Here is an 84676-nt window from a genome sequence, read left to right as displayed (position 1 = left end):
GGCCCCCCCCCCCCCCCCCCCCCCCCCGGGGGGGGGGCCCCCCCCCGGGGGGGGGCCCCCCCGGCCCGAGTTGTCGGAGGGGCGGCGCCGGCTCAGTCCTCGAAGGTGAGCTTCGGCGGGGCCACCCGGAAGCCCTTGGTGCGCACGGCAAGGAAGACCATTCCCGCAAGGAACCACACAATGCCCACCACCAGGCTGGTGCCGGAGAGCGAGGTCCACAGCCAGAGGGTCAGCGCGAAGCCGACCAGCGGCAGGACCAGGTAGAGCAGCGCCCCCAGCGGCCCGCGTGCCTTGGAGTCGATGAAGAAGGTCTTGATGACCGACAGGTTCACCATCGAGAACGCGACGAGGGCGCCGAAGCTGACCACCGAAGCCGCCGTGGTCAGGTCCACGAAGAGGAAGGTCAGCGACACCACGGACACCACCAAGGTGGCGTAGATCGGCGTGGCGAAGCGGCGGTGCAGCATGCCCATGCGGCGCGGCAGCAGGCCGTCGCGCCCCATCGAATAGATGATGCGGGTGACGCTGGCCTGCGAAGCCATGGCCGAACCGAAGGACCCGACCACGTAGACGGCGACGAAAATCGCGGTGAGGACGTCCCCGCCGACCCCGGCCATGAGTTCGATGCCTGCCGCGTCGGGGTCGGTGAAGCTGGTGTAGTCCGGGTGGGCCAGGGCGCCGGCCCAGGCCACGGCGATGAAGATCAGGCCGCCCGCCAGCGTGGTCAGCACGATGGCCGTGGGAATCGACTTGCTGGGGTTCTTCGCATCCTCGGACAGCGTGGAGATCGCGTCGAAGCCCAGGAAGGACAGCGAGAGCACCGCGGCACCGGCGAAGATGGGGCCCAGCCCGTCGGCGCCGAAGGAGAACGGGGCGAGCATGTTCGGCGCGTCGGCGTTAAGCACCTGGTTCAGCACCAGCGCAACGAAGATCCCGATCATCAGCACTGACGCCGCGACGACGGTGGCACTGAGCCGGCCGATAAACTTGATGCCCACCACGTTCAAGCCGAACACCAGGACCAGGGACACCAGCGAGAACACCCAGGCCGGGACGGCCGGGAACTGCGTGTTCATATAGATGCCGATCAGCAGGAAGTTGATCATCGGGATGAAAAGGTAGTCGAGCATCAGCGTCCAGCCGGTGGCGAAGCCGATGTTCCCGCCGAAGGCCTGCTGGGTGTAGGCGTAGGCGGAACCGGCGCGCGGGATGGCCCGGCTCATGTGGGCGTAGCTGAGCGCGGTGAACAGCATGGTGGCCAGGGCCACGATGTATGACGCGGGCAGGTGGCCGTTGGAGATTCCGGTAACGACGCCGTAGGTCGTGAAGACCGTCACCGGGGCCATGTAGGTCAGCCCGAAGAGGACCAGGAAGGGGACGCCGAGGACACGCTTGAGTTCGTTGGGCCGGCCCGTGGAGCCGGGGCCGGACAGGAGGGGGCGGGTGTGGGTCTTGGCGCTCATCGGGAGCCTTCCATGAGGGGTTCGCCTGCTGCGAGGTGGGTGGGGGATCCGGCAAGCCAGGTGCCGAGCACCTTCAGGCCGGGGAACTGCGCCGGGTCGGCGGAGCGTGGGTCTTGTTCGAGCCAGACCAGGTCGGCGAGCATCCCCGGGGCCAGGGTGCCGCGTTCGTGTTCGGCGAAGGCCTGGTACGCGACCTGGCGGCTGTAGGAATCCAGGGCTTCGTCCACGCCGAAGCGGGCCCCGGGCAGGGGTGCCTGGTCGGCCTCGGCGGAACCGGTGCGGGTCACCGCGACGGCGATGCCCGCCATCGGGTGGTGGTGGGTCACGGGCCAGTCGCTGCCGAAGGACACCGGGACGCCCGCCGCGGCGATTTCCCCCATCTGGAACTGTCGGGCCGAGCGGTCCCTGCCCAGCCGCGGGAAGGTCAGTTCCGTCATCACGGCGTCGCACTGCGCCCACAGCGGCTCGAAGTTCGCAACGACCCCGAGGGCCTTGAAGCGCGGCAGGTCCTGCGGGGAGACGGCTTGCAGGTGCGCCATGACCGGCCGCCGGTCGCGCTTCCCGTTGACCTCGATCACGGCCTCGATGGCGTCCAGGCCCTGGCGGACGGCGGCGTCGCCGATGGCATGCAGGTGCAGCTGGAATCCCATGGCGTCTACAGCGATGGCGGCCCTGGTGAGGGAATCGAGGTCCCAGTTGGGCAACCCATGGGTGTGGTCCCTGTCTGAGTACGGGTCGAGCATGTGGGCGGTGTGCGATTCGACGATGCCGTCGAGGAAGAACTTGATGGTGTTCGCGCTGAGCAGTTCCTCACGCGCCGCGACGACCTGGGCGCGCGCGGACTCGAACCCGGGCAGCTGGCTCCGCCAGGTGACCGGGTCCGCCCGGAAGGCCAGGTTCATCCGGGTGTTCAGGGCCTTGGAACGTGCCGCGGCGAGGTAGTGCCCGACCGCGTCGAGTTCAACCCAGGCGTCCTGGACCCAGGTCACTCCCGCCTTAGCCAGCGATGCCGTCGCACGGTCGAGCGCGGCGACATGGACCTCGGGGCCGTAGGGGGGAACGTGCCGGGCGACAAGGTCGATGGCACCCGGTTCGCAGAGGGTGCCCAGCGGGGAACCGTCCCCGCGTCGCAGGATCGCGCCGAGGGCCGGCTCGGGGGTCGTGGAGGTGATCCCGGCGATCTCCAGGGCCTTCGAATTCACCCAGATGGTGTGGTAGTCCCAGGCGCGCAGCATGACGGGGCGATCCGGAACCACCTTGTCGAGCCAGCGGGCATCGAAGCGGCCGTCCGGGGCGAGGGTGGCGTCGTAGCTGGCGCCGACGATCCAGTCGGCACCGGGGTTTTCGGATGCCCACGTGCCGACCGCGGCGAGAACATTCTCGAGGGTGGTGCAGGCGCGGATCTGCGGTCCCACACCCTCGAGGCCGGCAAAGAGCGGGTGGGCGTGGCCGTCGCCGAATGCGGGTCCCAGGTAGCCGCCCTGAAGGTCGTGCAGGTGGTCGGCTATCGGTATCAGGGCCTCCGCCTCGGGTCCCACGGCTGAAATCACCGATCCGGCGACCGCCACGGCGCATTCGGTGCCCGAAGGCGTGCCGGAGGCATATCCGGAATGGAAGACTGTCAGTGTCAAGGGTGGAACTCCCAGCAATTTAATGTGATTAAATAAAATCTGCCGCCAACAATATATGTGTGCGGCATCACAGGCAAGGTTTTTTGTGGATTCATCGGAAATGCGTCGTGTCGGTCGTCCTCGTGAGTCCGTGTTGGACCGGGAGAAGATCCTTCGTGCGGCGCTGAAGCTGCTCAACTCGGTGGGCCCGGAGAAGTTCTCGATGGCGGCGCTCGCAGGGGAGCTGGGCGTCAAGCCGCCGGCCTTGTATCACCATGTCAGGAACAAGCAGGCGCTGTTCGTGGGCATGCGTGAGATGGTGAACGATGGCATCGACACCAGCGGTTTCGGGACGGAGCCCTGGGCGGTGGCCGTCGAGCGGTGGGCGAGGTCCTACCGCAAGGCGTTCTCCGCGCACCCCAATGCGATAGCGCTGCTGGCGACAGAGCCGATCACTGGCTCCACGAACACCCTGTTGATGTACGAGCGGGTCATCCAAGGTTTCCTGGCGGCGGGTTGGGCGGAGTCGAGGGTCATGGGCGACATGGTGGCGCTGGAGTCCTTCATCCTCGGATCCGCACTCGACGCGGTGGCCCCGGATGACATGTTCGAACCCGGGGAAGCCGCCGAACGGACCCCCGGCCTGGTTGCCGTCCTGGGGCGGCTTGGCCCCAGTGGGTCGCGCGCGGACGCCGCCTTCGAGGTGGGCCTGGAGATCTTCATTGCGGGTTTGGCCCGGAAGAACGGAGTGGCGGGCGGCGATGTGCATTCGCTTACCCATCGGACCTTGGATTAGGATAGGAATACCTTCCCTAATCCAAGAAAGTGGTCTTCGGTGAGTACGCAGAGTTTGGCACGTCCGGCCCGCCCGCAGGTGGTCCTCGAAGTGGTGGCGACCGAGATGGTCTCCGAGCACATGGTTCGTCTGACTTTCGGCGGCCCGGGGTTCGCGGATTTCCAGGACAAGCTGGTTTCCGACCGCTACGTGAAAATCCTCTTCGCCAAGCCGGAGCTGGGACTGGTTCCGCCCTACGACCTCGATGTCCTGCGCGAAGAGCTGGCGCCCGAGGACTTCCCGGTGCGCCGCACCTACACGCTGCACCACGTGGACCTGGACGCGAAGACACTGCAGATCGACTTCGTGGTCCACGGCGACGAGGGACTGGCCGGCCCCTGGGCGCAGCATGCAGTGCCCGGCGACCTGATCTGCTTCAGTGGGCCCGGCGGCCTCTACACGCCGGATCCGTCGTTCGACCGACACCTGCTGATCGGCGACGAGACGGCCCTGCCCGCCATTTCGGCGGCGATCGCGGACATGACTCCCGAGATGGTCGGCGACGTGTACCTTGAGGTCGGCGGCCCCGAGGACCACGTCGAACTCGAGGTTCCGAAGGGCGTAGCCGTGCATTGGCTGCACCGCGGCGGACCCTTCACCCCGGAAAACACGCGGATCGAATCAGTGGTCCGCGACGCGCCATGGGCCGCGGGAAGCATTCAGGTATTCGCCCACGGCGAGCGTGAAACCATGAAGTCCCTGCGCGCCTACCTGCATGGCGACCGCAAGGTCGACCGCAAGGCCATGTCGCTTTCGGCGTACTGGGCCTTCGGCCGTGCCGAGGACGAGTTCCAGGCTGAGAAGAAGAGCCCGATCGGCCAGATCTTCCCGGAGCCGCAGAACGCCTGAAGCACCGAACCACGTAGCCGATAGCGGCTGCGGCACAAGGATTCCCCGCGGGATCGTTAGCGCTTGACCGCATGGATGAAGACCTCCGGCGGGTGGAGAACACTGGTGTTCTCCACCCGCCGGAGGTCTTTTTGCACATGCCCCGACGGCTGGTGCAGGAGCCTGTGGCGCTCCGAGCATCTAACGGCAGAAAGGCCTGTGGGTTCCGTCAAATGATGGCGGAACCCACAGGCCTTTCGCGTGGTGGGGTCGTGTGGCCGAGCGGGCTAGCCGTTTTCCGCGGAGTCCCGTGGAGCAGCCGCGCGGCGTCCAGAGGGCGCAGTCGAAGCGCTCGCAAGGGCTTCCGGCGCCTCGTCTTCGTCGTCTTCGTCGTAGTACCGGCCGCGACGCAGCCCGACCGCCACGGCGATGGCGACCAGCGCCACCAACAGGGCAAGTTGGCCCCACGGCACGGCCAACTCGCTGGTTCCGGCGGTGCTCGGTTCACCGGGTGAACCGTCGATGCCCTCGGGTGCCACGGAAATCTCCGTGGCGAGGTTGAAGAGGGGCCAGATGCCCTCGATCTGCTGGGCGATCGTGGCGCTTCCGCCGGGTATCAACTCGTCAGCAGCGAAGGTCTGGCTCGTGGCGCCAAGGCCAAAGGGCCCTTGGGTCGTGATGGTGTAGGGGCCGCGGGCCCGAACCGTACCGGTGTTTTTCAGTGTGAAGGTAGCTGTTGTGGCCACGGGGGCAAAGGGGTTCCACGCGGTCGCGGTGCTCGTTTTCGCGTCCTGCACCTCGAGCGCGACGGTTCCTTCTCCGCCCACCTTCACGTTCATGCGGGTGGCAAGGCGGCGGTCCACAACAACGGTGCTGCCTCCGGACGCCTCGACGTATGAGGAAATCAGGCCGCCGACGTAATCGCCGGGTTCGGTGTCCTCCGGGACGTCGAGGGCGAAGTCGACACTTTCCGTTTCGCCCGGGGAGAGCGTGATCCGGGGTTGTTCCACCGTGACCCATGCGCCGACGCGGGTGGAGGGCTCGTCCGCGGGCAGCAGGTCCAGCGCTCCGCTGCTCGAGGTGATTCCATCGGCGGCGTAGATCTCCAGTGAAATTTCCGTGGCGCCGAGGTTTGTGACCTCGAAGGAGTCCTTCTGCTTGTCACCTGCCTCGAGCTCGTAGCTGAAGTTGCTGCGGGAGGACTCGCCACCCGGCTTGATGCTCCAGGACAGCTCGTCGGCCGGTGCCGCGTATGCTGCCGAACCGGTGAAGGGAAGGAGTGAGAGTGCCATGGCGGTTGCCAAGGTAGTGCCCCAGCGGCCGAGCCGGGAAATCTTGTATGTATGCAGCGAGCGCATGGTGTCCTCGGAATGAAGGGTGGATGGGAGTTCGGCGTTGTCCTGGAATCGGAGGGGTCCTTCGACGGACAAGATCGCTACGCGCAAAAGCGGGGTGCTTGGCCTTCCGTTGGTGCCAACGGGAAACCAAGCACCCCACTTTGTATCGGGAGCTACTCCCCGATCAGCGTCAGCGTCACGCGTGAGGTGTAGTTGCCGGCCTTGGTTCCTGCCGGTGCCACCAGCTCGAGAGCCGCGTCAACGGTTGCACCGGTGTTGCTGCCCGAGGTGGAAGCCAGGGTCTGGGCAGATCCCAAGCCGGGGTTTCCTGCCGCAACGACGGCGCCCTCGACGATGGTTCCGGTCGGAGCCGAAACTGCTGGATCCCAGCCCAGCGCCGATCCCGGGAACGTACCTGCAGCGGCGGTGAAGCTCGAGGCCTTGCCATTCAGCGACCAACCGGTCGAGGCATTGCGGGTGTCGGTAACGGTGATGCTAGGCAGCGTGCCGGTGGCGCCGAATGTTCCGCCAGCCTGCTGGGTCGCATTGGTCAGCGACGTGCTGGTGGCTGCCACGGTCCACGAGAAGACCTCCGGCTCCGGCTCTACGACTGTCTCGGGGACCTTGACGTCGACGTCGACGTTCTTGTCGTCTCCCGTGACGGGCGGAACGACATCTTCAACAGTCCAGCCAACAGAAAGTGCCGTGGCGGCCTTGCGTGGATCGGCGGAGCCGCCGGTGGAGTACCAGTAGGCCTGGGTTCCGGTCTTGCCCTGGAATTCAACGAAGTCCTGCGGGAATGCGCCCCAGCTGGCTCCTGTGGTCACTTGGTTCGTGACGCTGGCAGGTACCGTGACGTTCTTGTATTCGGGCACCTTGACGAAACCGTCGGCATCCACTTCAACGCCGGTGAGGTTGGCCAGGGTGATCTTCTTCGGGGCAATGGCTTCCCAGACCTTGGAGTCTTCCATGGAAGCACCGTAGCCGCTTGCCGTTGCCGTCAGGGTTGCGCTTCCATCGGCGTTGACGGTCAGCTCGGGGTTGCTTGCGGACCAGTAGGTCAAACCGGTGTAGAACACCGAAGTGAAGGACCCGGTCCACTGGATGTGGGCGGTCTTGGCGGTGGTGTCCACGGTGCCAGTGCCCTTGGAGAGGATGACCTTGTTGTTGCTGACGTTCGTGGTGCCCGAGGGGCTGACCGGTGTCCCGGCGCCGGTCTGGCACTTGTTGGCCCAGTTGACGTCGATGGTGCTACCGTCCGGTCCGTCCTTGACGATCTTCACGTTGCCTTCGTTGGACTTGTAGAAACCGTCCGCTTCGGTCCAGGCGCGGCTGGAGCCGGAGTTCCCGGCCTTGCCCGCCGACAGGAAGTTGCAGGCGCCCGGCTGGTGTGCGCCGGCGCCGGATTCGAGGTTGAGCCCCCAGCTCAGCGTGACATCCGAGATGCTCTGTTCTGCCGCCTGGGCAGGGGTTGCAAATGCACCAAGTGCGAGTGCCAGACCGGCAACCGTGGCGGCTGCGAGTGATTTGCGTGTCGTGGGCGTTGCCCAACGGCGTGCGGACATGATTCCTCCGAGTGGTTGTTTGTAAGGTTAGGCTAACTTAACTTTCCAAAAAGTGCACAAATTACGGCATTTGGAACGTAGTCATTTAACTTAGTCTGTCTTTAGCTGTCGGATTTGGGTGTCGAGAACGGCAAGACGAACCATCCCCGGCGGAATCCAACCCAGCTAAGGGCGGTCAAGATCAGTAGCCCGGCGATCGACCACAGGAGCATTTCGCGGTGGTCCTTGGCCAGTTCGATGGCGCCCGGAATGAACGACCCGCCCAGCCAGTTCGCTGCACCGACCGCAGCCGTGGCCGCTGCCGCCAGAACGGTTCCGGCCGGGGGTGTTTCCACTACGGTGCCGCTGCCGACAACGGTTCCCTGGCCTGATCCGCCTCCGACAACCGATCCGTCGCCGCTTGATGAATTGTTGCCGGATTCGGAGCCGGTCCCGGACTGGTCGCCCATCCCGGCGTCGGTGCCACCGGGAACCTGAGGCTTCGTGGCGGGCGGGATGGTGGGCGCGATGGACGCATCGGGCGTATAGGCGGCATATATGGGCGAAGCGACCTTGCGGCCGTCGCCAGCACCTCCCGAGGAATACCAATACGCACCCTGCCCGGTTTCGGCTTGGAATCCAACGAAGTCGGCGGGGAATGAACCCCAGTTGGCACCGTCCCTGGCTTGAGGGATCTCGACCCCGTCAATGCGAACCTGCTTGTACGCGGGCTCGGCAACTATGCCCTTTTCGCCCAACTCGACGCTCGGCAGGGTGGCGAGAGTGATCTGTCGCGGGGCGAGCTTGGACCATTTGGTGGTGTCCAGGCGATCCGATCCATATCCGCTGAGGGTGGCGCTCAAGGTGCCCTTCCCATTGGCGACGGAAAGGACCGGGTCGGTGGCGGACCAATAGGTCAGTCCGCCGTACATCGCGACGGAGAAGGAACCCTTCCAATGGATTTCTGCAGTATTCCTGACCATGTCTATATCGCCAGTCCCGCCGTCAATCACCACCTGCGAACCCGTCCCTTGCTCGCCCGCGCTGGTTCCGACCTCCCGACCGCTGGCATCGAGGCACTTCTTGTCCCAGGAATCCATGACCCACGTGCCCGAACTACCGGGTTTTTCGATGCGGGTTTCCCCCGAACTCGCGGTGTAGAATCCGTCGGATTCGGTCCAGGGACGTGAAGACCCGGTATTGCCGGCGACGCCTGCCGACAGGAAATTGCAGCCGCCGAAGTGGGCGCCCGAGCTGGCTTCCTTGTTCAACCCCCAGCGGAATTGGGCATCCGTGACGGTGAATTTTTTGGGGTTCTCGGCGGTTTCCGGGATCTTGACATGTATGTCTATGGGGTGGGGCTGGTCCGCAGCCATTGCCGGGTTGGCTGCACCGATCGAGAACGGCGCCAGGAGCAGTGTTGCAGCGATGACGAATCCCGATGCCTTCAGGTATCTCATGCAGGCTCCTTTTCAAAAGGATCGTTGAGCAGCCCGATGGCATTGGTTGCCGGATCGGAGGCAGCGTCCGCGGCGTAGTGGGTGTCATCGGCCGCATGGGGGAGCGGCGTCGCTGGCTCCGCCACACCGGCGGTTGCGGCCCCACCCCTGGCGGGGGAGGCGCCGCGACCGCGGGATGCCGGACGACGCCGCTTCCTGGCTTTCGGACGCGGTTTGGCTGACTTGCTTCGCCGGGCCAACGCGGTGACCAAGGAGACCAGAACGACAAGGAATAGCAGTGACCCGGCCACGATCACCGCAATCAAGGCCCACTTCATGCCGTCCGTGGATCCTTGGGCGGGGGCTGCCAGTGTTGCCGGATTGGCCATCACGCTGAACTCCGCCTCGACATTTGTTCCGGAGCCAGCACCGGCCAGCTTCAGCTTGTGCGTGCCGGGAACCATGTCCGCGGGGATCTGCACGGCACCCGCCACTTCCCCGAAGGTCCCCGCGGTGATCGGGCCGGCCGCAGTGATGCCCGAGGCCAGCGTGCCGACGACCTGCTCGCCCGGGGCAAAGCCCTGGCCGGTGAAGGCCAGGGCCCGTCCGGCAACGACCGTTTTCTGTTCGATGCCCAGCGAAGGGTTGCCGCCGGCGACCGCCCGGGGTGCCGTTCCGGCCTGCGCGTCCTGGTTGGCGAGGACTTCGGTTCCCGAGGCGGTCCCGGGAGCGGAGGCATCCGAGTTCTGGCCCTGGGCCGCAGGGGTCGGGGTTGTGCCGCCCGAGGATCCCGCGCTGGTGCTTTGTTCAGTGGTGCCTTGGGGCGTTGATCCCTGGTTCGTGGTCGCGGCGCCGAAGCTGACGGGCGTGAACGACTCGTTGTTGCCGTTGGCCACGCCATGGGCGCCGAAGGTGAAGACGCCGCATTGCACCTTGCGGCAATCGATGGTGGTGCTTCCGCCGGAGGTTGTTTCGGCCCGGAACGTCGGGCCCGGAATGACCATCTTGAGCTTGAAGGCGCCGGAGGCCGAGAGCGTTCCGCCGTTGGCCGAGTCGGAAGTACTTGACCCGGGGAATGCCACGAAGCGTTGGTATCCCTGGTTGTTCTTCGACTGCGAGTCCGAGACGTAGAAGAAGTCGCGTCCGGACTTGCCGCCCTGGCTGGGGCGCCAGTTCCCGCTGTTCTTCACGTAGCCGAAGGCCACGTAGACGCCGCCAAAGGCCTTGGGAATCGACTGCAGGCCCGAACCCGCCACCGTGACGGTGGTGGGCCCGCCGGCTGAAGCCTTGGCGGTGCCCAGCGAGGAGACCACGCTGATACGAGGTGCTGCCTCGGCGGGCTGGGGGTTGAGCCCGATCAGTACCGGGCTCATGACCAGTGCCAGGGCGAGCGCCGACGCCCATGTCCGGCGGCCGGTGTGGCCGGAAATTCCGGTCTTCATACGAGTTCCTCCTGGGGCGCGCGTGTGTGGTTCAAATGGGGGCGAAGCGGCACCACGGCCAGCCCGCCCGAATCTGGGTGCTCGATGACTGCCACCGGGTGCCGGTAGACCTCTTCGAGCACGTCCGGCCTCAGCACCTCGCGCGGGGTCCCGGCCATCCGGATTCGTCCCGCGTGCAACAGCACGATCCGGTCCGCGTAGGCGGCGGCCAGTGACAGGTCGTGCAGCACCACCACCGCCGTGGCTCCGGCCGCGGCCCGCTCGCGCGTGCGGGTGAGCAGCAGTTCCTGGTAGCGGATGTCCATGGCGGCCGTCGGCTCGTCGAGCATGATGATCCGGGTTTCCTGGGCCAGCGCGCGGGCGAATGCCACACGCGCGCGTTCGCCGCCGGAGAGTGTCGGGACCACGCGCGGGGCCAGTGCCGTGCTTTCGGTGTTGCGCAGGGCCGCCTCGACAACCTGATCGTCCCGATCCTCCATCTCGCTGCCCACCCAGGGCGCGCGGCCCATGCGGACCACATCCCGTGCGGTGAAGGCGAAGGACACGTGGGCGTCCTGCATCTGGACCGAGCGCGCCTTGGCCAGGTCCTTGACGTTCCACTTCCCGAGCTCGAGGCCGTGCAGCGTGATGCTGCCCGAGTCCAGGTTGGCGTCCCCGCAGAGCGCTGCCAGCAACGTGGACTTGCCGGCCCCGTTGGGGCCGACCAGCGCCACGACCTCGCCCGCGTGGAGCTCCAGGTCGATGCCGTCGAGGATCGGCCGGCCGGCAAGTGACAGCCGTGCCGCGTGTGCCTGCATGACGGGTTCGCGGCTCATGACCAACCACCGGCCGTCCTGCGCGTGCGGCGGATCAGCCAGAAGAAGAAGGGCCCGCCCACCAGCGCGGTGAGCATGCCGATGGGCAGGTCCGCATTGGGAACCAGGGTGCGCGCCACCGTGTCCGCGATGAGCAGCAGCAACGCCCCGCCCAGGGCGCTGGCGGGCAGCAGCGTCCGGTGCCCGGGGCCCATGGCCATGCGCAGGATGTGCGGGACCACCAGCCCCACAAAGCCGATGATGCCGGCGAACGCCACGGCCGCGCTGGTCAGGATCGCCACCAGGACGATCACCTGCCGGCGCATCCGCTCGACGTCGACGCCCAGGTGCCGGGCCGGGCGCTCGCCGAGGGCGAGCAGGTCCAGTTTGCGGGTGAAGAGGAACGCCAGCCCGATGCCCGCCAGGATGATGGGTCCTGCCACCCAGACGTTCTCCCAACGGGTGCCGTTGAGCGAGCCGAGCTGCCAGAAAACGATCTCCTCGCGCGAGGAGTTGTCGCCCAGGAAGGTCATCAGGGCTATCACCGCGCCGCCCACGGCGTTGATGGCAACGCCGGTGAGCACCAGGGTGACGACCTCCGTGCGTCCGCCGGAGCGCGCTGTGGCGTAGACCAACGCCGTGGCGGCCAGGCCGCCGACGAACGCGCCGAAGGCAACGGTCCAGCTGCCCAGGAAGTTCAGCCCGAAGACGATCACGATGCAGGCGAAGGCCGCGGCCCCGGAGGAGACGCCGACGACGCCGGGTTCGGCCAGCGGGTTCCCGAAGACGCCCTGCATGAGCACGCCCGAGCAGGCCAGTGCCGCACCGATGGCGATGGCCATCACCACGCGCGGGAACCGGATCGCCCAGAGTGCGGATTCGGCGTGCGGGTGCGTCGGCAGCGTGCCCCAGTCCAGCCCGAGCCTGTGGGTAACGCTGGCAAAGACCTCGGCCGGGCTCAGGCTCATCTGGCCCGTTCCGGCGGAGACCAGGGCCGCAACGACCAGGGCCATGGCCAAGCCGGCGATCAACATTCCGGCCGTGAAACGCCGCCGGGGGTTGGACGCCGGAAGTGCGGAGGTCGTCGGCGTGGATGCGGTCGTAGCGGATGCAGTCGGGGCGGATTCCGCCCGGTGGCCGGGCTGCCCGTCCGGCAGCAGTAGCGGCAAGGCATGCGGGGCGCCCATGGCTACTTGCCTTCGGCTTCGGGGGCGTAGATGGCCACGGAAAGCGCTTCGAGGATGGCGGCTGAGTTCGGACCGAAGCTGAGCACGTCAGAGTCCGCCATGTCCACGATGCGCTGCTTGGACCCGGCCGGGGTGTGGGCGAGCGCCGGGACGCTGGCGAGGATGCCTTCGGCCCCGCCCGCTGATTCAAGGCCGCTTGTCATCATGATGACAAGGTCGGGCGCCGCCTCGATGAGTGCCTCGTCGGTCATGGGGCGCATGCCCTTCCATCCGATCTCGCTGGCGACGTCGACGCCGCCAAGGGAGGTGATCAGCGAGTCGGTGCCGGACCCCTCGCCGAAGAGGTAGTAGACCCCCGACTCTCCCCGCGCATACAGGAAAAGCATTCGCAGGCGGTCGGTGCCCTCGGGTGCGATCTCCGCGATCCGTGCGGTCATCGACGCGACCTGTTCGCCGGTGCGCTTGGCCAGTTCTGCTCCCTGCTCCGGCACGCCCAGTGCGTTGGCGATCTGCTTGATCATGTCCTGCGTGTTTTCCAGGCTGCGGTGCGAATCGACGACGAACACGGGGATGCCGGCCTCGCGCATCTGGAGCACAACGTCCCAGGGCCCGAGCGAGGAATCGGTGATGATCACGGTTGGCGCGAGTTCAAGGATGGCCTCGGCGTTCAGCTCGTGCCCGTTGTGGGTGACGAGCGGGAGGTCCTTGATTTCCTCGAAATCGGAGGACACGTCCCTGCCGACGACGTTGCCGCCCAGACCGAGGTCGTAGACGATGCGCGACGAGGTGCCGTAGAGGTCGATGGGCAGGATGCGGGATACATCGGTGACGGTAACCTCGGTGCCCTGCGCATCGGTGAGGGTCACTGGCAGGGCGGGTGCGGGGTTCTTCGCGACCGGATCCAGCGCTGGCCGGGACAAGAGTGCAGTCGAGGGTCCCACGTGGTTCTTGGGGTCCTCGAGAATGCTGGCGCTACCAAGCGCCTTGCCCTGACCGGCGGCAGCGGATTCCGGTGCGGCGGAGCAGCCGGCCAGCAGAACGGCCAACAGGGCCACGAGCGCAACCGCCTTGGGAGGCCGGCGGCTGAACAGCGTTGTACGCAATGTGTTTCCTTTGGAATGTCAACGAATCGAGCGGCATGGATTTCGGGGTCCGTTCGAACGGCATTCGTGACAATCCCCCAAGCGGCACCATGGTAATGCTCACCTAAGTTCAGGAGTCTAACTTAAAGCACGATACCGTGAGCAAATTGGACAAAATGGGGTCCGTTGTGAATGCCATTCACTGGTTGGTATATCGCGGAGCCCTGCGCGGGTCCGTGTCCTCTATTGCCGTTTCGACGCGCGGCGAAATATTTCAGCCGACCGCGCAGGAGGGCTTCTGCCCATGGGTGGCAGTGGTTCCGGCGAAATCCGGGCAGTTTTCTGATCGGTGGCGACGGGTCAATATATGTCAATGAACGGTGTTCGGTGGTCATTTAGGGCAGTTCTGGCTATCGTTATTGTCAATGTTGCGGTTAGGATAGCTTCAACTAAATGACAACTCTCAGGGGGATGCTGATGTCGAACGACGACGAGGTGCTGTTTTCCGCGCGGCTCAAGGAAGTAACCAAGGCCGACCACGACGAAGCCGAAGGCAGCGAGTTCATCACGACTCTGATGAACGGAACTCGTAGCTCGCGCGACTATGTCCTGTTGCTCTCGCAGTACACCTACATCTATGCGGCATTGGAAGTCGAGGTTCGGGCCCTGGCCGACGATCCGGACCTGGCCCCGATCTTCGACCTCCGGCTCGAGCGCTTGTCGCAGATCCGTGCGGACCTTGATGGCCTCCTGCCTGCCCACGGGTTCGCACAGGTGCCCGCGCCGCTCCCGGCGACCGAGGAGTACGTCCGGCACATTCGTGCTGCGGCCGAGGACCCGGCCAGGGTCGTGGCCCACCACTATCTGCGCTACCTGGGCGATTTGTCCGGTGGCCAGATCATCGGCCGGCTTGTCGAGCGCCACTACGGCATTGCCCAGGACGATCTCAGCATGTGGCGCTTCGAGGGGATCGACAAGCACAAGCCATACAAGGACGAATACCGCGCGAAGCTCGATGCCTATGCGGTGACACCCGAGCGGGCTTCCTCCCTGCTCGAAGAAGCGGCGAAGGGATTCACGCTTAACAAGGCGCTGTTCAGGGACTTGCTCACCCAGTCACAGCAGTCGGCATTGGTGCCGGCATAGCAAAAGCCGGCGGATTCCAGTTCGGCCGGTGAAAAGCGCGGATCCGCGAGGCTTGGTAACGCCTCGCGGAACCGCGCTTTTGCATGTCCTCAGGCGGCGTCGGATGCCCACAGGTGCACCATGGCGTAGGACCTGTAAGGGGCCCATGCCGCTGACAGCCGGGCGGCCTCGCGCTCCGTGACGCGGTTCAGTGCCCGGCGGACCACCAGGTCCCCGGGTACGAATGCGTCGGGATCGCTCCGCCCGCGCATCTGCAGGTAGTCGGCCGTCCACGGGCCCACCCCGCGCAGGGCGAGCAGTTCGCCGCGGTCCAGCGGGAACCGCCCCGGGGCGGAAAAGCCCTTCGCGGCAAAGCTTTCCGCCATGCCGAAGAGGGTTGCAGCGCGGGCCCGGGTCAGGCCGATCGCCTCGCGCAGCGCCTCCAGGCCGCCGGCCATCACGTCGTGGGGCCGCGGGAACTCATGGAGGCCTTCCGGGGATTCGCGGCCGTAGGCCGCGACAAACCGGCCGCCGAAGGTGCGTCCCGCGGCCAGCGAGACCTGCTGCCCCAGGATGGTGGTTGCCGCAGCCTCGAACCCGTTGAGGTAGCCGACCGAGCGCAGCCACGGCCTGGCATCCACCAGCGGGGCAAGCAGGTCGTCGTGGGCGAAGGCCTCCTGCACGGGTGCAAGGTCGGTGTCCAGGTCCAACCAGGCCCGCGTGATGCGGGCAAGTTCCTCTGCATCGTCGGTTTCAGGGTGTTCGATTGCGACGCCGTCCGCGGAGAATTCCAGGGTTGTCGCGCAGGGTCCGGAGGACAACGGGACAAGTCGCGTGTGCCGGGTGTGTGCCGGCTCGTGGATGTCCAGGCCGGGGATGGAATGGATTCCCAGCACGTGCATCATGTGCCCCGGGTCCAGTTTCCCGTTGGCCTCGAGGAACTGCCGCGTCACGCGTCCCAGACCCCCGAGGTGCCCCGGCGGTGGCTCTGCACCAGATGCGTGTCGACGATCCCGAGTGCCTCCATGAGCGCGTACATGGTTGTGGGCCCCACGAACGAAAAGCCGCGCTTCTTCAGCGCCTTGGACAGCGCAAGCGATTCCGGGCTGGTGGTCGGGATCTCGGCCATGGTGCGCGGGGCGGGGGTCTGCGCGGGCTTGAACGACCAGACGAATTTCGCCAGGCCGCCGTCCTGGCGCAACTCGATGGTGGCCTTGGCGTTCTTGATGGTGGCAAGGATCTTGGCCCGGTTCCGGATGATCCCGGCGTTGCCGAGCAAGTCCTCGACCTTGTCCTCGCCAAAGCCCTGGATGACGTCGGGGTCGAAGCCATCGAACGCCTCGCGGAAGTTCTCCCGCTTGCGCAGGATCGTGGCCCACGACAGCCCGGACTGGAATGCCTCGAGGCTCAGACGCTCAAAGACGCCGTGCTCGTCGCGCACCGGCATGCCCCATTCGGTGTCGTAGTAATTGCGCATCATCGGGTCGGTCGCGGCCCAGGCCGGACGAGCGAGCTGGTCTTCACCGATGACATTCCCCGTATCCATGTTCCCATCCTGCCATGTGTTCCGTGCAGCTGGCCTTATCGCCAGATAGCGCTATCATCGTAATATGACGATGATAGTTCGAGCGGACCACACGGGCAGCGAAACCGTGGAGACCCACGTTGCGGCCGCCGCCTTGTTCCACGGCCTGGCCGACCCGACGCGCCTGATGATCCTGGCCCACCTGCGCACCGGGGAGCACAAGGTCAAGGACCTCACCGAGCACCTGGGGCTCGCCCAAAGCACAGTCAGCGCCCACCTGTCCTGCCTGCGCGACTGCGGGCTTGTCACCTCACGCGCGGTGGGCCGTTCCAGCATGTTTTCGCTGGCCGACCCCGCACTGCTGGGCACCCTGCTGGGCGAGGCGCAAAACTACATCGGCCGCGGCTCCGCACCGGGGCTGGATGCCCATGACTTCAGCGAGGTGCACGGGGTGCCGCGCGACGGAGGGACGGGAACAGCATGAGCCACGACCACGACCACGGCACCGCGACCACCAACAGGACAAAGCTTGCCTGGGCCTTCGGGATCACCTTCACCATCCTGATCGCCGAAGTCGTCGGCGCGATCGTCACCAACTCGCTGGCGTTGCTCGTCGATGCGGCACACATGCTCACCGATGCGACGGGCCTGCTGCTGGCACTCACCGCCGCCACGCTTGTCATGCGCAAGCCAACCGCCAAGCGGACCTGGGGGTTCCGCCGCGCCGAGGTCCTCTCCGCGACGCTGCAGTCCGCCCTGTTGCTCGGCGTCGGCGTCTACGCCTTCATCGACGGCATCCGTCGCCTCTTCGAGCCGGCGGAGGTAGCGGCCGGGGGCCTGCTGGTCTTCGGCATCATCGGCCTGGTGGGCAACATCGCCTCGATGCTGATCCTGGCCTCGGGCAAGGACGACAACCTGAACATGCGTGCCGCCTTCCTTGAGGTGCTCAACGACGCGCTTGGCTCGGTCGCAGTGATCGTCTCGGCGATCATCATTTCCACCACGGGTTGGATGCAGGCCGACTCCATCGCCGCGATGCTCATCTCCGGGCTGATCATTCCGCGCGCGCTGAAGCTGCTGGGGGAGACCACGCACATCCTGCTCGAATCGACACCCAAGGGCCTTGACCTCGAGGATGTCCGGGCGCACCTCGCGGCCCACCCGATGGTGCTCGCGGTCCACGACCTGCATGCCAGCCAGATCGCCTCCAACCTGCCGATCCTCACCGCCCACGTGGTGGTGGAGGACGAGGCCTTCCGCAACGGCGCCGCCGCAACCCTGCTGGGCGAACTGCAGTCCTGCGTGGCCGAGCACTTCGAGGTCAGCATCGAGCATTCGACATTCCAGATCGAGGCCCACAGCCACCAGACCCCGGAGCACGAGGGGCACGACTGACGGGCGCACGCGCCGCATGGGCCCGGACCGCGGCCCCTGGCCGGGTTTTCCGGCGGCGCAACTACCTGGCGCGGATAGCCCGGAGAACCAGCGGCAGGCCAACCATGAGGAGAACCCAGGCCAGGACGCCCCAGACCAGGGCATCCCCGATGAACGCCATCCAGTCGTAGTCGGTGGGCAGCGGTTCCAGCCCGCTCCTGCCGTCGAGCCTCAACGCCACGTCCTGGGGGTACCTGGCGTAGGCGGATGCCGAGTGGTCCTGGGTGATCCACGAAAACGGGAACCCGAACCTTACTGACGCCAGCTCCGCCTCGGAGCGGACCTCCACCCTCTGGGCAATGGAAATCCACCAGCCCACCACGCCGCCGACGGCCATCGCGCCGAGCAACCCCACCACGTGGTTCGGCTTTGGGGTTTTCGCCGTCTTGGTGGTCGGGTTCGGGTGGGGAGGCAGCATGGTCCAAGCCTAGGTGTGCGGCAGGCGTCGAACCACTAGGGCCCACCTGAAGTGCCCGGAAATCCGCCGGTGAGGTTTCGCGACACTCGCGGATCGTTCCGGCACGGCTGTCCCTAGGTGCGCACCCCGGGATGCGTATCCCTCGCTGGCTTCGGCGCGGATCTCCCCGCCAGCAGGGTGCCCAGGCATGCGGCCAGGAAACCGCCCGCGGTGTTCGTGATGACATCGGTGATGTCCGCGGCCCGGTTGTTTTCGAGCAGCAACTGGGTCGCCTCGATGCCGACGGAGATCCCCAGCGCCAGAAGCGTGGTCTTGGCGACCGCGCGGCGTCGCCAGCAAAACGCGAGTACCAGGGCCATCGGGGCAAAGAGCCCGAGGTTGGCGGCAAGCTCTGCCCCGAGGTCGCGTTCCCCGTGGGCCAGGAAGGGAACCCAGTTGAACGTCCCGGACGGGATCGACGGATCGGGGAGCGGGGCCGCCGGGAGCACCGCGAGTGCCAGTCCTGCCGCCCACAACGGCAGGACGATGGCGGCGAGCGCACGGATGCGCGCCCTGTCGCCCCTGCGGTGCAACGCCGTCAGGACCGCCAGCAGCACGGCGCAGGCCACGAGGCCGAGCAGGACCAGGAGGGCAGCGAAGGACGGGGTGAAATACGGCATGGCTGCACGAGCCTACCCCGGCCTCCTGTGAACGAGCTGCCTCATACCCGGGTATGAGCCGCACGGAGCCCAAGTAGGGCCCTGCGGATGATCCGGAAGCATGCGGCAGCAACATAACGTGTTGTTATGACCATTACTGCACCTCATACCAGCACCGATATCGCTGTCCACGCCACCGCGCTGAGCAAGATCTACGGCGAGGGCTCCACCCGCGTCGAGGCCCTGCGCGGCGTCGACGTTTCCTTCGCCCGCGGACGCTTCACCGCCATCATGGGCCCCTCGGGCTCCGGCAAGTCCACCCTGATGCACTGCCTTGCCGGCCTCGACGAGGCAAGCGGCGGCCAGATCTTCATCGGAGGCACCGATATCTCCAAGCTGAATGACGATGCACTGACCAAGATGCGCCGCGAGAAGGTCGGCTTCGTCTTCCAGTCCTTCAACCTCGTCCCGACGCTGACCGCCGAGGCCAACATCCTGCTTCCGCTGGCACTGGCCGGCAAGAAGCACGATGCCGCCTGGCTGGAAACCATCGTGGCCACGCTGGGCCTGAAGGACCGCATGAACCACAAGCCGCACGAACTTTCCGGCGGCCAGCAGCAGCGCGTGGCCGTGGCCCGCGCCCTGCTCACCCGCCCCGAGGTCGTCTTCGGCGACGAACCGACCGGCAACCTGGACTCCCGCACCGGGGCCGAGGTGCTCTCGCTGCTGCGCTCCTCGACCCGGGAAATGGGCCAGACCATCATCATGGTCACCCACGACGCGGTCGCCGCTTCCTACGCGGACACCGTGCTGCTGATGAAGGACGGCCAGCTCGTCGGGCAGTTGGAAGACCCCACCGTTGAATCGGTGACCCAGGCACTTTCCGGTTTGGGAGCTTAAGTTGATCCAGCTAGCCCTCGCAAACCTCAAGGCGTATTCACGCCGGTTCATCGCGGTGATCCTCGCGGTCATGGTCGGCACCGCGTTCCTCGCTGCGACCCTCATGGTCAACGCCTCGGCAACCGAGTCCCTGAAAAACAGCATCGGGTCGGCCTACTCAAAGGCGGACCTCGTGGTCAGCGGCGACATGTCGGCGGCCTACGAGAACAACGGCGACGCCACGAGCGAGTCGTACACGATCACCGGCAAGACCCTTGACGCCATCGAAAAGACCCCGGGGGTCGCCGCGGCCCACGGGATCCAGTCCGCCGGCGCCAGCGTCCACGCGGGCGCCAAGCGCTACTACGCCGTCGTCAGCACCCCTGCCGCCGATGCTTCGCTGAACACCACCACACTGGCCAGCGGGGCCATGCCCGCCACCAGCGACCAGGTCGCCGTGGACTCCGTGTACGCCAAGGAATACAACATCTCGGTCGGCGACACCGTGGAGATCTCGGACGGTTCCGAGGGCGCCGCAGGCCGGCACGTCATTGTCAGCGGCATTACCGCGTCCTCCAACGACCCGATGAGCGGCTCCGTCATGAACCTGTCGGTGACCCCCGACCTGCTCAAGACCCTCCGGGGGGACCAGCCCGCCGAGTACAACCAGGTCACAGTCCGCGCCGAGGATCCCGCGGCCCTTGCCTCGCTGAAGTCCTCCCTGGACACCGCCGTCGAGGGATCGGGCGTCACGCACTTCACCGTCATGACCCCCGACGAGCGCATCGTCGCCGACGTTGCGGCATTCTCCGGCGGCAACGACCAGCTCACCATCGTGCTCCTGGTCTTCGCGCTGATCGCCCTGGTGGTCACCGGGCTCGTTGTCATGAACACCTTCTCGGTGCTGGTTGCCCAGCGCACCCGGGAACTGGCGCTGATGCGCACCCTCGGTGCCGTACGCTCCCAGATCCGCGCCTCGGTGCTCGTCGAGGCCCTGATCGTCGGGTTGCTGGCCTCCGCCGCCGGCGTCCTGCTCGCCACAGGCATCATGTCGCTGCTGATCAAGATCCTTGCGGCAAACGTCTCCGGGATGTCCTTCGCGACCCTCGCGGTTCCGCCGCTGGCTGTCGTGGGCACCATCGCCGCGGGCACGCTCATCACCCTGATCGCCGCATGGGTCCCGGCCCGCAAGGCAATGTCCGTTGCGCCGCTCGCCGCACTGCGCCCGGCCGACGACGTGTCGCTGGCCAACACCTCCGGCAAGGTCCGCATCGTCTTAGGCCTGCTTCTGCTTGCCGCGGGCACCGCACTGCTGGTCTTCGGCGCGGCCAAGGGCGAGCTGCTGATCGCCTTCGGCGGCGGCCTGCTCTCCTTCCCGGGCATCCTCATGCTTGGCTCGCTCTTCCTGCCCAAGAGCGTCGCGCTTATCGGCAAGCTGACCTCCGGCGGAACCGTCCCCGGCAAGCTGGCCAGCCTCAACGCCGTCCGCAACCCGGGACGCACCACCGCCACGGCCACGGCGCTGCTCATCGGTGTGACGCTGGTTTCCATGATGATGGTCGGCGCGCAGACCGCAAAGTCCTCTTTGGGCGATGCCCTGGGCGGCGAGTACCTGGTGGACATGGAGGTCAGCAACGGCACCCTTGACACGCTGACGCCGGCGAACCTCGGCAAGGCCCGGGAACTGGACGGCGTGAAGTCCGCCGCCCTGCTGACCCAGGTGGGCCAGGACGAGAACGGGCAACCGGTTTACGCCATGGATTCCGCTGAGCTGGCCTCGGTGCTCAACACCGACCGGCAGATGCCCAAGGCAGGCGAGGTCCTGGTGGCCAGCTACTGGGAGGGCAAGACCGCCAAGGCCACGGGCACGGACGGCACCAAGGGCGAGCTGAAGCTGCTGGTCAGCGACGCCAACATGATCGACTCGGTCATGACCTGGGAAACCGCCTCCAGCGTGCTGGGTGCCTCGGAGGGCAAGGCCCCGGCCAAGACCACGGCCAAGCTGTGGCTCAAGGTCGATGACTCGCTGAACGGCGCGGAGCTGCGCACCCTGGCCACGGACCTGGCCTCCACGCTGGGTGTCGACGAATACGCGGTGGGCGGCGGTGTCATGGAGAAGCAGATGTTCAACCAGGTCATCGACATGCTGCTGCTGATCGTTTCCGGCCTGCTGGCCGTGGCGGTGTTCATCGCGCTGATCGGCGTGGCAAACACGTTGAGCCTCTCGGTGCTTGAGCGCACCCGCGAGAACTCCTTGCTGCGGGCCCTGGGCCTGACCCGGGGGCAGCTGCGCGGCATGCTGGCCACCGAAGCCGTACTGATCGGCGGCGTCGCGGCGCTGCTCGGCGTGCTGATCGGCACAGCCTACGGCCTGCTGGGCGCGCAGTCGGTGATGGCGTCCTTCGGCTCCATGGTTGTCTCCATCCCGTGGCTCCAGCTGGCCGGCGTCATTGCCATCAGCGTCGTGGCAGCCCTGGCCGCATCGATTGTCCCGGCACGCCGTGCCGCCAAGCTGGCCCCCGTTCAGGGGCTCGCCAGCGAGTAGCGGCCACACAACAGAACGGGGGGCAAACCGGCGAAAGCTGGATTGCCCCCCGTTCTTTTGGCCCCGGGGCGCCTGGAACCCTAGCCATCGAGCACAGTGGTCCGCCTCGGTGCGAGTTTCCCGTTGCTGGCCAGGATGCCGAGGACGAGGATCAAGCCGCCCACCGGTTGATGCCAATGGAGCGATTCCCCAAGCACCAGGATGCCGAGGCCCACGCCCACCAGCGGCGTCAGGTAGGTGACGGTCGATGCCGCCGGGGCGCCCCAGGCGCGGACCACCATGGTGTTCCAGATGTAGGCGATGCCCGTGCCCAGCACACCGAGGGCGAGCAGGGAAGACACCACGGGAAGCGTCCAAGCGACGGGGGTCAGGCCCACGAACGGCGTGGCAACCACCATCATGGCCGCTGCCATGGACACCTGCATGGCAGCCATGGTGGGGGCATCGTAGGGGTGGCCGGTGACGAATTTCCGGATGTAGGCGAATGCCAGCCCGTAGCAGCACGTGGCAGCCAGGCAGGCCAACTGGGCGGGGAGGGAAATTCCACCGAACTCATCGCTGCCGAACCTCCATGGTCCAACGATGACCACTACTCCCACGGCGCCCAATGCGATGCCTGCGGTCTTGGTGCGTGTCATTCGTTCGGAGGGGATCATCAGGGACGTTGCAGCCAACGTCATGATGGGTGTGGCGGCGTTGTAGATGCTTGACAGGCCGGACGGCACGAACTGCCCTGCCCAGGCGAAAAGCAGGAAGGGCGCCACGCAGAGCAACAGCGCGACAACTGCCATGTGCGACCACAGTCGGCGCTCCCGCGGCCATTTCCTGCCTGTGGCTGCCATGATGGCCAACAACGCCAGCGCTCCGAGCACCAACCGACCCAGCACCACCTCAAAGGGCGACATGGCTTCCACCGAAACCTTGATGAAAAGGAAGCTGGCTCCCCAGACGAGGGCAAGGGCCAAATAGACTGCGACGACGACGCCGCTCCCGGCCGAATCGGTGCGCTTCATGGTTCTCTCCGTGTTGTCGATGCCAAGTAGGCGGGTCGGTGGCCGTTCAGGGTTCGGCCGCGTGCCCCTTCGAATCCGGGAATGGGCTGAACGAAGACCATTGTCCACGGGCAAGTCCGGTGGTAGCCAGGGCTGAAAGGTTCGCCCAGTTTCGGAAACGGCACTTTCAGTGCTTTCGCTATGCTTCGTGCTCCAGTGCGAGCAGGACCTTTTTGGCGTCCAGCCCGCCGAGGTATCCTCCCAGCGAACCGTCGCTGCGCAGCACCCTGTGGCAGGGCACCAGGATCGGCAGCGGGTTGGTCGCGCACGCGGTTCCGACGGCACGAACCGCTGCCGGCCGTCCGGTAAGCGCCGCCATCTCCTTGTAGCTGGCGGTGTGCCCGTAGCCGATGCGCGGCAGCGCCAGCTGGACCTCAAGCCGGTAGCCGCTGGACAGCCGGTGGTCCAGACCCAGCTCGAACCCGGTACGGGAGTGGGCGAAGTACTCGTCCAGCTGGGTCGCTGCGGCATCCAGAGGGGCGCGGCGGTGCAGCACCCGCACCCCGACCTTCTCCGCCAGGGAGCCGAGCACCGCATCGAAGCCCTCCGAATCGAAGGCCACCCGCACGATCCCACGCTCGGTCGCCGCCAGCAGCAGCTGCCCGACCGGTGAATCCACCAGCCGGTAGGAAACATCGATCAGGCCTTCGGCGGCGGCGCGCTCGGCCAGGTTTTCCTTCAGCATGTCGATTTCGTGCATGGCAAGTTCGCTCATCGTTCTTCCTCCGAAACATCCAGTAGTTTGCGCAGGGACTTGATGCCGTCGGCCGCGGCCCGGCGCAGCGAGGCGGCACTGCCGCCCATGAACCCGGGGATCTCCGCGTAGGGGAAGCCGAGCAGGTAGTGGTAGCCGATGACCTTGCGCTGCAGCTCGGTGAGCGAGCCCAGCGCGTCCCACAGCCCGGCATGATCGAACAACCCGTCCGGACCGAAACCATCGGGGGCGGCTTCCTGCTCCGGCACGGAATCCACGGGGACCGGGTGCCGGGCACGCAGCGAATCGATGGCCTTGCGCCGGGCGATGGTGATCAGCCAGGCCTGCACGTTGGCTCCGGGTTCGAGCCCCGGGTAGGCGCGCAGGGCCGCGAGGAAAGTTTCGCTCCACGCGTCCTGCGCGTCGGGTCCCGGGCGCAGCAGCGCCGTGCACATGCGCAGTACCGCCGGCCCGTGCTCTCGCACCACCAGCTCGAAGGGCGGGTTCGTTTTCATCTCCACACCATGTAAACGCACCCGGCCCCCGATGTGTGAGGTGCCGGGTGCGTTTCTTGCCAGAGTTTTCTTGTCAGCGAAGCTTGATGGTGGTGGCCACGGCGGGGGAGCGGCCCGACTCCACGAAGCCCGAGACGTTGGAGCCCGGGTGCTTGATGATGTCGGTGACCGAGCCCAGGTGCCGGGAGAGGTCGATCTTGTCCTCCGGGGCGGCAAGCAGCAGCTGGAACCCGAACTCCTGCAGTGCGTTGATGCCGGCTGCCGCGTACTCGGAGTTCGCCTGGATGAACGCCTCGTCGATCATCACGGTGCCGTAGGCGGTGAAGCCCGCTGTCGCGAAGCCCAGCTGGTAGGCCAGGGCCGCGCCCATGATGAAGGAGGTGAAGCGCTGTCCCTCGCCGCCGGAGAGCGTGCCCGGTTCCAGGCCGGTCTCCAGCTCGCCGTTGGGCTTGTGCTCGTTGCAGCTGATGGTCACGTGCTGGCGCACGTCCAGTACCGTGTCGCGCCAGGCGGCCCGTGATGGGTCGTCCAGCGAGTCGACAAGGTACTCGAGCGCCTTGTAGCTTTCGCTCAGTGTGGCGGCGCCGCGCGAGGAGTACGCCCCGGCCAGCGCGTCCTTGAGCGCCTGGCGGAAGGCCCGGGCCTCGTCGGGGACAGTGGTCTTGACCTCGAGCGCCAGCTTGGAGCCGTGCTCGAAGGGGACGTCGGCAAGGATCTGGTTCAGCGGGGAGATGCGCTCGGCGATCTGCCGGCGTTCCTCCTCCAACAGCTGGAGAAGGTCGGAGAAACGCTCGTAGGAGCGGTTGGAGAAGTACTCGCGGAACTCTTCCTCGTGCTGCGGCAGCCCCTCCTCGATGATGCCCTGGTGCAGGGCCACGTAGTGCTCGGCGGCCTCGATACCGGTGCCGAAGCTGACGGCTGCGGAGTTGCCGAACTCGCGGGCGAAGGCCTTGAAGGTGTCCTTCAGGGCGGCCTCCAGGGTGAAGGTCTCGCGCTTGAGGTCGGCGCCGGACTCGGAGAGGGCCAGGGCGAGCGCGTTCAGCGCGGCCTCCAGCTCCGAGGTGCCCACGGGCTGGCGCTGTTCCAGTCGGGTGACCAGCGGGGCCAGCTGCTCGCTGGCGGCCAGCATGTCGCTGGCCCATTCCTCGGTGGCCGAGTCGCGGACCTTCGCAGCGCGCAGCGCCGCAGCGGCCTTCTCCAGGCTGCGCTCCAACGTGCCGGCCTCGGCGCGGGCCACGGCCAGGGTCCCGACGCATTCCTCGAGCTCCGCACGGGCTGCCTCCAGGGCGCGGCGCACCGGGGAAAGGTCCCCGGAGGTGGAAAGGGCCTCTGCCATGCGGGCCTCGAGGTCCTGCAGGGTGGCCAGTGCGCCGGCGGCGTCGAGCGAGGCGAAGCTGCGCTCGTCCTCCGACAGCGTGCCCAGCAGCGCCAGCTTGGCGGCCAGCTGGTCCTTGGCCGCCGAACGGTCGTTGGCGATGTCCTCGATGCGGGCCAGCTCCCCGACCAGCGCGGCGAGCTTGGCTTCCAGCTCGGAGATCTTCTCCGCGTTGGTGAAGCCGAGCAGGTAGTCGGAGGCGGCGACGGCGCGGGTGTCGCGCTCGAAGCTGCCGGCACCGGTCTTGATGGTGCCGGCCAGCGAGATCGCCTTGTCGTGGATGTGCAGCCCGGCGTCGGAATCGACACAGGCCAGCGGGTAGTCCGCGGCGATCTTCGCGCGCAGCCAGGTTCCGGCGTCAGAGTGCTTGAAGTCGAGCTTGCCGACCAGGTCGCCCGGTCCCGGGGTGGCGTCGCGCGGGGTCTTGGAAATGTCGTTCCAGCGGATGCGCCCGAGCCCGGAAAGCGAGTCGATGGCGTGGGTGACGGCCTTGAGGTCCTCGCCGCGCACCAGGATGGTGGTGGCCAGGGAACGCAGCGCCTTTTCCGCGGCGGGGCGCCAGGCCCCGTGGGCGGGGGAGAGGTCGATGAGCTCGCCGGCGAACGGCAGGTCCTCGACGCCCAGCTTGGTGGCCGCGGCGATGGCGCGGCGGGCGGCGATCGAGCGGTCGTCGATGTTGGAGCCGCGCTTGGCGTAGGAGTCGATCTGCAGCTTGAGCTTGGAAATCCTGTCCTTCAGGTTCATCACGTTCGCCATGGCCTCGTACTCCATGGTGCGTGCGTCCTTGGCGATCGCGGAGAGGTTCTCCGCGCTCACCGCGGCCTGCCGGCGCATGGCCTGCAGGCCGGAGGACGTGAAGGTGAAGCCCAGGCCCGCGGCTTCGAAGTCCGAACGCAGCGTGCGCAGCACGGCCTCGCGTTCGGCCAGCGTCTTGCGGGCGGCCTCGGCCTCCCGCTCCAGGGCCGCCAGGCCGGCGCCGCCGCCGGCCTCCAGCTGTTCGTTCAGGGAGGTGACCTTGGTTTCCAGCACGGCCTTGCGGGCCGTGGTTTCCTCGATCAGTGCGGTGTTCTTCTCCAGCGCCGCGCCCAGTTGCTCGGTCTCGCTCTGCAGAGCGCGGGTGGCCAGCTGCGCGCCGAAGGCCGGCAGCTGCGTGCTGACGAGGGTGTTGAGCTTGGCCAGTTCCTTGCTGAGTTCCTCGTGGCGCAGCTTCTGCTCCGGCACGTTGGCCAGGGCGTCGCGCTGGGCGCGGGCCTCCTCCAGCTGGCGGTGGATGCCGCGCAGGTGGGAGAAGTCCTCGATGGCCCCGGCGGCGGCCTTCATGGTGGTGGGGATTTCCAGCACCTCGTAGCGGAAGAACTGGTTCACGCCCTTGTCCAGGCCCTTGCCGTTCTGCAGCGTGCGCAGCAGCGAGAACGCCTTGTCGTTGTCGATGCCCAGGCGGCGGCGGAACTTCTCGGCGAACGCGCGGTGCACGTCGAAGGCCTCGAAGCCGGGCAGCGACTTCTGCAGCGAGGACGGGGTGAAGCGGCGGGCGCCGTGCTGCTCCAGGGCGGCGGTGTCCAGCACGCGGTCGCCCATGACGTAGTGCTTGCCGACCTGGCCCTCGAGCCCGTTGGCCGGCAGGTCGAAGATCGCGCCGATGCAGACGTTGGAGCCCAGCCCGTCCTCGTAGACCAGGGCGATGGCGCTCCAGCTGGCGCCGGGGCGCTGGTAGAGGGTGCCGGCCTCGGTCTTGAAACGGCGTCCGCGCATGTAGGAGTAGGTGGTGCGCCGGTCCTTGCGGGTGGAGGCCTCGTGCGCGGATTCGTTGAGCCGCGGGGCCGCGTAGAAGATGTGCCCGATGCCGTCGAAAAGGGTCGACTTGCCCACGCCGGGGTGGCCGGTGAGCAGGGTTCCGGCACGGTCCACATACAGGGTGTGGCGGCCGTGGAAGGTGCCCCAGTTGATGACCTGGATCTGGGTCAGCCTGTGCTGCCCGGCATTCAGGGCGTCGGAGAGCGGCAGGGTCATTTCGATGCTCATGCGTCGTCGGTCTCCAATTCAAGTTCTTCGGTGTCGTCCGCGCCCACGCGCTCGATCGCGGCTATGTAGTCCGGGATTTCCTCGATGGTGGCGAAGGGCAGGGCCAGCGCGAGCGCGCCGGAGACCTTGTACTCGTCGGCCAGCTCGGTGGGCAGGATCAGCTTGAGGCTCAGCAGGCGGGCCAGCGCCGCGTCGGTGGTTTCCTCGAGCTTCTTGTCGTCGGTGTCCCCGGGGGCGCGGTGCTCGAGCAGGATCTCGCGGGCGGCATCGCGGGTGACCACCGCGTCGGTGCCGGAGCCGGCATGGCGTTCGAGCAGCAGGCGCAGGCGCAGCGCCAGCAGCGTCTCCTCGCGCTTGAGCGCACGGCGCGGGGCGATGGCCGTGGTGTGGGCGGCCTCGACGTCCACGGGGCTCAATAGCGCAATCTTGCGCGAGGCGTCGACCTCCAGGACCAGGAAGATCTCGGCGACGTAGGCGGAGATCTCCGCACGGCGGTCAAGGACCAGCTGCCAGAGCCGCGGTTCGGCGACGCCGTCGAGGTAGGGGCCGCGCAGCAGGCGGACCAGGAGCTGGCGCAGCTGCAGCTCGAAGGACCCGGTGTCGCCCTCGAAGAGACGGCGTTCGGCTGCGGCGCCGGAGGGCAGTTGCGTACTCATGCTGGATCCTTCGTGAAGCTGATGGACGGCACCAGTGCCGTGCGGGTGGAGCCGTCGACCTGGGTGAACGTGATTTCCTCGAAGACCGTTTCATCCGGGTCCGCGTCATTGAGGCGGGCCGCCTCGATGAGGTAGCGGATGGTGTTCAGGTGCCTGTGCCGGTCCTCGAGCGTCTCGTAGGCCTCGGTGAGCGAGACGGTGCCGCCGGAGGTCTTGCGCGCGGCCGAGACGGCGAGGTTCAGGGCCGGGACGTCGGGGGCCGGGGTGCTCGGGTTGCGGCGGATGTCCGCGACCGAGAGCTCCGGGGGCGCGGCAAGTTTGGGCGGGGCCACGTGCTCGTCAGGGTCGTAGATGCCCAGCCCCGAGATCGAGGTGAAGCGCGGGCTGTAGAGCTTGATCGGGGCGACGAGCGTGCGCGAATGCAGGGCCCGCGAGGACGCCACGGCGAGTTCGGCGGCGCGCACGGCCTCGCGCAGCACCGCGGCCTCCTTGAATTCCTCGGACTGCACGTAGGCGTGCAGGGATTCGGAGAGCCGGCCGTAGGACTGGTGGACCTCCGATGCCTGGCGGCGCAGCTCGCGCAGCAGGTTCGCCAGGGTGTGGCGCTCCTGCGCGTCGAGGGAATCGACGAAGTCGCGCTCGAGCACCTCGTTGACGGCCTCGCGGAAGCGCACCTGCGCCTCCGGGGAGTTCAGGAACTCGGTGAAGCCGCGGAAGGTCTCGCCCTGCGGGGTGCTGCGCAGCTGCTTGTCGCCCTCGAGCACCGCGCCGATCGCGACGCCCTTGACGGAGGAGGACTCCATGATTTCCCCGCGCAGCGCGTGTAGCATTTCCTGGACGCCGTCGCGCATGCGCTTGAAGTCGGCGGGCAGGCCGGAGGCCATGTCCAGCACCGAACGCGTTGCCGCCAGCGCGCCCTCCTTGGGCAGCACCGCGGGGGAGGTGCCGTCGCGCAGCGCAGCGATCTTTTCCTGGCGCTGGGCGATCTCCGCCTCCAGGGCGCGGATGCGGGCAGCAGGGTCCGGGTCGGTCTCGTGCGCCAGGGATTCGAGGGACACCAGCAGCGTGTTCAGGCGCGAGGAGTTCAGGTTGGTGCGGTCCCCGGAGAAGTCCGCGAGGAACTTGAGTACGCGCGCGGTCTGCGCCGTGGGTTCGTAGACGAAGTGCCCGTCGACCAGGGGCCTGGCCAGGAACTGGTTCTTCACCCAGGCATCGGCGTACTGCGCGGCCGTCATGGTGTCGTTGAAGCCGGGGTCCTCGGAGCGCACGACCTTCAGGAACGCCTCGAGCGAGGCCTGGAAGACCTCGAGGCCGATCCGCGGCTTCGCGCTGGTGAATTCTGCACGCAGGAAGGCAACTGCCCACGGGGCGGTGGAGAGCAACTTCCAGGCCGCCGAGGACCTGAATTGTTGCGTCTGACTCCACAGCGGGCTCGCCTGGTGGGTAGGTCGCATCACGGTCCTTTTGCGGGGGGTTGAACCCAATAATCCTAGTCCATCGGCGCGCCGGTTTAAGGTTCGCGTCCCGGTGGGTAGGGTCGGTGGTACCGATCCAGCAACCAACACGCGGCACCGTGCCGCGGGGAGGAAACGGGAGAAGATGCTCCAACGTACACGTTTGGCCGCTGCCCTTGCGGCGGCCTCGGCACTCGTTCTCGCCGGCTGCACGCCGGCACCGCAGGAAGTGCCAGCACCCAGCCAGCAGTCCCCGAACCCCACCAACCCCACGCCCGCCCCGGCCTCCCACACGCCGGCGCCGCCATCCCCGGAAGCCACGGGGGAAAAGGTTCCGCCCGCGGAGGCCGATCCCGTCGGGAAGGCCGGGGCGCTGGCTGCCGGCTACGACTACGCCGCCGCGGCCAAGGCCCTGGCCGGCGTCGACGGCCCGGAAGCCGGGAAGGCGCGGGCCGAGATCGGCAAGGCCAAGTCCCGGACCGTGGTGTGGGAAGACAACTCGAAGATCTCCCACCTCTTCTTCCATTCTCTGGTGGTGGACCCCAAGCGCGCCTTCGACGGCGACAACCGCCAGCAGGGGTACCTGGACTACATGGTGACGATGTCCGAGTTCAACAAGATCATCGCCGAGCTGCACCGGCGCGGCTTCGTGCTGGTGAACCCGTCGGACATCGCCGGCGTGGACGAGAACGGGAAGATGGCCTACCGCAAGATCCACCTTCCCGAGGGCAAGACACCGATAGTGATCTCCCAGGACGACGTCAGCTACTACGAGTACATGGACGGGGACGGTTTCCCGTCCAAGCTGTTGCTTGATGAAAAGGGCCAAGTCAAAAACGAATACACGGATGCCGACGGCACGAAGTCCATCGGTGCCTACGACATGGTCCCGCTCATCGACGCCTACGTGGCCAAGCACCCGGACTTCTCTTACCGCGGGTCCAAGGGCATCGTCGCGTTGACCGGTTACAACGGGGTGCTGGGCTACCGCACCTCCCAGAGCGAATACCCCAAGAGCAAGACCATGGCCCGGGACACCGAAACCGCCAGGCAGGTGGCCGACGCCATGAAGGCCAACGGCTGGGTGTTCGCCTCACACTCCTGGGGACACATCGACATGGGCAAGAGCCCCATGCCGCGCTTCACCCGGGACCTGAAACGGTGGGACGCGGAGGTCCGCCCGATCACCGGGGACACCGACCAGCTCATCTACCCCTTCGGCGCCGACATTGCCCGCGTGGAGAGGTACGGGGGGCCGAGGTACGAGGCGCTCAGGAAGGACGGGTTCGATTTCTTCTACGGGGTCGACGGCACCACCACCTCCTGGATGCAGAAGGGCGAGGGCTACCTGCGCCAGGCCCGCATCAACCTGGACGGGCTGCAGTTCGCGAAGGAACTGCGGGGCGACCGCCCGGTGCTGAAGCCGTTCTTCGACGTGGAGAAGGTCATCGATCCGGCACGGCCCAAGTAGGTCCGGCCGGCCCGCCGGGACCTGCTGTTTTCCGGGATCCCGAACCACGGGATGCCATCCGTCGACCGTCGGACGAGGCCGTCTTCGATGAATGGGCCAGCGCCGGAAAACCAGCGTCAGCAATTTCCGGCCGTCCATGTCGGCTCGCGGAAGCCATGGAAAGACCGGGGTGCGAGGGCACTGGCTTCACCAAGGACTTGTCACCCGCACCGGCTGCTGGGTTCGGCGATCTTTCGAAGCCGCCTGATAGTATGGCGCCTAATGAAATCTTTGATGGGCGTCAAGCAGGAACTCTTTGTCACGCGGCTCAAGGGCGGCGAATCAGCGCAGGTGGTGATGGCACTTTTGGCCACCGCGCGCCGAATCGATGCCGATTGTGCCCTGATTCTCTCCGACTACGAGCTTTCCGAGGGCCGACTGGCAGTGCTCCTGGCGGTCTCCGAAAACCCCGGCATCACCCCGGCCGAGCTTGCGGCGCGCCTGGACGTCAAGCGGGCTACCATCACCGGGCTGCTCGACGGACTCGAGCGGCAGGGACTGGTCACCCGCGCAGGGGGTGCAACCGATCGACGCACGATATCGGTCCACATCGCCGATGCGGGAGAGCTGATCATCGAGACCCTGGCCCCGGTGTACTCCGCGTGGCTTGACAGCCTCGTGGTCGGGATCGATGCGCGGGACCGTGCGGCCGTGGTCCGCGCGCTGACAACAATTTCCGGCAGGCTCGGCGGGGGCATGGCATGAGTTCGGTTGGCGCGCGGCGCCGCGCGGATATCCTCCCGCAAGATCTGGATGCCCTCAACGAGGGACGGTTTGCCTCGCGCACGCTCGCGGAAGCCCTGGCCATGGACCATGCGGTTCTCATTCGGTGCGCCGTCCCACAAGCTGGTCCGGCATTGAAGGAGGCCGTCGACGACGCGAAACGGTACGGCATCCTCAAACGGATGCAGCTGATCGGCCAGGCCATACGGAGCTCGCTCGAAGACGGGCAGCTTTCCGCCCTCGCGACCCACCCGTCGGACACTGTGCGAGGATGGGCCTGCTTCGCGGCCATCGAGGCCCGGCTTGAGGTGGCCGTTGTCTTGGCTCGCATCCGCATGTTCGCCGACGACGAGCACTTCGCGGTGCGGGAATGGGCGTGGATGGCGGCGCGGCCAAGGCTCGTTGAGGACCTGGAACTGTCAATCACGCTCCTGTCCGAGTTTGCGCGTGATGATTCCGAACGCATCAGGCGCTTCGCCAGCGAGGTTCTCCGCCCTCGCGGGGTATGGGCCGCCCATATTCCAGCGCTCAAGCACGACCCCGACCGGGCCCTTCCCATCTTGGAGAATCTGAGGAGGGACCCGTCACGGTATGTTCAGGATTCCGTTGCGAACTGGATCAACGACGCAGCCAAGTCGGATCCTGACTGGGCGCGTGAGATTGTCGCCCGGTGGCTTGCCGAAGGGCCGTGCGCAGCCACTGAACGGATCGCCAAGCGCGGTCTTCGTTCCCTTTGACTCGGCTGCGGACGCACGACGGCGTGGTGCATGACATCGGAAGCACTGAGGTCGGCGGAACCGGCAGATGTCCCATGGGGCAACGGCCGGAGTTGCAACCCGCATGCAGGAGCGTCGCGGTGAGATCACCGGGGCACCGGGCCATCAAGCTCCACCGGGCATCGGTGGAACTTGCGTCGCGGGACTTCATCCGCCCTGCCGCCACACGCGGCCGTCAGGACCTCGGCTGGGCCGTCGTGCGTGCGCCGGCGGCGCGGACCGCGGGCCGGAGCGCAATCCCGAGCAGCAGCGCCGGGAACGCCACCGCGGCGGCTGCCGCAAGGCCCATCGAGATCCACAGGTTTCCGGCGGCGGGGAAAAATTCGCCCAACAGGATGCTCCAGATGAAGGCGGGGACGATCATCGAGGCCAGCGAGAGCAGGGACATGAGGGCGATGGCCGTCCGGGAGCGCGCCATGAAACCGGTGGCCACCGCCAGGATGGTGAAGAACAGCCACGGCAGCCACGCCATGGCCAATGGCACCCAGGCCTCCCCGTCGTCGATGTCCCACAGCGGTGCCCCGGCGACCACGGGATCCACCACGCACATGACAAGGAGCGCCAGGGCGGCGCAGGCCGGCGGCACGTAGCGCCACGCCCCGGTCGTTGTCCGGTTCCCCGCAGGGTACGGGTTGTCCACGCCGGCCTAGAACTCGTCGCTTTCCACAGTCGCCTGCTGGTTCGAGTTGTAGCGGCTGCCGTGGATGGTCCGGTGGTTGATGAGCGCATCGAGCCGGTCCAGCTGGGCGCGGTCCAACTCGAGGTCCAGGGCGTTCATGTTCTCGGCGAGGTGCGCCGACTTGGTGGTCCCGGGGATGGCATGGACGTGCTCGCCCTGCGCCAGCACCCAGGCCAGCGACAGGGCCGCGGCGGTGGTTCCCCACTGGGCGGCCAGCTGCTTCAGCTCGTCGACAAGCACCAGGTTCTGCGGGTAGTTCTCGGCGCGGAAGCGCGGCATGAAGTGGCGGATGTCCTTCTCCGGCAGGGACTTGATGTCCCGCAGGTTGCCGGACAGGTAGCCGCGGTACAGCGGGCTGAAGGCCACGAACGCCGTGCCCAGCTCGGCGCAGGCATCGAGGATGGCGATTTCCGGGTTGCGGGTCGCCAGCGAGTACTCGTTCTGCACCGCGGCGATCGGGTGCACCGCGTGGGCCTTGCGCAGCGTGGCGGCGGAGATTTCCGAGAGCCCGATCCCGCCGATCTTTCCCGCTGCCACGGCCTGGGCCAGGGCGCCCACCGATTCCTCCACCGGGACCGAGCGGTCCAGCCGGTGCAGGTAGTACAGGTCGATTCGGTCCGTCTGCAGTTGCTGCAGCGAGGCATCGACCTGGGCGAGCAGCAACTCGGGGCGGCCGTCGATGACGCTGCGCCCGTCGATCAGCGAGAGGCCGCCCTTGGAGGCCAGGAAGTACTCGTCTCGGCGGTGCTTCAGGTGCTGCCCGATCAGCTCCTCGCTGCGGCGCCCGCCGTAGAGCGTCGCCGTGTCGATGTGGTTGACGCCCGAGTCGAGGACCTCGTTCAGCAGCTTGCCGGCCGCCTCCGGGGTCGGGAAATTGGAGTAGCCGTGAACGATGTTCATGGACCCGTAACCGAGGGGGACAACCTTTTGGCCTGCAAGCATGCGTGAAGTCATACCTTCATTCATAGCATGCCCCGAGTTCCAGGAACGCCCCGAGCTCCGCGAACGCGGCGGGGCTCGAGGGCAGGAAATGCGTGAGCCTGGGGGAGCGCACGATCACCGCGCGCCACTGCCCGCGCGAGACGGCGACGTTGATCCGGTTGCGGTTGAGCAGGAACTCGATGCCGCGGGCGGCGTCCTCCGCCGAGGAACAGGCCATCGACACGATGACCACCGGCGCCTCCTGGCCCTGGAACTTGTCCACCGTCCCGACCCTGACGTCCTCGAGCCCCGCGCCGTCCAGCTCGCTGCGCAGCAGGTTCACCTGGGCGTTGTAGGCGGCCACCACCAGGATGTCCCCGGCCAGCAGCCGGCGCGGGGCCTTGCCGGTACCGCCGACCCACTCCAGTCCCAGGTGGGCGCGCACCTGGTTGATGACCTCGTGCGCCTCCTCGAGCGACTGCGTGGTGTTGCCGTGGTGTTCGACAAGGACCGTTGCGACGCCGGCGGGCACCCCGGTGAGGGAACGGGTGGCGGCCGCGGCGGCCGAATGCAGTTTGGATTCGTAGCTCAGCGCCGAGACCTTCGCACAGAGTTCCGGGTGCATGCGCCACGAGTCGGCCAGGAAGTAGCCGAGTTCCTCCGGCAGCGTCGGGTGGCCGGCGCTGAGCCAGCCCAGTGCCGATTCGTCGACGGGCTGCGGGTGGGAACCCTGGGTGACCTGCGGCAGCTGCTGCGGATCACCGAGCAGCAGCAGGCGCTTTGCGGCGCGGGACACCGCGAGCGTGTTGGCCAGCGAGTACTGCCCGGCTTCGTCGATGACCAGCAGGTCGAGGGAACCCTCGGGGACCCGCTTGCCTGTCATGGTCCAGGCGGTGCCGCCGACCAGGGCGCCCTCCTCGCCGCCCAGCAGCTTCTCGACGGCGTCGTCGGTGGTGCCGTGCCACGGCACCTGGGTCTTGTCCCCGGCCTTCTGCTTCTTGGCTACCTGCTCAGGGTCCACCCCGGCGTTGGTGATGGCCTTGGCCAGCACGTTGTCCACCACGGCGTGTGACTGGGCGACGACGCCGACCTTCCAGCCCTGCTTCACCAGGGCCGCGATGACGTGGGAGGCAACGAACGTCTTGCCGGTGCCCGGGGGTCCCTGCACCGCGAGGTAGGAATTGTCCAGGTCGTTCAGGGCCTCGACGATCGCGGGCACGACGTTCCGCAGCCCGTCGACCTCCTGCGGCACCGGCGGGCCGGAGAGGGTCCTGAAGCGCGGGGCGGCCTTGCGCAGGATGTCGATGCCCGGGTGCCGGGGCAGCGAGGGCAGCGCCCCGCCCACGGTCCGGGCAAGCTCGGCCAGGGCCTCGCGCAGGGAGGCGGTGTTGATCGGCTGGTCGGGGGTCAGCGCGACGGGCAGCGCACCGAAGGGCGGGACCTTGACGGTGGACTTCTCGGTGATGACGAATCGCTCGTCGTTTTCGCCCACCGTGGCGTTGAACAGGCCGGCCCGGTCGACGCTGCTGGGCTCGAGTTCCGGGGGCAGCGGGGCCCCGTACATCGCGAACCAGCTGCTGCCGACCTTGAAGTCCGAGCCCTCGGCCATGGTGCCGCGCAGCTCGGTGCTCCGGGACTCGACCCGGGCCCGGGGGCTGGCCTTGTGCCAGTCCTCGAGGACCTGGGCATCGTCGACGATGAACACGTTGCGGGTCTCGGCCCAGGAGTCGAAGGGCTTCTCCAGCCTGTCGAAATGCTCCCACCAGAACTGCTTGGCCTCGCGGCGGTGGTAGCCGGTGGCCGCCGCCACCATGGCGATGGCTCGCTCGTCGTCGTCCAGCTCCCGGTCCTGCGGCAGCGACTCGAGGTAGGCGCGCAGGGCCAGTTCCTCGGCGCTCGGCTCCACCTCGTCGATCTCCGGCAGCGGCGCCTGATCGACCCACTCGGTGCGGGCCTCGTGCGGCACCAGGGTGCGCAGCCAGTCGCGCAGCCGCAGTGTGGAGAGGCAGTCGTAGGCGTTGTAGTCGCTGATGGAGGCCAGGATCCGTGCGGCCTCGGCGGCGTCGTTTTCCAGCGCCTGGCAGTACTTGGCGTAGGCGACAACGGAGGCGCCGGCGTCCTTCACGTCCCCACCGCGCAGGTTCTCGCCCATGTAGAGGGGCTCGAGCTTCTTGATGGAGTAGGAGCGCTCGGAGATCAGCAGCGAATGCCTCACGGTGTCGTAGAGGTCCACCAGCAGCCCGTCGCGCAGCCATTGGTCGATCTCGTCCTCGTGGGTCATGTGGCGCACCGACAGGTTCCGCAGTGCGCTCTTCTCGTAGGCGGCGTAGTGGTAGACCTTCATCTCCGGGTAGGTTTTCCGGCGATCCTCGACGTAGGCGACGAAGTCGGCGAAGGCCCCGCGTTCCTGGGCACGGGAGTGGGCCCAGAACGGCCGGAAGACAGGCTCGCCGGTGTCGATCTCGATCACGCCGAACAGATACTCGAGCCCCCAGGAGCCGCCGAGGGGATCCTGCCAGAGCGGGTCGCCCTCGAAGTCGAAGAAGATGTCCCCGGGGTTGGGTTCGGGCAGGCGGGAGATCGTCTGGTTGCCGGAGAGCTTGTAGGAAACCCCGCCGGTGGCCCCGTCGGTGGCCGCGATGCCGACCTGCATGCGGGCCTGCTCGGCAAGCTTGAAGTGGGGATCGCGCACCCCGGTGTTGCTGTGCGCCAGCTCGTCGATGGTGGTGATGCCCGACTCCATCAGCTTCTTGCGCTTGGTGGTGCTCATGCCGGCGACCAGCAGCAGGTCACGGTGCTCGGTGACCTGTACGGAGCAGTTGTCGCAGCGCCCGCAGGCGCTGATCCCCGGCTGGCCCCAGGCCACCGGCAGGTCCTGGCCGCGGTGGGCGGCCACGAGCGACTTGAATCGGTCCCGGCGGTCCCTGAACACCGGCAGCAGCTCGTGCATCCGGTGCACCGAACGCGAGTTGTCCCCGAGCACCAACGTGGTCTCCGGCGCCACCTCGATGCCGGCGGCCAGCAGCTGGTCGCCGTAGGCGGCGAGCTGCAGCAGTGCCGTGACGCGGGCATGTCGCGCCAGCTTGGTGTCCCACACCGCGTAGGCGCCGGTGTCCTCGCGGACCAGGAAGTCGGCGAAACCCACGAACTCGCCGTCGAAAAAGGTCGCTTGGAAGACGACGTCGGCCCCGCGCCGCAGGGCCTCAAGGGTTTCGAGGTGGGCCTGCTCCAGTGCGGCGCGGTCCCCGCGGACGCCGGCGCGCAGCTTCTTGACGCCGCGGCCCGTGTCCGGGTCGTATTCGCCGAAGGTTTCCACCAGCCCGTCGAGCACCTTGTGTTCGTGGGCGTCGCCGAGTTCCGCCGTGCGCTCGAGCATCTCGTCGACGGCTGTCTCCGCCACCGCGCTGCGGCCCAGCCGTTCATCGAGCTTGCTCAGCGAGGTGAACTCGCAGCCGGCGGCCGTCACGAGGTCGCTGGCGGAGTAGATCAGGTCCTGGTCCAGGAAAAACACGGGGCGGGCGCTCCTTCAAGGCTTGGCTTCGCTTCGAACCTAGCACCTGCCCGGCGTCGATTTGGATTCGAGCCCCGGCCCCGGGCACGGGGAAGCCCCCGGTCCGGGTGCGGACCGGGGGCTTCGGGAACGGCGGGGCTAGGCGTTGGCCTTGGCCGTGGCGGCCCGCAGCTTCGCGGCAACCTCGATGGCGTCCCCGGTGGGGGCGTCGGACTTGCTGTCCGGGCGCGCAATGAAGAGGTAGAGGGCGCCGGACCCGGCAACGATCGCCAGGCCGATGAGGACCACCCAGTCGGCCACGAAGTCGCCGGAGGTTCCGGGCTTCGCCAGCAGGTACATGGCGAACAGGCCGTAGGCCAGGGCCAGCACGTTGATGATGAATCCGGCCGATCCCAGCGAGAACGGGCCGGCGGGCTTCCAGCCCTTGAGGCGCTGGCGCAGGGCGGCGAGCACGACGGCCTGGAAGGAGACGTAGATGCCAAGGATCGCGAAGCTGGTGACCTGGGTCAGCAGCTGCTCGGAGCCGAAGTAGATCATGATGCAGATCAGCAACGGGATCGAGCAGGCAACGATCAGCGCGTTGGTCGGGACCTTGGTGGTCGGCGAGACCTGGGAGAGCCAGCGGTGGCCCGGGATCATGCCGTCGCGGGCGAACGAGTACATCAGCCGGGAGGCGGCGGCCTGCAGCGAGAGCACGCAGGAGAGGAACGCGGTCAGCGCGATGACCAGGAAGATCTTGGCGCCGACGGGGCCCAGTGCGGACTCGAGGATCGCCGGGATCGGGTCGGCGTCCTCGCCGTTGACGATCGACTGCAGGTCCGGGGCCGCGAGCACATAGCCGCCGAAGGAGAGCAGCGCCGAGACGCCGCCGACCAGGATGGTCATCATCATGGCCGTGGGGATGCGGCGGGCCGGGTTGCTGACTTCCTCGGCCACGTCGCCGCAGGCCTCGAAACCGTAGAAAAGGAAAAGGCCGGCCAGTGCGGCGCCCATGAAGGCCGCGGAGTAGCTTCCCTCGCCCTCGACGCCCATGGAATCGAAGAACACGCTGAAGGGCTGCTTGCGGTCGAAGATGAGCAGGTACAGGCCGACGGCGATCACGCCGATGAGTTCTGCGGCAAGGCCGATGCGGGCCACGCGGGCGAGTGTCTTGGTGCCGGTGAAGTTCAGGACCAGTGCCACCAGGAGCAGTGCCACTGAGAAGAGCAGGGTGCTGCCGCGGGTGAGTTCCACGCCGAAGGTGCTGGCCACGAAGCCTGAGCCGAACTGGGCCACCGCGGTGATGGTCACGATCATGGCCCAGATGTAGATCCAGGCAGCCATCCAGGCGTAGCGCTTGCCCCAGAGGCGCCGAGTCCACGGGTAGATGCCGCCGTGGATGGGGTACTGGGAGACGACCTCGCCGAAGACCAGGGAGACCAGGAACTGGCCGCCGGCGACGATGAAGATCCAGAAGATGGAGGGCGGGCCGCCCGTTGCCATGGCGATGGCGAACAGCGAGTAGACGCCGACCAGCGGCGAGAGGTAGGTGAATCCGAGGGCAAAGTTTGCCCAGAGGGACATCGAACGGTCGAAGGACTGCTCGTATCCCAGGACGGCGAGGTGGTTGCCGTCCTCGAGGTGTTGGTTGCTCATGGTGTGGGGCCTTATTCGGTGCGAACGAAAAATGGGTCAGGGCCATCGTGTGCGCAACACCTTGGACCCGCTCGTGACCGTCGTCACATGAACAGGCTACACCTTTATCATCCTAAATAGAATGATTACGTTGGGACGGCTGCCACCAGCAGGCTTGTGCCGGGCACCGGCACCCCTTCGCCGCCCGGGATCCGGGCGCCCAATTCCCAGTTCTCCGAGGTCGAGGCGATGATCCGCCCGGTGGGGCTGAGCAGTGCGGCGGTGCCGGGGAACCGGCGCAGCAGGCGCAGGATGCCCGGCTCGATCCGGCGGACCAGGATGTCCAGACCCACCACGCCCAGCGCGGGGGACCCGACGGGAGAGGTCAGGGTGAGCATGTAGTCGCAGGTGCACAGGTGGTCGACGTAGGGGCCGGTGATGTGGCGGACCCCGGTGGCCTCGGGGACCGAGTACCACTCCATGGTCGTGAAATCCCGCAGGTAGTCGGCATACTCGCGTGCGGCGAGGTCCAGCCGCGTCACCTCCGTGGTGGTGCCCAGGAGCGGGTTCTCCTCCAATGGGCCGAGCCACCACGCGAAGTGGATGGGCTCGCCCGCGGCGCTGCCGGGCCCGCCGATGAACCCGGCGCCGACGACGGTGGCCGCGGGGTCCATCAGGCGCGGTTCCACGGCATCGAACACCAGCCGGTCGACGTCGTCCCCGCGCTCGAGCCCCGCCTCCACGTCCTCACGGAGCCGGTGCAGCGCGGAGAAGTACTCCTCGAAAACCTCGCCGAGTTGCTCGGCCACTTCCTGTAACTGGCTCATGCCGCGGCCTCCAGCCGTTCCTTGGTCTTCAACAGCCATGTGGTCAGGATCTTCAGTTCGGCACGGATGACCGTCCGTGCGCGCGCGGCGTCGCCCGCCCCGATGGCCTCTACGATTTCCGTGTTCAGCGCCGCGACCTGCTCCCGGATGCCGGGATCGCCCAGCCCCAGCCACAGCAGTTGGCCGAATTCGGCCTGGAAGCGGATTTGCTCGCGCACCAGCCGCGGCGATTGGGAAGCGACGGAAATCTCGAGCAGCAGGCCGCCCTGGTTTCGCGCCGCGCTTTGCGCCGAGGAGAACTCCGCCCCCTCCCACCAGGTCGCCAGTCGGGAGGTTTCCTCGGGCGAGGCCAGTTCCGCGGCGCGCTCGGCGGCACCGGCGCACAGCGTCGCCTCGTAGATTCCGAGGTCCGCCAGCTCGATCCGGGATATCGAGCGCAGGCGCACCATGAGCACCTGCTCGGGGGTGTCCTTGGAGGCCAGCACGAACGATCCGCCGTCTCTGCCGCGCCGGGTTTCGACAAGCCCGGCCTCGCGGACCTCGCTCAGCGCTTCGCGGGCCGTGACGATCGCCACCCCGAACCGCTTGGCAAGCACGGCCTCGGTGGGCAGGCGTTCGCCGGGCTTGATGACACCCAGGAGAATCGCGTCGGTAAGCCTCTGTGCAACCTGCATGGAACGTGCCGCCCCGCCCAATGGTGCGAACACGGCGCTTCGTGGCCCTCTTCCGGGGAGTGGATGTTGGGTCATGCAGCAACTCTATCCGCTGGGGTCGGGCGGGCGCACGGGAGGGAGGCGGCCCTGCCCGGCACCGGTCCGTCACGGCAAAGGGTGGCCCGAGTCCTTGAGGTACGCCTCCACGCGCGTGTAGGCGTCGCGGGCAACGGCCTTCCAGAAGCGCAGGGCCAGCTCCGGGTGCTCGGCCTCCAGTGCCGTGATGGCCGCGGCGTCCAAGACCTTCACATGGACCTGGCCGAGCGCGGTGACCCGGGTGGTCTGGTCACCGCCGCCACCGAGCGCGATCTCGCCGAAGGTCATGCCTGCCGAGAGCGTGGCATGCCGGGTCGGGTTGCCGCCGCGGTCCGTGGAGGTGGCGACCTTGCCGTCGAGGATGAAGTAGACGCCCCCGAACTCCTCGCCGACCTGCCGGATGACCTGCCCGTCGGCGATCTCGCTCTCCACCATGCGCGACTCCAGGAGCGCGATGTCCTCCGCCGACAGTGGCGCCAGCGCCGCGAAGTCCGCGATCCGGACCCGGTGCGGCATCAGCCCGGGGCCGCCGTGGCGCAGCAGCAGGGTAGTCTCCGCCCACTCCACGGCGTCGTTGCGGTTGGTGAAGGCCCGCACCGCGTCCAGCGGCGCGAAGGGCTCCTGCTGGACCAGCGCAAGGGTGCGTCCCTCGGCGGCCAGTCCCCGGTCCAGGCCGCAGATCATCCGGATGGCGATCTTGTCGATCTCGTCGACGCGGCGCAGGTCCAGGACCACCAGTTCCACCTCCTCCGGAAGCTCGCTGACCTCGCGCACCATCGATTCGGTCCCGGCGAAGAGCAGGTCCCCGGCCAGTTCCAGGATGTGTGCACGTCGGCCGCAGTCGGCCAGCAGCCGTTCGGCGGCCTCCGTGTGCCGGGTGGCGGAGGGGACCTGGGTGATGTCGAAGTGGTCGCGGATCACCGAGCGGCCGATGCGCGCGGCGCGGACGAAGTGCAGGCCCATGTCCGCGCTGATGCGCTCGCCGGCGGCCAGCCCGCGCACCGAGGAACCATGCGCGTCAAGGGCCGGGGAATACACGGCAAGGCCCAGCTGCCCGGGCAGCACGGCGATCAGCCCGCCGCCGACCCCGGACTTCGCCGGCAGCCCGACGGCGCTGATCCACGCCCCGGCGTCGTCGTACATCCCGCAGGTGGTCATCACGGAAAGCACCCGCTGGACGGCCTCGGCGCCCATGACCTGGGTCCCCGTGCGCGGCTGCGTGCCGCCGTTGGCCAGCGTCGCGGCCATCAGTGCCAGGTCCTGCGTGTTGACCATGACCGAGCACGCCTTGAAGTAGTCCTCAAGCACCGGGGTGGGGTCGGTTTCGATGATGCCGAAGGAGCGCAGCAGGTAGGCGAGCGCGCGGTTGCGGTGGCCGGTGAGCGCCTCGGAGGCGTAGATGGTCTCGCTCAGCCGCAGCTGCCGGCCGGCGCAGCGCGAGAAATGCTCCAGGATGCGGGCGAAGCGCGGTTCCCCGGCGTCCTTGATGAGCGACACCGTGGCGATGGCCCCGGCGTTGATCATGGCGTTGGCCGGGCGCCCGGTGTCGCGGGCCAGCGAGATCTCGTTGAACGCGTCGCCGCTGGGCTCGACGTCGATCTTCGCGTCGACAGCCGCCAGGCCCTGGTCATCGAGCGCCAGCCCGTAGGAGAAGGGCTTGGAGATGGACTGGATCGAGAACTCGAGCCCGGCGTCGCCCACCTGGTAGACGTGCCCGTCGACGGTGGCCAGCGCGATGGCGAACTTGGAGGTGTCCGCGTCGGCCATCGCCGGGATGCCCTGGAAGGGCGTGCCGGAGGTGAGCTTGAGCAGGTCGTCGTGCAACTGGGTGAGGTAGTCCGCAATCGGGGAGCGCATGCTCCCAGCCTAGGGGTTCCGGGTTCGATCCGGCCGCCGCGCTGCTACCTGATGCCGGCCAGGGCCCGGCCGATGGCGTGCCCCAGGACCGCGGCGCCCGCGACGTTGGGATGAACCCCGTCGTCGCTCAGGCCGGGCCTGAACGTGCCCGCGTGAGTGCGCAGCCCCGCGGAGGCGTCGACGAAGAGCCAGCCGTGCCGGGCGGCCAATGCCTGCAGGTAGCCGTTGTACGCGGCGGTGTCCGCTGTGGCGCTGTCGCGCGGGGGGATGCTGGAGATGATGACGGTCTGCGCCGAGGCGATGAGCGCGATCCGCTCGATGTTCCGCCCGGTGGTCTCGTGCGGGGTCCGCCGGGCCAGGTCGTTGGTGCCGGCCAGCACCACCAGCACCTTGGCGCTGCGGTGGCGCAGCGAGCGGGCCATGTCCCCGGACTGCGCCCCGCCCAGGGCCCAGCCGCCGCGCCAGCCGACCCGGCTTCCGCCGGAACCCGACGGGTCGACGAAGTTGATCCACGACGCGTCCCCGAGCATCCCGGCCCAGACCCTGTCGCTGCCGGCCGCGGTGATCGAATCCCCGGCCACCAGGAAGGTCGTGGCGCGGGGGTCCAGCTGCGCGTCGAAGGCCGCCGGCGAGGGAAGGAACGCCTGCGGCGTCCCCTCCAGGCCGAGCAGCGCCCCCAGGACCGCCACGAGTGCCAGCGAATGCAATGGCCGCCTGTTTTTCATGGCCATCCCCCCTTTGCCCCAGCATAGGACCGCGGGGCGGGGGACGGGGACTCAATCGCGCAACGATTCGGCTTCCCTGAGCACGTAGCGCTGCAGCTTGCCCGACGGCGTCTTGGGCAGCTCCCCGACATAGCTGATCCGGCGCGGGTAGGCGTGGGCCGCGAACTGTCTCTTGACGCGTTCCTGCAGCTCGGTGGTCAGGGCGTCGCTGCCCGCGACACCCTGGCGCAGCACCACGTAGGCGACGAGGACCTCGCCGCGCAGTTCGTCGGGCACTCCGATGACCGCCGATTCGGCGACGTCCGGGTGGCCGGCCAGCACGGACTCGACCTCGAAGGGGCCGATCCGGTAGCCGGCCATGATGATCACGTCGTCGTCGCGGGAGGAGAAGAAGACGTAGCCGTCCTCGTCCATGCTGCCCGCGTCCCCGGTGTAGTACCAGCGGCCGTCGGGCGAATAGCGGGCGGCGGTGCGCCCGGGATCGCCGGAATAGCCGTTGAACCACATCAGCGGGGAGGCCGGGACGTCGATGGCCACGCGCCCGCGGGTGCCCGCCGGCGCCGGTTCGTCGCGGTCCTCCAGCAGCACGGCGGCCGAATAGCCGGGCATGGGGCGGCCCATGGAGCCCGGCTTGATCTCGCTGGCGACTTCCGGGGCCCACCCGTTGACGATGCACATCCCCATTTCCGTCTGCCCGTAGTGGTCGCGCACCGGAACGCCCAGGACGGACTCGGACCAGGCGATGGTCGTGGCATCGAGCGGCTCCCCGGCCGAGGAGGCGCGCAGGAGTTTCAGCCCCGCCACGCCCTCGGGCCGGGCCGCGCGCATCGAGCGGATGATCGTCGGGGCGGCGGCAAGGTTCGTGACCCCGAACCGGGCCAGCACCTTCCAGCAAGTCTCGGCGTCGAACCCGGTGGCGAGCAGGAGGTTGCGGCGCCCGGCAAACAGCGGCGCCATGATGCCGTAGTACAGGCCGTAGGCCCAGCCGGGGTCCGCGACGTTCCAGAAGGCGTCGTCCTCGCGCACGTCAAGGCCGTAGGTGAAGTAGGTGTGGAAGGCCTCGAGTGCCCGCACCGGCACCTGCACCCCCTTGGGCGCCCCGGTGGTCCCGGAGGTGAAGATCTCCACCAGCGGGTCCTCCAACGAGCGGGTGCACGCCTCGAAGCCGGCCGGCTGTTCCGCAAGCAACCGCTCGAGGTCCGCTGTGCGGAGCACCGGGTAGCCGAGGGGCTCGAGCTTGTGCAGCTGCGATTCGTCGGCGACGACCAGCTTCGCGTCGGCACCCGCCGCGCGGACCTCGATGGCGGGGGTGGCGAAGGCGGTGAAGAGCGGCACGTGGACGGCACCCAGGCGCCACAGCCCGAGCAGGGTGTATGCCAGTTCGGCGCTCTTGGACATCAGCGTCGCCACGCGGTCCCCGGGCTTGATGCCCAGGGACGCGAAGAGTGCGGCGGCCCGCTCGGACCGCTCCTTCAGCAGCCCGTAGCTCAGGTCCACGGACCCGAGGTCCGCGTCGATCACGGTGAAGGCGATGTTCTGTGCCGGGTGCCTGTCGCACAGCAGTTCCGCCGGCCGGACCTCCGCCGGCAACGTGGGGGCAACCTGGATGTTGAATGCTTGCATGACTCGGGAGACCGCCTTGTCGGGAACGTGGAACTGCCTGTCCCGAGCCAAGCTACCAGCCCGGTCGCCGATTGCCGGAGGGTATTACGCTACCGGCGTCGGCCGGCCACCAGGGAGGCCAGGACCACGCCGGCTGTCACCGTGTTGACGGCCGGCCAGGCGCCGATCTTCTTGGCCAGCGGGTGCGAGGCGCCGAACGCTGCAATGTAGGCGGCGGTCAGGGCGGCTGCGGTGGGCGCGCCGGCGTTGGCCTTCCAGAGCAGGAAGGCCCCGGTGCCGGCGGCGGCCAGGACGGCGCCGCCCAGCGGGCGGTTCTTGGTGGAGCGTGCCGTGGCGAAGCCGCCGACCAGTCCCGTGGCCGCCAGTGCGGAGGGCAGTAGTGACATGTTCATGGTTCCTTTTCCGTTTTCTTTCCAGACTGGATTTCTTTCCAGCCTAGATGCCGCCGGTGCACGCGGCACCCGGCTCCGGGGTCTGCGGGCCCTGGCGGTACTTCTTGATGAACGTCTCGATGCGGGGGTCCGACGGGGAATCCACGCTCAGCTGTTCACCCCAGGCGCTGAGCTTGATCTTGGCTCCCTGGCCCGGGAACGGGCTGAGCAGCATGTAGGTGCGCTCGCCGACCACGTCGTTGAGGGCCTTGATGTCCGCCTCGCCGATGCCGTCGTAGGTGATCCAGACGGCCCCGTGTTCAAGGGAATGCACGGCGGCGGTTTCCTGGACGGGTTCGGTGTAGACCCCGCAGTTCTTCCAGACCGGGAAGTGGTCCCCTCCCACGCCCGGCTTCTGCGGGTAGGTCACGGGTTCCTGGGTGTGCTGGACGGTGCCGATGGCGTAGTTCTGCACGCCGTCGATGGGCGAGTTGGCGGCCGACTCGATGGCTGCTTTCTTCTGTGCGGCGCCGCTGAGCACGACGGCCGTCGGCACGGCGATGGCGAGCACCGCCACGGCGGCGATGGAGATGGTGAGGATTTTGGTTCGTTTTTCCTTGGCCTTCGCCTTGGCGATGACGGCTTGGGCTTCTTCACGCTTGTTCATGGTTGGAGTCCTTTAGTCCAGCTGCTCAAGCAGCTGGGTCAGGGCCGAAATCTCGGCGTCTTGGGTCATAACGATCTTTTGGGCGAAGGTGCGCACCATGGGGTTCTGCCCCCGTTCCAGGTAGACCTGCGCCATTTCGACGCCGCCCTTGTGGTGGGCGATCATCAGGGTCAGGAACTGGCGGTCGGCCGCCGTGCCGCGGGCGGCTGTCAGGGCATCGATCTGCTCCTGGGTCGCCATGCCCATGGAGGCCATGGTGTGTTCCTTCCCCGGCGTCGGGGTGGCATGGCCTGTGTGGCTGGAGTCCTCGGTGAGCAAGTTGTTCATCCAGGTCATGGATTCCCCGGATTGGGGCAAGCCCCAGAGCTCAAGCCAGGCGTACATCTGCCCCGACTGCTGTTGCTGGGTCAGCGCTATGTCGTAGGCGAAGGAGCGGACTGCCTCGTTGGTCGAGTTGTCACGGATGATCATGGACAGCTGAACTGCTTGCTGGTGGTGTGTCTGCATGTCGCGTGCAAAGCCGGCCTCAGGCGACGCCTCCGACGGATAGGGGCTGCGCGGGCTGGTGGTTCCCAGCATCCAGCCGCCGAAACCGACGGCGACGACAAGTGCCACCAGTGCCATGACCAGGGAACGCGACGTTTTTGAATCGGACATCAATGTGGTCCTCGGGTACACGTAGTGAATGCGCACGCGGTGGTGCGCAGGGGCAGCGGAAGGGGCGCCGCCTATATGCGTGTGACGGACAGTTGGTACAGGTCGGGGGCCGGGGGACCCTGGGCCCGGGGCGCCATGGCCAAGCCGACGACGACGGCCGGCTGCGCCCCGAAAAGTCCGTTGGTGTCCGGTCGCGGGGAAACATGGGAAATGTTCAGGACCGGGTCCGCAGAGGGGGCGCAGTAGTGGTGGTCGGGGGTATCCACGGGGCAATGTGTTTCGCCGGCAACGGCGACTTCCTGGGTGTCGGCGCCAGAGATCGAACCGTTGGACAGGCAGAGCGGCGTGAGGAGGGCCAGGGCAAGAAGCAACCCGAGAAGTCGCTTCATGGCGGGCCCCCTTTCGGCACGAGTTGGTTGAGTGCTCAACTTTATGAACGGAAGTTGTGTGGATGCTGTGAAGATATCAGGCGTTCTGTGCATTTCCCGGCTGTGTTGCGTCGGGCCCGACATGCGACGGGTGCCGGCGTCCGTGGCCGCTGGCCGTCCATGGATTAGTACAACTTTCGACAAGTTTCTTCGCCCCTGTAAAATCATCGAATATACATTCATGGGTTGTGTGCCGTGGGGGCAGGGAAGTCCTCAGGGTGCGCACATCGACAGGGGCCCCGATGTCGGTTGGCGCTTGCGGACCTCCACAGGGTGCACCAGTAGGGTTGGCGGATGCAGGTACTAGACATGTGGTGGCAGGCGGTAGTCGAGGGGTTCGCCCGGACCGATCCGCTGAGTTTCACGTTGCCCCCGATCCTTGCGATCGTTGCAATCTGCATCGTGCTCACCGTGCCCAGGGCAACCTGGAGGTACTTCGGCCTGTACGTCACATTCGTCCACGAGCTCGGCCACGCATTCGCCGCCCTCATGACCGGGCGGTTCGTCCACGGTCTCAAGATCGGCCTTGACCACTCGGGCGAACTGGTGAGCAGCGGAAAGCCGGGATTCTCCGCGGCCTGGAGCGGCTTCTGGGGCTACCCGGTTCCGGCCGTCGTCGGTGCCGCGCTGATCGGGTCGACCTATCTCGGGTTCGGGTCCGCTGCGCTCTCGGTCGGGGCACTGATCCTCCTGGTTTCCCTGATCTTCCTGAGGAACTGGGTGGGAATCCTGGTGGCGCTGGTCTCGGCGGCGATCGCGCAGCTCCTGGTGGTGTTCACCCCGAAGTACGCGATCGCATGGGTGGTCCTCTCGCTTGGCCTCATGCTTCTGATCGGTGGGGTCCGGGACCTGTTCAAGGTGTTGGGCGTCCACATCAACCGGCGGGAACTTCTTGCCTCGTCCGATGCCTACCTGCTCGCGGCTCGAAGCCGGGTGCCGGCCTGGTGCTGGCTGCTGGGGTTCACCGTCGTCGTGGGTGCCTGCGTTGTCGTCTCGACGATGACGCTGGCCCTCATGCTCGAACACTGATGCCCCATGCCCGAAGGCGTGCGTCCCCGGGCCTCGACCGTGCCGCAGGAACCGCCTGTGGTTGCGGCGCACACGGCTGGCGAAACGACAACGCGCGCCTTCCGCGCGGCACGCAATGTTTCGCAACATCCCGGCCCACAACGGCGCCCCGGGAAATTGGCCGACGTTTTGCGGGGCCGCTCGGGTAAGTTAGATCCACAATCACACGATTCCGATGCCAGGTCAGAAACGGGGGAGCGAACCATGGGCGTACAAAGCTGGAAGTCCTCCGGAGCGGAATTGGCGCTTCACCTCCTGCGTCCGCGGCCGCTGCACTCCATCGTCGTGACAAGCAGTCTGCGCGGCGACTGCGCCGACTTCGACACGGCCGCCATCTACGCGGAGGTCCAGGGCTGGGCGGAAGTCATCGTTGTCCCCTCCGGGAGGGTCACCTACGAACTGCGCGACAACCTTCCCTACGGATGGGACGTCTTTGGGACGGCGGCGCGCGTGTATCCGATAGGTATCAGCGTGGACGGTATCCAACCGGGAAAGCCGCACATCGTCCGCCCGGGCGATTCCATCGGGCAGACCACGACCCAGGTCATCGATGAGGTCTTGTTCCTGCCGAACCCCAAGTCGCTGGTGGTGCCCACGGCACCGACGCCCGGCCCCGGCCTGCGGGCCGCCGAGCCCGTGCGCGCCATCGCTTCGCACGGGGTTGTCTCGACCGCAACGGGCAGCCACCCGGCGCTGGTGTCCGGGATCGTTACCGGTTTCCGGGACAACGGATTCACGGCCGACGTCGCCCTGGACACCGGGAAGACCGCCGAGCTCAAGAGTGAGGACATCGTCGCGGATGCGCCGCTGACGTGGGTGCTGGGCGAGGGGACCCGGCTTGGCGGGGTGTACGACCCGCAAAACCACCAGTTGTCGCTGCGCGATTCGCTGACCCACCCGCGGCTGCTGCAACACTATTCCTGGAACCAGGTGGTTCTCTGCCTGGTCCTTGAGGCCAGTGCGGAGTATGCCCTGCTGACCCCGATGCCGGGGGAGAAGATCACGGTCCGGCGCGAGGACGTTTCCTCGAACGAACTTGACGACGTGGATTCCCTGCTGGCCCCCGGCCAGGTGGTCGCGGCGCGGCTGGTGAACGATGCCGGTGTCAGGAAGCTGATCCTTGTCGACGTGGACGACGACGAGCCGGTCGCCCCGGCCCCCGCGCTGGTCCGCGGCGGGATCCCCTGGCTGGCCCTGGACAGGGACTTCGTCCCGGAACTGTCCGATTCCGAGCAGGCCGACCCGACACTTGGCATGCCGCTGATCCCCACGCCGGAGAAGCAGCGCGATGCCCTGAAGCAGGCCTTGCTGAAGATCGATGCCCTGAAGTCGCAAGTGGCGGTCTTGCGCCGCCAGGCCGACAACGGAGTGATCGAGGAACTCGCCTCGGCCCTTGAACAGGTCGCGCACTACCGGGAGGAAGCGAACAGGCTCCGCACGCTGTTGAAAGGCAAGTCGGAAGCGCTGAACGAGGCGCACAAGACGGCACGGAAGAAGGCCCGGTCGCGTGAAGTCGTCGTTGCCTCCAACATGCGCGAGAAATTCCTCGACGACGAACTGGCCCTGCGGCACGAGCTCTACCTGGAGTGGGTCGAACGAGTGCCGGCGAACGAAAAATCCGACTACCCGTGGAGCGAAAAATACACGGTGGGGCCCAAGTTCACGGCTTCGTTCTACGCACACGACGCAGCTCTTCGGGCCAAGACGCTGAAGGCGCTGACCCAGCTGCTGACGGGCCGGGCGGACCGGATGAACGCGCGCGAGGTGCATCCGAAGCGCATCGGCATGGGAGGCGACGATCCCCAGGCGGTCCGCGACGAGGACGGTGCAACCTGCTGGCGGATGAGCGTTGAAAGCGGCGTCGCGGCGGCGCGCCGCGTCCACTACTGGAAGCTGCCGGACGGAAGCATCGAACTTCACGAACTTGTCGCCCACGACACGTACGTGCTCTAGGTGCATCGCGGTGCCACGGCCATGCGGAACCGCCCCGAAGACGCCGGGTACACACGTCCAAGCCGGGTGGCGGCCGGGAATCCTGCAGTGTTCCTAGGCAGCCGGCTTCCGCCACGTGAAATGCATGGCCAATGCGGTGCGGATGCTGGCTTCGCTGACCCCGTAGGTCTCGGCGATCTGCTGCAATGTCCATCCCGCAGTACGCAGCTCCATCAAGGTGGCGTACGCGGGCATCCCGGTGCTCATCTTCGGCTCCCTTCAGCTTGCGCCAACAACTCAAGTACAGCAGTACGCACCGACGTTTTGGACCCGCGCTGCGGAAAACAATTGCCCACCGCCCGGTGAACTCCTTGTCCGGTCGCCTACGCTTGGTGGTACGTGGAGTGAAGGGTGCGAACTATGGCGATTTTTGAATACAACACCAGTCTGCCGTTCGACCGAGGCACGGTCTTCGCCTGGTTCGAACGCCCCGGCGCCTTGCCGCGGCTTTCGGCGCCGTTCATGGGGACGATCCGGCAGGAACCCGACAAGGGACTTGAGGTAGGGTCGCGGGCGGTCCTTGACGTCGCGGCGCCCGGGACCCTCGGCATGGGGCTGGGCGCCGCCGTCGCAACGGGCGCCAGGACCCTGGGGCTGCCCGACGGCCTCCGGGCTCAGATCTCGTGGAAGGCCAAACACATCTCCCTGGACCGCGGGCACAGCTTCACCGACATCATGGAATCGGGCCCGCTGGCGCGCTGGGAACACCAGCACCTGTTCTCGGACACCACGGTCGACGGAAAACCCGGAACGCTCATGCGCGACATCGTCGAATTCGAGCTGCCCGCGCTGGGGCGGCTGCCATGGAACCAGCCTCGGCACCTCGCCGAAAAGGCGTTCATGCGCGAACTCACCCAGGTCTTCCGCTACCGCGAGCGGACCCTGCGCGCGGACCTCGGGTTCCATGCCGCCTACGCCGCGGCACCGCTGACGATCGCGGTGAGCGGCGCCTCCGGGACCATCGGTTCCCAACTCTGCGGCCTGCTCGGCGGAGGGGGGCACCGCATCAAGCGGCTCGTGCGCAACGCCGATGCCGCCAACGGCACCGACCGCATCTTCTGGGATCCTTCACGTGGCGTCCTGGACCCCGACGCCCTTTCCGATGTCGACGCGGTGGTCAACCTTGCGGGCCACAGCATCGGCGGCCGCTTCACCGAGGCGGCAAAGCACAAGATCCTCTCCTCCCGGGTGGAAGGCACCACGCTGCTGGCCAGGACCCTCGCGACGCTGGCTTCCGACGGGAAGCAGCGCAGCCTCGTCTCGGCATCGGCCATCGGCATCTACGGAGCCTCGCCGCACGGCGGTCCCGCGGCGGAGCCGCTGGCCGAGGACGCCCCGCCGGGGACCGATTTCCTGGCAGAGGTCTGCCGTGCCTGGGAGGAATCCTGCGCCGCGGCGCTGGAAGCCGGCGTACGCGTGGTGAACATCCGGACCGGGCTGGTCCAGACGCCGGCCGGGGGAGTGCTCCAGCAGATGCTGCCGCTCTTTGCGGTGGGGCTCGGCGGCCGGATGGGTGACGACGCCTGGCAGTCCTGGGTGGGCATCGACGACATGGCCGGCATCTACGCCCACGCCCTGCTGACCCCCGGGCTGGAGGGCCCGGTCAACGCGGTGGCACCGAACCCGGTGCAGGCCAGGGAGTACGCGCGTGTGCTCGGCAAGGTCCTGCGCCGCCCCGCCCTGGTTCCGGTCCCGGGCTTCGGTCCCCGGCTTTTGCTGGGCGAGGAAGGCGCCGCCGAGCTGGCCTTTGCGGACCAGCGGGTCTCAAGCGCGAAGCTTGCAGCCAGCGGCTACACCTTCAGGCATGAGGACCTGGAGGCGGCACTGCGGCACAACCTCGGGCACTCCTAGGCCCAGCGGGAACCCGGGGAGGAATGCGGCCCTATCGCAGCGTCCGGGTCGAGCGGAACCCGTCGAGGGCCAGCACCACCAACGCCACGACGATGGGCACGTAGGTGAATGCATCGCGAAGCAGGAGCTGTTCGCCCATGACCACGGCGGCCACCAGGAGCAGGACTGGTTCGACGTAGCTCAGGAGCCCGAAGAGCGAGAGCGAGAGCAGCGACGAGGCACCCAGGTACAGGAACATGGCCACGGCTCCCAGGAGGCCTATCGCGAACACCGGCACCAGTGAGGATCCGGGGTCGCGGTCGCCGGCCACGATGAAGTACACGGCCAGCGGCGTCAGGAACAGGATCTCCAGGGTGAACGCCGCATTGGACTCGAAGCGCGCCCTGCGCCGTGCCGCAAAGTAGACGGGATACCCGAGGCAGATCAGCAGGGTCGGCCAGGACATGCCGCCGGCAAAGACCAACTGGTGGCCGACGCCCACGGCCGCGAACGACACGGCGATCTTTTGCCACCTCGAGAGCTTCTCGGCGAAGAACAGGCGCCCGACGACGACCATGACCAGCGGCAACAGGAAATAGCCCAGCGAGGTCGCCAGCGCAAACCCGTTCATGGGCGCGTACATGAACAGCCACAGCTGGACCCCCACCAGGCAGCTGGCGAGAGCGCCGTAGGCCAACAGGCCGGGCCTGCCCTTGATCCGGCCAAGCAGCGCGGTCATCTCCGCCCGGCGCCCGGGAACAAGGGCATACACCGGGAGCAGGACCAGCAGCGTCAGCACGATCCGCCAGCCGTAGACCTCGTTCGGGCCGATGCCGCTCAGGAAGCCGGAGATGAGGAAGATGGTTGCGAAAAGTGCCGAGGCAACAATGGAGGCAAGAACGCCGCGATTCACCGAAGACGCTCCGTCTTTTGGGGTTGTGTGGGGGAACTCCAGTCTAGGCGACCGTCCGCTGAAGCCCGTGGTCGGGTTCCGATTGAGCGTTTGATGACGGGGTGGGCATGAAAGGCGGCAGGGGCAGCGGGGCTGCGCCTGCCGGAATGATTCGGGTCGGGCCCGCTTCCGCATCGGGTGATGCGGCGGGTGCCCTGCACGCGGCAGCGAGCCCTTGGCTGGATCCGCCAAGGACTCGCTGGATGCCTCAGCGCGAAGCCGTGCCGGCCAGGGCCGCGGGGCGACGGGCATTGAGGTTCGCCTCGGCCAGGCCAAACGACAACGTCATGCCGATCCCGCTGGTGACGGAAACCACCGTGACAGCGTCCGCGATATCGCGCACCAACACGGGTGCCACGTCCGAGGACGCGTACACGCCCTGCCACCGTTCGGTGGGCTGGACATGTTCCACGTCCAGCACTTGCGCGGCGGCCCGCAGCAGGAGGTCGGAGGTGGACTCGGCGAGGAACGGCGGCTGGGTCAGGGCGTATGAGTGGGAATCCCCGAGAAGAAGTGTGCCGTCGGGTCGCTGGGTGAACATGACGTTCGCGCCGATGTCCAGCAGTTCGGGGTGGCTCGCCGTGACCTGCTCGCGTAGTGCGCTTGCCGAGGGCATGTGGGTGAACGCCTCGTATCGAAGCATCGAGGTGGCGGTCAGGACGGCAGGCACGATTGAGGTGCTCTCGGGGGCGGCCGCTGCCGTCATCTGGAGGGCACACCGCTGGATGCGGTGCTCGGCGGCGATCTCAGGGAACAAGTAGTCGACATCGTGGCCGACGCAGACGAAGACCTGGTCCGCCTCGTAGTTGCCCCTGTTGGTGGATACCCTGGCCCGGCGTTCGTTTCCTTCCCCGAAGCCACAAGCGGCAGTGCCGAAGTGCACGGCTGCGCCGTCTTGCTTGTTCAGCCAGGCCGCCAAGGTGCCCACTGTGGTGCGGGGGTCCACACGCAGGTCATCGGCAAGGAAGGCGCCGCCGCGGATGCCGTTGGTGGTCTCGCGCCCGAGCTTCGCCCGGACCTCGTCGGCCTCGAGGATGGTGACCTGGCCGGGAGGGCGCGAAGCCGAGAACTCCCGCAGTACCTGAAGCTCGGTTTCGGTGGAGGCGACCACCAGTGCTCCTGCCTCGGAGGCCCAGAAACCGGCCTTCTCGGCGAAACCCAGCCAGTGGCGCCGTCCCGCCTGGGCCAGGTCGTAGAGTTCGCCGTGCTGGGCGGTGATGCAGGCGTGGCCGAAGTTGCGGATCGAGGCGCCGACCGCGCGGTGGTCGCGGTCGATGACCGCAACGCTCAGGCCTGCTTGGTGGGCCAGCGCTGCATGTGCAAGGCCGATGATGCCTGCCCCGACGATCAGCACGTCGGTGCTCGCCACCGGTTCTTGGATGGCCGTGGATTTCATGTTGGAGGTGTTCACAGCACCGATGCTGGCCGATCCGAAGAGCGTTTTTCAAGCCGAAATGATGCTTGTCCAGACAAGTTCACCAATGGTTCATTTTGGTTGCCAATCGTCCAATATCTGTTCACTTGTCGTTTGCCAATAACCCCGAAATGACGCCATTTCCACTTGTATGCTCAGGATTGTGATGCCGATAGTCGAAGAACCAATGCACCAGCGTCTCAGCGAACTTTTCCGCCAGCGGATCTCGTCCGGCGAGTGGAAGGAAGGGAAGCCCCTTCCCAGCGAGGCAGAACTCTGTGACGCCCACGAGGTCTCGCGCGGAACCATCCGGCAGGCCCTGGCCACGCTGCGCGGCGAGGGGTTGATCTCGGGCGGGCGCGGCAAGCCGCCGGTGGTGGCGCATGCCGTCCCATCGCAACCATTCGCCACGTTCATGTCCTTCACCGAATGGGCCCATTCCATGGGCAAGGTGCCGGGGCAAAAGACGCTGGAGATCGCCCGCAGGGGTGCCGACGAGCATCTTGCGGGGCAGATGAACATCGAGCCCGGTGACCCGGTGGTGCAAATTCTGCGTCTCAGGCTGCTTGACGGGGTCCCGACCATGGTGGAACGGGGCAACTTCGTTCCGGAAGCAGGCAATGCGCTCTTCGATTTCGACACCGACAGCGGATCGATTTTTGGGTACCTGACGTCGCTGGGGATAGATCTTTCGCGTGGGCGGCACCTGATTGACGCGGTGGCCGCCGACGAGGTCGACGCTTCGCTCTTGGGGATCCTGCCGGGTGCCCCGATGCTGCGGGAGCGTCGATTGACGTTTGGGCAGGACGGAAGCGTCTTGGAGTGCTCCGACGACAGGTACTTGCCTCATTTGGCGAACTTCGTCATTGAAAACACGAGGCAAACACGGGCTGCGTTAGTGCGTATTCCCATGGTTGCCTAAAACGAAAAAACAAAGGAAAAAAGTGATTGAACTTGTAGTTTTGGACATGGCCGGCACCACCGTTGACGAGCACGGGGATGTGTACCGGGCCCTGGAGGAAGCGGTGAAGGCAACTGGCGCAACGGTAAGCAAGGACGACCTGCAGGCTTGGATGGGCGCCGACAAGACCGAAGCCATTGCAGCGCTGATGGAACGCGGGGGAGTGCGGGCGGCCCCGGCGGTCGTTGCCGGCCAATTCGACGATTTCCGTGCCTTGCTGGCCCAGTTCTATGCCGAGAATCCGCCAGTGGCGTTGCCGGGGGTAGAAGAGGCATTGCGGGAGTTGAAGGCGCGCGGGATCAAGATCGGATTGACCACAGGCTTCTCCCGCGATGTGGCCGCGTCGATCCTTGAAACTCTTGGGTGGGGCATCGGAGAAGGGGAACTTCTGGATGCGGTGGTGACCAGCGACGAAGTGGCTGCCGGGCGTCCTGCGCCGTACATGATCCACCGGGTCATGGAGGCAGCCGGTGTGCACGATGTTCGCAATGTGGTTTCCGGAGGGGACACTGTCTTGGACCTCCTGTCCGCGTACAACGCCGGGGTTCGTCCGCTGGGTGTGCTCACCGGTGCCCTTGGCCGCGACGAGCTGGAGCCCCACCCCCACGAATGGGTTTTGGGTGGCGTCAAGGACCTCCCCGAAGCCCTCGCGTCGGCACTAGTCAGTCAGTAAAAATCTCGACTTGGTAACGCCGTTCCGGGCGACTACGGTCGGCCGGAACGGCCTTATTCGTTCGTGGAACTTTTTTATCCATGTTGACTAGTACAAATGCGATATTCTCCGCGACCGGGGTTGACGCGAGCCGGGGTGCGTGTCGTACCGTCGTTAAGTAACGTTTCTATAACAGCAGGTTGCGGAACACGATACACCTACCGCCGGATATCCTTCGTTGTCCAGCGCGGCGGTAGCCACCCTTACGTCGATTGCGACGCCGGACAACGACGCCACAATGGTCGGGGACGACCTATGCGGGGATGGCACTGGAGAACCATGATCCAGCAGAACACCAAGAAAAAGAACATTCGCCGCGGCGCGGCAACGCTTGCGACGCTGGCTCTTGCGGGCGGGGCAATGGCCATGTCAGTGGCGCCCGCCTCCGCAGCCAGCACCAACACCTGGGACGCCCTGGCCCAGTGCGAATCCGGCGGAAACTGGGGAATCAACACCGGCAACGGTTACAAGGGTGGCCTGCAGTTCAGCAGCTCGACGTGGAAGGCCTACGGCGGAACGGGCAGTGCGCACAACGCCTCCAAGGCCGAGCAGATCCGCGTGGCCGAAAAGGTCAAGGCCGGCCAGGGCTGGGGCGCATGGCCGGCCTGCTCCGCCAAGTTGGGACTTTCCGGCGGCAAGGGCTCGGTTGCCAAGAGCTATTCCAGCCCCGCGAAGAAGACCACCACGCAGAAGCAGTACAAGGCCTCTACTTCCAAGAAGTCCACCTCGTCGTCCTACGAGAAGACAGCGTACAAGACCAAGTCGGTGCCGGCTAAGAGCTATGTCTCCACCGGCAAGCGCGTGGCTGCCCCCGTTGCCAAGGCGCCGGCCGTGAACGTGAACGTGAAGGACTCGGGTAAGAACTACACGGTCAAGTCCGGAGACACGTTGTACAAGATCGCCAAGTCGCAGGGTTTGAGCAACTGGCAGGACCTGTACTCGCTGAACCACGACGTTGTCCCGAGCGCGAACCTCATCTTCGTCGGCCAGACCCTGGATCTTCCGGCCAAGTAGCCGGTCGACCCGTCGGGGAACGAATCGAATAGGGCTGTCCATCGGCTCCCGCATTGCGGGTCCGGCGGGCGGCCCTATTTGCGTGGTGCGGCCTTCTGGGGGTTCGAGGCAACTGCCCGTTGCCCCGCCGCAGAACGTTGGCTGCATTGCCACTTGACCCACGGGTTGTTGATGCTGCCAGGTTGCGATCACCGGGCCGGGTCGGGGTGCCCGGGAGCGCGCGCCCCGACCCGTTCGCTAGCGGCTTCCGAGGATGGCTTCCAAGCGGACGTAGCCCTGTGACAAACCTTGTTCCATGCCCGAGGCGGCCATCCCGTCGCGGGCCTCCTGGGTGGGGTACACCGAGTGGCCCACGAGTCGGCACCGGTTGTCGTCGAGGGGTTCGAAGCGCATGTAGTCCATTGCGACGACATCGGGGTAGCCGTCGAACTCGAACGTCTGCAGGGCAAATTCGTTCTCCCGCACCGTGTGGAACACCCCTGTGAACCCGTAGGAGCCCGAACCGTCCGAGTGCGAGTACTTGTAGGATCCGCCGGTGCGGAAGTCGTAGTGGTCGATTTCCATTTCCATGCCATCGGGCCCAAGCCACTGTGCGACAAGTGCGGGGTCTCGATGGGCCTCGAATACCGCGGCAACCGGGAAATCGAACTCCCGGGTGAAATCGATGAACGGCTTTCCGTCGGGGATGCTGAGGGTCAATGCGTTGCTCATGATGGGACTTTCGTCTGGTTATCCACTCGAGGTGGATTGGTTCTTCAATATGGCGTCGAGGCGGCTGAACTTGCGTTCCGCAACCAGTCGATATTGATCTATCCATCCGGTCAGCTCGGCCAGGAGTGCGGGATTCAAGTGGACCGGGCGCCGCTGTGCCTCGCGGGTGCGCGTGACCAGGTTTGCCTGTTCCAGTACCTGAATGTGCTTCGAAACGGCCTGCTTGGTCATTTCGAACGGTTCGGAGAGCTCGTTGAGGGTGGCTGGCCCCCGGGACAGCACGGCTATGATCTGCCGCCTGGTGGGATCGGCGAGGGCCATGAAGGCCCGGTCAAGAGCGTGCTCATCGAACGACACGTGTTCAACTTCTTTCTTTATCAACCTTTCGGTTGACAACAGAATGCGCCGACCCGGGGCCGCTGTCAAGGGCTGCGGGGGTCCCGAGGGGCTGGCCTGCTTACCGGTGTGTCCGGACGAAGGCCCTCGCGGCATCGGCATGGCTTGCCTGGATCCGGAGGAAAAGCCTGGCGCTGTCGTTCCCCGGCCAGTTCGCCGGCAGGCATTGAGGGGGCAGGCCCGGGTCGAGGTACGGAATGGTCCGCCAGGAATCGATGGCGCGCACGTACGTTGCAAAGCTCCCGGATTCCTCGGGGTTTCCTGCCGAGGACACGGCGTGGTTCAGGGAAATGAACGTGCGGTGCAGCTCGGCCAGCGACTCGAGGTCCCACCAGGTCGAGGCTGCGTCCAGCATGTTTCCGGTCATTTCGGGGCTGGGTGAAACGAAGACTGTTGCATGGTCCTGGAGTTCGAGCGATTCCAGGATCTCCCAGAGTTCGGTCCGCAGGTACTCGGGAAAGATCCACAATCCGGGGGCAACCAGCCCGCCGCCGATCCCGTGGAGGTGCTTGCGGAGTTGGTGGCGCCTTTCGCGCTGCGACTCCGGGACGGAATAGGAGAGCAGGCACCACTGGTCGTGCGTGCCCATCGAGCGTGGTTCGAAGATTCGTCGATCGCCCCGGGCCAGGATGTGTTCGCCGGATTTTGTCAGTGCGAACCCGCTGGCGCCGTCGACCGCGCGCGGCTCAAGGATTCCCTTCTTCTTGAGCCGCGTGATGGCAGTCCGGGTGACCTGGGCGCTGGTTCCGAGGGCGTCCATGAGCGCAATGAGATGCGTTGAGGATATCCAGCCGCCCAGCTCGCGGATGTACAGGCCCACGATGGTGCGAACCAGGGAGGTGGTGCTGCCGGGTCGGGCGTCCAGGTCATCAAGTGCCGGGTTCATGCTGTGCGGGACTACTTGCCGATTTCCGTGCGGACGGCAAAGAGCTCCGGGAAGAACGTGAGGTCCAGTGCGCGCTTGAGGAAGTCCACGCCGGAGGAGCCTCCGGTTCCCTTCTTGAAGCCGATGGTCCGCTGCACCACGCGCATGTGGCGGAAGCGCCAGGCCTGGAAGTTGTCCTCGAGGTCCACCAGGTCTTCGCAGGCCTGGTAGAGGCTCCAGGTGGTGTCGTCGGATTCGTAGATGTCCTTGAATACCGGAACCAGCGCCTCATGGAATACCCAGGGCTTGGTGACATCCCGGTTGAGGATGTCGTCGGGAATGGCGTAGCCCGCGCGGGCGAGCGCGTGGAGGAACGCATCGTAGACGGTGGGTTCGTGCAGCAGCTTTGACAGGAGCTCGTGGGCAGCAGGGTCGGACTCGAAGACTTTGAGCATGCCCTGGTGCTTGTTGCCCAGGATGAATTCGACGGCGCGGTACTGGAAGGACTGGAAACCGGAGGACGCGCCGAGGGAATCACGGAACTGTGCGTACTCGCGTGGTGTCAGTGTGGCCAGGACCGACCACTGCTCGGTGAGCGTCTTCTGGATGTGCTTGACGCGTGCCAGGCACTTCAGGGCCTTGCCCAGTTCGTCGTTGTCGATCAGGCGTCGCGATTCCACCAATTCGTGCAGCATCAGCTTGAGCCACAGCTCGCTGGTCTGGTGCTGGATGATGAAGAGCATTTCATCGTGGTGTTCCGGAACGCTCACCGGATGCTGCGCGGAAAGGATGCGCTCCAGGTCGAGGTAGCTTCCATACGACATGGTGTTGCGGAAGTCGGTGCGGACGGAGTCTTCGATTTCGCGGGCGCCTTCGGGCGTCTGTGCGTGCGGGCAAGCCATGAAAAGATGGTATCACTTTCACAACTTGCGTCAAGAGAGTGAAATGATCCGATCGTCTGTGGCAGAGGTCGGGCTTGGAACGCTTGGAGTGAGGCCCCGGATTTCGTCGGTGAATTTGCGGTTGGGACGGGCTGTGCCCACGGAGGTGCCGGCCAACTGCCCAGCGCCAGCCCCATGCCATCCGCATGCGGGCGTGGCCCGCGGGTAAGTTGTGGGCCACTCGTGCTTTGATGGATCTTCGGCATTGCGCCTCGTTGATTCATCCTGAAAGAGCATCTTGAACTTCTTGACCTACCTCATGCTGTCCGTACTCATTGCGACCGGTTCACTCGTTGCCGATCCCGCGACCATGGGGGCGCTAAAGTCTTCGGAAGTGTCGGGCCCGGCGACGTCCGCCAAGGGAAGTGCCGTTGCCCCGGGAGCGAAGCTCACTGGGCCGAGTGCACTCACCACCCTGGAGGCGCTTCCCGTCAAGGGCAAGGCCGCGGCGACCGGATACGACCGCAACGGCAAGTTCGGCAACGGCTGGAAGGACTCCGATGGCAACAAGTGCGACGAGCGCCAGGACACCCTCAAGCGCGACATGTCCAAAGTGAAGTACAAGGATGGGCGGAACTGCCAGCTGGCCTCCGGCACGCTGAACGACGCCTACACCGGCACCACCATCAATTGGAAGGTCAATAGCGGCTCCGTCGATATCGACCACGTGGTCGCCCTGAAGAACGTATGGATTTCCGGCGGGCAAAAACTGACCCAGGAGCAGCGGGTGGCCGTGGCCAATGATCCCTTGAACCTCATGGCCTCGCAGGCATCGGCGAACCGCTCCAAGGGGGACGACAACGCCGCCGAATGGCTGCCGTCCTACAAGCCCTTCCGCTGCCAATACGTGGCCACGCAGATCGGCGTCAAGAAGAAATATGCCCTGTCCGTGACGGCGGCGGAGAAGGACGCCATGAAGCGCGTCCTGCGGGGCTGCCCGACCCAGAAAACCGCCGCGGTCTCGCCGATCAAACTATCCGGCAAGAGCCCGTCCGTGGCTCCCTCGACCAGCAAGCCCGCCCCGACCAAGGCGCCCTCGACAACCACTGCCAAACCCCGGCAGGTGTCGCCCGGTGCCTACTGCGCCAAGGCGGATGCGGGCCTGACCGGCGTCGGCAAGAAGAACGGCAAGACCTACACGTGCAAGGCCAGCGGCACGGAAGCCCGCTTGCGTTGGCGCTAGTTCAGTGTTTGGCCGCCCCGGGCCTCGGCGGGGGCTGACACGTCGGCCATCCAGGAGACAACCTCGCTCCAATGCGCGGCCGACGGATCGATGTCTTCCAGATGGCTGAGCTCGGCATACTCCCGGAAGACGACGGCGGAGCCGGATTCCTCCGCCGCCCTGAAGTAGTCCAGTGAATGGCCGACCGGAACACGGGTGTCGTTTGAACCGTGGACCAGAAGAGTCGGGGTGTGGAGCGGAAGCTGCCTCACGGCCGATGCCTGCCGGTACGTTTCGGGTGCATCCGCGGGGGAGGCCCCGAAGCACTCCAGGGCTGCATGCTCGCCCAGGGCCTCGTGATAGGTCCGTTCCACGTCGGTGACGGGCGCAAGTGCCACGACGGCATCGGCCAGTTCGGCGGTGAGAAGCACCAGCTGGCCGCCGACCGAATGGCCGAGGGAAACGACGGGACCGCCGATCGCGTGTTCCCTGCCGATGTTCCGAACCAGACCCAATGCGCGGCGGCAATCCTCCAGCGGTGCGGGCCATGGGCCGGTGGCGCCGCGCCGATACTCGATATTTGCCACTGCCCATCCGTCGCGGACCAGTGAGGCTGCCAGCGGCTCCATGAGGGAGGCGTCCGGTCCCGAACGCCAGTAGCCGCCGTGGACCAGTGCCACGATTCCCCGCGGGGACACCCCGTGGCCGGGCAACGACAGCAACAGGTGTTGCTCCTCCAGGGGCCCGTAGTACAGGGCATCCGAAGTCAGGGTGCTTCCGTTCACGGGGCGGCTCCTTGGGTTGAAGGTCCGGTGGGGCATGCCGAGGCGCTGCCCCACCGGGGTGACAATGTTCAGGCTCCGGGGACGGAACCCGGCGGAAGGAAATCGACGTCGCGGAGTGCCGAGAGGCGAACCACTTCTTCGGGATCCGTCACGTTGTGGAGCTCGTCAAAGAGGGTCGAGAGCTGTCCGGCCGGGCTCACCCAGAAGAGCGACTTGGCCGGCGTTTCATGCCTGTTGTAGTAGGCGTGGGGGATGCCCATGGGCATGCGGACGGTGTCGCCGGGGCCCGCGGTGGTCCACTCGCCGTCGAGGTAGAGGGTGTACACGCCTTCCATGATGTAGATGTGTTCATCCTGTGTGGGGTGGACGTGCGGAGGGACGCCGGTGCCCGACGGGTCCAGGGAAAGCCACGCGAAGCTCGAGGCGCTCTCGACCTTCGAGAGGTAGGTGTGCCCGAGGACGTTCCACGTCTTGTTTCCCATGGCCTCGCTGGCCAGTGTGATCCCCTTGGGCAGTGCCCCGAGGATGATTTCTTGTCCCTGCTGAAATTCCATGGTGTCTCCTTGCCGAAGTTCCAATGATGGCCCCAGCCTGCCAGAGGAATCATCGGATATGCAATAGGAATTGCGATCGCAAATTTACCTGCATGCAAGGTGGGGTGCCGTCGCGATGCCGTCCGTGAATCGGCTGCCCGTAATCTCTTGACCGGGTGTTGATTCCCCGCTTAGTCTTCTACCTAACTAATACTCGTTAGGAAGAATTGATGAGCAAGCAAACGATCCTTGACACCGCGTTCGAGTTGTTCAGCCGAGACGGCTACACCGAGACCACGCTCAAGGCGATCGCCGTGGCGGTGGGAATCAAGGCACCGTCGATCTATGCACATTTCCCTAACAAGGAAGAGCTGTATCTGGACGTCTACAGGCAGTCCCAGATCGAGTATGGAGAGTTCTTCGAACAGTTCGCCCACGCCGCGGCCGACCAATCGCCGGCGCAGCGTCTCCATCAGATTCTTTTCGGCATCGGCGAGTTCTACCTGGGCCGTCCGGCCCTCTTCGCCTTCCACCTGCGCCATCTGGTGGCAACGCCCGCAGAAATCCAAAGCGTCGTCTCCGGGGTCTTTATCACGGCCGAGGAACGACTGCGCGATCTCATCCTCGACGCCTACACCGCAGGGTGCACGGATGGATCCTTCACCCCGGGCAACCCGGATGACTTCTGCAACTTCTTCCTCTGCCTCATGGACGGGGTGTTCCTGCAGATGCGTCACTACGACCCCGAGACCTTCAGGGATCGTTTGAACTCCGTCTGGGCCCAAGTACTGGCTTTCCTCCAACCCGTTCCCGCGTCCTAGCCGACGCGACCACCTCTTAGGCGTCCCACATGACCCGCACCACTACTGAAGAAACTTCCCTGGAACAGCACGACGGCGACTACGAACTCAGCGTTGTCCCGCAATCCCAGCGCAAGGGCTGGCTTCCCATCAGCCTGATCTGGATCGCCATCGGCATCGACCTCTCCGGAACCATCCTCGGTGTCCAGCTTGGAGCCGGGATGCCGTTCGGCCAGGCTGTCTGGGCAACGCTGCTCGGATCCGTCCTGCTGGGCCTGCTCGCCATGGCCTGCACCTACGTCGGTGCCGCCAGCGGATTGACCACCGCCATGATCTCGCGGACGGTGTTCGGCCGCATCGGCGGCATCCTGATCGCCATGATCATGGCGGTCTCATCCCTCGGCTGGTTCGGCGTGCAGGTCGGCTTCTTCGCCAGCAACGCGCAGACCGCCATCGGCGAACTGACCGGGGTGGGCATCCCGCTGGTGGTGCTCAACGCCGCCGGCGGCGTGCTGATGATGCTCACGGCCCTGTGGGGCTACCGCTCCATCGAAAAGCTCAGCAGCTGGGCGGTTCCGCTGCTTGTCGCAATCCTCTTCCTCGGCATCGTGCTGGCCTCCGCCAAGCACGGATGGGAGCCCCTCTTCGCCCCGGTCCAGCAGACCTTCACGTTCGGCGGCGCAGTCTCCCTGGTGATGGGCATCTTCGTCCTGGGCGTCGTGGTTTCCCCGGACATCGCACGCTGGGCGAAGACACCGCGGCACGCCATGCGCGCCGGGTTCATCGGGTTCTTCATCGGCAACTCGCTGATCGTGATCGTGGCACTCGTCCTGTCCCGGCTGATGGGCGAGGAGGACCTGATGATGGTCTTCTTCGGGCTCGGCCTGGGCATTGCGGCGATCGTCGTGCTGACGCTGGCGCAGTGGACCACCAACACCAACAACCTCTACGGCAGCTCGCTCAGCCTGGCCTCGATCTTCACCGGGGTGTCGCGCAAGGTCCTCACGCTCGCCGCCGGTGTGGTGGCGACGGTTGTTGCCTGCCTGGGCATGTACGACGCGTTCATCCCGTTCATTGCGGCCATGGGCGTCTTCCTGGCACCCTACGGCGGGGTCTACGTCGCCGAGTTCTTCCTGGGCGAGCGGACACGCTTCGTCTTCGACGGCACGCACGAGGAACCGGCGGTCCGCTGGCCCGCCATCGTGTCCTGGGCCGCGGGCATCTTCGTCGCCCTGGCGACCTCCGACCCGGCCGCCGGGCTCGGACTGGGGCTGTTCGGCCTGACGAGCATCCCGGCGCTTGACGGACTCGTTGCGGCGTTCCTCGTCCAGGGCCTCCTCACGCGGCTCAACCGCACCTCACCGAAGGAAACGGCATGACCCTCACACAGATCACGGAAGCCGACGTCGAAAAGATCGCACTCGGCGCGGCCGTCCTGGGAACCGGCGGCGGCGGAGATCCCCACATCGGGACCCTGATTGCGAGCAGGCTCATCCGCGAGCGCGGCCCGGTCGCCGTCAAGGCGCTGGACGAGCTCACCGACGAGGACTTCGTGGTGCCGGTCGGCATGATCGGCGCCCCGTCCGTCGCGGTGGAGAAGATCATGGCGGAAGAGGAACTCGCCGCGGTGCTCCGCCTGCTGGAAACGGCGTGCGGGCGCAAGGCGACGGCCATCATGCCGATCGAGATCGGCGGCGGAAATTCGCTGATCCCGGTGGCCTGCGCGGCGCTCACCGGCCTGCCGATCGTTGACGCGGACGCCATGGGCCGCGCCTTCCCCGAAGCGCAGATGGTGACGTTCCACCTGGCGGGCTACGGCCCCGGCTACACCTCCATGGTCGATTCGCAGGGCAATGCGGTCCTTTCCAAGCCCGTGGACGGGGCCTGGTCCGAACAGCTGGCCCGGTCCCTGACCATCCCCATGGGCGGCTCGGCCACCATGGCGGACTACGCCTACGGCGGGGAGGTGGTGCGCGAGTGCGCCATCCCCGGCACGCTCACCCGCGCCCGCGACATCGGCGCGCTGCTGATGGAACCCGCGGCGGACGGCACGGATCCGGCCACCCGGCTGATGCAGGAACTCGACGCGTACAAGTTGTTCGAGGGCAAGGTCGTGGACATCGAGAGGGTGTTCGACGGCGGCTTCACCAAGGGCCACGCAGTGCTCGAGGGGCTGGGCGTGGACAAGGGCGGGCTCTTCGAGCTCTCCTTCCAGAACGAGATGCTGCTGGCCCGGCGCGACGGGCAGCTTGCCGCCGTCACCCCGGACCTCATCTCCGTGCTGGATTCGGTGACGGGCCGGCCCATCACCACCGAAACGCTGAAGTACGGGGCACGGGTCCACGTCATCGGCATGGCCTGCCACGGGAAGTGGCGCACCGCCAAGGGCCTCGAGACCGCCGGGCCCGCCTACTTCGGCTACCCCGTCGACTTCGTCCCCATCGAAGAACTGTCCCGAGAGGAAGCGAGCGCATGAACTACCGCATTGGCATCGACGTCGGTGGGACAAACACCGACGCGGCGATCCTGGACGAGGACCTGAGGGTTCTCGCCGCTGTCAAGACCCCCACCACGGCGGACGGCGGATCGGGGGTGGAGGCGGCCATCGCCGCCGTCATCGAACGCGGCGGGATCGACCCCCGTCAGGTCGGCTTCGCCATGCTCGGCACCACCCACTGCACCAACGCGATCGTCGAGCGCCGCAACCTGGGACGCGTGGGAATCATCCGCCTGGGGCTCCCGGCCACCACGGCGGTGCCGCCCCTGGAGGGGTGGCCGGCCGACCTCCGGGCGGCCATCGAACCCCGGGTGTTCGTGCTCGACGGTGGGTTCGAGGTCGACGGGCGCACCATCCGCCCGGTGGACGAGGACCAGGTCAGGGCGGCCTGCGCGGAAATGCGCGGGCTCGTCGACGCGGTGGCGGTCGTCGGGGTCTTCTCCCCGATGGACCGCTCCCAGGAGGACCTTGTCGCCCGGATCGCGGGCGAGGAGCTGGGCGTCCCGGTCTCCTGCTCCGCGGACGTCGGGTCGATCGGCCTGCTGGAGCGCGAGAACGCCACGGTGCTCAACGCCGCCCTGATCCGTACCCTGGGCGGCATGGTCGAGGGCTTCCGCACGGCCCTGGCCCACCACGGCATCACCGCACCGGTGTACTTGGGCCAGAACGACGGAACGCTGATGACCCTCGAGTACGCGTTGCGCTACCCGGTGTTCACCATCGGCTGCGGGCCGACGAACTCGATCCGCGGCGCCGCGCACCTCAGCGGGCTCAAGGACGCCGTCGTGCTCGACATCGGCGGCACCACCACCGACATCGGGTTGCTGGTCAACGGCTTCCCCCGGCAGTCCTCCCAAGCTGCCGAGATCGGCGGGATCCGGACGAACTTCCGGATGCCGGATGTCCTGTCGGTGGCCCTTGGCGGCGGCACCCTGGTCCGCGAGGCCGGGGGAACCGTGCACCTGGGACCGCAAAGCGTCGGTTACCGGATCGGCACCGAGGCACTGGTCTTCGGCGGCGGCACGCTGACCGTCACCGACATCGCGGCCGCCGCGGGACGTTTCACCGCGGACAACGCGCACGGGGTTCAGCTGGACCCCGTGCTGCTGGCCGGGGCCGAGGCCGCGATCCGTACCCTGCTCGAGGACTCCGTTGACCGCATGAAGTCCACCGGCGCGGCCGTTCCCGCGATCCTGGTGGGCGGCGGCAGCATCGTGGCCCCCGAGTCGCTGGCCGGAATCAGCGAACTGGTGCGCCCCGAGTTCCTCGGGGCGGCCAACGCCGTGGGCTCGGCGCTGGGCGATGTCTCGGGCACGTTCGAGCGGATCTACCCGCTGAACACCGTCCCGCGCGAGCAGGCCGTGGCCGATGCCCGCCGGCAGGCAACGGAGCGTGCCGTTGCCGCCGGCGCGCTGCCCGAGCACGTGGAGGTGCTGGAGATCGAGGAGATCCCGCTGGCCTACCTGGCCGAGGCCTCCGTGCTGGTGCGGGCCAAGGCCGCGGGCCCACTGGCCCGTGCCCGGGTGCTGCAGCCCTAGCGGCAACACCCGTCCCGCGGGCCGGGACCCATGGCGCGGCGGCCTCCCAACCGCCGGGAATTGGCGGTGTTTCCCTCCCCTCCCGTTACCGGGGCGGGAAACACCCTCAATGGTTCGCCATGGTGAAGGTCCGTGCCACGGCCGCGGAAAAACGGCCCGACGCAAAGGCCCGGGACGCCGCGGCATCCCGCAGGGGAACCAGCGCCGGGCCCAGCGGCCGCCCCAGCGCCATGTTGATCCTGGCCTGGCGGGCGGCCCTGCCGGCGGCGGCGAGCCGTCGCGCGGAAAAGCCCCCGAGGAGCCCGTCGACCTCCGCGTCCGGCAGCGCCCCGCGGACGGCCGCGGCAAGCAGCGGTGCCAGCCCCTGGGCGTCAAGCAGCCCCAGCGTCATGCCCTGGCCCCCGATGGGGCTGACCTCGTGCGCGGCATCGCCGATCAGCACGACCCGGCCGTGGTTCATCCGCTCCACCCGGCGGCTGGCCGTGCGGAAGACACTGAGCATCGTGTTGCTCGCCGGATCCGGCTGGTGGCCGGTGCGCCGGGCCACCAGGGCGGAGAGTTCCGGAGGCTCGCCCGGCCCGACCCTTGCCACCCACCGGCGGACGCCCCCGGGCAGCGGAAACGACTCGACGATTCCCTCTTGGTGCAGGAAGAGCGCAGCGTCGGGGCCGAACCCCGTGGCATCGGCGTAGTCGCCCATCGCGTAGCGGTCCGGGTGCACCCGCCCGGTGAACGGGATCCCCGCGGCCTGCCTCAGCGGGGAGCGGCTGCCGTCCGCCCCCACCAGGAACCCGCAGTCAAGCTCCAGGGGCCCTCCGTCCGCCCCGACCGCCCGCACCCGCAGCCGCCCGGGCCGGGCGGAGAACCCTTCGAACCCCGCGCCGGCCAGCAGGGCCCCGCCGTCGAGCCCGGCCAGCCGTTCCCGCAGCCGCTGCACCGTCCGGTTCTGCGGCAGCGACAGCACAAACGGGTGGGGCGGCGGCAGGACGGAAAAATCCAGTGCGGCGAGGACCTTTCCCCGGGAGATCCCCACGCCGCGGCCTATCCGGACGCCCTCGCCGGCCAGCTCCCGGCCCACGCCGAGCCGCCCAAGCACCGCCAGGCCCGGAGGGTGGATGCCGATGGCACGGGAATGTCCGCCGACGCTGGTGCGCGGTTCAAGAACCTTGACGCCGATCCCGGCCTCCAGCAGCAGGATCGCCAGCGCGAGCCCGCTGGGCCCGCCGCCGACGACCACCACGTCCGTGACGGTGGGTTTCACCTGCCGTGCCAGACCGCGAGGTTCCGGTACAACCCGGGGGCGTGCACGTGCCACCCGGGCCGCAGCACCCGGGACAGTTCCCGCGGGGTGAAGCTTCGGCGGATCGAGGTCAGCCCGTCCCTGCGGATGTAGGAGGACCCGGCCAGCGGCAGCGTCGCGATCCCGAAGAGCAGCAGCGCGGAGCGCCGGCGCCGGATGTCGGCGTGGATGGCCACGGTGCGCGCGAGCTGCTCGGAATCGGCGAACACCCCGGCCAGCTCCGGCGGGCCCAGATGGTGGAGCACGTGGTTGGACACCACGATATCGAACCGGTGCCCCTCGGCCACCAGCCCGGAACTGGTGGCCCTGCGGAATTCCAGGCGGCCCGCGTCGCCGCCCGCCCGGGCCGCGGCGCGCAGCGCAAAACCGTGGGCCCTGGCATCGGGGTCGATGCCCGTGACCTTCACGTCGAACCCGTCGGCGGTGGCCCAGCGCAGCAGGTCCCGGGCGATGTCCCCGCCGCCGCAGCCGATGTCCAGGATCGTTCCGGTGCGCCCGCGCGGCAGCGCCGGCCGGATGAGCGCCACATACACCTGCCGCCACCCGGAGACGGCCCTGTTCACCCAGGGGAACTGGGCGTAGGTGCGTTCAAGCAGCACCGGGTCGCAGTCCGGCCTGTCCATCTCCTCCAGCGCGTCGATGGCCCGTTGCACGGCGGCTCAGCGCGTTCGTCCCGGCAGCAGGGTCATCAACGAGGTCTCCACCGTCAGCCCCGGGCCGAACGCCATGGAACACACCCGTTCACCGTCCCCGGCAACCCGGGGGAGGTGCTCCTCCATGATGTCCTTGAGCACGAACATCACCGTGGAGCTGGACATGTTGCCGTAGTCGTTGAGCACCCGGCGCGCCGGCATGAGCTGCTCCTCGCCCAGGCCCAGGCGTTTCTGCACCCGGTCGAGGATCGCCCGGCCGCCGGGGTGGATCCCCCAGTGGGGGATCTCGGAGTAGGCGGTTCCGGCGGATCCGTCCCGGGCAAAGAGGGGATCCAGCGCCCCGACGATGTGCTCGTCGATGATGTGCGGGACATAGGTGCCCAGGACCATCTCGAAGCCCTCGTCCCCGATGTTCCAGGCCATGGCCTCCTCGCCGACCGGGGTCAGCACGGTTTCGAAGTGGTCGAGCCGCACCCCGGGCCCGTCGTGCTCCCGGGCCGTGACGATGGCGGCCGCCGCGCCGTCGGCAAAGAGCGCGGAGCCCATGATGGTGTCCGGGTCGTTCGAGCTGCGCACGTGCAGGGAGCAGAGCTCGGCGCACACGACAAGCACCACGGCGCCCGGGTCCGCATCGCAGAAGCTCTTGGCGGCGCGCAACGCCGGGAACGCGGCATAGCAACCCATGAACCCCAGGTGGTAGCGCTGCGTGGAGGGGTCCAGGCCCAGGGCCCTGACCAGCTGGTAGTCCGGGCCCGGGTTGTAGAAACCGGTGCAGGAGACGGTTATGACATGGGAGATGTCGGACGGGGCGAGGTCCGGGCAGGCGTCCAGCGCCTTGCGCGCCGCCTCGGTGTAGAGCCCCGGCGCGATCCGGGCAAAGAGCTCGTTGCGGACCTTGGTGCTGGGACTGAGCAGCAGCCCGGACTCGGCGTCGAAAAAGTCCGGGTTCTTGGCCACGGACTCGGTCGTGAACTCGTTGACGGCGGTGTGGCGGGTGGAGATCTGTGCCGAATCGAAGGACGTGGCGATCAGCCGCTGGCCCAGCCGGGTCAGGCCGGGCTGGGCGGCAAAGACGTCCCGCGCCTTGTCCTGGTACAGGATCGTGGACGGCACAGCTGTTTGGATGGTTCGCATCATCACCGACATGTCCCAGAGCCTATGTCTGCTCAGGTCGGAGGTAAAGAGCCCGTCCGGTGCCGCCGGCGGGACCCCGGACGGGGGAACCCGCACCGGGGCGAAGGCCTAGCGCCGCCCCCGGCGCAAGCGTATCGTTCGGGTTGGGAGACCATCAGCGGTCAACAGCTACCCCAGCCCGACGGAGAGCAGGCGCGAGATGCCGGACAAGTCGCCGCACAGGCACGAACACAAGAAACCACACGGCAAGAGCATCAAGGAGCGGCGGGCAGAGAAACGCTCGAAGAACGCCCCGCAGGCAGACACCGAACAGGTGACCCACATCAACAAGAAGCAGTAGGCCGGCCACAGGAAGGCCGGGTGGACGAAGTGGAGGAGGGATGCCCCTTCTCCACTTTTTCATGACCCGATGCCGATGCCGATGCCGATTGCCCGCGCCGGCCGGCGCGTGTGCCCGGGCCGGGCGCCGAAAACTGCGGCCGCCAAAATAGTTTCCGGGTTCCCCAATCCATGGCGGGCAGCGCACCGAATGCTCCATGACAGCCCGTTCCATCCGGAACGGAAAAGATACGGCGGGTCGCCGCCGTCTGGCAAGGAGCATGACATGAAGCGCATGAACGGCACGTTTGCTGCAGCACTCGGACTGGTCGCAGTTGCCACGGTGGGACTGACCGCCTGCTCGTCGAACACCGGAACCACCACGGGATCCACGGCACCGTCCTCCGCGATGGCCTCCCCGAGTGCTTCGGCGTCCCCGAGCGGCTCGGCGACGGCGAGCGAATCACCCATGGACCCGGCAGCCAACCTTGTCGGATCGGGGTGCGCGGCCTACGCCAAGGCCGTCCCGACAGGCAACGGGTCGGTGGCCGGCATGGCCCAGGACCCCGTGGCAGTGGCAGCCTCCAACAACCCGCTGCTGAAGACCCTGACCGCGGCGGTCTCGGGCAAGCTCAACCCCAAGGTCGACCTCGTCGACACGCTCAACGGCGGGGAGTTCACCGTCTTCGCCCCGGTCGACGACGCCTTCGCCGCCATCCCGGAAAAGGACCTCAACGCCGCTGTCGCCGATGCCAAGACCCTCAGCAGCATCCTGACCTACCACGTGGTGGCCGGACAGATCGCGCCCAGCGACATCGACGGAACCCACAAGACCGTCGAGGGGCAGGAGCTCAAGGTCACCGGCAGCGGCGACGACCTCATGGTCAACGGGGCGAAGGTGATCTGCGGTGGTGTCCAGACCGCCAACGCGACCGTCTACCTCATCGACACGGTGCTGATGCCGCCGGCCATGAAGTAGCCGCTTGGACCGCGTTCACAACGCATGGCCCGCCCAGGGGGCCGGAGCCGGCGGGATCCACCCGCCGTGCGCCGACCCCCTGCATCGCGGCCATGCCGATCCCCGGGGATGTGCAGAGATGACTTTTCCAGCAGCCGCGCCGGTCACGATGGTGGGCGGGAAGCGCAATGCGTGAGACGCTTGGCCGCATGGGCACACATCGACCGGATGAATCGGGACAGGACGGCGAGCCGACGCCCGAGGACCTGATGCGCCGGGTCGCCGTGGGCGACGAAAACGCGTTCGGGCTGCTGTACGACACGCTCTCCGCCCGGGTCTTCGGGCTGGTGCGCCGCATCCTGAGAGACGAGGCGCAAAGCGAGGAAGTGACCCAGGAAGTGTTCGTCGAGGCCTGGCAGCAGGCCGCGCGGTTCGACGCGGCCAGGGGCACGGCGACCACCTGGTTGTTGACCCTGGCGCACCGCCGGGCTGTCGACAGGGTCCGCGCCAGCCAGGCGAGCAGGGACCGCGACCTGCGCGAAGGCATGAAGGACTTCCGGGAAAGCTATGATGACGTTGAATCAACGGCCATCCAGCACGACGAAAGCCGTCGCGTTCTCCTGGCACTGGAACGATTGAGCGAGACCCAGCGCGACGCCATCCAGCTGGCGTACTTCGGCGGATACACCCACGTGGAAGTGGCGGAGCTGCTCAAGATCCCGGTGGGCACGGCAAAAACCCGCATACGTGATGGCATGAACAGACTTCGAGACCTGATGGGGGTGGCGTGATGGACGAGCAGCAGAACGACCTTACCGGCAGCTTTGCCCTCAACGCACTGGGCGATTCGGAGCGCGAAGAGGTGATCCGGCATGCGGAGGCCTCCGGGGACGTCCGGGGGGAAATCGACGCGTTCCAGGAAACCGCCGCGCTCCTGGGGCTGTCCACCGAACCCGTGGAACCCCCGGCCCGGCTCAAGGCAAACATCATGTCCGCCATCCGCGCCACCCCGCAGCTTCCCCCGATCCAGGCGGAAGCCGGCCCGGAAGCCCGTCCCGCGCCCGCCGCTGACACCGCGCCCGCCGGACCGAAGGCCCCGGACCCCGACGCGACTTCCACGAACGTGGCTTCGGCCGACCGGGCAGCCGCCGACCAGACAGTCGCCGATGCGCGGACCGGCACGCCGTCTGCGGGCAAGGGCGGCCAGCGGTTCTTTGCGCTGGCGGCCGGTGTCCTGTTGATCGCCGCCGGCGTCCTGAGCGGGGTGGCAGTGAACCAGCATGCGCAGCAGCAACGGCTCGAGCAGCAGCTCTCGGCGCTGAGGAACGAACAGGCCGAACTGACAAAGATCCTGACGGCAGCCGACGCGAAGTCCAAGACCCAGCGCATGGACGACGGCGCCCGGGTGACCCTCGCCTACTCCGCCTCCACCGGCATGATGGCTGTGACGGCCGAGGGCCTTCCGGCGCTGCCCAGCGGCAAGGGGTACGAGCTGTGGCTGATTTCCGATGCCGGAGCCGTGCCTGCGGGCATGATCGACGGTGCGGCGTCCGACGGCATGGTCATGGTGTCCGGTTCGATGGACGGCGTCACGCACTTCGGGATCACCGTGGAACCGGCTTCCGGTTCCCCGGCCCCCACCACCGAACCCATCATGCTCCAGGCCTTGTGAATCCCGCCCCGGATTCTGCGGCCTCCCTCCAATCCGGCGGTGGTAGCGTTCCGAATACGACGTGATTGGTGCTTCCCGGGTTCTGCCGGCGGAGCCACGGCACAACGTACGGGCAGGTGCACTCATGAAAGACGGAACAGCAACCAGGACACGGGATGCGTGGGCGTTCGGGCTCGCCGGGCTCGCCTCGGCGGCGGTGCTTTTCTCGGTGGCGCAGCTGGCTTCGGCCTTCTTCGCCGCTTCCTCGGCCCCGCTGGTCGCGATGGGCGCGGTCTTCATCGACCTGACGCCGCCGTGGCTCAAGGACTTCGCCATCGCCACCTTCGGCACCAACGACAAGCTGGCGCTGTTCGTGTCGATGGGTGCGGTCGCCGTCGCCGTGTCGGTGCTCGTCGGGGTGCTGGCCAGGCGCAGCATCGCCCTGGCTTCGGGTTGCATCGCGGCCCTGGCGCTTGCCATCGGCGGCGCGGTGATTTCCCGCCCGGAGACGGGCCCGGCGGACCTTGTCCCGACGGTCCTGGGTACCGTGGCCTCGCTGTTCGTGCTGGGAAGGCTGGTGCGGTTGGCGGCTGCCGCGGGAGCCGGTGGACCCGGCAGCAAACCGGACGGCACCCCGGGCCGCGTCCCCGATGGCCATGACGATGACGATGGCGTTGCCGCAGCCTCCGAACCGGCCGCCGCTGCCGCGTCCGTCCCCGGTGGCTCGCGCAGGAAGTTCCTGCTCGCCTCGGCGCTGGCCCTTGTCGGGTCGGCCGTCGTCGCTGGCGTCGGGAAATCCCTGGCCACGGCACGCAACGTGGCCGACGCCGCGCGTTCGGCGCTCGGACTGCCCGCGGCCGCGCTGCCGGCGAAACCCCTGCCCGCAGGGGTGCAGGTCGAGCTGGCCGGCATGCCGCAGTTCGTGACCCCGAACAAGGATTTCTACCGCATCGACACGGCGCTGTCGGTGCCGCACATCAACCCCGAGGACTGGTCCTTGCGCGTCCACGGGATGGTCGAGCACGAATTCAGCATCGGCTTCGCCGAGCTTCTCAGGGAGGACCTCGTCGAAAGCCACCTGACGCTGACCTGCGTCTCGAACCCGGTGGGCGGGCCGCTGGTCGGGAACGCCAAGTGGCTGGGCTACCCGTTGCGGCTCCTGCTGGAACGGGCCGTCCCGAAGGCCGGCGCGGACATGGTGCTCTCAACCTCCATCGACGGGTTCAGCGCCTCCACGCCGCTGGAGGTGCTGACCGACGAGCGCATGGCCCTGCTGGCTGTCGGCATGAACGGGGAGCCGCTGCCGTTGGAACACGGCTTCCCCGTGCGCATGGTGGTTCCCGGGCTCTACGGCTACGTCTCCGCCACCAAGTGGGTGGTGGACCTGGAAGTGACCCGTTTTGCGGACAAGGTCGCCTACTGGACCACCCGCGGCTGGTCGGACCACGGCCCCATCAAGATGTCCTCGCGGGTGGACGTCCCGCGCCCCCTGGCCACGGTCCCCGCGGGCACGGTGGTCATGGGCGGAACGGCCTGGGCCCAGACCCGGGGGATTTCGGGGGTGCAGGTCCAGGTCGACGACGGCGAGTGGGTGGATGCCGAACTGGGTGCCGAGGCATCCCTGGACACCTGGCGCCAGTGGCGTTACGCGTGGGACGGGGCGACGTCCGGAACCCACACCGTCAGCGTGAGGGCCATCGACGGGCAGGGCGTGCTCCAAAGCGATCAGAAGGCAAACCCCGCGCCGGACGGTGCCAGCGGCTGGCAGCGGATCCAGTTCTCCGTGCAGTAGGGCAGCGGCCCCGGCTGTCACTCAGGTGTACATCAGCGAGCCCGGCGTGGTCAGCCGCTCGCCGGTCTCCAGCCAGGTCTTCATGCCGGAGAGGATCATCGGCCAGCCGCCGTACAGCTCGGGGTGCGCACCGGCCTTCATCCTGTCGTGCGTCACCGTCAGCAGGCAGGTGTCCTCGACCGGGGTGATCTCGTAGGTGATCCGGCTTTCGCCCTCGGCCTGGACGGCCTCGCTCCACAGGGCGTTCATCGTCACCACCAGCCGGCGGTTCGGTTCGACCTCCAGCACGGTCCCCTCGCCGAGCGGCCCTGCGGCATGGGGGTTCGTCGTCGTGAAGGTGGAACCCGGCACCCAGTCGGAGATGTAGGAATTCCCGAAGTAGTAGATGGCCGTCTGCTCCGGGTCGATCAAGGCCGCCCAGAGCTTTTCCGGTGTGGTCTTGATGTAGTACTCAAAGGTCTTTTCCATCTCCACAGGCTAAACCCGGACGCCGCGCCTGCACCCCCAACCGGGGAACAATTCTTTGCGAACTGGCGGTTCCGGCACCCACCGGAAACCCGGCCGGCTCGCGGCTTCGGGTGAAGCCATGAGACGACCGGGTACCCGGGGATCCGCGGGGAGGGCGCTACTTCTTGTCGTCGCCCGTGAGCCGCTGGCTCAGGTAGACGGGGATCATCGAGGCCACGACGAGCACCGCAGCGATCACGTTGACCACCGGCGCCTGGTTGGGGCGGGACATGTTGTTGAAGATCCAGATCGGCAGGGTTTCGGTGCCCGGGGCCGCGGTGAACGTCGTGACGACGATTTCGTCGAAGCTCAGGGCGAAGGCGAGCAGGCCGCCGGCGATGAAGGCGGACCTGAAGCCCGGGAAGGTGACCTGGAAGAAGGTCTTGAACATGTTCGCGCCCATGTCCATGGCGGCTTCCTCGAGCCCGCGGTTCATGCGTCCCATGCGGGCCTGGACGTTGTTGAACACCATCACGATGGAGAACGTCGCGTGCCCGACGATCACGGAGAACAGCCCGAGCCCGATGCCCAGCGGCTCCAGGACGGTCTTGAACGTGTTGTTCAGGGCGACGCCGGTGACGATGCCGGGCAGCGCGATCGGCAGGACCACCAGCAGGTTCACGGTGTTCTTGCCGAAGAATTCGTAGCGGGAGAGCGCGAAGGCCACCATGGAACCCAGCACCAGGGCGATCACCGTGGCCACGGAAGCGACCTTCACCGACGTCCACAGGGCCTCGCGGACCCCTTCGTTGTTCCAGGCGGCGACCCACCACTTGGTGGTGAATTCCTTGATGGGGAACGCGCCGGAGGTCGTGGCGTTGAAGGAGTTCGCGATGACCAGCAGCAGCGGCAGGTAGATGGCGGCCATGACCAGGCCCGCGATGAGCGTCAGCGTGGTTTTTGCGGGGGTTGAGAGTCTCATGTCCGTCTCCTTACAGGGCCTTCAGGGCGCCGGTCTTGCGGGCCAGGAAGAGGTATATGACAACGACAAGGATCGGGACGATGCCGAAGGCCGCGGCCAGCGGCGGGTTCAGGTTGATGTTGGAGGCGATCACCGTGCCGATGACCTGCGTCTTGCCGCCCACGAACTGCGCGGCGATGTAGTCGCCCAGCGACAGGGAGAACGTGAAGATGGATCCGGCGATGAAGGCCGGCTTCAGCAGCGGGATCGCCACGGTGCGGACGGTGGCCCAGGGCTTGGCCCCAAGGTCCGAGGAGGCATCGAACAGGTTGTCGGGGATCTGGCGGAAGGCCGAGTAAACGGGGACCGCCATGTACGGGAACCACAGGTAGGCGAGGGTGACCACGAGCGCGGCGGTGCCGTACCCGGGGCCCGTCATGCCCAGGGGAGCCAGGAACCAGTCCAGCGGGCCACCCTCGGCGAAGGTGATGCGCCAGGAGAAGACCTTGACCAGGTACCCCGCCCACAGGGGCAGGGTGATGCCGATGGCGAAGACCGCGCGCACCCTGGGGGAGGCGACCTTGGCCATGAACAGCCCGAGCGGCAGGGCGAGGAGCGCGCACAACACCGTCACCGCGAGCGCGATCAGGATGGTGCGGAGTGCTGTGGCCTGGTACGCCGGCTGGGTGGCGATCTCCGCGAAGTTCTCAAGCGTGAATGCGGGGATGACCTTGGAGGTGAAGGAATCGGTGGTCCAGAAGGCCGTGACGAACAGCAGCACGAGCGAGCCGATGTAGAGCACCCCGAGCCACAGCAACGGCAACAGCAGCAAGCCTGTGACGCGCACCTTGGGCCGCCGGTAGAGGTAGCGGGAGATCTTGTCGCCCCAGGAGTTTCGCGGGCGGGCGGATGGCGGGGCGACCGGGGCCGGGACGGTGTCCGGCGGGCTGTGGAGTGCTGTCATGGCGGGTGCCGACGAATGTCGTCGTCCTCCTCGTTGATGGGAATGAAGGGTGGGGAAACGGCCACGGTCGGCCCGTGGCGAGGGTGCGGGCGGGGTTGGGCCCGCCGGCGGGTGGTGGGAACGAGCGCCCGCCACCCGCCGGCGAACCGGGAGAGGCAGGGGAAACTAGCCCTTGACCTCTGTCCAGGCCTTCGTCCACTCCTGGTAGTTGGTGCAGGTCGCGTCGGTGCGGCCGTCAATGCACTGCTCGACAGGGGTGGTCCACATCCAGACCTGCTTGTAGTAGGCCTCGTCGGTCGCGTGGAACGTCTCGCAGTGGGCCTCGTTTTCCTTCGAACCCTCGCACGCCAGCTTGTTGGCCGGTGCCATGCCGAAGTTCTGCGCGATCTTGCCGTTCACCTCTGCGCTGGAGGCCCAGTCGATCCACTTGTAGGCGCAGTTCGGGTTCTTCGACTTGGAGGAGACCATCCAGGTGTCCGACCAACCCGTGGCGCCTTCCTTCGGGAGGACGGACTCGACCTTGCCGCCGTCGGCCTTGGCCAGGTTCACCACGACCTGCCAGCCGGTGCCCAGTGAGGAGGTCCCCGAGGAGATCGAGGAGACGGCCTTCAGTGCGTCGTTCCAGTACTCCCCGGCAACCTCGTTCTGGGTCTTGAGCAGCGCGACGGCTGCCGCAAGCTGGTCCTTGTCCAGTGCGTAGGGGTTCTTGATGCCGAGTTCGGGCTGGGTCGCCATCAGGTACACGGCCGCGTCGGCGATGAAGATGGGGGAGTCGTAGGCCATGATGGAGCCCTTGTAGGGGGACTCCGCGGACCAGGTGTCTTCCCACGAGGTGGGTGCCGTGGTGACCTTGTCGGTGTTGTACATCAGCACGTTTGCGCCTCGGCCGATGGGTACGCCGTAGCTCTTGCCGTTGAGCGTGTCGTAGATCTGGCCCTTGAGGCCGTCCACGATGTTGCCGAAGTTCGGGATGAGTTCGGTGTTGATCGGTGCCACGTCCCCGCCGGCGATCAAGCGAAGCGACGCATCGCCCGAGGCCGAGACGACGTCGTACTCGCCGCCGCGCATGAGCTGGACCATCTCATCGCTGGTGGCGCCGACCTTGCGGTTGACCTGGCAGCTGGTTTCCTTCTCGAAGGCACTGACCCAGTCGGCGTCCGGGTTCGTGGAGCCGTCCTCGACGAAGCCTGCCCAGGCCACGATATTGACCTGGCCCTCGGATTCGCCGACCGCGGTTGCGGCGGGGATGTCGGGAACCTGGATGCCGGCGCTGTTGGGGGTGGCGCTACCGCCGCCGCCGCAAGCGGCCAGGACCAGCGAGAGAGAGGCGAGTCCGGCCAGCGGCAGGAATTTCTTGGTTCGTTTCATGATGGTGTGCCTTCCTTGGATGGGGAGTGGAGCGAGTTTCAGACCGTGTAGTTGAAGCGGGAGGGCCATTCGAGCCTGACCCTGTCGCCTCGTTGGGCTCCGCTGGAGCCGGCGCCGTTCTGTTCCTGGATGACCAGCGCCGGGCCGTGCTCGGTGACTGCCACGTAGCGGGTTGTCGGCCCGGTGTAGACGATTTCCTCGATGACGGCGTGGACTGCCGAGGTGCCGGCTTCCTGCATCGAGTCCTGCGGGCGAAGCACGATGTGTTCGGGCCGCAGCGAGACGAGGCCTTCATTCCCGGTGAGGTGCTTGGCGAGCGCGCCCTCGATCAGGTTGGTGTTTCCCAGGAAGGAAGCCACGAAGCGGGTGGCCGGGCGTTCGTAGAGGTCCTCGGGGCTGCCGACCTGGTCGATTTTTCCTTCGTTGAAGACCGCCACCCGGTCCGAAAGCGTCAAGGCCTCTTCCTGGTCGTGAGTAACGAAGACGAAGGTGATGCCGACCTCGCGCTGGATTTGCTTGAGCTCGATCTGCATTTGTTCGCGCAGCTGCTTGTCCAGGGCGCCCAGCGGTTCGTCGAGCAGCAGCACCTGGGGACGCAGGACCAGGGCGCGGGCCAGTGCGACGCGCTGGCGCTGGCCGCCGGACAGCTGGGACGGCAGGCGTCCGGCAACCTGCGGCAGGCGAATCATCTCGAGGGCCTCGTTGACCCGTGCCGTGCGTTCGGCCTTGGGCAGCTTCCGGAGCTTGAGTCCGTACTCGACGTTCTGCGCCACCGTCAGGTGGGGGAAGAGCGCATAGTCCTGGAAAACGGTGTTGACGTCGCGTTCGAACGGCGCTGCGTAGGTGACGTCCTTGCCGCCAAGCTCGATGCGGCCCGCGGTGGGCAGTTCGAAACCCGCGATCATGCGCAGGACGGTGGTCTTGCCGGAACCCGAGGGGCCAAGCAGGGAGAAGAATTCGCCGCTGCGGATATCAAGATCCAGTCCCTTGACGGCATGGAAGTCGCCGAAGGACTTGCCGACCTGCTGGAGGGAAATCGCTGGAGTGCGACTGGACTCGGCTGAATGGGCCGGGCGCTGGAGTGGCGTTGCTGTGCTTGGCACCGTAGTCGTCCTTTCTCGAGGGGATGTGGTGTGGCTTACTTCCGAACTGTTAACCTATGAAACCAGATGTTAGATGTAATAGCCATCACTTTCTGACAAAATTCTGTGAGAAGATTTCGGAAGCGAGCCGCCAAAGCTCTAACCCCGGTGTTTTGAAAGGATGGTGAACATGTCTCGAGATTCATCCCCGCACCAGCGTCAACTCTCATCCGTATTCGCCTCCTTGGGAGACGAGGGGCGTGCCAAGCGCGTCGAAGACCGCATCGTCTCGGGCATCACCGCCGGGATCCTGCTTGACGGGGACCGGTTGCCCAGCGAGGCGGAAATGGCTTCATCGCTGGGTGTCGCCACGATGACGGCCCGCGAGGCGCTCACGGCCCTGCGAACCCGTGGTCTCGTGAAGACCACGAGGGGTCGTGAGGGCGGAACGTTCATCACGTTGCCGCAAGGGGACAGGGCCAGCCTGCTGCGTGAGAGGCTCGCTGCCATGAGCCGCGTCGAGCTGCGCGACCTGGGCATCCACTACGCCGCAATTGCCTCGACTGCCGCGGAACTCGCAGCGGGGGCCGCAGATGACCATGACCTGGAAATCCTGCGCCGGATGCTGGAACCGCAGCCCGCCGGCGCCAACCCGCCGGGCACCGTCGTGGGGGATTTCTTCCTGGAGATGGCGGCGCTGAGCCAATCGGCGCGGCTGACGCGGGAACACGTCCGGCTCCATACGGATTTCGGCTCGCTGCTGTCGTTGGCCCATGCGGATCCCGGCTTCGATGCGAGGATGCTCGCGCTGTGTGCGGCCATCCTCGACGCGATGGGATCCGCGGACTCCGCCACGGCCCGTCGGCTGGTTGACGACTACGTCAGGGCCGGCGTCGTGTGGCTGATCGAAGCCCAGGCAGACAATGCCGCAACAAACAACCCATCCCGGAAACCGCGCCCGAGCGCCACGTGAGGAGGCCAATGTGACAACTATCGAAACCCCCGGAAGTGACGCCGGCAGCAGCGTCGTCATCTTTTTTGAGTCCTTGATGCAAGACCTCCGCGTCTGGGCCGGGGGAATGGTCGCCCCTTTCGACGACCCGGAACGGGCTCCCAGCCAGCGAGACGTGGATGCCGTGGTCCAGCCGCTGGCCAAGGAACTGCTGGATCGCCGGGACCTGCCGCTGGTGGGCGCAGGGTTTGTTGCTGCCTTCGGGGCGGTCTCAGATACGCCGTGGCACATGGCGTGGTGGCAGGGCGACAAGCAGGAACGGCTGCTGATGCTGACCATGGAGTCGGCGGGTGAAACATACTCGCGCCGCGAATGGTTCACTGTCCCGATGGCGACGGGTGACGGGCACATCACCGGACCGTACGTGGACTTCCTCTGCACCGACGAATACACCTTGACCTTCACCGTGCCGGTCAAGGCGCAAGGGCGGATCGTTGGCGTCGCCGGGGCCGACATCTTCGTGGAATCCATCGAGCAGCTGTTGGTTGATCGGCTTCGTGCAATCGATCCGCGGGCAACGCTGGTCAACGGAGTGGGCCGGGTCATCGTCTCGGCGGACCCGCAGCTGGCAGCCGGCCGGATGCTGATCCGGAATTGGCAGGACGCCCATGCGCCGGTCGTTCCCGTGGACGGTGTCGACCTCGAATTCTCGCGGGTCCATGTGGCCCGGTGCGGTGGCTTGCCGATGGCGGTGGCGGTTCCCGAATAGTTCCTACCCGCATGTGGAACAACAGGCTTAAGATGGGAACATGCCGATGGAAAACCCGTCGGCTACCGAAATCGAAGTCGCCAAGGCGACGAACGACAGCCAATTTCATCGTTGGCCACCGGTGGATGGCGGCAATCAGCGAAGGATTCGCCGCAGTTCGTGGAGCCGTCCAATGAGCGCCATGACCAGCCGCCTCCGGCGATTGCCTGCCTAGATGTCGAGCCCGGATTCTCGGGCTGCCTGTTGCGCCGACTGGTGAACGCAAGGAGCGCACCATGAACGAGCCCAGAGAACCTCGGCCCGGCGAAGCCGCGGGTGCAACCGCTGAAAAGACCGAGCCGCCGGCACGCAGCGTTGATGACCTGCCGGACGGATCGGGCAACGACTCGACCAAACACCGGCACGGCGACTCGGACGAAGAGCGATACGACGCCGGGTGAGAAACCGTTGTTCCGGTGACCTGCGGGTCGGGTGAACGGTGGATGGCGTGGGCCGTGCGGGGGTCTCGGCCAGGGGAAAACTCCACTAGCAAGCCGCGCCGGATAGGCGTAGCGTCAAAGGTGGTCTACCGGCCGATTCGAGGCGTCCCCGGACCCAAAATCGCGAACCTGGCGTCGATGAAATTCGCCCGTGCAGGGGCTCCGGCCCATTGATCCGAGCGGCGGTTCCGGGAGCCATCGGAAGCCCGGGCCGGGGCAGGTCCCGCGGTGGTCTGAAAACCCGCCGGGGAACCAGATCCTAGGGGTCTGGTGATGTCGGGCCGGAACGCCGGATTGAGCGGAGGTTGTGGATGAAGAAGGTCGAAGCTTCGGCAAGGGACGCAACACGTCGGGCTTGAGGCACCAGGGCGCATCTTCGATTCACCAGGATGCGCCGCCTGGCAGCTACGGACTTGGTGTGGCGTCGGGCCGACCAGGCCGCCCATCTCATGCGCGGCACACGGAAACGACAAGCCTGGTCAAGGGAAGGGAATGATCTGACATGGGCAATGAATCGAATATTCCGGGCACCGGCGGCAGTCCGCTGGCACCAAGGCATGCTCAAGGGAAGCACCACGTCAATGGTTTGCTCATCGGCGGAGGCGCTATTGCGCTGCTTTTCTTGATCTTCCTCGTTACGGGCGGTTCCACGCTCGGTGGCGTCATCAGCCCCCTCTGGATCGGATTCGCCATCGGCGTTCTGATCGCTGGGCTCGGCCTGTTCCGCCTTGTCAAGGGACCCATGGCCTTCGGCCTTGGCGATACCGAGCACAAGCACTCCGACTGACGACGGATGGTGACGGCCCGGGCGGTAGCTGGATGCGACCGCCCGGGCCGTCGCATGTGTGGACCGGTGCGTGTCGGGCCGCCATGCCGAAGCTGGGCGGGATCCTCCGATTAGGCTGTGGGGAGTATCCAGAAAGGTGATTTCCCTTATGAGACGTGCTTTGGCCTACGTGTTTCGCATTGGTGGTTCCATCGCCATCGTGGCCGCTTTGGTGGCCCAGCTACAGCGGACGATCCAAAACGAAAATGCCGGCAGGGGCGAAGTCGGTTTCGTCGTCCAGAACTTCTTTTCGTTCTTCACCGTGGAATCGAATGTCTTCGCTGCCCTGGCGCTGTTTGTTGGCATCTTCACGCTTTCATCGCGAAAGAACGACTCGCATGCATGGACGGTCTTCCGGGCTGGTGCGACAACCTACATGGCGACTACCGGTGTCGTGTACAACTTGTTGCTGCGGGGCATCGAGCTGCCGCAAGGGGCAACTGTGGGCTGGTCCAATGAGATCCTGCACGTCGTTGGGCCGGTGGTCATGATGCTGGATTGGCTCATCGCCCCGGGGCGCCGCCCGCTTAACGCAAAGGCGCTGTGGGCGATCGTCGCCTTCCCTGTCGTCTGGGCCGGATACAGCTTGGTCCGGGGGACCTTGGTCCTGGATCCGAGAACCGGCGACCCCTGGTACCCGTACCCCTTCCTGAACCCGCATACAAGCGCCAACGGGTATTTCTCGGTGGCGTTCTACGTCATCCTCATCGGCGTGCTGATCGGAGTGGTCGGTGCCGGGGTCCTGCGTCTTAGCCGGGCCCGGCGACGGTAGCAGCGTGCTGTTAGGCGATTCGGTGGGATACCCTTGGGGGTATGGAGAGTGTTGTTGGCGAAGGGTGGGGGGCGGCCTTGATTCGTGACCGCTTGGTATGGATCGGTGCATGCGTGGTGCTGGCGTCGATGGCGTTCTCGCTTTGGGGGCAGCAGGCCGTCGTCGCGGCGCTGGGTGCCGGGTTCGCCGCACTGTATGCCGCCGTGGCGGCGGTTCGCGGCCGCTGCCTCGGTGCCGCGTGCGCCCTGCCGCGGCGGTCCGGAACGGGTGGCGACACCTCGGAGGAATAGTGGAGGGCGCCCCGGGGTGCCGGGAATGAAACTGCCACCACCCGTGTTTTACATGCAAACGCATTCAAAGCTCGAGAGGAAATTCCTAGATCATGAACCAGTCAATCGTCGTAGTTTCTGGCGGCCTCGGCACCCCGTCGACATCGGGTCTGCTCGGGCGGCAGCTGGCCGAAGCGGCTGCCAACGAGCTTGCGATCAGGGGTTTCCAAGCAGATGTGACAGTCCTCGAGCTCCGCGACTACGCCACGGACATCACCA

82 protein-coding genes and 1 pseudogene (1 of these 83 cut by a window edge) are annotated in these 84676 nt (G+C 66.9%); 34 read left to right on the top strand and 49 right to left on the bottom strand.

The window, feature by feature from the left end; genetic code table 11:
* Positions 1-92: 92 nt before the first annotated feature.
* Positions 93-1463, bottom strand: a complete 1371-nt coding sequence (locus ACSYDW_RS10385; protein WP_438338654.1) for an APC family permease — start codon at positions 1461-1463, stop codon at positions 93-95.
* Entirely contained in the window at positions 1460-3094 is a 1635-nt protein-coding gene (locus tag ACSYDW_RS10380) for an amidohydrolase (protein WP_438338653.1), read from the bottom strand. The genes ACSYDW_RS10385 and ACSYDW_RS10380 overlap by 4 nt, the downstream gene beginning before the upstream one ends.
* 100 nt (positions 3095-3194) lie before the next feature.
* Here ACSYDW_RS10380 and ACSYDW_RS10375 point away from each other — a divergent pair, with 100 nt between their 5' ends.
* Together ACSYDW_RS10375 and ACSYDW_RS10370 are read left to right on the top strand one after the other, a co-directional pair.
* The gene (locus ACSYDW_RS10375) at positions 3195-3869 is read left to right on the top strand and encodes a TetR/AcrR family transcriptional regulator C-terminal domain-containing protein (protein ID WP_438338652.1); all 675 of its coding nucleotides are present in this window, start codon (positions 3195-3197) and stop codon (positions 3867-3869) included.
* 39 nt (positions 3870-3908) lie between these two features.
* Positions 3909-4757, top strand: coding sequence for a siderophore-interacting protein (locus ACSYDW_RS10370; RefSeq protein ID WP_438338651.1), 849 nt, complete (start codon positions 3909-3911; stop codon positions 4755-4757).
* A 266-nt stretch (positions 4758-5023) separates the two neighbouring features.
* On the opposite strand, the gene ACSYDW_RS10365 is transcribed toward ACSYDW_RS10370, so the two are convergent.
* The 7 genes from ACSYDW_RS10365 to ACSYDW_RS10335 form a co-directional block, all read right to left on the bottom strand.
* Positions 5024-6028 carry a WxL protein peptidoglycan domain-containing protein gene (locus tag ACSYDW_RS10365; RefSeq protein ID WP_438338650.1) on the bottom strand — a complete coding sequence of 335 codons (1005 nt, stop codon included), beginning with the start codon at positions 6026-6028 and terminating at the stop codon, positions 5024-5026.
* 218 nt (positions 6029-6246) lie between these two features.
* A complete protein-coding gene (locus ACSYDW_RS10360; RefSeq protein ID WP_438338649.1) occupies positions 6247-7638 on the bottom strand; it encodes a hypothetical protein in 1392 nt (463 codons plus the stop codon).
* 101 nt (positions 7639-7739) lie between these two features.
* On the bottom strand, positions 7740-9077 hold the full coding sequence (locus ACSYDW_RS10355; protein ID WP_438338648.1) for a hypothetical protein: 1338 nt from the start codon (positions 9075-9077) through the stop codon (positions 7740-7742).
* On the bottom strand, positions 9074-10498 hold the full coding sequence (locus ACSYDW_RS10350; protein WP_438338647.1) for a hypothetical protein: 1425 nt from the start codon (positions 10496-10498) through the stop codon (positions 9074-9076). The genes ACSYDW_RS10355 and ACSYDW_RS10350 overlap by 4 nt, the downstream gene beginning before the upstream one ends.
* Positions 10495-11313 (bottom strand): heme ABC transporter ATP-binding protein, encoded by an 819-nt coding sequence (locus tag ACSYDW_RS10345; RefSeq protein WP_438338646.1) that lies wholly within the window; start codon positions 11311-11313, stop codon positions 10495-10497. The genes ACSYDW_RS10350 and ACSYDW_RS10345 overlap by 4 nt, the downstream gene beginning before the upstream one ends.
* Entirely contained in the window at positions 11310-12479 is a 1170-nt protein-coding gene (locus ACSYDW_RS10340; protein ID WP_438338645.1) for a FecCD family ABC transporter permease, read from the bottom strand. The genes ACSYDW_RS10345 and ACSYDW_RS10340 overlap by 4 nt, the downstream gene beginning before the upstream one ends.
* Positions 12480-12481: 2 nt before the next feature.
* A complete protein-coding gene (locus ACSYDW_RS10335; RefSeq protein WP_438338644.1) occupies positions 12482-13582 on the bottom strand; it encodes a heme/hemin ABC transporter substrate-binding protein in 1101 nt (366 codons plus the stop codon).
* Positions 13583-14014: 432 nt separating this feature from the next.
* Here ACSYDW_RS10335 and ACSYDW_RS10330 point away from each other — a divergent pair, with 432 nt between their 5' ends.
* Positions 14015-14707, top strand: a complete 693-nt coding sequence (locus ACSYDW_RS10330; RefSeq protein WP_438338643.1) for a biliverdin-producing heme oxygenase — start codon at positions 14015-14017, stop codon at positions 14705-14707.
* An 89-nt stretch (positions 14708-14796) separates the two neighbouring features.
* Here the strand turns inward: ACSYDW_RS10330 and ACSYDW_RS10325 are convergent, their stop codons facing one another.
* Both ACSYDW_RS10325 and ACSYDW_RS10320 read right to left on the bottom strand, forming a co-directional pair.
* Positions 14797-15639, bottom strand: a complete 843-nt coding sequence (locus tag ACSYDW_RS10325) for a DNA-3-methyladenine glycosylase family protein (protein WP_438338642.1) — start codon at positions 15637-15639, stop codon at positions 14797-14799.
* Positions 15636-16232, bottom strand: coding sequence for a DNA-3-methyladenine glycosylase I (locus tag ACSYDW_RS10320; protein WP_438338641.1), 597 nt, complete (start codon positions 16230-16232; stop codon positions 15636-15638). Before ACSYDW_RS10320 ends, ACSYDW_RS10325 begins: the two co-directional genes overlap by 4 nt.
* Positions 16233-16296: 64 nt before the next feature.
* Between ACSYDW_RS10320 and ACSYDW_RS10315 the strand changes: the two genes are divergently transcribed.
* Both ACSYDW_RS10315 and ACSYDW_RS10310 read left to right on the top strand, forming a co-directional pair.
* Positions 16297-16695, top strand: a complete 399-nt coding sequence (locus ACSYDW_RS10315) for an ArsR/SmtB family transcription factor (RefSeq protein ID WP_438338640.1) — start codon at positions 16297-16299, stop codon at positions 16693-16695.
* Complete coding sequence (locus tag ACSYDW_RS10310) at positions 16692-17606, top strand: cation diffusion facilitator family transporter (protein ID WP_438338639.1); 915 nt, start codon at positions 16692-16694, stop codon at positions 17604-17606. Before ACSYDW_RS10315 ends, ACSYDW_RS10310 begins: the two co-directional genes overlap by 4 nt.
* A 61-nt stretch (positions 17607-17667) precedes the next feature.
* On the opposite strand, the gene ACSYDW_RS10305 is transcribed toward ACSYDW_RS10310, so the two are convergent.
* Both ACSYDW_RS10305 and ACSYDW_RS10300 read right to left on the bottom strand, forming a co-directional pair.
* Positions 17668-18063: a hypothetical protein gene (locus ACSYDW_RS10305; RefSeq protein ID WP_438338638.1), complete on the bottom strand. Its 396-nt coding sequence runs from the start codon at positions 18061-18063 to the stop codon at positions 17668-17670.
* 113 nt (positions 18064-18176) lie between these two features.
* Entirely contained in the window at positions 18177-18722 is a 546-nt protein-coding gene (locus tag ACSYDW_RS10300) for a VanZ family protein (RefSeq protein ID WP_438338637.1), read from the bottom strand.
* A 126-nt stretch (positions 18723-18848) separates the two neighbouring features.
* Between ACSYDW_RS10300 and ACSYDW_RS10295 the strand changes: the two genes are divergently transcribed.
* Together ACSYDW_RS10295 and ACSYDW_RS10290 are read left to right on the top strand one after the other, a co-directional pair.
* Complete coding sequence (locus ACSYDW_RS10295) at positions 18849-19601, top strand: ABC transporter ATP-binding protein (RefSeq protein ID WP_438338636.1); 753 nt, start codon at positions 18849-18851, stop codon at positions 19599-19601.
* A 1-nt stretch (position 19602) separates the two neighbouring features.
* The gene (locus ACSYDW_RS10290) at positions 19603-22125 is read left to right on the top strand and encodes an ABC transporter permease (protein ID WP_438338635.1); all 2523 of its coding nucleotides are present in this window, start codon (positions 19603-19605) and stop codon (positions 22123-22125) included.
* A gap of 80 nt (positions 22126-22205) precedes the next feature.
* On the opposite strand, the gene ACSYDW_RS10285 is transcribed toward ACSYDW_RS10290, so the two are convergent.
* From ACSYDW_RS10285 to ACSYDW_RS10260, 6 genes are all read right to left on the bottom strand, one after another.
* Complete coding sequence (locus ACSYDW_RS10285) at positions 22206-23138, bottom strand: DMT family transporter (protein ID WP_438338634.1); 933 nt, start codon at positions 23136-23138, stop codon at positions 22206-22208.
* Positions 23139-23316: 178 nt separating this feature from the next.
* Positions 23317-23892: a methylated-DNA--[protein]-cysteine S-methyltransferase gene (locus tag ACSYDW_RS10280; protein ID WP_438338633.1), complete on the bottom strand. Its 576-nt coding sequence runs from the start codon at positions 23890-23892 to the stop codon at positions 23317-23319.
* Complete coding sequence (locus ACSYDW_RS10275) at positions 23889-24386, bottom strand: RNA polymerase sigma factor (protein ID WP_438338632.1); 498 nt, start codon at positions 24384-24386, stop codon at positions 23889-23891. The genes ACSYDW_RS10280 and ACSYDW_RS10275 overlap by 4 nt, the downstream gene beginning before the upstream one ends.
* Before the next feature lie 73 nt (positions 24387-24459).
* Positions 24460-27783 carry an ATP-binding protein gene (locus ACSYDW_RS10270; protein WP_438338631.1) on the bottom strand — a complete coding sequence of 1108 codons (3324 nt, stop codon included), beginning with the start codon at positions 27781-27783 and terminating at the stop codon, positions 24460-24462.
* A complete protein-coding gene (locus ACSYDW_RS10265; protein ID WP_438338630.1) occupies positions 27780-28439 on the bottom strand; it encodes a DUF4194 domain-containing protein in 660 nt (219 codons plus the stop codon). Before ACSYDW_RS10265 ends, ACSYDW_RS10270 begins: the two co-directional genes overlap by 4 nt.
* Entirely contained in the window at positions 28436-29893 is a 1458-nt protein-coding gene (locus ACSYDW_RS10260; protein WP_438338629.1) for a DUF3375 domain-containing protein, read from the bottom strand. The genes ACSYDW_RS10265 and ACSYDW_RS10260 overlap by 4 nt, the downstream gene beginning before the upstream one ends.
* 145 nt (positions 29894-30038) lie before the next feature.
* Here ACSYDW_RS10260 and ACSYDW_RS10255 point away from each other — a divergent pair, with 145 nt between their 5' ends.
* From ACSYDW_RS10255 to ACSYDW_RS10245, 3 genes are all read left to right on the top strand, one after another.
* Positions 30039-31364, top strand: a complete 1326-nt coding sequence (locus tag ACSYDW_RS10255; RefSeq protein ID WP_438338628.1) for a polysaccharide deacetylase family protein — start codon at positions 30039-30041, stop codon at positions 31362-31364.
* A gap of 261 nt (positions 31365-31625) precedes the next feature.
* Positions 31626-32108, top strand: coding sequence for a MarR family winged helix-turn-helix transcriptional regulator (locus tag ACSYDW_RS10250; protein WP_438338627.1), 483 nt, complete (start codon positions 31626-31628; stop codon positions 32106-32108).
* Positions 32105-32863: a DNA alkylation repair protein gene (locus ACSYDW_RS10245; protein WP_438338626.1), complete on the top strand. Its 759-nt coding sequence runs from the start codon at positions 32105-32107 to the stop codon at positions 32861-32863. Before ACSYDW_RS10250 ends, ACSYDW_RS10245 begins: the two co-directional genes overlap by 4 nt.
* Positions 32864-33077: 214 nt before the next feature.
* Here ACSYDW_RS10245 and ACSYDW_RS10240 read toward each other — a convergent pair whose 3' ends face one another.
* The 13 genes from ACSYDW_RS10240 to ACSYDW_RS10180 form a co-directional block, all read right to left on the bottom strand.
* Positions 33078-33542 carry a hypothetical protein gene (locus ACSYDW_RS10240; protein WP_438338625.1) on the bottom strand — a complete coding sequence of 155 codons (465 nt, stop codon included), beginning with the start codon at positions 33540-33542 and terminating at the stop codon, positions 33078-33080.
* Between the two features lie 6 nt (positions 33543-33548).
* Positions 33549-34535, bottom strand: a complete 987-nt coding sequence (locus ACSYDW_RS10235; protein ID WP_438338624.1) for an aldo/keto reductase — start codon at positions 34533-34535, stop codon at positions 33549-33551.
* 4 nt (positions 34536-34539) lie between these two features.
* Positions 34540-38013 carry a TM0106 family RecB-like putative nuclease gene (locus ACSYDW_RS10230; RefSeq protein WP_438338623.1) on the bottom strand — a complete coding sequence of 1158 codons (3474 nt, stop codon included), beginning with the start codon at positions 38011-38013 and terminating at the stop codon, positions 34540-34542.
* A gap of 138 nt (positions 38014-38151) precedes the next feature.
* Positions 38152-39648 (bottom strand): APC family permease, encoded by a 1497-nt coding sequence (locus ACSYDW_RS10225; RefSeq protein ID WP_438338622.1) that lies wholly within the window; start codon positions 39646-39648, stop codon positions 38152-38154.
* A 125-nt stretch (positions 39649-39773) separates the two neighbouring features.
* A complete protein-coding gene (locus ACSYDW_RS10220) occupies positions 39774-40454 on the bottom strand; it encodes a PDC sensor domain-containing protein (protein ID WP_438338621.1) in 681 nt (226 codons plus the stop codon).
* Positions 40451-41161 carry a FadR/GntR family transcriptional regulator gene (locus tag ACSYDW_RS10215; RefSeq protein WP_438338620.1) on the bottom strand — a complete coding sequence of 237 codons (711 nt, stop codon included), beginning with the start codon at positions 41159-41161 and terminating at the stop codon, positions 40451-40453. The genes ACSYDW_RS10220 and ACSYDW_RS10215 overlap by 4 nt, the downstream gene beginning before the upstream one ends.
* Before the next feature lie 111 nt (positions 41162-41272).
* Entirely contained in the window at positions 41273-43060 is a 1788-nt protein-coding gene (gene glsA / locus ACSYDW_RS10210) for a glutaminase A (RefSeq protein ID WP_438338619.1), read from the bottom strand.
* 44 nt (positions 43061-43104) lie between these two features.
* Positions 43105-43785, bottom strand: a complete 681-nt coding sequence (locus ACSYDW_RS10205) for an SGNH/GDSL hydrolase family protein (RefSeq protein ID WP_438338618.1) — start codon at positions 43783-43785, stop codon at positions 43105-43107.
* Positions 43786-43836: 51 nt separating this feature from the next.
* Positions 43837-45408, bottom strand: coding sequence for an AMP-binding protein (locus ACSYDW_RS10200; RefSeq protein ID WP_438338617.1), 1572 nt, complete (start codon positions 45406-45408; stop codon positions 43837-43839).
* 89 nt (positions 45409-45497) lie between these two features.
* The gene (locus ACSYDW_RS10195; RefSeq protein WP_438338664.1) at positions 45498-45794 is read right to left on the bottom strand and encodes a hypothetical protein; all 297 of its coding nucleotides are present in this window, start codon (positions 45792-45794) and stop codon (positions 45498-45500) included.
* Between the two features lie 49 nt (positions 45795-45843).
* Complete coding sequence (locus ACSYDW_RS10190) at positions 45844-46446, bottom strand: thioredoxin-like domain-containing protein (RefSeq protein ID WP_438338616.1); 603 nt, start codon at positions 46444-46446, stop codon at positions 45844-45846.
* Between the two features lie 12 nt (positions 46447-46458).
* Positions 46459-47103 (bottom strand): DUF305 domain-containing protein, encoded by a 645-nt coding sequence (locus ACSYDW_RS10185; RefSeq protein WP_438338615.1) that lies wholly within the window; start codon positions 47101-47103, stop codon positions 46459-46461.
* A gap of 71 nt (positions 47104-47174) precedes the next feature.
* The gene (locus tag ACSYDW_RS10180; protein ID WP_438338614.1) at positions 47175-47492 is read right to left on the bottom strand and encodes a hypothetical protein; all 318 of its coding nucleotides are present in this window, start codon (positions 47490-47492) and stop codon (positions 47175-47177) included.
* A 333-nt stretch (positions 47493-47825) separates the two neighbouring features.
* On the opposite strand from ACSYDW_RS10180, the gene ACSYDW_RS10175 reads away from it, so the two are divergent.
* Together ACSYDW_RS10175 and ACSYDW_RS10170 are read left to right on the top strand one after the other, a co-directional pair.
* The gene (locus tag ACSYDW_RS10175; protein ID WP_438338613.1) at positions 47826-48560 is read left to right on the top strand and encodes a M50 family metallopeptidase; all 735 of its coding nucleotides are present in this window, start codon (positions 47826-47828) and stop codon (positions 48558-48560) included.
* A gap of 243 nt (positions 48561-48803) precedes the next feature.
* A complete protein-coding gene (locus ACSYDW_RS10170) occupies positions 48804-50552 on the top strand; it encodes a hypothetical protein (protein ID WP_438338612.1) in 1749 nt (582 codons plus the stop codon).
* Between the two features lie 93 nt (positions 50553-50645).
* Here the strand turns inward: ACSYDW_RS10170 and ACSYDW_RS10165 are convergent, their stop codons facing one another.
* Complete coding sequence (locus ACSYDW_RS10165; RefSeq protein ID WP_438338611.1) at positions 50646-50798, bottom strand: hypothetical protein; 153 nt, start codon at positions 50796-50798, stop codon at positions 50646-50648.
* 153 nt (positions 50799-50951) lie between these two features.
* Here ACSYDW_RS10165 and ACSYDW_RS10160 point away from each other — a divergent pair, with 153 nt between their 5' ends.
* The gene (locus ACSYDW_RS10160; RefSeq protein ID WP_438338610.1) at positions 50952-52442 is read left to right on the top strand and encodes a TIGR01777 family oxidoreductase; all 1491 of its coding nucleotides are present in this window, start codon (positions 50952-50954) and stop codon (positions 52440-52442) included.
* A gap of 31 nt (positions 52443-52473) precedes the next feature.
* On the opposite strand, the gene rarD is transcribed toward ACSYDW_RS10160, so the two are convergent.
* The gene (gene rarD / locus ACSYDW_RS10155; RefSeq protein WP_438338609.1) at positions 52474-53334 is read right to left on the bottom strand and encodes an EamA family transporter RarD; all 861 of its coding nucleotides are present in this window, start codon (positions 53332-53334) and stop codon (positions 52474-52476) included.
* A gap of 247 nt (positions 53335-53581) precedes the next feature.
* Positions 53582-54784: a TIGR03364 family FAD-dependent oxidoreductase gene (locus ACSYDW_RS10150; RefSeq protein ID WP_438338608.1), complete on the bottom strand. Its 1203-nt coding sequence runs from the start codon at positions 54782-54784 to the stop codon at positions 53582-53584.
* 169 nt (positions 54785-54953) lie between these two features.
* Between ACSYDW_RS10150 and ACSYDW_RS10145 the strand changes: the two genes are divergently transcribed.
* The 3 genes from ACSYDW_RS10145 to ACSYDW_RS10135 all read left to right on the top strand — a co-directional run bounded on the left by ACSYDW_RS10145 (position 54954) and on the right by ACSYDW_RS10135 (position 57474).
* Entirely contained in the window at positions 54954-55709 is a 756-nt protein-coding gene (locus ACSYDW_RS10145) for a GntR family transcriptional regulator (protein ID WP_438338607.1), read from the top strand.
* Positions 55710-55731: 22 nt separating this feature from the next.
* Entirely contained in the window at positions 55732-56421 is a 690-nt protein-coding gene (locus ACSYDW_RS10140; protein WP_438338663.1) for a phosphonatase-like hydrolase, read from the top strand.
* 318 nt (positions 56422-56739) lie between these two features.
* Positions 56740-57474: a transglycosylase family protein gene (locus ACSYDW_RS10135; RefSeq protein ID WP_438338606.1), complete on the top strand. Its 735-nt coding sequence runs from the start codon at positions 56740-56742 to the stop codon at positions 57472-57474.
* A gap of 237 nt (positions 57475-57711) precedes the next feature.
* On the opposite strand, the gene ACSYDW_RS10130 is transcribed toward ACSYDW_RS10135, so the two are convergent.
* The 4 genes from ACSYDW_RS10130 to kynA all read right to left on the bottom strand — a co-directional run bounded on the left by ACSYDW_RS10130 (position 57712) and on the right by kynA (position 60348).
* Complete coding sequence (locus tag ACSYDW_RS10130; RefSeq protein ID WP_438338605.1) at positions 57712-58185, bottom strand: SRPBCC family protein; 474 nt, start codon at positions 58183-58185, stop codon at positions 57712-57714.
* A gap of 18 nt (positions 58186-58203) precedes the next feature.
* Positions 58204-58506 (bottom strand): ArsR/SmtB family transcription factor, encoded by a 303-nt coding sequence (locus ACSYDW_RS10125; protein WP_438338662.1) that lies wholly within the window; start codon positions 58504-58506, stop codon positions 58204-58206.
* A 136-nt stretch (positions 58507-58642) separates the two neighbouring features.
* Positions 58643-59467, bottom strand: coding sequence for a PaaX family transcriptional regulator (locus ACSYDW_RS10120; protein WP_438338604.1), 825 nt, complete (start codon positions 59465-59467; stop codon positions 58643-58645).
* 11 nt (positions 59468-59478) lie between these two features.
* Positions 59479-60348 (bottom strand): tryptophan 2,3-dioxygenase, encoded by an 870-nt coding sequence (kynA, locus tag ACSYDW_RS10115; protein ID WP_438338603.1) that lies wholly within the window; start codon positions 60346-60348, stop codon positions 59479-59481.
* Between the two features lie 277 nt (positions 60349-60625).
* On the opposite strand from kynA, the gene ACSYDW_RS10110 reads away from it, so the two are divergent.
* Positions 60626-61570: an HNH endonuclease family protein gene (locus tag ACSYDW_RS10110; protein WP_438338602.1), complete on the top strand. Its 945-nt coding sequence runs from the start codon at positions 60626-60628 to the stop codon at positions 61568-61570.
* Here the strand turns inward: ACSYDW_RS10110 and ACSYDW_RS10105 are convergent.
* On the bottom strand, positions 61567-62334 hold the full coding sequence (locus ACSYDW_RS10105) for an alpha/beta hydrolase (protein WP_438338601.1): 768 nt from the start codon (positions 62332-62334) through the stop codon (positions 61567-61569). The genes ACSYDW_RS10110 and ACSYDW_RS10105 overlap by 4 nt on opposite strands.
* Positions 62335-62402: 68 nt before the next feature.
* On the bottom strand, positions 62403-62888 hold the full coding sequence (locus ACSYDW_RS10100; protein WP_438338600.1) for a cupin domain-containing protein: 486 nt from the start codon (positions 62886-62888) through the stop codon (positions 62403-62405).
* Between the two features lie 209 nt (positions 62889-63097).
* Here ACSYDW_RS10100 and ACSYDW_RS10095 point away from each other — a divergent pair, with 209 nt between their 5' ends.
* Genes ACSYDW_RS10095 through ACSYDW_RS10080 form a run of 4 tightly spaced genes read left to right on the top strand, consistent with a single transcriptional unit; the run spans position 63098 to position 67702 of the window.
* A complete protein-coding gene (locus tag ACSYDW_RS10095) occupies positions 63098-63688 on the top strand; it encodes a TetR/AcrR family transcriptional regulator (RefSeq protein WP_438338599.1) in 591 nt (196 codons plus the stop codon).
* Between the two features lie 29 nt (positions 63689-63717).
* A complete protein-coding gene (locus tag ACSYDW_RS10090; protein ID WP_438338598.1) occupies positions 63718-65046 on the top strand; it encodes a cytosine permease in 1329 nt (442 codons plus the stop codon).
* Positions 65043-66143, top strand: a complete 1101-nt coding sequence (locus tag ACSYDW_RS10085; RefSeq protein WP_438338597.1) for an S-methyl thiohydantoin desulfurase family protein — start codon at positions 65043-65045, stop codon at positions 66141-66143. Before ACSYDW_RS10090 ends, ACSYDW_RS10085 begins: the two co-directional genes overlap by 4 nt.
* A complete protein-coding gene (locus ACSYDW_RS10080) occupies positions 66140-67702 on the top strand; it encodes a hydantoinase/oxoprolinase N-terminal domain-containing protein (protein ID WP_438338596.1) in 1563 nt (520 codons plus the stop codon). The genes ACSYDW_RS10085 and ACSYDW_RS10080 overlap by 4 nt, the downstream gene beginning before the upstream one ends.
* Positions 67703-67808: 106 nt before the next feature.
* On the opposite strand, the gene ACSYDW_RS10075 is transcribed toward ACSYDW_RS10080, so the two are convergent.
* Genes ACSYDW_RS10075 through ACSYDW_RS10065 form a run of 3 tightly spaced genes read right to left on the bottom strand, consistent with a single transcriptional unit; the run spans position 67809 to position 70801 of the window.
* A complete protein-coding gene (locus tag ACSYDW_RS10075; RefSeq protein ID WP_438338595.1) occupies positions 67809-68963 on the bottom strand; it encodes an FAD-dependent oxidoreductase in 1155 nt (384 codons plus the stop codon).
* Complete coding sequence (locus ACSYDW_RS10070) at positions 68960-69655, bottom strand: methyltransferase domain-containing protein (protein ID WP_438338594.1); 696 nt, start codon at positions 69653-69655, stop codon at positions 68960-68962. The genes ACSYDW_RS10075 and ACSYDW_RS10070 overlap by 4 nt, the downstream gene beginning before the upstream one ends.
* Before the next feature lie 6 nt (positions 69656-69661).
* Positions 69662-70801: a type III polyketide synthase gene (locus tag ACSYDW_RS10065; RefSeq protein ID WP_438338593.1), complete on the bottom strand. Its 1140-nt coding sequence runs from the start codon at positions 70799-70801 to the stop codon at positions 69662-69664.
* Positions 70802-70988: 187 nt separating this feature from the next.
* Here ACSYDW_RS10065 and ACSYDW_RS10060 point away from each other — a divergent pair, with 187 nt between their 5' ends.
* From ACSYDW_RS10060 to ACSYDW_RS10040, 5 genes are all read left to right on the top strand, one after another.
* Positions 70989-71129: a hypothetical protein gene (locus ACSYDW_RS10060; RefSeq protein WP_438338592.1), complete on the top strand. Its 141-nt coding sequence runs from the start codon at positions 70989-70991 to the stop codon at positions 71127-71129.
* 264 nt (positions 71130-71393) lie between these two features.
* A complete protein-coding gene (locus ACSYDW_RS10055) occupies positions 71394-72086 on the top strand; it encodes a fasciclin domain-containing protein (protein ID WP_438338591.1) in 693 nt (230 codons plus the stop codon).
* Between the two features lie 188 nt (positions 72087-72274).
* Positions 72275-72856: an ECF RNA polymerase sigma factor SigK gene (sigK, locus tag ACSYDW_RS10050; RefSeq protein WP_438338590.1), complete on the top strand. Its 582-nt coding sequence runs from the start codon at positions 72275-72277 to the stop codon at positions 72854-72856.
* Positions 72856-73737: an anti-sigma factor gene (locus ACSYDW_RS10045; protein ID WP_438338589.1), complete on the top strand. Its 882-nt coding sequence runs from the start codon at positions 72856-72858 to the stop codon at positions 73735-73737. The genes sigK and ACSYDW_RS10045 overlap by 1 nt, the downstream gene beginning before the upstream one ends.
* A gap of 124 nt (positions 73738-73861) precedes the next feature.
* A complete protein-coding gene (locus tag ACSYDW_RS10040; protein WP_438338588.1) occupies positions 73862-75508 on the top strand; it encodes a molybdopterin-dependent oxidoreductase in 1647 nt (548 codons plus the stop codon).
* A 21-nt stretch (positions 75509-75529) separates the two neighbouring features.
* Here ACSYDW_RS10040 and ACSYDW_RS10035 read toward each other — a convergent pair.
* The 5 genes and pseudogenes from ACSYDW_RS10035 to ACSYDW_RS10015 form a co-directional block, all read right to left on the bottom strand.
* Positions 75530-75976 (bottom strand): annotated as a pseudogene (locus ACSYDW_RS10035) (SRPBCC family protein); the annotation flags it as partial.
* Between the two features lie 157 nt (positions 75977-76133).
* Complete coding sequence (locus tag ACSYDW_RS10030) at positions 76134-76937, bottom strand: ABC transporter permease (protein WP_438338587.1); 804 nt, start codon at positions 76935-76937, stop codon at positions 76134-76136.
* 10 nt (positions 76938-76947) lie between these two features.
* Positions 76948-77880, bottom strand: a complete 933-nt coding sequence (locus ACSYDW_RS10025) for an ABC transporter permease (protein ID WP_438338586.1) — start codon at positions 77878-77880, stop codon at positions 76948-76950.
* A 165-nt stretch (positions 77881-78045) separates the two neighbouring features.
* A complete protein-coding gene (locus tag ACSYDW_RS10020) occupies positions 78046-79248 on the bottom strand; it encodes an extracellular solute-binding protein (protein WP_438338585.1) in 1203 nt (400 codons plus the stop codon).
* Positions 79249-79286: 38 nt separating this feature from the next.
* Complete coding sequence (locus tag ACSYDW_RS10015) at positions 79287-80351, bottom strand: ABC transporter ATP-binding protein (protein WP_438338584.1); 1065 nt, start codon at positions 80349-80351, stop codon at positions 79287-79289.
* A gap of 169 nt (positions 80352-80520) precedes the next feature.
* On the opposite strand from ACSYDW_RS10015, the gene ACSYDW_RS10010 reads away from it, so the two are divergent.
* The 8 genes from ACSYDW_RS10010 to ACSYDW_RS09975 all read left to right on the top strand — a co-directional run.
* Positions 80521-81303, top strand: coding sequence for a FadR/GntR family transcriptional regulator (locus ACSYDW_RS10010; RefSeq protein WP_438338583.1), 783 nt, complete (start codon positions 80521-80523; stop codon positions 81301-81303).
* A 10-nt stretch (positions 81304-81313) separates the two neighbouring features.
* On the top strand, positions 81314-82051 hold the full coding sequence (locus ACSYDW_RS10005; protein WP_438338582.1) for a cache domain-containing protein: 738 nt from the start codon (positions 81314-81316) through the stop codon (positions 82049-82051).
* Positions 82052-82091: 40 nt separating this feature from the next.
* The gene (locus tag ACSYDW_RS10000; protein WP_438338581.1) at positions 82092-82265 is read left to right on the top strand and encodes a hypothetical protein; all 174 of its coding nucleotides are present in this window, start codon (positions 82092-82094) and stop codon (positions 82263-82265) included.
* A 61-nt stretch (positions 82266-82326) separates the two neighbouring features.
* Positions 82327-82491, top strand: a complete 165-nt coding sequence (locus ACSYDW_RS09995) for a hypothetical protein (RefSeq protein ID WP_438338580.1) — start codon at positions 82327-82329, stop codon at positions 82489-82491.
* 541 nt (positions 82492-83032) lie between these two features.
* The gene (locus ACSYDW_RS09990; RefSeq protein WP_438338579.1) at positions 83033-83317 is read left to right on the top strand and encodes a hypothetical protein; all 285 of its coding nucleotides are present in this window, start codon (positions 83033-83035) and stop codon (positions 83315-83317) included.
* Between the two features lie 148 nt (positions 83318-83465).
* The gene (locus ACSYDW_RS09985) at positions 83466-84128 is read left to right on the top strand and encodes a Pr6Pr family membrane protein (protein ID WP_438338578.1); all 663 of its coding nucleotides are present in this window, start codon (positions 83466-83468) and stop codon (positions 84126-84128) included.
* 77 nt (positions 84129-84205) lie between these two features.
* Positions 84206-84418, top strand: a complete 213-nt coding sequence (locus ACSYDW_RS09980; RefSeq protein ID WP_438338577.1) for a hypothetical protein — start codon at positions 84206-84208, stop codon at positions 84416-84418.
* Positions 84419-84510: 92 nt separating this feature from the next.
* On the top strand, positions 84511-84676 hold the start of the coding sequence (locus ACSYDW_RS09975; protein ID WP_438338576.1) for a CE1759 family FMN reductase. 518 nt of this gene lie beyond the right edge of the window; 166 of the gene's 684 nt are visible here — the first part of the coding sequence; it begins with the start codon at positions 84511-84513; its stop codon lies off the right edge, out of view.

This window comes from Paeniglutamicibacter selenitireducens, from assembly GCF_051550675.1.
GTDB lineage: Bacteria > Actinomycetota > Actinomycetes > Actinomycetales > Micrococcaceae > Paeniglutamicibacter.
Note: the sequence above shows the minus strand (reverse complement) of the source record. Positions and strands in the feature narration are given on the sequence as shown.

What these genes read in the sequence shown, in the direction of transcription:
- ACSYDW_RS10385 (WP_438338654.1), bottom strand. Translation starts at nt 1,463, where the DNA reads ATGAGCGCCAAGACCCACACCCGCCCCCTCCTGTCCGGCCCCGGCTCC.
- ACSYDW_RS10375 (WP_438338652.1), top strand. Translation starts at nt 3,195, where the DNA reads ATGCGTCGTGTCGGTCGTCCTCGTGAGTCCGTGTTGGACCGGGAGAAG.
- ACSYDW_RS10365 (WP_438338650.1), bottom strand. Translation starts at nt 6,028, where the DNA reads ATGGCACTCTCACTCCTTCCCTTCACCGGTTCGGCAGCATACGCGGCA.
- ACSYDW_RS10360 (WP_438338649.1), bottom strand. Translation starts at nt 7,638, where the DNA reads ATGTCCGCACGCCGTTGGGCAACGCCCACGACACGCAAATCACTCGCA.
- ACSYDW_RS10355 (WP_438338648.1), bottom strand. Translation starts at nt 9,077, where the DNA reads ATGAGATACCTGAAGGCATCGGGATTCGTCATCGCTGCAACACTGCTC.
- ACSYDW_RS10350 (WP_438338647.1), bottom strand. Translation starts at nt 10,498, where the DNA reads ATGAAGACCGGAATTTCCGGCCACACCGGCCGCCGGACATGGGCGTCG.
- ACSYDW_RS10345 (WP_438338646.1), bottom strand. Translation starts at nt 11,313, where the DNA reads ATGAGCCGCGAACCCGTCATGCAGGCACACGCGGCACGGCTGTCACTT.
- ACSYDW_RS10340 (WP_438338645.1), bottom strand. Translation starts at nt 12,479, where the DNA reads ATGGGCGCCCCGCATGCCTTGCCGCTACTGCTGCCGGACGGGCAGCCC.
- ACSYDW_RS10330 (WP_438338643.1), top strand. Translation starts at nt 14,015, where the DNA reads ATGACAACTCTCAGGGGGATGCTGATGTCGAACGACGACGAGGTGCTG.
- ACSYDW_RS10320 (WP_438338641.1), bottom strand. Translation starts at nt 16,232, where the DNA reads ATGGATACGGGGAATGTCATCGGTGAAGACCAGCTCGCTCGTCCGGCC.
- ACSYDW_RS10315 (WP_438338640.1), top strand. Translation starts at nt 16,297, where the DNA reads ATGACGATGATAGTTCGAGCGGACCACACGGGCAGCGAAACCGTGGAG.
- ACSYDW_RS10310 (WP_438338639.1), top strand. Translation starts at nt 16,692, where the DNA reads ATGAGCCACGACCACGACCACGGCACCGCGACCACCAACAGGACAAAG.
- ACSYDW_RS10305 (WP_438338638.1), bottom strand. Translation starts at nt 18,063, where the DNA reads ATGCTGCCTCCCCACCCGAACCCGACCACCAAGACGGCGAAAACCCCA.
- ACSYDW_RS10300 (WP_438338637.1), bottom strand. Translation starts at nt 18,722, where the DNA reads ATGCCGTATTTCACCCCGTCCTTCGCTGCCCTCCTGGTCCTGCTCGGC.
- ACSYDW_RS10295 (WP_438338636.1), top strand. Translation starts at nt 18,849, where the DNA reads ATGACCATTACTGCACCTCATACCAGCACCGATATCGCTGTCCACGCC.
- ACSYDW_RS10285 (WP_438338634.1), bottom strand. Translation starts at nt 23,138, where the DNA reads ATGAAGCGCACCGATTCGGCCGGGAGCGGCGTCGTCGTCGCAGTCTAT.
- ACSYDW_RS10280 (WP_438338633.1), bottom strand. Translation starts at nt 23,892, where the DNA reads ATGAGCGAACTTGCCATGCACGAAATCGACATGCTGAAGGAAAACCTG.
- ACSYDW_RS10275 (WP_438338632.1), bottom strand. Translation starts at nt 24,386, where the DNA reads ATGAAAACGAACCCGCCCTTCGAGCTGGTGGTGCGAGAGCACGGGCCG.
- ACSYDW_RS10270 (WP_438338631.1), bottom strand. Translation starts at nt 27,783, where the DNA reads ATGAGCATCGAAATGACCCTGCCGCTCTCCGACGCCCTGAATGCCGGG.
- ACSYDW_RS10265 (WP_438338630.1), bottom strand. Translation starts at nt 28,439, where the DNA reads ATGAGTACGCAACTGCCCTCCGGCGCCGCAGCCGAACGCCGTCTCTTC.
- ACSYDW_RS10260 (WP_438338629.1), bottom strand. Translation starts at nt 29,893, where the DNA reads ATGCGACCTACCCACCAGGCGAGCCCGCTGTGGAGTCAGACGCAACAA.
- ACSYDW_RS10255 (WP_438338628.1), top strand. Translation starts at nt 30,039, where the DNA reads ATGCTCCAACGTACACGTTTGGCCGCTGCCCTTGCGGCGGCCTCGGCA.
- ACSYDW_RS10250 (WP_438338627.1), top strand. Translation starts at nt 31,626, where the DNA reads ATGAAATCTTTGATGGGCGTCAAGCAGGAACTCTTTGTCACGCGGCTC.
- ACSYDW_RS10245 (WP_438338626.1), top strand. Translation starts at nt 32,105, where the DNA reads ATGAGTTCGGTTGGCGCGCGGCGCCGCGCGGATATCCTCCCGCAAGAT.
- ACSYDW_RS10235 (WP_438338624.1), bottom strand. Translation starts at nt 34,535, where the DNA reads ATGACTTCACGCATGCTTGCAGGCCAAAAGGTTGTCCCCCTCGGTTAC.
- ACSYDW_RS10225 (WP_438338622.1), bottom strand. Translation starts at nt 39,648, where the DNA reads ATGAGCAACCAACACCTCGAGGACGGCAACCACCTCGCCGTCCTGGGA.
- ACSYDW_RS10220 (WP_438338621.1), bottom strand. Translation starts at nt 40,454, where the DNA reads ATGAGCCAGTTACAGGAAGTGGCCGAGCAACTCGGCGAGGTTTTCGAG.
- glsA (WP_438338619.1), bottom strand. Translation starts at nt 43,060, where the DNA reads ATGCGCTCCCCGATTGCGGACTACCTCACCCAGTTGCACGACGACCTG.
- ACSYDW_RS10205 (WP_438338618.1), bottom strand. Translation starts at nt 43,785, where the DNA reads ATGAAAAACAGGCGGCCATTGCATTCGCTGGCACTCGTGGCGGTCCTG.
- ACSYDW_RS10200 (WP_438338617.1), bottom strand. Translation starts at nt 45,408, where the DNA reads ATGCAAGCATTCAACATCCAGGTTGCCCCCACGTTGCCGGCGGAGGTC.
- ACSYDW_RS10195 (WP_438338664.1), bottom strand. Translation starts at nt 45,794, where the DNA reads ATGTCACTACTGCCCTCCGCACTGGCGGCCACGGGACTGGTCGGCGGC.
- ACSYDW_RS10190 (WP_438338616.1), bottom strand. Translation starts at nt 46,446, where the DNA reads ATGAACAAGCGTGAAGAAGCCCAAGCCGTCATCGCCAAGGCGAAGGCC.
- ACSYDW_RS10185 (WP_438338615.1), bottom strand. Translation starts at nt 47,103, where the DNA reads ATGTCCGATTCAAAAACGTCGCGTTCCCTGGTCATGGCACTGGTGGCA.
- ACSYDW_RS10180 (WP_438338614.1), bottom strand. Translation starts at nt 47,492, where the DNA reads ATGAAGCGACTTCTCGGGTTGCTTCTTGCCCTGGCCCTCCTCACGCCG.
- ACSYDW_RS10175 (WP_438338613.1), top strand. Translation starts at nt 47,826, where the DNA reads ATGCAGGTACTAGACATGTGGTGGCAGGCGGTAGTCGAGGGGTTCGCC.
- ACSYDW_RS10170 (WP_438338612.1), top strand. Translation starts at nt 48,804, where the DNA reads ATGGGCGTACAAAGCTGGAAGTCCTCCGGAGCGGAATTGGCGCTTCAC.
- ACSYDW_RS10165 (WP_438338611.1), bottom strand. Translation starts at nt 50,798, where the DNA reads ATGAGCACCGGGATGCCCGCGTACGCCACCTTGATGGAGCTGCGTACT.
- ACSYDW_RS10160 (WP_438338610.1), top strand. Translation starts at nt 50,952, where the DNA reads ATGGCGATTTTTGAATACAACACCAGTCTGCCGTTCGACCGAGGCACG.
- ACSYDW_RS10145 (WP_438338607.1), top strand. Translation starts at nt 54,954, where the DNA reads ATGCCGATAGTCGAAGAACCAATGCACCAGCGTCTCAGCGAACTTTTC.
- ACSYDW_RS10135 (WP_438338606.1), top strand. Translation starts at nt 56,740, where the DNA reads ATGATCCAGCAGAACACCAAGAAAAAGAACATTCGCCGCGGCGCGGCA.
- ACSYDW_RS10130 (WP_438338605.1), bottom strand. Translation starts at nt 58,185, where the DNA reads ATGAGCAACGCATTGACCCTCAGCATCCCCGACGGAAAGCCGTTCATC.
- ACSYDW_RS10125 (WP_438338662.1), bottom strand. Translation starts at nt 58,506, where the DNA reads ATGGCCCTCGCCGATCCCACCAGGCGGCAGATCATAGCCGTGCTGTCC.
- ACSYDW_RS10120 (WP_438338604.1), bottom strand. Translation starts at nt 59,467, where the DNA reads ATGAACCCGGCACTTGATGACCTGGACGCCCGACCCGGCAGCACCACC.
- kynA (WP_438338603.1), bottom strand. Translation starts at nt 60,348, where the DNA reads ATGGCTTGCCCGCACGCACAGACGCCCGAAGGCGCCCGCGAAATCGAA.
- ACSYDW_RS10100 (WP_438338600.1), bottom strand. Translation starts at nt 62,888, where the DNA reads ATGGAATTTCAGCAGGGACAAGAAATCATCCTCGGGGCACTGCCCAAG.
- ACSYDW_RS10095 (WP_438338599.1), top strand. Translation starts at nt 63,098, where the DNA reads ATGAGCAAGCAAACGATCCTTGACACCGCGTTCGAGTTGTTCAGCCGA.
- ACSYDW_RS10090 (WP_438338598.1), top strand. Translation starts at nt 63,718, where the DNA reads ATGACCCGCACCACTACTGAAGAAACTTCCCTGGAACAGCACGACGGC.
- ACSYDW_RS10085 (WP_438338597.1), top strand. Translation starts at nt 65,043, where the DNA reads ATGACCCTCACACAGATCACGGAAGCCGACGTCGAAAAGATCGCACTC.
- ACSYDW_RS10080 (WP_438338596.1), top strand. Translation starts at nt 66,140, where the DNA reads ATGAACTACCGCATTGGCATCGACGTCGGTGGGACAAACACCGACGCG.
- ACSYDW_RS10065 (WP_438338593.1), bottom strand. Translation starts at nt 70,801, where the DNA reads ATGTCGGTGATGATGCGAACCATCCAAACAGCTGTGCCGTCCACGATC.
- ACSYDW_RS10060 (WP_438338592.1), top strand. Translation starts at nt 70,989, where the DNA reads ATGCCGGACAAGTCGCCGCACAGGCACGAACACAAGAAACCACACGGC.
- ACSYDW_RS10055 (WP_438338591.1), top strand. Translation starts at nt 71,394, where the DNA reads ATGAAGCGCATGAACGGCACGTTTGCTGCAGCACTCGGACTGGTCGCA.
- sigK (WP_438338590.1), top strand. Translation starts at nt 72,275, where the DNA reads ATGGGCACACATCGACCGGATGAATCGGGACAGGACGGCGAGCCGACG.
- ACSYDW_RS10045 (WP_438338589.1), top strand. Translation starts at nt 72,856, where the DNA reads ATGGACGAGCAGCAGAACGACCTTACCGGCAGCTTTGCCCTCAACGCA.
- ACSYDW_RS10040 (WP_438338588.1), top strand. Translation starts at nt 73,862, where the DNA reads ATGAAAGACGGAACAGCAACCAGGACACGGGATGCGTGGGCGTTCGGG.
- ACSYDW_RS10030 (WP_438338587.1), bottom strand. Translation starts at nt 76,937, where the DNA reads ATGAGACTCTCAACCCCCGCAAAAACCACGCTGACGCTCATCGCGGGC.
- ACSYDW_RS10025 (WP_438338586.1), bottom strand. Translation starts at nt 77,880, where the DNA reads ATGACAGCACTCCACAGCCCGCCGGACACCGTCCCGGCCCCGGTCGCC.
- ACSYDW_RS10020 (WP_438338585.1), bottom strand. Translation starts at nt 79,248, where the DNA reads ATGAAACGAACCAAGAAATTCCTGCCGCTGGCCGGACTCGCCTCTCTC.
- ACSYDW_RS10010 (WP_438338583.1), top strand. Translation starts at nt 80,521, where the DNA reads ATGTCTCGAGATTCATCCCCGCACCAGCGTCAACTCTCATCCGTATTC.
- ACSYDW_RS10000 (WP_438338581.1), top strand. Translation starts at nt 82,092, where the DNA reads ATGCCGATGGAAAACCCGTCGGCTACCGAAATCGAAGTCGCCAAGGCG.
- ACSYDW_RS09995 (WP_438338580.1), top strand. Translation starts at nt 82,327, where the DNA reads ATGAACGAGCCCAGAGAACCTCGGCCCGGCGAAGCCGCGGGTGCAACC.
- ACSYDW_RS09990 (WP_438338579.1), top strand. Translation starts at nt 83,033, where the DNA reads ATGGGCAATGAATCGAATATTCCGGGCACCGGCGGCAGTCCGCTGGCA.
- ACSYDW_RS09985 (WP_438338578.1), top strand. Translation starts at nt 83,466, where the DNA reads ATGAGACGTGCTTTGGCCTACGTGTTTCGCATTGGTGGTTCCATCGCC.